The organism is Burkholderia sp. Nafp2/4-1b, from assembly GCF_003635165.1.
GTDB lineage: Bacteria > Pseudomonadota > Gammaproteobacteria > Burkholderiales > Burkholderiaceae > Burkholderia.
Genome location: NZ_ML058607.1, coordinates 1 through 115343 on the forward strand (window position 1 = coordinate 1; position 115343 = coordinate 115343).

Here is a 115343-nt window from a genome sequence, read left to right on the forward strand (position 1 = left end):
CATGATTTTGCAGGGCCGACTCTTTATAGATTGTAAATTCCAATATTTTCAATGAGTTACGCATAAATACCACTGCGCGCAAACGATTTCTTATATTTACGCTTAATAAAAATGTTTTCCCCGACGGACAAATACTTTGACGGAGCGGACGGCAATTGAATTCGATTTGAATATATTTTTAAAAAGCCGCCCGGAGATGCCGGCGCAGCAGGCAGCAGCAGCCGGATTCGAGCATCGCTGCGAATCGATATGAAAGGAAACACACCCGAAACGATACCGCCTCATCAAAGCCACGTGAATATAAAAGCGAAGAATAGAGGCTCGCGATCTGGCGAGAATCGAAATATCCCCCTACAATTCCGCTCGCATCGATTCCGGAACCGGCAATCATCCGCGCCTTTATCGGCCGGGGATCAGAACAACGAACGCCGGGTATTACGCCGCCCCCTGCCTGCCGTGCAGTCCGGCGACGTCCGCCTGATCGATGCACGCGTGCCATGCGCTTTCGCGAAGCCGTATCGAGGCTTCCGACGATTTTCCCGAACCGGAATCGCCGCCGCACTGGAACGCTGCCCGCGGCCATTCCTGAACAGGTGCACGATGCTTCCACCGAGCTCCGCATTGAGCCACGCCCATGTCCTGATCGTCGACGATCAGCCCGAGCAGTTGCGCTTGCTGATCGATATCCTGCGCGACACCGGATGCCGGATCAGCATTGCGTTCGACGGCGTGCAAGCGTGCCAGCGCGCGCAGGCGCTGATGCCCGATCTGATCCTGATGGACGTGCGCATGCCGCGCATGGACGGTTTCACCGCCTGCCGGCGGCTGGCCGCCGATCCGTTGACGAGTGCAATTCCGGTGATTTTCCTGACAGTGGCCGGCGAGTTGCACGAGCGCATCGAAGGGCTCGAGATCGGCGGTGTCGACTATGTCGTGAAGCCGTTCGAGCCGGCCGAAGTCATCGCGCGGATTCGCGTGCAACTGATGCGGACGAAGCGGCCGTTGGCGGCGGATGAAGACGATGCGCCCGCGGCGTTCGCCGCCGGCAACGACGACGACATCATCGTGCGCGCGGCCATTCGTCATCTGTCGCGCTCGCTGAACGATCCGCCGACGGTCGAGCAACTGGCACGCGCGGTCGGCACGCATGAAAAGCGGCTGTCGCGCGCGTTTCGCGACAACCTCGGTCAGACCGTGTTCGAGTACTTGCGGCACGAGCGCCTGCGAATCGCGCAGGATCTGCTGGATGCGACGACGCTCAGCATTGCAAGCATCGCGAAGGAAATCGGCTTTTCCACGCCGGCAAATTTCGCCACCGCGTTTCGCGAACGCTTCGGCGTCACACCGACCGAATGGCGGCGACAGCGCCACGCGGCCGGGCGCGCGGCCACGCGGGAACCGCGGCGCGACGCGTAATCGCGCGCCGCACGCGTGACGCGCTCACCAGTTGTATTTGGCGCTTGCCAGCACGGTCCGCTCGTTGCCGAACACGCACACCGCGTACGACTGGCAGCCGGCGACGTAGCGCCGGTCGAACACGTTCGCGACGTTCAGCGCGAGGCGCCAGTGACGCAGCTCGTAGTGCATCGCCAGGTCGTACAGCGTGACGCTCGGCACCGTCAGCGAGTTGTCCGGCGCGCCGGCCAATGCGCTCTGGTAGCGCACGCCGGCGCCGATCCCGAGACCCGACAGCGCGCCGGCGTGCCAGGTCCAGTCCGTCCATAGCGACGCCATCTGTCGCGGCAGCGGCACGGCCACCGGCCAGTTGTTCAGCGACGCATCGTTCGCCTGCACATTCTTGACGTCCTGATAGACGTACGACGCGACGACCGACAACTCGCGCGTCACCTTCCCGACGGCGCTCAGTTCGATGCCGCGCGAACGCACCTTGCCGGTCTGCATCGACGACGTGCCGGTGGGATCGAGATTCAGCGGCGTCGGCGTCGCGACGTTGGTCTGGTCGATGCGGTACACGGCCGCGGTCAGCATCAGGTTGCGGCCGGGCGGCTGCCAGCGCAGCCCTGCCTCGACCTGCCCGCCGCGCGTCGGCTTCGGCAAGCCGCCGCCATACAAGCGCAAGCCGATCACCGGATCGAACGACGTCGAGTAGCTCGCATAGGGCGACCATCCCCCGTCGCCCTGCCAGGTGAGCCCGACACGGCCGGAAAACGCACTGACGTCCTGCTGCTTGCCGGTGCCGGCCGCGCGGTCGTCGAAGCGCGCGTTCACGCGATCCTCGCGGCCACCAAGCGTCAGCGTCCAGCGGTTCCAGCGGATCTGGTCCTGCGCGTACGCGCCCAGCGAATTCATCGCCGTGTACTGGTCGTACCGCCCGAGCGACGTCGGCCCGGAGAAAATCGCGGCCGTCACCGGCCGATAGACCGGGTGATACAGGTTCAGCGACGGCGCCATCGCGAGCCATACGCTGTTGGTAGTCGTCTGCCGGTCGAACTGCAGGCCGAGCAATAGCGTGTGTTCGAGCGGGCCGGTGACGAAGCGCGCCTGTGCGCGGTTGTCGATGTCGAGCCGGCTGTAGTTGAGCTGGAACAGCCCGGCGGTACGCAGCATGTTCGTCGTGCTGCCGGGCACGAACCCGTTGCCGAACACCGTCGCATCGTCGAGCGACAGCCGCGACCAGCGCACGTCCTGATGCAGCGTCCAGATCGGGTTCACGCGATGCTCGAGCGCGTAGCCGAGCGACCATTGCTTCTTCCGGTAGTCGCTGAACGACGGGTCGCCCATGTAGATGTCCTGCGACAGGCGTCCGTTCCGGTTCGGCAGCACCGTGCCGGACGCCGGCAGGAAATTCGACGAGATGTCGCCATGATCCTGCAGGAACGACGCGGACACCGTCAGCGACGTGTCGGCCGTCGGCCGCCAGCGGAACGACGGCGCCAGCGCGACGCGCTCGTCGGCCTTCGGGCCGGTCCATGCATTGCCGTCGCGCGCGACGCCAACGAAGCGATACGCATACTTGCCGTCCGGATCAAGCGTGTCGCCGAGGTCGAGCATGGTCTGCTTGCGTGCGTTGTTGCCGATCTCCACGCCGGCTTCGCGGATGCGCTCGCCGTCGGCGAGCTTGGTGTGCGCATCGACGATCGCGCCCGGCTCGGCCGCGCCGTACAGCACCGACGTCGGGCCGCGCAACACGGCGATCGAATCGATCGTGTAAGGATCGACGCGCCAGTTCGCGATGACCGCCGTGTTCGGCGCCGGCATGCCGTCGACATACAGCGTCGGCGTGAAGCCCCGCAGCGCCGCATACGAGTCGGTCCGGCTGTCCGCACCGAACGTCGCGAAGCCCGGCACGTAGCGCAACGCCTGGTTCAGGTCGGTCGCGCCGGTCATCTCGATCTGCTGCGCGGTCACGAGGTTGGTGGTCTGCGGAATCTCGGCGATCGGCGTGTCGGTTTTCGTGCCGGTCGCGGTGCGTAACCCGACGAGTCCATGCGACGCACGGCTGGCCTGGCCCGTTACGTCGATCTTCGGCAGCAGCGCCGACGCCGCGTTCGATGCCTGCGCGTGCGCGCCGCCGGCAGCCGCCACGCACAACGTTCCCCCGGCCGCGAGCGCGATTGCGCGCCGCACCGATCCTGTCGCCGTTCCCATCGTTTCGATACTCTCCGTCGTGCTGCCTTCGTGCCGCGTGCCGGTCGTTCATTGCCGGGTTGGGCGGTCTTGCGGGGCGGTCGCGCACCGGTTCGGTGCGCGTCGATCGATTGCGTCGTTTTCGAGCGCCTGAATGATATCGGCCGAACGTTGCGCGGTCTTTAAAAAAAACCGGGATGAACGTGATGCCGCTGCAGGCGAGAAATCCGGTATGAAGCCCTTTCCACGTCGTCCGTCGTACGACAACCGTATGAAATAGTGGGAATCCATCACTTTACATACCTGCGAGCGCGTGATCGACGGCAACGCGGCACTGCCGGCCGGACAATGGCCCACGTCGCGGTCACGCTGTCGGCCGAAACCGCGACGCTCTATCGGAACGGCAACGCGATCGGCTCGGCGAACGACGTCATCTTCGCGCCGTGGCGCATCGGGAAAACCGCGCAGAACTGGATCGGACGTTCACAGTATCCGGGCGATCCGTTCTTCAACGGCGCGATCGACGCATTCCGGATCTATCGTGGTGCGATGTCGGCCGAGCAGGTGAAGGCGCTCGCGCAGGAAACGTGACGGGGGCCGGATTTCCCGGGCGCCGGCCAACGATGCGGACCATTCCGCCGGACCGCCGCTGCGTCACGACGATCCGCTATTCTCCGCACGCCACCGGCGGGGATTCACGCCCGTCACGCGTGTGAAGGTTCGCGAGAAATGACTCTGATCGGCGAAGCCGCACGCGAGCGCGATCATGCTCAACGGCAGGTTCGGATTGCTCATCAATTCCTTCGCTCGTTCGACACGCTGCACGATGAGCCAGCGATGCGGCGGCAGCCCGGTCGTTTGATGAAACGCCTTGACGAAATAGCCGCGTGACAGCCCGCAGGCGCTCGCCACGTCGGCCAGCCCGATGTTGCCGTCGAGGTGCTCGAGCAGAAGTTCCTTCGCGCGGCGTGCCTGCGATGGCGTGAGTTTGCCGGGCGATGATTGCCGCCGCTCGCCGATGCCGCCGTACCGCTGGGCGACGTGCGCCTGGAACGCGAGCGCTACATGGTCGATGAAGATCTGCGACGCCTGGTCCGGCCGGGCCAGCGCCGGTAACAGCGACTGCCCGAGCGCATGGATGATCGAATCGTGCGTACTCAGATGAGGCGGCAGATACAGCTGAGGCCGCCGCCGGCCGCCGAGTTCGTCGACCGTTTCGTCGAGCGTGTGCCGCGGCAGGTGGAAGTGGAGACAATCGAACGCCCCCTTGAGATCGGACACCCAGTTCCGATCGAGATCGTAGACCGTGACCGTGCCCGCGCCGTACGGCACGAACGGTGCGCGACGGCCGTCGAGCCACAGTTCCTGCTCGCCGAACGGTCGCAACTGCAACACGATGAGGTCCGTGTTCTCGAGCTCGTAGGGCGCGGTCAGCCCCATGTTCCTGCGCAAGGTTTTCAGGCGGACGATGCCGATTTGCCCGTTCGGCAATGCTTGGGTGACGACGGTCTGCCTGACGTCGGCCGGGATGAAATCCGAGGATGGAGTGTCTGACTGACGGGCGGTCATGGTGACGTGAGGCGACGCAGCGAATGACGACGCACACGAGTCTAGCAAACCGCGATGACGTGTGCTGCCCGCGCTTGCGGGCACTGATATGATGCGCCAGCCGCCCTCTACCGGAACTCGCGATGAAGCTGTCATTCGAAGCGCTCGAAGCCCTGGATGCAATTGACCGGACCGGAACGTTCGCCGAAGCCGCGGAACTGCTGCACCGCGTACCGTCCGCTCTCACCTATCTGGTGCAAAAACTGGAAAGCGATCTCGGCGTCGCGCTGTTCGACCGCAGCGGCCGGCGCGCGAAGCTCACGCATGCGGGGCGCGTCGTCGTCGAGGAAGGCCGGCGCCTGCTGCGCGCGGCCGAACAGCTGGAGATGAAGGCGCAGCGCGTGCAGGAAGGCTGGGAAACCGAGGTGCGCATCTGTATCGACGAGATCCTGCCGTTCGATGCGTTGTGGCCGTTCGTGCACCGGTTCTATGCACTCGAGATGGACACGCGGCTGCGGCTGTCGACCGAAGTGCTCGGCGGCACCTGGGACGCCCTGATCTCCCGCCGCGCGGATCTCGTCGTCGGTGCCGCAGGAGAGCCGCCCGAGCTGCCGAACATCATCGCGCGGCCGATCGGCTCGCTGAAGCACATCTTCGCCGTCGCGCCGAACCATCCGCTCGCGGCGCTTCCGGAGCCGCTTTCGATGGCGTCGGTCGTCAAGTATCGCGGCGCGGTGATCAGCGACACGTCGCGCGAACTGCAGCCGCAATCGGTCGCGATCGATGCGGGCCAGCCGTATCTCGCGGTGCCGACGCTTGCGGCCAAACGGGACGCGCAATGCGAAGGGCTTGCGGTGGGCACGCTGCCGGAATGCATCGCTGAACGCGCGATCGCCGACGGCAAGCTCGTCGCTCGCCAGGTGACCGGCATGCGCGACACCACGCACTGCTATCTCGCCTGGCGCAGCGACGAGGCCGGCCGCGCACTCCACTGGTGGGTAGAGCAACTCGACCGCCCCGACCTCGTCGATTGCTTCACGAAGGCTGCCTGAGCGCTGCGTTCGTGCATCGCGCACGTTGACGACCAAAACCCTTCCCGCCTGAATCTGCGCGTTGCGCCGGCCCGCGGCCGGCATCGCGCAACACGGGCGGCAGCCCGACGCGACCGGACGCGGGTCAGCCGATCGAATCGTGCAGGCGCTTCATTTCCTTCTCGAACCATGCGATCAGGCTGAACGACGCGTGTGCCTTCTCTGCCGGCGGAATCATCATCCTTTCCTCGGTCGCGATATGTTCGGTGATCGACTCGCACATCAGCCTGCCGACTTCGGGTTTCCTGCGAATCAGCGATAACAGATCCTCGCTACGCAGTTGACGGACGGTCATCGCGGTCACTGCATGAACCGTCGCATGCAGACGCGTGCCGGCAAGCACGACCGATTGCCCGATCGCATCGCCGGGCGCCATGCGCCGAACTTCGATATTGCCCGCCGCGCCCGGCACGAACACGGCCGCGACGCCGGATTCGACGATCGTCAGCACGCGCGCGTCGGAATTCGATGCATAGATCACGTCGCCCTTGCCGAACGAACGCGAGACGAGCGCATCGGCCAGCACGGCCAGGTCGTCATCGTCGACACGCGCGAACAATTCGACCGCGCGCAACAGCAGCAGCCGGCGCGATGCGTGGTGCCCGTCCTGCGCCGACGCCGGCGCCATGCTCCCGAGCGGCCGCCACGCGACGCCAGCCGCGGCCAGATGCCGATGCGCAAGATCGTAGAGCGCGTTGCGCACGGTTATTTTCTTCTGCAGCGCGTCGACGTAACACACGAGCTCGTACTGGATCGCATTCGAGCGGAACGCCTTCACGACGGCGATCGGCGCCGGGCGCGCCAGTACATCGAGCGAACTCGCCGCCGCCCGCTCCAGCGCGCCGACGACGACCGCCGGGCGCACCGCGGGATCGACGTCGAGTGCGAGCGTCACGCCGTGCAGGCCGGCCGGCTCGCTCAGGTTCACGATCGTCGCACGGGCCGCCGCGCTATTCGGCACGACGACCAGGTTGCCGAGACTGTCGATCAGCTTCGTCGCACGCCAGTTGCTTTCGACGATCCGCCCTTCGAGCTCGCCGATCGATACCGTATCGTCGAGCCGGAACGGCTGCGTGGTGTTCAGCACAAGTCCGGAAAACACATCGTTCAGCGTGTTCTGCAGCGCGAGGCCGAGGATCACCGCCACGGCGCCGGATGTCGCGACCACGCCGCTCAACGGCAACCCGAGCACGTAGCCGAGCGCGGCGACCGCTGCCGCGCCGAACACGACGCCCGCGGCGATGTCGTGAAAGAGCCGCTGGCTGCGCCACGCCCGCGGCAGCAGCAGATGATCGAGCAACAGGCTGATCACGATCGCGCACTGCAACCACCACGCGATGCAGACCGCCTGCAGCGCGACGCGGTCGAGCCCGGCCGACGCGGGCGCGGCGAGCGGGCTGACGCCGGTCGCGTACAGTACGGCACTCAACGCGGCGAACGCCGCGCAGCGCCATGCGGCCCGGATGGCGGAACGGCCGCGGCCGAAGACGCGCCACGCGACGAGATCGGCCAGCACGATCGGCACGCCGTAGAGTGCCGTGTCGGAGAAATTCAGCATATCGGAACGAAAGCGAGGGTCACGTGGCGCTCGCCCGGCAGCTCGCAGGCCGCCGCGGCAACGCACTCATGCGCGGCGCGCAGCGACGCGCGGGCACCGGGGGTGCCGCCGGGTGCTATTCGCGCCGGCGCACGACGTTGGGCAATGCGTAGCGGCCTGCGCCCGCGATCGCGACCGTGCCGAACAGGATCAGCAGCATCCATGCGAATTGCCCGTCGCGCAGCGACCAGTCGGGATGGACGAACACCAGCGCGACGATCGTGACGATCATCACCGGCAGTGCCGCCACCCGCGTCCACAGGCCGACGATCATGAAGATCGGGCACACGAGCTCGGCGAATATCGCAAACAGGATCGACAACGTGCGGCCGAGGTGGAACGGATCCTCGATGGCGGCGGCTTCCGACGTGTAGTGAATGACCTTGGGCAAGCCGTGAACCACGATCAGCAGCAGGCTGGCGGACACGCGCAGAAACAGCAGGCCGAGGTCGGTCGCGTGGCGGGAAAGATCCGGTTGGGCAGGTTTCATGCGGCAATCGTCCGGGTTGGGCGGGTGCGCGGCGACGCGCGCGCCGGCCGTCTTGCCGCGCCGGGATTCACGGGTGTCGCGCGATCGCGGCGAGCGCGCGTGGTCGACGCGCATGCGTGCCGACGGGTTGCCGGCGCTCTCCGTTCATCCAATCTACGCGGTTCGCCTGCCGCTGTCCTGTATCGCGGCTGAAACGTTCTGAAGCGCGCGATGCGCCGCGCATTCCCGCCGTCACGACTCGTGCGACGGCAGGTCGGCCTCGGCCGCATCGAGGCCGAGCGCATGCACTTCCGACCACGCGTCATGCACCGCCTGCGTCGAACCGGTCGTATGCGCGAGCGCCGCCGCATACGCGGCGAGCAAGCGCACGCGCGCGTCGGCCGACACCGGCGTCGCGTCCGCATCGCGCATCGCGTCGAGCGCCACGCGCGCCCGCTCCCGGCATTCGTCGACGAGCGACAGGTCGAACAGGCAAGGCACCGCAACGGCCGCCAGCGCGATGCCGAGCGCGGCGTCGCCGCGCGGCGAAAATGCCCAGTCGAGCGCGGCACGCAGGTTGCCGAGCTCGCGCCTGACCGCATCGAGCCGCGTGCCGCGGCCGGGCTCGCTGCCCGCGTTGGCATGGCCATTGGGCGCGAGCCGGAACAACGCGAGGAAGTAAGTCGCGTGCGCATGCGCGGCGGCCGCGCATTCGCCGTGCGCCTCCAGTTGCTGCTGCGCATACGCGCGCGTGGTGGTGAGCAGCCGGTAGCGCGGCGCGCCCTGCGCGGTTTCGAGGATCAGCAGCGATTTCGACACGAGACCGGCGATCGTATCGAGCAGGTCCGCGCCTGCCGGGCCGTTCGACCCCACCACCTCGCGCACCGCCTCGATCGAGAAGCTGTCGCGGAACACACCGAGCCACCGCAATAGCAGCCGCTCGGCATCGCCCAGCAGGCGGTAACTCCAGTCGTACATCGCCTGCAGCGTCTGATGGCGCGGGAGCGCGGTGCGAAAGCCGCCGGTCAGCATCCTGAAGTGATCGTCGAGATGGGCGGCCAGCACGTCGATGCCCAGCACGGCCGCGCGGGCCGCGGCCAGCTCGATCGCGAGCGGCAGGCCGTCGAGGCGGCGACAGACGCACGCCATCAGCGCCTGGCTGCGCGCATCGAGCGGAAAGCGCGGGTCGGCCGCGCGCGCACGCGCCGCGAACAACTGCACGGCGCTCGCGCTCATCGGATCGCGCTCGCCGGCGGCTTCGCCCGGCACGTCGAGCGGCGGCACCGGGCATACGCGCTCGCCGTGGATCCGCAGCGCTTCGCGGCTCGTCGCGAGCACGCACAGGCCGTCGTCGGCATCGGTGAGTGCACTGGCGATTTGCGCCGCGGCGTCGAGCAAATGTTCGCAATTGTCGAGTACGAGCAGCATCCGGCGACGCGCGACGCCGGCGAGCACCGCCTCGAGGGTCAGCGAACCGGTCGGCTGCGCGATGCCGAACGCACTTGCGAGCGCATCCGGCACGAAGCGCGGACACGCGACCGTCGCAAGCGACACGAATACCGTGCCTTCCGGAAAACGCGCGTCCGCGCGGGCGGCCGCCTCGATCGCGACCCGCGTCTTGCCGATGCCGCCCGCACCGACCAGCGTCACGATGCGCGCAGTCTGCAGCGCGGCGAGCACGTCGGCGACCGTCTGTTCGCGGCCAAGCAGCGCGCTCGGCGCAGCGGACGGCCGCAACATCGCCGGGCGTACGGGCGCGTCGTTGTCGTGTTGGCCGGCAACCAGCCGATAGCCGCGGCCCGGCACCGTCACGATCAGGTTCCGGTCGCCTGCAAGCGCCTTGCGCAGCGAAGCGATGTGCACCTGCAGGTTGTTCTCTTCCACCACGGTGTGCGGCCACACGCGCTGCATGATTTCATCTTTCGATACCAGCGCACCGTTCGCCCGAATCAGCAGCTCGAGAATTTCGAATGCGCGGCTGCCGATGCGCAGCAGCTTGCCGTTCGAAAGAATTTCACGTCTGTCGAGAAAAACGTGAAGTGTTCCAATCCGGATCATGGAAATTTCTTGTGAGTGACATACAACGGCGCACCATTGAACCTCGGCGCCGGTTTCACTCAATGCTACGGTATTTGCATGGTCGAATGATTCAAATTATCAGAATGAAGCGCTCGAATTTTTTGAAATGACGAAAAGCGCCGCGGCGCGGCACCTCGGCTGGCCTTGTGCACCGCAAAACGCCACGCTGCGCAAGCGCCATGCGTAAATGGTGCGTTCGTATCTGAATTCCGGTTTGATATATCGGATGAATTGGATCAAATGCATGCGGGCAATACCGGTCGACGCCCTTTTCGATTCGAACAACCGTTGAATGAATCGCCGGCGCCATCGACGGCATCGGTCGAACGCGCGCGATATCGGTATCCGGTTGCGTGCGATTCACCGTCGTCAAGCATGCCGCGCGATAGGTCACGCGGCAGCCTGTCGTCCGACGAACCGCTCGAGCGCGTCGGCGAGGATCATTTCCCGGCAATTGGCCGGACGCTTCGCGCCGCGCCACTGCGGCTTGTAAATCGCGTCGCCGGCCCTGATCCGCTGCCCCGTGAGCGCGCAGCGCCCGGGCCCGCGCGCCTTCGCGTTGATCCAGCGCTGCTCGTCGTAGCGACAGCGCGTCGCATCGCTCCACGACACCAGCATCGACGAATCGGTCTGCCGCTCCACGGCGACGATCGCGCTGCGGCGACGCGCGTCGCCGCTCGATGGCGTCGGCGCGTCGTCAGGGTGCGCACGGCGCAAGCCGTCCGCCGCTCGTTCGCGCGGCATCGGCATCATCCGGAGGCTCGCGGCGGCCGAGGGCCTGAGCGACGTGATCATGTGCTCCCAACGATTGAAGGCGTCCATGGCGGCATATCCAGGCAAGTGACGGGCGGTGCGGGCCGTCGGTTCCGTGCGGGTTCCGTGCGCGTGGCGCGAACCGTGTTGCGAGTGACCCGATGCTGACGATAGTCGCCGTTCGCTGAAGAGTCACGGTCGCGCGCTTAATTTTTCTGCAGCGCGGCAACTCGCCCGCACGGCGCGACCCGTGTTCATGAAAATTCAGCCGGATTTCAGTACGGCGCGCACCGCACCGCGATACGCTCCCGACGGCATTCGCTCGTCCGCGCCGCACGGCCGTGCGCGCGACGACGCAAGCGGACCGGCTGCCGGCGGGATGGCGGCGGCCGATCGTCACCGATCCACCATCCCGCGCGGCCACGTTGCGCCGCCCGTTTCAGGAGACCAGATGCACCCCGAACCCACCGACGCCGTTTCGTCGGCCCGCCGCCGCGACATGCTGCTCGCGGGCGCGACGGCCGTCGCGGCAGCCGCACTGCCCGCGATGGCGGCCGCGGCCGGCACGCCTTCGCGCAGCGCCTCTTCAGCCCACCCAGGAGCCCACACGATGAATACGATCACCACGAAAGACGGCACGCAGATCTACTTCAAGGACTGGGGCAGCGGCCGCCCGGTCGTGTTCTCGCACGGCTGGCCGCTGTGCGCGGACGCATGGGACGCGCAGATGCTGTTCCTCGTGCAGCACGGCTATCGCGTGATCGCGCACGACCGCCGCGGCCACGGCCGTTCGAGCCAGCCGTCGCACGGCAACGACATGAACACCTACGCGGACGATCTCGCCGCACTGCTCGACGCACTGGACGTGCGCGAAGCAACGCTCGTCGGCCACTCGACCGGCGGCGGCGAAGTCGCGCGCTACATCGGCCGCCACGGCACGAAGCGCGTGTCGAAGGCCGTGCTGATCGGCGCGGTGCCGCCGCAGATGGTGAAGTCGCCGACCAATCCCGGCGGCCTGCCGATGGACGTGTTCGACGGCATCCGCAAGAGCGTCGCGGAAAACCGTTCGCAGTTCTACAAGGATCTGGCGGTGCCGTTCTTCGGGTTCAACCGCCCGAATGCGAAGCCGTCGCAGGGCACGATCGACGCATTCTGGTCGCAGGGGATGATGGGCGGCATTCACGGCCAGTATCTGTGCGTGAAGGAGTTCTCCGAGGTCGACTACACGGACGATCTGAAGAAGATCGACGTGCCGACGCTCGTGCTGCATGGCGATGACGACCAGATCGTGCCGATCGACGATTCGGCCCGCCTGTCGTCGAAGATCGTCAAGCACGCGGTGCTGAAGGTGATCGAAGGCGGGTCGCACGGCATGTGCGTCGTGAACGCCGATCGCATCAACGCCGAGCTGCTCGCGTTCCTGCAGGCTTAAGCGTCAGCGCGCCGTCTGCCGCGGCGGCGAGCATGCCGCCGCGGCAGACGTGCGTTCAGGATTTTTCAGAAAAATTCAGCCGCACGATGCCGCGCTCACGGGGCCCGCACGGGCCGCAGCAGGATGCCGATCAGTGCGCCCGCGATCGCGAAAGCCATCGCGATGCGGAAGTTGTCGGCCAGCGCGAGCGTGGTCGCCTGCACGCGCACCGCACGGTCGACGAGCGCGTACGCGGCCTGGTTGCCGGTCGCGAACGTGGCGCCATGCGCGACCAGCGACGCCGCGCCGGCCCGCAGCCGCTCGAGCGTTTCGGGATCGGACAGCGACACATGCAGACCGACGAGATTCGAATGGGTACCCTCGCTGATCCGCTGGATCACCGCGATCGACGTCGTGCCGAGCTGCCCGCTCAGCAGGCGCGTCGTCTGCACGACCGCGCCGAACGTCAGTGCATGTTCGGCCGTCACGTGCTTGCCGAAGAAGAAGATGACGGACGTCAGCGCCATCGTCTGCCCGAGCGCCTGCAGCAGTTGCGACGGAATGAAGTCGGGCTCGGCCCAGGCCGACGTGAGGCGCGCGCCGAGCGCGAACGCGATCGCCACCATCACGAAGCCGGCCACGATCAGCCGGCGCGGATCGAAGCGCTGCAGCAGCAGCGCGACGCACGGCGCGAACAGCAGCTGCGGTATCGCGATCCAGCGCAGCGTGTCGCCGATCTGCAGCGGCCGGAGGCCGTACGTGCTGGCGAGGAACAGCGACGGGATGAAGCTCGTGTTGAGCACCGTGAAGCGCACCAGACCGACGAGCACGATCAGCAGCGCGATGTTCGGCCGCGCGAGGTAGCCGAGATCGAGGCCGGCCCGCGGCGACGCGAGCTCGTGGATCAGGAACGCGGCAATCATCAGGATGCCGGCGGCGAGCAGCGCGACGATCAGCGGCGACTGCAACCAGAACAGCCGCTCGCCCTGGTCGAGCGCAATGCACAGGCACGCGAATCCGCCCGCGCCGAGCAGCATTCCGCGCGCATCGATGCCGGACGCGAAGCGCTTGATCGGTTCGTCGGCGAGCGACAGCATCAGGCATGCGATGAACGGCACGGTCAGCACCGCGTTCTGCCAGAACAGCCAGCGCCAGCTCAGGTGTTCGCTGTACCACCCTTCGAGCGTGGCCGACAGGTTCAGCGACATCTCGAGATTCATCGCATACGCGGCGATGCCGAACGGAATGAGCCGCGGCGGCAGCGTGCGAACGACGAAGCCGACCGTCAGCGGCACGAACACGCCGGAAGCAAGCCCCGCGATCGCCTGGAACACGATGAACGCGCCGAATTGCGTGCAAAGCGGCAACACGCTTTCTGCGCCGAGAAACACGACGGCACCCGCGACCAGCACGCGGCGTGTGCCGAACACGAATGCCGCGGCGATCGCGAGCGGCCCGACGAACATCTGCGACGCGGTAAACGCGGTGTTGATCCACGCGCCTTCGTCGAAGCCGACGCCGAGCGCGCCGCGCACGTCGGCGAGCCCGAGCGATGTGATGCGCGAAGTCAGCGTCGCGATGACCGCACCGAGCAGCACGGCCGCGATCGCGGCGATCGACCGAAACGTCGGGATGTCCGACGCCGGGCCGAGAGCCGGTGCCGACGCCGGCGCGGCACTACCGGTGGCGAACGTGGTGTTCATCGTCGAGCGGCTCCCCCCTGTCGAGTTGGCGCAAGCATAACGCGGTGCGTCGAATCCTGCCCGTACGATGGAGTTTGCCGATCATGACCTCGCCTTCTTCCGATACGCCGGCTGCTTCGCAAGCGCCGCCCGCCGCGCCCGCGCCGCCCTCACGCGCTCGCCGGCCGGCCATTGCGGCAATCGCGGTGCTTGCGCTGCTGCTCGTCGCGCTGCTGGTATACGAGTTTTACGCGCGCGATCGCGGCACCGACGACGCGTACGTGACCGGCCACCTGCACGTGATCTCGCCGCGCGTGGCCGGCACGGTCGAGCGTGTGCTCGTCGACGACAACCAGTTCGTGCATGCCGGCGACGCGCTCGTGCAGATCGACCGACGCGATTTCGACGTCCGCGTCGCCGCACAGCGCGCACGCGTCGCGCAGGCGCGGGCCGATGCAAGCCGCGCACACGCGCTGATCGAGCAGGCCGACGCGACGCTCGTGTCGGCGCACGCCGATGCCGAAAAAGCCGAGCTCGACTACGCCCGCGCGCGCGAACTGACCCGCGAGACGCCGCGCGGCCTGTCGAAGCAGGAGTTCGATGCGGCCGATGCCGCGCGCAAGTCCGCGCGCGCACGCGTCGCGGCGGCCGACTCGCAACGGCGCAGCGCACGCGCCGCCGCGCAGGCCGCGGACGCAGCCTCGAGCCAGAACGATGCCGGGCTGCACGACGTGCTGCTGCAGTTGGGCTACACGACGGTCGTCGCACCGTCGGACGGCTACGTCGGCAAGAAGGCCGTCGAGACCGGCGAGCATGTCGCGCCCGGCCAGGCACTGCTCACGCTGGTCGAGCCGCATCCATGGATCGTCGCCAATTTCCGCGAGACGCAGCTTCGTCACGTGCGCACCGGCGACGCCGTGCAGTTGCATTTCGACGCACTGCCGCAGCGGACATTCACCGGCCGCATCGACAGCCTGTCGCCGGCGACGGGCGCCCAGTTCGCGCTGCTGCCGCCCGACAACGCGACCGGCAATTTCACGAAAGTCACGCAGCGCGTGCCCGTCAAGATCCTGCTCGACGGGCCGGCCGCGTCGGAACCGCGCATCCGGCCCGGGCTGTCGGTCGTCGTCACGCTGCAACGCAGCGGCGATTCGCGATGAAGCGCGCATTCGCGCTGCTCGCCGCCGGCATGCTGGCCGCTTGCTCGATCGCGCCGCAGCCGCTCGCGCCCGTGCCGGTCGGCGGCGATCGGTTCCGCCATGCCGCCCCGTCGACCGACGATCGTGCGCCGTCGCTCGCCGCGTGGCCCGCGTGGTTCGGCGACCCGCAGCTCGGCATCCTCGTCGACGCCGCGCTCGCGCACAACCTCGATATCCGCGCGGCAGCCGCGCGCGTCGCGCAGGCGCAGGCGCTGCTCGGCATGCGCGATGCCGCGCTTGCGCCGGTCGTGCGCATCGACCCGTCGTTCAGCCGCTCACGCGTGTCCGGCACGGTCGACAACGCGCTGCCGAAACGCACGATGCACAACTGGTCGGTGCCCGTCACCGCGAGCTACGAGGTTGATCTATTGGGCCGCTTGCGCGGCGACGCGGACATCGGCGCGCAAAATGTGCTGCAGGCCGCGGCCGATCGCGATGCGGTTCGCTTGCGGATCGCGAGCGAGGTCGCGGCCGATTACCTGACGCTGCGTTACGTCGATGACGATCTCGCGACGCTCGAGCGCGCGATCGGTTTGCGGCGCACCGCGCTGGACGTGATCGCCGCGCGCGTGCGGGCCGGCGCGGCGAGCGACCTCGACGCGCTGCGCGCATCGGCCGATCTCGATACCGCGCATGCCGATTTCGCGGAGAGCCGGCGCCTGCGCGAGAACCTTGTCGATGCCATTGCGGTGCTGACCGGTGTGTCGCCGACCGCGTTCGACGTCGACACGCGCACCGTGCCTGTACGCGTGCCGGATGTGCCGGCCGGGTTGCCGTCGGTGCTGCTGGCGCAACGCCCGGACGTGTTCGCGGCGGCCAGGCGCGCCGACGCGGCGTCGCTCGAGCTGGGCATCGCGCGCACCGCGTGGTTGCCGAGCCTGACACTGACGGCGGACGGCGGCTTCGCGACCCGCGACCTCCGCACGTTTCTCGACCGCAACAGTTCGCTGTGGAGCCTCGGCGCGAACGTCGCGCTGACGCTGTTCGACGGCGGCAAACGCGATGCCGCGGTGGCCGCCGCGCGGGCCGGCGCAGACGTCGCCGATGCGAACTACCGCGCGGCCGCGATTGCCGCGTTACGCGACGTGCAGGATGCGCTCAACGACATCGCCGCGCAAAAGGAGCGGATCCTGCACTACGACAACGCGGCGCGCGCGACGGACGCGGCCGCGCGGCTGTCGCTGAGCCGCTACGCGCATGGATATGTGAGCTACCTCGAAGTCATCGATGCCGATCGCGACGCATTGAATGCGCGGCGTCAGCTGATTCACAGCCGGCAGGCGCTGGCCGTCGCGACGGTGAGCCTGGTGCGTGCGTTGGGCGGTGGTTGGACGCCGCCGACGCAGCCGGCCCGAGGCGGGTTGCGCGATTCGACGCAGGCCGACACCCGGTAATCCGGCAACCGAGGCGCTCACTCAGACCTCACTCGCACCCGCGTCAGGCACTCGCGAGCCGGGGCGCATCCTCGCCGAGAAACCGGTGCACGAAGGTCACGGCCATCGCGCCTTCGCCGACTGCGGATGCGACGCGCTTCACCGACCCCGACCTTACGTCGCCGGCCGCGAACGATCCCGGCACGCTGGTTTCGAGGTAGTACGGCCGGCGCTCGAGCGGCCACACGCGCTCGAACGCCGGGCAATCGTACAGGTCGCTGCCGGTCACGAGATAGCCGCCCGGATTGCGGATGATGTCGGTGTCCTTCGCCCAGTCGGTGTTCGGCGCGCCGCCGATGCATACGAACAGGCGCGTGGCCGGCACGCGTTCGCGCGTGCCGTCTTCCGAGCGCAGCTCGATCGCATCGAGCCAGCCGTCGCCGTACAACGCGCCGACCGTCGACCGATAGCGGACCGTGATGTTCGGCGTGCGCTCGATCCGGTCGATCAGATAGCGCGACAGCGTGTCGGCGAGCGACGCGCCGCGCACGAGCATCGTCACCTCGCGCGCATGCCTCGAGAAATTCATCGCGGCCTGCCCGGCGGAATTGCCGCCGCCGACGATGAAGACCTGTTCGCCCGCGCACATCGGCGCCTCGCTCGACCCGGCGCCGTAAAACAGCCCGGCATTCAGATAAGCCGGCTCTTCCGGCAGGCCGAGGCTGCGATATTCGATGCCGGTCGCGCAGATGTTCGAGCGCGCGACCAGAATCGATCCGTCGGCGAGCTCGACGCGGATCTTGCCGTCGACGAACGTCGCATGCACGCCCTCGCGCATCGTCAGCAGTTCGACGCCAAACTTCATCGCCTGCTCGCGTGCACGCTCAGCGAGTTCCGCACCCGGAATGCCGTCGGGAAACCCCATGTAATTCTCGATCAGCGAACTCGTGCCGGCCTGCCCGCCCACCGCGCCACGCTCGATTACCACCGCGCGCAGCCCCTCGGACGCCGCATAGACCGCCGCCGACAACCCGGCCGGACCCGCGCCGTAGATCGACACGTCGTATTCCACGAAGCGCGGCCGCGCAATCCAGCCGAGCCGCGCGGCGATCTCGGCAAGCGTCGGCTGGTACAGATGCGAGCCGTCCGGAAAGATCACGACCGGCAGCCGGATGTCGCGCAGCGGCGCGATCCCGAGCTCGCGCGCGCAGTCGGCGTCCGACGTCAGTGCACACCATTCATACGCGACCATGCGCCGCTGCAGGAAGTCGCGGATCGCGTACGCGTCCTTGCTGTGCGGCAGGCCGACGATCCGGACATGCTGCGACTGAACCATGAGCGCCTCCCGGGAATGTCGTTATCGGGTGCGGTCCGGCCGTCGCAATGCGTCCGGACGCACTCGCGACTCTACGCTGCACGCATGCACCGAACGCGCGATTTCATAACAATTAAGGCGCCGCCGCGCCGCGACGCCGCACAATGCCGCCTATCCGTCCTGCTTGCGGCATTGCGCCGGCCGCGCCGCAAGCATTGCCCCCGCGCCGGCACCGGAGCCCCACGATGGCCAACGCCTGTACGCATCTCGACGACGCGCGCGTGCTGCACACCGACAAGGACTACTGCGAGGAATGCGTGAAATCCGGCAGCCGCTGGGTGCATTTGCGGATGTGCCTGGTCTGCGGACACGTCGGCTGCTGCGATTCGTCGCCGAACCGCCACGCGAGCCGGCATTTCAGCGAAACCGGACACCGGCTCGTCCGGTCGATCGAACCCGGCGAGCGCTGGATCTGGTGCTACGCGGACGAAGTCGTCGCCGGCGAACTCCCGTCCTGACGCGACGCCCGGCGCAATCGGCGCCCGTCGCCGCATGATTCGTCCCCGGTTCAGGACCAAGGGTTAACACGGCGCGATCACAGCTTTACGCTGCGCCGTTTTTCCGCCTAGAATTTATCGAACGATAACTTATCCTTCGATAAACAAGGGGTACGCCATGCCTGTTTCCCGACTCGCGCACTACTCGATCCGCACGCCCGATCTCGAACGATCGTGCCGCTTCTATGAACGTGTACTCGGCTTCAAACGCGGCTACCGTCCGCCGTTCGACTTTCCGGGCGCGTGGCTCTACGCCGGCGACGACGAAGCCGACTACGGCACCGTCCACCTGATCGGCATCGACCCGGCCGATCCGCGCGGGCTGGCCGCGTATCTCGGCGACAAGGCCGTGCCCGCTTCGGGAACCGGCACCGTCGATCACATCGCGTTCCTCGCGACCGGCGTCGAAGCGATGTGGCGCACGCTGCGCGCCGAGCACATCGAATGGCGCGACCGCACCGTGCCGAGCCTCGGCCTGCATCAGGTCTTCATCGAGGACCCGTCGGGCGTGACGATCGAACTGAACTACCCGGCCGCCGAGGTCGCCGGCCTCGACATGCCGCGCACGGCCGCCCCGGCCGCCGCTACCGATGGAGAATGACATGAGCACCCTTTCGACGAAACGCAAGGCCGCCATCGTCGGCGGCTCGCTGGGCGGCCTGTTCGCCGCGAACCTGTTGCTGCGCAACGGCTGGGACGTGGATGTGTTCGAACGCGTGCCCGATGCGCTGTCCGGCCGCGGTGCCGGCATCGTCACGCATCCGGAGTTGTTCGACGTGCTGCGCGCGGCCGGCGTGCGCATCGACGAATCGATCGGCGTGAACGTCGAATCGCGCGTCACGCTGGCGCGGGACGGCTCGCTCGCGTCAGAGCGGCCCCTGCCGCAGACGCTTACAGCGTGGAGCAAGATGTATCACGTGCTGCGCGCCGCGCTGCCCGACCAGCACCATCACGCAGGCGCGGTCGTCGCCGATGTGGCGGACGGCCCCGAGCGCGCGACGCTCACGCTGGCCGACGGGTCGGTCGTGCACGCCGATCTCGTCGTCGCGGCCGACGGCTTCCGTTCGGCGATCCGCGAACGATTGCTGCCGGACGCATGCCTGCAGTACGCGGGCTATGTCGCGTGGCGCGGCCTCGTCGACGAGCGCGAATTGTCCGACGACACGCATGCGGCGCTGTTCGGCAAGTTCGCGTTCGGGCTGCCGCCGCATGAACAGATCCTCGGTTATCCGGTGGCCGGCCCGAACAACAGCACGAAGCCCGGCGAGCGCCGCTACAACTTCGTGTGGTACCGCGCGACGCGCGAAGACACCGACCTGCCGAACCTGCTCACCGACGCGACCGGCAAGCTGTGGCCGGCCGGCATTCCGCCGACGCTGATCCGTCGTGACGTGCTCGACGACATGGAAGACGCCGCACATGCATTGCTCGCGCCGCAGTTCGCGGAAGTGGTGTCGCGCGCCGCGCAGCCGCTGTTCCAGCCGATCTACGACCTCGAGGTGCCGCGCATGGCGTTCGGCCGCATCGCGCTGCTCGGCGACGCCGCGTTCGTCGCGCGGCCGCATTGCGGGATGGGCGTCACCAAGGCGGCCGGCGACGCGATGGCGCTCGTCGGCGCGCTCGCCGCGCATCCCGATACGGTCGACGCATTGCGCGCGTACAGCCACACCCGCACCGCATTCGGCGCCGCGATCGTGCAACACGCGCGTCATCTCGGCGCGTACATGCAGGCGCAACTGAAGAACGACACCGAACGCGAGATGGCCGAGCGCTACCGCACCGCGGAAGTCGTGATGCGCGAAACCGCCGTGCCGCCGCAATTCTGAACGCCGGCGGACGCGTCACGACGTGCCGCGCCCGCCGCATTGCGCCCTATTCGATACGACAAGGAGACATCGTGAACCGCTCGATTCCGGCTGCCGCCGGCCCCGCGCCCGGCCCCGACGTGCCCGCCGCGCCCACGAATCCGCTGCTGCGCGATGCCCGCTTCCGCCACTTCGTCATCCGAAGAAGGCGATTCGCGTGGCTGCTGACCGCCGTCATGCTCGCGCTTTACTTCGCGTTCATCCTGTCGCTGGCGTTCTCGCCGGCATGGCTCGGCCGGCCGATCGTCGCGGGCCGCCCGACCACGTGGGGGATTCCGGTCGGCTTCGGCATGTTCGCCGCGACCTTCGCGCTCGTCGCGCTATACGTATGGCGTGCGAATTCGGTGCACGACGCGCTCGTCGCGTCGATTCGCGACGGAGGTGGTCAATGAAACGCATCGTCGCCGTCATCTTCGCCGGAGCCGTAGCCACGGCCGCCGTGGCGCCGGCGTGCGCGGCCGGCACCGCGCCGCTCGCGCACGCGCACAATCCGGTCGCCATCGGCATGTTCGTGCTGTTCGTCGCGTCGACGCTCTTCATCACGCGCTGGGCTGCCCGCCAGAACCACAGCGTCGCCGATCACTACGCGGCCGGCGGACGCATCACCGCGCTGCAGAACGGCTGGGCGATCGCCGGCGACTACATGTCGGCCGCGTCGCTGCTCGGCATCTCGGCGCTCGTGTTCTCGAGCGGTTACGACGGGCTGATCTATTCGGTCGGCTTTCTCGCGAGCTGGCCGATCATCCTGTTCCTGATCGCGGAGCCGTTGCGCAACCTCGGCAAGTACACGCTCGCCGACGTCGTGTCGTACCGGTTGCAGCAACGGCCGATCCGCGCGTTCGCGGCGTCGAGCTCGATCGTGATCGTGCTGCTCTATCTGGTGTCGCAGATGGTCGGCGCCGGCAAGCTCGTCGGGCTGCTGTTCGGGCTGAACTATACGGTCGCGGTGGTGATCGTCGGCGTGCTGATGGTGATCTATGTGTTCTTCGGCGGCATGCTCGCGACGACCTGGATCCAGATCGTCAAGGCGGTGCTGTTGCTCGCGGGCGCGGCTTTCATGGCGTTCATGGTGCTGAGCCGCTTCGGCTTCAGCCTCGACGCGCTGTTCGAGCAGGCGCTGCGCGTCCATCCGAAGCACGCGGCGATCATGCGCCCCGGCGGCCTCGTGTCCGACCCGGTGTCCGCGGTATCGCTCGGCCTCGCGCTGATCTTCGGCACGGCCGGCCTGCCGCACATCCTGATGCGCTTCTTCACGGTCGGCGACGTCGGCGCTGCGCGCAAGAGCATCCTGCATGCAACGGGTATCGTCGGCGTCGGCTATGCGCTGATCATCGTGATCGGCTTCGGCACGATCGCGCTCGTCGCGGCGGACCCGCGGTATCACGATGCATCGGGTGCGGTCGCCGACGGCGCGAACATGGTGGCGATCCACCTCGCGCATGCGGTCGGCGGCAACCTGTTCCTGGGGTTCATCTGCGCGGTCGCGTTCTCGACGATTCTCGCCGTGGTCGCCGGGCTGACGCTCGCCGGCTCGTCCGCGATCTCGCACGACCTCTACGCGAACGTGCTGCGCCGCGGCCGCGCGACCGACCGCGACGAAATGCGCGTCGCCCGCGCGACGACGCTGGTGCTCGGCGTGCTCGCGATCGTGCTCGGCATCGCGTTCGAAAAGCAGAACATCGCGTTCATCGTCAGCCTGACGTTCTCGATCGCGGCCAGCTCGAACTTCCCGGTGCTGCTGCTCTCGATCTACTGGCGCGGCCTGACGACGCGCGGCGCGGTGGTCGGCGGCACGGTCGGCCTCGTCACCGCGGTCACGCTCACCGTGCTGAGCCCGACCGTGTGGGTGCACGTGCTCGGCCACGCGCACGCGCCCTATCCGTACGAATATCCGGCGCTGTTCTCGATGGCCGCGGCATTCGTCGCCATTGTGGCGGTGTCGATGACCGACCGGTCGGCCCGCGCGCGACGCGAACGTGCGCTGTTCGACACGCAGCTCGTCGACTGCGAACTCGGCACCCTGCCGCGCAACGGCGCACTGCAACACGACAATAACCTGGAGACGATTCGATGACGTGCCCCTGTTGCCTGTCCACCGGGCGGCGCCGCATGCTCGGCGCATTCGCCGCGCTCGCCGGTGCGGCCCTTGCCGGACGTCCGGCGTCGGCCGCGGAACCCGCATCCGCTTCGAACGCTTCGTCCGCTTCAATCGCGCCGCCTGCCCCGCGGCCCCGTGCGATCGACATCCACGCGCACTACTACCCGGAAAGCTTCTGCGATCTGGTCGGCGGCGAGGGCAAGCGGTTCGGCGGCGCGTTCGCGTGCGACGACACGACGTTCACGTTCCGCACGCCGGCCGGCGGCCTCGGGCCGCTGCCGATCAAATTCATCGACGTCGATGCGCGGCTCAAGGACATGGATGCGTCCGGCGTCGACGTGCAGGCACTGTCGCTGAGCGTGCCGATGGCGTACTGGGGTGACCGGTCGTTCAACGCGAAACTGGCGCGCGCATGGAATACGGCCGCGTCAAGCGTCCACCAACGACATCCGACCCGCTTCGTCGTACTCGCGACGCTGCCGATGCTCGATGCGGCCGACGCGATCGACGAACTCGAACGCGCGTCGCAGCTGCCGGGCGTGCGCGGCGTGTACATGGGCACGAACATCGACAACCGCGACCTCGACGATCCGCGGTTCGCACCGGTGTTCGCGCGCATCGAGCAACTCGGCCTGCCGGTGTTCCTGCATCCGCAGCAAACCGTCGGCGGTGCGCGCCTCGGCGATTTCTACCTGAGCAACCTGCTCGGCAATCCGTTCGACACGGCGATCGCCGGTTCGCACCTGATCCTCGGCGGCGTGCTCGATCGTTATCCGGGGCTGCATTTCACGCTGCCGCATGCGGGCGGCGCACTGCCGATCCTCGTCGGCCGGCTGGACGCAGGCTGGACCGTCCGGCCGGAAACGCGCCGGCTCGCGCACAAGCCGAGCAGCTATCTGCGGCGCTTCAGCTACGACACGGTGTCCCACTCGGGGCCGGTGCTGAACTTCCTGATCGAGAACGTCGGCATCGACCGGCTCGTGCTCGGCAGCGACTACTGCTTCGACATGGGCTACGAGCAGCCGGTGCGTTTTCTCGATCGGCTGGACCTCGCCGCTGACCAGCGCGCGATGGTGCTCGGCGGCAATGCGGGCCGGCTGCTGCGGATCTAGCGCAGGCGTGCCGGACGTGGCCGCGGCGCGGCCGCCACGCGTTCAGAACGATTCAGCCGCGCTTCAGGAAATGCTCCCGGCGTCTGCGTAGACTTGCCCCAATGAGCGACCGCGCGGGCAAACGCCTGCGCGCCTTTTCGATTGCTGGAGTGACAACTTGAACCCTGTTGCCAATCACCGCCGCGACCGCCGCGCACCCGCATGCACGCGACCGTGCGGCCCGGCACGGCGCCCGGCATCCGCTTGCGCGGGGCGCCCATGAAGCACAAACGACTCTGGTTCGGCGCGGCCGGCATCGCGATCGCGGGTGTCGCCGTCGCGATCGGCATCATGGTCCGGCCGTCGATCGCGCCGATCGATCCGCCCGCCGCCGCTTCGTTCGATCCGCAACTGGTGCGCGCCGGCGCACGCGTCGTCGCGCTCGGCGATTGCGTCGTGTGCCACACCGCGAAGGACGGCAAGCCGTTCGCGGGCGGCCTGCCGCTCGCGACGCCGTTCGGCACGATCTATGCGACCAACATCACGCCGGACCCCGAAACCGGCATCGGCCGCTGGTCGCGCGACGCGCTCTCCCGTGCGTTGCGCACCGGCATCGGCCGCACGGGCCAGCCGCTCTACCCGGCGTTTCCGTACATTCATTTCACGCGGATGTCGGACGAAGACATCGCCGCCGCCTATGCGTACCTGATGACGCGCACGCCGGTTCGCGCGACGACGCCGGCCAACGACCTGATATTTCCGCTGAACTTCCGGCCGCTGGTGGCGTTCTGGAACGTGCTGTTCCTGCGCGAAGGCGCGTATCGGCCCGACCCCGCGCAGTCCGCGCAATGGAACCGCGGCAGGATGCTCGTCGACGGGCTCGGCCACTGTGCGTCATGCCATTCGCCGCTGAACGCGATCGGCGGCGAACGCACCGGCCGCGCGTTCGACGGCGGCATCGTCGACGGCTGGGAAGCGCCGCCGCTCAATACGCTCGGCCATGCCGCGCGGCCGTGGACGCAGGCGCAGCTCGTCACGTACCTGCGTACCGGCCGCGCGAGCGAGCACGGCGCGGCGGCCGGGCCGATGCTGCCGGTCACGCGCGACCTCGCGACGGTGCCGGTCGAGGACGTGGAGGCGATCGCCGCCTACATCCTGTCGATCCAGAAACCGGCGAACGCACGTGCGGCCACGGCGGCGAATCCCGTCGAGCGCGCCGCGACGACGCCGGCCGCGCAACGCGGCTCGGTGCTGTTCCAGGCGTCGTGCGCGCAGTGCCACGGGCCGGCCGCGCCGATGCAGTCGATCGGCGAGCGGCCGACGATCGCGTTCAGCACGGCGGTGAACGCCGACACGCCGCGCAACGCGATCCAGATGATGTTCAACGGCATCGGCTGGCACGGCGAGGACACGCTCAACTACATGCCGTCGTTCATCGACCAGTACGACGACGCACAGATCGCCGATCTCGCCGCGTACGTTCGCGAGACCTATACCGATCGTCCCGCGTGGTCGGGCGTCGACGCGATGGCCGCGAAGCTCAGAAAAGAGGATTCCGCACGATGATCACCCTCACCGTCAACGGCGTGCGGCACACGCTCGACATCGATCCGTCCACGCCGCTGCTGTACGCGCTGCGCAACGACCTGCACCTGCATGGCGCGAAGTTCGGCTGCGGCCTCGGGCAATGCGGCGCCTGCACCGTGATCGTCGACGGCAAGCCGACGTTCTCGTGCCTGATGCCGGTGGCCGCGGTCGGCGCGCGCAACGTGCGCACCATCGAGAGCCTCGGCAGCGCCGAGCATCCGGGGCCGCTGCAGCGCGCGTTCCTCGAGCACCAGGCGGCGCAGTGCGGCTACTGCATCGCCGGGATGATCATGCGCGCGCAGGCGCTGCTCGAACGCAATGCGAAGCCTACCGAGCAGGAACTGCGCACGCACATGGAACCGAACCTGTGCCGTTGCGGCACGCACATGCGGATTCTCGCGGCCGTGCGCTCGGTCGCGGGGCTGCCGGCCCCCGAACCCGCTTCCGCTCCCGTCACGATCAGCAAGGGGCTGTGATGAATTCCCACGACGACATCGACGAAGGCCGCCGGCACTTCATCGTCTCCGGCGCGCTGTTCGTCGCGTTCACCCTCGCGCCGGCCTCGCGCGCCGCCGCGCAGCTCGTGATCGCCGACGAAGGCGCGGCCGTGCACGTGGCGAAGGCCACGCAGGCGCTCGCCGGCAGCCTGAAGACCAATCCGCTGCTCGACGCGTGGGTCAAGATCGCGCCCGACGGCAAGGTCACCGTGTTTACCGGCAAGGTCGAGCTCGGCACCGGCGTGCGCACCGCGCTGCTGCAGGTGGCCGCCGAGGAACTCGACATGAAGCCGTCGCTGATCACGTTCCTGACGGCCGACACCGGCGCGTCGCCCGACGAGGGCTTGACCGCCGGCAGCCACACGATGGCCGACAGCGGCTCCGCGCTGCTGAACGCGACCGCGCAGGTGCGTGCGCTGCTCGTGGAAGGCGCGGCGAAGCGCTTCGGCGTCGATCCGCGCACGCTGACGACCGCGGACGCGGTGATCAAGGCGCCCGACGGCCGCACGATGACCTACGGCGACGCGATCCGCACGGTCGACCTGCACCGCAATGCGACGCCGACGTCGCCGCTGAAGGACCCGACGACGTTCGCCGTGATCGGCACGTCGCTGCCGCGCGTCGACATCCCGAACAAGGTGACGGGCGGCGTCAGCTACGTGCAGGACATGCAGTTGCCCGGCATGCTGCACGCGCGCGTCGTGATGCCGCCGGTGTACGAAGCGAAGCTGCTGTCGTTCGACGAAGCCGCGATCCTGAAGCTGCCGGGCGTCGTGCGGATCGTGCGCAACGGCAGCCTGCTCGCGGTGGTCGCGCAGGGCGAATGGCAGGCGGTGGTCGCGCAGCGCGCGCTCGCCGCCGGCTGCCGCTGGTCGCCCGGCGGCAAGCTGCCCGATCGCAACACCGTGCATGCGGATCTGAAACGGATCTCGACGCAGCGCATCGAGATCGCGAACACGCATGCGGCCACCGCGCCGGCCGTGAAGACGCTCAACGCGACGTTCCTGAAAAACTTCCTGCTGCACGGGTCGATCGGGCCGTCGTGCTCGGTCGCGCATCTCGAGAACGGGACGATGACGGTGTGGACCCACTCGCAGGGCGTCTACCCGCTGCGCGACGCGCTCGCCGAGATGCTGTCGATGCCGAAGGCGAGCGTGCGCTGCATTCACACCGAAGGGTCCGGTTGCTACGGGCACAACGCGGCGGACGACGCGGCCGCGCACGCGGCGCTGATCGCGGCCGCGATGCCCGGCAAGCCGATCCGTGTGCAGTGGATGCGCGAACAGGAACACACGTGGGATCACTTCACGCCGGCGATGGTGACCGAAGTGAGCGCGTCGCTCGATACGAACGGCCGCATCGTCGACTGGAACTACGCGTTGTGGAGCAGTTCGCACAACGAGCGAATCGTCAACGCCGGCCGGCTGCTGCCCGCGCGGATGCTCGAGCCGCCGTTCGTGCCCGCGCCGTCGACGCCGATGCTGCAACCGGAGGGCGGTGCCGACCGCAACGCGATTCCGCTGTATGCGCTGCCGAACCAGCACATCGTCAACAACTTCTCGCCGACGATGCCGCTGCAGACGTCCGCGATGCGCTCGCTCGGCGCGCACACCAACATCTGGGCGATCGAAAGCTTCATGGACGAGCTCGCGCACGCGGCCGGCGTCGATCCGGTCGAATTCCGGCTGCGTCACATGGAAGACCATCGCGCGCGGCAGGTGATCCAGCTCGCCGCGAAGCACTTCGGCTGGCCGAGGCCGCCGCGTGCCCGCAACCGCGGCGTCGGCTTCGCGTTCGGCAAGTACAAGAACCTGATGGCGTACGTCGCGATCGCGGTCGAGGTGTCGGTCGTGCCGGAAACCGGCCAGGTGACGCTCGAACACGCGGAAGCGGCCGTCGACGCCGGTCAGATCGTGTCGCCGGACGGCATCCGCAACCAGATCGAGGGCGGCATCGTGCAGGCCGCGAGCTGGACGCTGTACGAGGCGCTGAAGTACGACACGGAACGCATTCGCAGCTTCGACTGGAGCAGCTATCCGATCCTGCGCTTCTCGGCCGCGCCGCAGAGCGTGAAGGTCCATCTGGTCAATCGCCCCGGCGCGCCGTTTCTCGGCGCGGCCGAGGCGTCGATGGGGCCGACCGCCGGCGCGCTGGCCAATGCGATCTTCGATGCGACCGGCCAGCGCATGCGCGAAATGCCGTTCGCCGGCGACGCGCTGAGAAAACGCATCGACGCATAGCAGTGCGGTCGAATCCGCTGCTCGACACCCGCTATTCGACACCCGATACTCGATACTCGATACTCGATACTCGACACTCGACACTCGATACTCGATACTCGACAAAGACAGCACCGGCACGCACCGGGGCGACACGCCGACAGGCTGGAGAACTTCCGACGATGGATACCTTGCTTTCGATGCGCGTGTTCACGCGCATCGTCGAAACCGGCAGCTTCACGCGCGCGTCGGACACGACCGGCCTCACCACGCCGCGCGTGTCCGCGCTGCTGAGCGCGCTCGAGCAGCACCTCGGCTGCCGGCTGCTGAACCGCACGACGCGCCGCATCTCGCTGACCGAGGACGGCCAGGCGTACTACGAACGCTCCGTCGCGGTGCTGCGCGAGATCGACGACATGGAGGCATCGGTGTCGCAGGCCCGCAACGTGCCGCGCGGGCGGCTGAAGGTGAACCTGCCGCCGGCGATGGCGAAGCAGGTCGTGGTGCCCGCGCTGCCGGCGTTTCTCGACGCCCATCCGGGGATCATGATCGAGCTCGGCGTGACCGACCGGCAGATCGACCTCGTCGGCGAAGGCGTCGACTGCGTGGTGCGCATCGGCGCGCTCGACGACTCCGGGATGATCGCGAAACGGATCGGCAGCCTGACCACCTGCACGTGCGGGTCGCCCGCGTATCTCGCGCGGTGCGGCGAGCCGGAGACGGTCGACGATCTCGCGCAGCACGTCGCGGTCAGCCACATCTCGGCCGATACCGGGCGGCCGCGCGTGTGGGACTACGTCGTCGACGGCGAGCCGCGCATCGTGCAGATGTGCGGGACCGTCGCCGTCAACGACGCGGACAACTACATCGAGTGCGGCGTCGCCGGAATCGGGCTGATCAAGACGTCGCTGTATCTCGTCGAGCCTTACCTGAAGTCGGGCCGGCTGCGCGAAGTGCTGACCGATTTCAACGCGCCGGCCCGGCCGATCTCGGTGCTGTATCCGCCGAACCGCCACACCCCGGTCAAGCTCAAGGTGTTCGTCGACTGGCTCGCGGGCCTGTTCGAGCAGATTCCGACGCTGCAGGGCAAGCGCGGCTGAACGAACGCGGCGCGGCACCTTTGCGTGCCGCGCAATGCTCGATTGCGCGGCGGCTCGCTTCCGGTTTTATCGAACGATCAATAGTATTGACGGCAGTGCGGCGCTCCGTATCCCGCCGCGGTTCGCGATCTTCCCCTTCCCCAGGAGCCGACCATGTCAGCAGATTCCACGCCGCTCGCGCCGCCCGCGCATGGCGCCAAACTCACGCAGGGCCTGATCCTGCTGTTCGCCTTCAGCTGCGGCGCGATCGTCGCGAACCTGTACTACGCGCAGCCGATCACCGAGCTCATCGCGCCGGGCCTGCACATGTCCGGCGGCACCGCGAGCCTGATCGTGTCGCTGACGCAGATCGGCTATGCGTTGGGCCTCTTCTTCATCGTGCCGCTCGGCGACCTGCTCGAGAACCGCAAGCTGATGATCGTGACGGCCGTCGTGTCGATCGCGAGCCTCGCGGCGGCGGCCTTCGTGCGCACGCCCGGGCTCTTTCTCGCGATTTCGCTGCTGATCGGCTTCAGCTCGGTGGCCGTGCAGATCCTCGTGCCGCTCGCCGCGCACCTCGCGCCGGATCATTCGCGCGGCCGCGTCGTCGGCACGATCATGAGCGGGCTGTTGCTCGGCATCCTGCTGGCGCGCCCGCTGTCGAGCGTCGTCGCAGACGCGTTCGGCTGGCGTTTCGTGTTCGCGGCAGCCGCCGTGCTGATGACGCTCGTGACGGCCTTGCTCGCGCTGACGATTCCGTCGCGCCAGCCCGACCATCGCGCGACCTATTTCGAACTGATCGGCTCGCTGCTGCAGCTGGTTCGCACGATGCCGGTATTGCGCCACCGCGCGTTCTACCAGGGGTTGATGTTCGCGTCGTTCAGCCTGTTCTGGACCGCCGCGCCCGTCGAGCTGACGCGTCACTACGGGTTGTCGCAATCGGCGATCGGCCTGTTCGCGCTGGTCGGTGCGATCGGCGCGACGTCGGCGCCGGTGGCCGGCCGCCTCGCCGACGCCGGCCACACGGTGCGTGCGACGCTGATCGCGCTCGTCGCCGGTGCGTTGGCGTATGCGGTGGGGTTCGTGCACGGCACCGGCCTGTACGGGCTCGTCGTCACCGGCATCGTGCTCGACTTCGCGGTGCAGATGAACATGGTGCTCGGCCAGCGCGAGATCTACGCGCTGCACGCGGCGAGCCGCAACCGGCTGAACGCGCTGTACATGACGAGCATTTTCGTCGGCGGCGCCGTCGGCTCCGCGCTCGCCAGCCCGCTGTACGAGCATGGCGGCTGGCCGCTCGTCGCGGCGGTGGCCGGCGCATTCCCGATCGTCGCGCTCGCCCACTACCTGCTCGTCGGGCGGCCGCACGCGCAACGTCACGCGATCGGCTGAATCCGATATCGCCCGTCAAACCGATTCGTTCGCGGGGCGCGCCGCCGCCCCGCTCCACGTCGAAGGAAAGGAGTCCACCATGTCTTCCCTGCTCAGTGCCTATGATCTGCGCGGTCTCGCGCTTCCGAACCGCGTCGTGATGGGGCCGATGACGCGCTCGCGCGCACCGTCGCGCGGACTGCCCACCGAACTGATGGCCGAGTACTACGCGCAGCGCGCGTCAGCCGGCCTGATCGTGACCGAGGCGACCAACGTCAGCCCGGCATCCGCTGCGTTCGAGCTGACGCCGGGGCTCGTCGACGATGCGCAGGCCGCCGCCTGGAAGATCGTCACCGATGCTGTTCACGCGAACGGCGGGCGCATCTTCGCGCAGCTGTGGCATGGCGGGCGCGTCAGCTCGCTGACGCTGCTCGGCGGCGCCGCGCCGCTGTCGCCGTCCGGCGTGAATGACGACCTCGAACAGCTGCAGGTGTGGGCGCAGTTGCAGAACGGCTACTACACGAAGATTCATGCGACGCCGTCGCGCGCGATGACGACCGACGAAGTCGTCGCGACCGTCGATGAATTTCGCCGCGCGGCCGAGCGCGCGATGGCCGCGGGTTTCGACGGCGTCGAGCTCCATGCGGCCAACGGCTACCTGCCGCACCAGTTCCTGTCGTCGACGTTGAACCAGCGTGACGATCGCTACGGCGGCACGGTCGCGAACCGGGCGCGCTTTCTCGCGGAAATCGTCGACGCGGTCGGCGGCGTGATGCCGCTGAGCCGGGTCGGCGTGCGGATCTCGCCGTACGCGAAGTACAACAACGTGCGCGACGGCGATCCGGACGCGACGTATGCGTATGTCGGCCGGATGCTCGACGAAGCGGGCGTCGCCTATTTGCACGCGGCCGACACCAACGGCTGGAGCGGCGAGCCCGATCTGCCGCGCATCGTCGAGCAGGCGCGCCGGTCGTTCCACGGCACGCTGATCGTCAACGGCGGCATTTCGCCGGATGCGGCGAACGCGCTGATCGATGCAGGCGACGCCGATCTCGTCGCGTTTGCGCGTGCGTATATCGCGAACCCCGATCTCGTGGAGCGCATCGCGATCCGCGCACCGCTGTCGGAACCCAGGACCGTCGGCTGGTATGGCGGCGATCGCGCGGGCTACGTCGACTATGCGCGGCACGACGCGGCACAATCACACGCGTGAGCCGCGCCCGCACCGCGCAACGAGTGGGATGCGCGGCGCGGCGCCATCAAGCGTCGGTCCACCGCGCGCCGAGCACGCGCCCGCAGAAATTCGGCCGATGAAAATCCGGATCCGCGCGTTCGAGCACGTCCGCGCTCCACGTGCCGAACGTCGACAACGGCCGATGCTCGACACCGCGCGCGACGGTCGCGAGGAAGGTTTCGCGAAAGCCGCTGCCGCGCGGGTATGCGGCGAGCAGAGCAGCGCGCTCATCGGCCGTGTAGCTGTCGAAATCAGTCGCCATCAAATCCGTCGACACGGCGCAAGCCAGTGCGCGAGCGAGCGGCGACGCGCGAGCGGCAACCGCCGGCGTCGTATGCAGCGCAATCGCGTGCCATACGTCGTCGCGCATGCGTCGCGACCGGCGATGCCGCAGCAGCAGCGCATGCGCGGCATCCGCACCGTCGAGTTCATAGCGTTCGGTCGAGCGGCAATACGCATGGCTCAGCCCCATGTTCGCGTACATCGCGGCGACATACAGCGCGTCGGCATCGCACGTGTCGCCCGCACGCCGCGCGGCAAGCGATGCGAACACGAACACGCGGCCCGCATGATCGGCGAGCGCGCCAGGCAGCGACGCGCGGGCCGCATCGGCCGCCTCGACCGCAACGGGTGTGCGCGGAATGCGAACGCCGGCCACTTCGTCGCCGGTTGCCGGTGCGCGCGTGTGCGCAGCATTCATCGTGTCTCCTTCGTGCCCCGCGCACGGGGCGGAAAATCGTTCAATCCGGTGCGTGGTCGCCACTGGGCAGCATCTCGCGCCGGCACGCACCGACACGCGCCGGTTAGAAAGCGATGCAGCAGCGCCCGAATGCGTCACAGCCGTTGGTGACCGCGCTCGCCGCCGGATAACGCGGCCGTGCGAAGCGGCGTTCACGGCCGCGCGCGCGGCATGCATCGCTGCCGGAGTCCGCGCACGCGGCGCTCGCCGCGGCCGTACGCGGACCGTCGCGCCCGTCGGCGCCGGTTGCCCACGCACCGCCGCTGTCGGCGACCGGCGACCACGCGGGGCTGACGGGCGGCAGCGGCGGCGCAAGCGACGAGAATTCCTGTTCCGCGTGCACGACCTTGCCGTCGACGACCGTCAGCACCGACGACAACTGCGGTATCCGCGGCGCGTCGATCGTGAAGTAGTCGTCGCTCAGCACCGCGAAGTCCGCATACCGGCCGGGCACCAGCGCGCCCTTGCGGTGCTCGTCCGCGGAAAACCACGCACTGCCCACCGTGTAGCGGCGCAGCGCCTCCATCCGGCTAAGCCGGTTGCGCGGCGGATACAGCGCCGTACCGCCCACGCTGCGCCCCGACACCATCCAGTACAGCGCGACGAACGGGTTGTAGCTGCCGGCACCCATCGCACCGGAGCCCGCACCGACCGGCAGCCCGGCCGCGAGCATCGCGCGGATCGGCGGCGCGCGCATCGCCGCCGCGGCGCCGTGGCGCGCGATGAACGCCTCGCCCTGAAACGCCATGCGCGGCTGCACGGTGATGCCGCCGCCCAGCGCGGCGACGCGCGCGATGTTCGCATCCGAAATGGCCTCGCAGCGGTCGAAGCACCAGCGCAGCCCGGCGAACGAAATCTCGCGGTTCACCGCCTCGAACACGTCCAGGAAGCGGCCGATCGACTCGTCGTAGGTCGCATGCAGCCGGAACGGCCAGCGATGGTGCACGAGCAGCCGGACGATGGCGGTCAGCTCCGCTTCGACCGACGCGGGCAGTTCGGCGCGCGGCTCGAGAAAATTCCCGAGATCGACCGCCGAGAACGACAGCCGCTCGCCCGCGCCGTGCGCGCGCAGGAACGCGTCGCCGTCGCCGGGCGCCGTCAGCGCGATCCACTGCGCGAAGTCGTCGAGTTCGCGGCCGGCGTGCCGCGCGCCCAGCGCATACGCGATGCGCGTCGTCAGTTCGCCGCGCCGCGCGAGCGTCATGACGGCGGCGTAGTCGTCCGGATACGCGAGACCGTCGCCGCCGGCGTCGATCGCGCTCGTCACGCCGACGCGGTTCAGCGCGTGCATGAAGTGCCGCGTCGAGTTGAGCCGGTCGGCCGCGTCCAGCGTCGGCGCGCGCGCCAGCGCCGCTGAAAGCACCGCCGGATCCTGGCGCGCGAGCAGCTCGCCGGTCGGCCGTCCGTGGCGGTCGCGCCGCAGTTCTCCGCCCGGCGGGTCCGGTGTGTCGCGCCCGTAGCCGAGCGCGCGCAGCGCGGCCGTATTCAGCCACGCGCTGTCGGACAGATGCTGGACGAACACCGGTGTATCGGGCGCGATCGCGTTCAACTCGGCGGCCGTCGGGCCGCGCTTTTCCGCGAACTGCAACGCGGTCCAGCCGCCCGCCACGCGCGCCCACTGCGGCGCGGGCGTACGCCGCACTTGCCGGCCCAGCAGGTCGAGCGCGTCGGCGAGCGACGGCACGCCGTCCCAGCGCAGCTCGAGATTGAAATTCATCCCGCCGCGTATGGCCTGCAGGTGCGCGTCGATCAAGCCCGGAATCACGGTGCGGCCGTTCAGATCGATGCAGGTCGTGGCGTCGTGCGCGTGGCGCAACACGTCGCGATCGTCGCCGGTCGCGACGATGCGCCCGTCCGTCACGGCGAGCGCGCTGACGAACGAGCGCTGGTCGTCCTGGGTCGCGATCTTGCCGTTGAATACGACGAGGTCCGCCGAGCGCGCGGGTTGCGTCGCTCTAACCACCGTCCGGCCTCCCGTGCGCGCATGCGCGCGGCGCGTCGCGCGGCGGCGCCGGACGCGAGACGGCGGCCGAATCGTACGCGTGGCCCGAAGCCCGCGTTTCGGCGCGCATGCCGCGATCGCGCGGCCGCATTGCTGCACCCGATTCGCGCATCGTCATGCCGCCTGCTGCGCCGCGTCGGCGGCGTCATGTCGCACGCGTGTCCGGGAGGGTGCAGGTGGCGCTTCCGCGTCCTGACGGATGAAGTTCTGCACGCGCAACAGCCGGCGCACGTCGTGCGCGCGCGACTGCGGATCGAAATGACGCGCAACGCCGGCGACCAGCGTCGACGCGTGCGCGGTGCGCCCGCGCTCGATCAGGTGATCGGCCAGATCGAGCGCACCGCGCAGCGCCCACATCGCGGCGCCCTGCGCATTCGCGGTCTGGATGGCCATCTGCAGGTGACGATGGCCGTCCGCTTCGTAGGCGAGCGCGACATCCACGGCCGCGGTGCGCGCCTGTTCGAGCGTCGCGACGCCACGCACGCGCAGCAGTTCGGGCACGAACAGGTGTTCGCCGTGCGCGCGGCAGCGCGCGAGCGTCGCATCGAGCCGCGCGCGCGCTTCGGCCGCGCGGCCGGTGCGCACGAGCCCTTCCGCATGCGCGACCGTCAGCGGCGCGAGCAGCCGGCGGAAGCCGCTCGCCTCGACGCGCCGCAGTGCCGGTTCGAGCCGTGCGAGGCCCGCGCCGGGATGACCGGCCTGGATGTCGAACTGGCCGGTCAGGCATTCCGCATGATTGCGCCAGATGTCGAAGCCGTGCGCGTCGGCGGTCGCGCGCAGCGTCGCGAGATAGTCGGACGTGATGTCGTGGTCGCCGTAGCGCAGTGCGATCGGCACGGCGGCCGCGCCGAGCACGACGCACAGCGCGAGCGCCGACGGCCCGCGGCGCGCGCAATCGACCGCTTGCGCGGCGATGCGCATCGCGTGCTCGGGGTCGCCCTGCATCCACACGAGCCGCGTGAGCATCGTGCGCGCGAGCGTCGTCATGTCGACGCCGAGCGCGGCCTGCGCGCACGGCGGTTCGCCGGCGTCGGCGAGTTCGGCCGTCGCGGCTTCCAGCCGCTCGCGCGCCTGCGCATGCTCGCCGAAGTAATGCAGCGACGTCGCGACCATCGCATTCGCGAGCAGCCGCTGCGACCGGTCGCCGCGCCGCTCGGCCGCGCGTTGGAAGCGCGTCGCGTAGCGCAACGATTCGTGTATGTCGGACAGCGTCAGCATCGTGTTCCACAGCCCGACCAGCGCACGCGCGTCGAATGCATCGTCGCCGATATGCGCCGCAAGGCCGAGCGTGCGGTCCCACATCGCGGCGGCGGCGAGTGCGTCGCCGTCGGTGTGCAACAGCGCCGATGCGCAGGCCGCCCGCAGCCGCATCTCGCGCGCGGCGTCGACCGGATCGGCGGTGCCCGTGTCGAGTCGGCCGAGCACCTGGCGCGCTCGCGCCGCGCATTCGCGCATCCGCACCGGCTCCAGCAGCGCGCGAGCGAGCCGGTCGGCCTCGGGGCCGCCGGCGGCGGCGTCCGCCGGTTCGGCCGCGGCCTCGTCGGGTGCTTCGAGCGGCTGCATATCGGCTCGTTGCGCATCGGCCGGTTGCATATCGGCCAGCTGCACGTCGACCGGTTGCATATCGGCCAGTTGCATATCAACCGGTTGCATATCAACCGGTTGCACATCGGCCGGCTGCATACCGTCCGACTGCATATGATCCGGCTGTATATGGTCCGGTCGCATATCGTCCGATTGTGCATCGTCTGCTTGCAAATGGGCCGGCTGCGCATCGGCCGACTGCTCCGCGGCCGCCGCCACGCGTGCCGCTAAGTGTTCGCGCTCGTACTGCGCATGCCGCGCGGCGATGCGCTCGAATTCCCCTTCGTTGTGCAGCTTTTCCAGCGCGTATGCGCGCGTCGACTCGGTCAGCCGGTAGCGCGCATACGCGCCGTGGAATTCGACGGTCACGAGCGACTTCGCGACCAGTTCGCCGAGCAGCGCGATCATGTCGGCGGACGACGTGCCGGGCTCGGTCGCGACCGCGCGCGCGGCGTCGAACGTGAACGGACCGATGAAGCACCCCATCCGCCGGAACAGCGCGCGGGCGGCCGGCTCCAGCAGCACGTAGCTCCAGTCGAACGTCGCGCGCAGCGTCTGGTGACGCGGCAGCGCCGAGCGCAGGCCGCCCGTCAGCAGGTTCAGCCGGTCGTCCAGGCGCGACGCGACGATCGCGAGCCCGAGCGTCGCGACGCGCGCCGCCGCCAGTTCGATCGCGAGCGGCAACCCGTCGAGGCGCCGGCAGATGTCCGCGACGAGCCGCACGCCGGCGTCGTCGACCGGACAAGCCGGCGCGGCCGCGCTCACGCGCTCCAGGAACAGCTCGACGGCGGAACACCGGACGATTTCGTCGGCGGACGCGTTGCCGTCCGGCACCGCGAGCGGGCTCATGCGCAGCACCGCTTCGGCCGAGATGTGCAGCGGCTCACGGCTCGTCACGAGCACGCGCAGCGGCGCGGCGCACGCCGTGAGCGTTTCGACGAGGGTCGCGACCAGATCGACGATGTGCTCGGCGTTGTCGAGCACGAGCAGGCAGCGCGACGCGGCGAATGCGGCGCCGATGTGCTCGATGGCGGGCACGCGGTGCGTGTCGAGCCCGAGTTCGCCCGCGAGTGCGACCAGCACGTCGTCGCGCGTCGAAGCGCGGGCCAGTTCGACGAACAGCACGCGTTCGCGCGAACGGCTGCGCACGTCGTGCGCGACGTGCACGGCGAGGCTCGTCTTGCCGATGCCGCCGGCGCCGACCAGCGTCACGACCGGCGCGCGTTCCAGCATGTCGACGATCTGCGCGATTTCGGCGTCGCGGCCGACGAGCGGCGCCGGCGGCGAGACCACGGTGTCGGGAGGCCCGGCGGCCTCGGACGGCACCGCGGCGGCGGGCGTGGGCTCGACCGCAAGCTCGGCCGCCGGCACCGGTACCGGCACGGGCGACGCGCTCGCGATCAGCAGGTAGCCGCGGCCGGGCACCGTCTTGATCAGATCGCGACTCGCGCCGAGCGCCTTGCGCAGCGTCGCGACGTGCACCTGCAGGCGGTTTTCCTCGACGATCACGCCGGGCCAGACTGCGTCCATGATGTCGTCTTTCGACACGACCGAGCCGCTCGCGCGGTGCAGGACTTCGAGAATGTCGAGCGCGCGTGCGCCGATGCGCAGCGACGCGCCGTGACGGCGAATGTCGCGCTGCTCGAAATCCACCGACAAAGTTCCGATCTGGATCATGGCCGCCTCCGGGTACCTCGGGATGAAACGCCTGGCGAGCGCGGCAGCTCGGCAGGCGGAAAGTCCACGCCCGGCGCGCTGTGGCGCCGGACGGAAAATGTCAAATTCGGCTCGAGTGTAGAGGGCCGCTCCGTAAAAATCTTGAAGGAAAATGCACTGCCGGCGCGTCCCGCGCGCGCGAACGATCCGGTCACCCGCGTGCAAGAATCGGGGCGGTATACTCCGCCGTGCCGCCCGCGTATGCGCGGGGTAGGGCCGCGTGGGGCGCGGGAGAAATTCGCGGCCACCGCACGCAAGCATTGAAAGCAATTTGTCAGAAAACAAAGCGGACGTTTATGCAAATTGATTTTGAACGTTCGCGCACCGACTTAAACTGGACTCGTCATGTCGCGCTTCGAGTCCTCGTCCGGGAAATTCCATGTCAGACTCCGTCATCGCAGCGACTGCCAAACTGCCCGCGCCGCTGCCGAAAGACACGCTCGGCTGTGTGTCGAGCCTGCTGTCGAAGGATGTCGAGACGGCGTCCGGCGGCCTGAAGCTGCACCGCAAGTGCATGCGCGACGCGCACGTCGAACATATCGACATGCCCGCGTGCGACCGCGGCTTCCTCGTCGGCGTGTCGCTGAACGTCGGCCACCGCCGCACGCTCCATGGGCGCGCAGGCGCGAGCGAGCACCGCTTCCAGCATCACTCGATCTACATTCGCGACTTTTCCCGCCATTTCCGCGCCGACCTCTACGGCAACTTCGACTTCGTGCTGGTCGAACTGCCGCACGCGTATCTCGAACGCGTCGGCCCCGAGCACGGCGGCAATCCGGTCGGCGGCCTCACGTGCCGGGCCGACACGCGCGACCCGGTGCTGGGCCATCTCGCTCACGCGGTCGCGGACAGCCTCGACGCACCGGGGCCGCTGAACACGCTGTTCATCGAGCAGGTCGGGCTCGCGATCGGCACGCACCTCGTGCGCCGCTACGGCAACGCGCGCACGCGCGAGCTCGAGAGCAAGGGCGTGCTGTCGCCGGCGAAGGTGGCGCTCGCGAAGGAACTGCTGATGGAAAAGGCGGACCTCGGCGTGTCGATCGAGGAAGTGGCGAACGAATGCGACCTGTCGCGCGGCTACTTCATTCGCGCGTTCTCACGCACCACCGGCCGCACGCCGCACCAGTGGCTGCTCGAACAGCGCGTGATGCGCGCACGCGAACTGATCGAGACGTCCGACATGACGCTCGCCGACATCGCGGTCGCGTGCGGTTTCGCCGACCAGAGCCATCTGAATCGCGTATTCGTTCGGATCGTCGGTCATCCGCCCGGCGCGTGGCGGCGCGCACGTTCCCGCTGATGCTCGATATCGCCGCGCGCCCTGCCGTCACCGCACTGGCGTCGCGTCGTAGTTGACCGGCACCCAGTCGTATTGCGCACCGTCCCGGCGCAGGTGGCCGAGCCCGGGGAACGCGATGTGAGCGGCACCGACGAGATAGCGTCGATCGGCGACACGCTTCAGCGTGTCGCTCCGCGTCCGGCGTGCGGTGCCGGCATCGCTGTCGTACTGGACCGTCGCGTTGATGTCCCGCAACTGGATCGCCGCCACGTGGACGATATCGCCCCACGCGAGCAGGCCGGCGTTGCCGCTCTCGATCAGATAGCCCGTATGGCCCGGCGTATGGCCGGGCATCGGCACCGCGCGAATGCCGGGCGCGAGCGTCGCGTCGCCGCGAAACGTCTCGAAGCGGCCGGCCGCGACGTAAGGCGCGACCGCGGCCGCCGCCGCATCGAAGAACGACGAAAGGAAGGCCGGCGCGTGCGCCTTGTTCGCGGGATCGAGCCAGTAGTCGGCCTCCACGGCGTTCACGCGGACGATCGCATTCGGGAACGTCATCGCACCATTCGACACAATGCCGCCGACATGATCCTTGTGCAGGTGCGTGAGCAGCACCTCGTCGATCTGCCCGGGCGCATAGCCGGCCGCGCGCAGGTCGTCGGTCAGCTTGCCGCAGCAGTCGCCGTACAGCGTGCCGGCTCCCGCATCGACGAGGATCCGTTTGGATCCCGTATCGACCAGAAACGCGTTGATCGACCCTTGCACGGGCGGCTCCAGGAACGCACGGTCGAGGTCGCGGCGGATCTCGGCCTTGGAGATGTCGCGAAACACCGTATCGACCGGAAACGGATGCGTGCCGTCCGACAGCGCGATCACCGTGAAGTCGCCGATCTTCTGCCGGTAGAAGCCCGGGGGCTGCTGGCCCGCGGCGGCAGCCGGCGCCGTGGATTGCGCTTCGGATTGCGCTTCGGATTGCGCTTCGGGTTGCGCCTTGGCGCGGGCGTCGGGCGACGCTTCGGCCTGCGCGAACGCCGCGGACGCAAGCAGGCCCGCACATCCGGCCACGACGAGCCAACGGGCCGCACGCACAATGCGCGCGTGCCGGGACAGGTTCTTCATGTGTTCTCCGTGATGAACCGTGCGCGCGCCCGGCCACGAACGGAACGACCCGCGCGACACGCGATGTCGCCCAGCGTATCGGGCACGGTGGCGAAAATCCTGAGCAGCGCCTGAATTGTCCTGAAGACGCGGCGCACGCGCCGCGGCAACCGCCCTGCCCGGCGCTAGAATGCCAACCGCATGCAACGCGACGTTGCGACACGCACAAGGGCGACTCCATGGACAAATTCTCCGCGCTGCGCGCATTCGTCGAAGTAGCGGAAGCCGGCGGCTTCTCCAGCGCCGGGCGGCGCCTCGAGCTTGCCGCGTCGTCGGTGGTGCGCGCGGTGGACGCGCTCGAAGCATCGCTCGGCACCGTGCTGCTGAACCGCACGACGCGACAGGTGACGCTGTCCGATGCGGGCGCCGTCTACTATGCGCGTGCGAAAAGCGTGCTCGAGGAACTCGCCGACGCCGACGCGCTCGTGGCCGATCGCGGCGACGAGCCGTCCGGGCCGCTGCGCGTGTCGGTGCCGGTCGCCTACGGGCTGCGCCGCATCGCGCCGCACGTCGCCGGGTTCATCGCGCGCCATCCGAAGCTCGACGTCGACCTGCAGCTGACCGACGAACGCGTCGATCTCGTGAGCGCGCGGATCGACGTCGCGATCCGGCTCGGCGACGCGGCCCCGACCGCCGACGTCGTCGCGCGGCCGCTCGGCACCTTCCGCCGCTACGTGGTCGCGAGCCGCGCCTATCTCGACACACACGGCACGCCCGCGACGCCGGGCGAGCTGGTCGACCACGCGTGCCTGCGCTTTCACTTCGGCGTCGACCAGCAGGCGTGGACGTTCGCCGACGCGCAAGGGACGACACAGGTGATCGTCGCCGGACGACTGAAATCGAATCACAGCGAGGTGCTGCGCGCGGCCGCGCTCGACGGCGCCGGCATCGCGCTGCTGCCCGACTGGCTGGTCGGCGCGGATCTCGAAGCGGGCCGCCTGCAGCGGCTGTTCGAACGGTACGACGTGACGCCCGGCTCGGCACGCGCGGTGATTACCGCGCTGTACCTGCCGAATCAGCGCGGCTCGAAGCGCGTGACCGCGTTCGTCGACTTCGTCGAATCGCTCGCGCGCGCGCAGCCCTGAAACGGGCGGCGCGCGCGCCGCGTCCGCATCCGCATCACCAGCCGAACTTCGCTTCCATCCCGACGTAGTCGGCGTTGCGCGCGCCGAGCGCGCGAATCGACGAGCCGAGCTGAAAGTGCACGGCCTCGAGCGCCAGCGCGACGTTCGCGTTCACGAGCCAGTCGACCCGCGCTTGCGCGTACATCCCCGTCCACGCGCCGCCCTTGCCGGCCGTCCCCGGTACCGCCGACATCCCCTGCCCGTAGATCGCGTCGGCCGTCGTCTGCCGCCACTGGAAGCCGAGCGCGGTCAGCACCGTCACCGAGCTGGCCGGCTTGAACGTCAGCGACGGCTTCACGTGGATCAGGTTGCTGTACCCGGTATAGCCGGCGAGCGTGAAGTAATAGCCGTTCGGAAACATCGGGTTGAACGTGCCGACGCGCCGGTCGCCCGGATGCGCGTCGCCCGACGCGCCATCGACCTGGATGCCGATGCGCGGCGTGCCGGCCATCTTCGCGAACGTGTAGCCGCCCAGCGCGCCGAACGCCCATGCGCCGACCGTGTCCTGCCCGACGTGGCCCGTCTGCAGCATCGCCTCGACGTCCCAGTCGAGCCCGTCGGCCTTGCCTGCGTAACGCATGTCGAACACGTCGCGCCGTTCGGTGCCGGACGCATCCGGATAGCGCGCGTTGTCGCGCGTGTAGCGCGACCAGTACGCGGACAGATCGCCGGGCCCCGTGCCGCTGCGCTCCACGCGTACGCCGTCGAAGCGCAGATGCCGGTTGGACACGTCGTCGAACGTGGCGGCATCGCGATACTGCACCGGGCGCGTCACGTAGCCGATGAAGCGCCATTTGCCGATTTCGTAATCGGCCCACAGCGCATCGAACGCCTGCCGCACGTTCGGGCCGTCGCGCACCGACACGAAGCGCTGCAAGTCGAACGCCATCTCCTGCCGGCCGATCCGCGTCTTGAACGTGCCCGGCCCCAGCTGATCGACATACGCGACGAACGCCTGCTCGATGTCGAGCTGATCCTTGTCGACCGGGCCGACCGTGTCCTTGCCGAACGGTCGCGCATCGACGAACTGCACGAACGCCTGAAAGTGCCCGCGATAGCGCAGGTCCGCATGCACGTTCGCGCGCTGGATCACGTAGTTGTCGTCATGCGCGGCACCGAGGCCGAACAGCGGCGCGTTGTTCAGTTCGAAACGCTCACGCAGGTTCGCGCCGAGCGACAGGTAGGTCGACGGATCGTCGCCGAGCGGCACGTATTTCAGCGCGTCGAACGGCTTGCGCGGCACGCACGGATTCGCGAGCGCCGACCAGTCCTCCTGCCAGCGGTTGAACAGCACCGTCGGACGTTTCGCGGTGCACGACGCGGCGGCGGCGGCAGCCGGCGACGCGGCCGCGCCGGCCGCCGCCACCTCGGCCTCGGCCTCGGCACCGACGGCCGACCCCGCGTGCGACGCGGCACCGCCCGCCAGCACGACGCACGACAGCACGCCGCGCCACGATCGCTTGATCGGCCGGCGCACCGTCATTTCGTCCGCGCGTGGATCTCGGCGACGTAGCCGCCCGGGAACTGCACGAGCGCCGCGTCGCGGCCGTCCGACGCGAACGGCGGCACGAGCACGGTCACGCCGGCCGCTTCGGCCTGCTTCAGCGTCGCGCCGAGATCGGCCACCTCGTAGCCGGTCATCTCGCGCCCGAACGGGTACGGCAGATGGCCGTCCGTCGCGAGCACGGTCATCTTGCCGAAGCCCGATTCGATCCGGATCCGGCGGTACGTGTCGTTCGGGCGGCCGATTTCGATACCCGGCGCATGGCGCACGTCCGACACGATCTTGCCGTGCGAGAACGCGGCGAAGTTGCGCGCCAGCTTGCTCGCGCTTTCCGGCGACACGTACACGCGGTTCTCCGGCACCGTCTGCAGCGGGTCGTAATTCGGCGCCTGCGTGTGCCAGTACAGCTGCATGTTCACGCCGCCCGGCCAGCGGACGATCGCATCGCGGCCGATCGGATCGGGAAACGTCGAGACGACCACATCGGCGCCATGCGCGCGTGCGGATTTCATCGCGACGTCCATATCGGTCACGAGATAGCCGTTACGTTCCGCGCAGAACGGATACGGAATCGGCGTCTTGAAGCCGAACACCGAGATCGTGCCGACCGGCGTCAGCACGAGCTGCGACATCGTCTGGCTCGGCGTCGGCGTGACCTGGAACACGCCCTGCTTCGACTTCTTGCCGCCGAACGTCGCGACGAAACTGTCGGTGAAGCGGTCGAAGTCTTCGGGTGCGACGCACACGTGGGTCGTGTCGTACTGCGGGCCGACCGCAATGGCGGGGAACCGCGCCGCGGCGCCCGGCGACGCGATGTCGTCGAGGTGGGTTTCGTCGGCCAGCGCCGGCGCGCCGGCCAGCAGCGCGGCAAGCACGGCCGACGACGCGGCGGTCATGCGCAGCAGGTTGCGCAGATTCAGTGAACTCATCGGTTTACTCCTTGATGGTGACGCGCGCGGCCTGGCGCCGTGCGCGGATTCGGATTCAGCTGGATGCAGGCGCTCTTCCGGGCGACCCGAACGACAGGCGAGAAACACGAGCACCGCGAGCGGCAGGCGCGGCTTCCCGCTCGGCGGGAGACGGAGCAGACGCATCGTTTCAGCGCGGTCGTCGCAACGTCACCGAATGGCGGTAACGCCGCCAGCGTGGTCTCGTCTATCGTTGAGCACGGTGACGAGGACGAGCCCAGCGATCAGCCCCAGCACCCACGGTTGCGACAACAGCGCGCGGACCCACGCCGGGGAGTCGCAAGTGGTATGCATCGCCCTATCAGACCGCCCAGCACGAACAACCGAACGCGCCCCAGAAGCCCTTCGTGTCCGACGTCGGCAACGCGCTTGCCCATGCGCTCGCGTGCGCATGCTGGTGAAGGTTGCATTCATTCGCGCAGCCGCACATTGCAGCGGCCGCGGCGCGTTGCAGCGGCGCGCCGTTGCGCTGCGTCGCGCCCCAGCCGCCATAGCCGCCGAACTCGCGCACCGGCGACCAGTCCGGCATGGCCGGCGGGATCGGCGCGTCGTGCGATGTGAACGGCCCCGCGCCCCACACGATCTTCCCGTCGACCACCGTCAGCAACGCAGTCGTGCCGGCGATATCGTCCTCCGCGCACGCGAAGAAATCGCGATCCGGGACGACCAGGTCGGCAAGCTGCCCCACCGCGATGCGTCCTTTCTTGCCTTCCTCGTTCGAGAACCACGTCACATACTCGGTCCACATCCGCAGCGCGGTTTCACGATCGAGCAGGTTGCGCTGCGGATACATGCGCAGGCCGCCGACCGTCTTGCCCGTCACGAGCCACGCGAGCGACACCCACGGGTTGTACGACGCGACGCGCGTCGCGTCGGTGCCGGCCGATACCTTGAGCCCCTTGCCGAGCATCTTCGCGACCGGCGGCGTCGCCTCGGCGGCTTGCGCGCCGTAGCGCTCGACGAAGTATTCGCCCTGGTACGCCATCCGGTGCTGCACCGCAATACCGCCGCCGAGCGCGGCGATCCGGTCCATCGATTTCTCGGTGATCGTTTCCGCGTGATCGAAGAACCAGTTCAGCCCTTCGAGCGGGATGTCTTCGTTGACCTTCTCGAACACGTCGAGCGCGCGGCTGATGGTTTCGTCATAGGTCGCATGCATGCGCCACGGCCAGCGGTTTTCCGCGAGCACGCGCACGACGCCTTCGAGATCGTCTTCCATCTGCGCGGGCAGGTCCGGACGCGCAACGCGGAAGTCTTCGAAGTCGGCCGCGGAAAACGCCAGCATCTCGCCCGCGCCGTTATTGCGGAAGTAGTCGGTTCCGTCGTGGTACTTGACGCTCTTCGTCCAGTTGACGAAGTCTTCCTTCTCGGCGTTCGGCTTCTGCGTGAACAGGTTGTACGCGATCCGGATCGTCATCTCGCCCGCGTCGTGCAGCTTGCGGATCACTTCGTAATCGTCGGGATAATTCTGTGAACCACCGCCCGCGTCGATCACGCCCGTCACGCCGAGCCGGTTCAGCTCGCGCATGAAATGGCGCGTCGAGTTGTACTGATACTCGAACGGCAGCTTCGGCCCCTTCGCGAGCGTCGCGTAGAGGATCGTCGCGTTCGGGTTCGCAAGCAGCAGGCCGGTCGGGTTGCCCGCGGCGTCGCGCAGGATCGTGCCGCCCGGCGGCTCCGGCGTGTCCTTCGTATAGCCGACGACGCGCAGCGCCGCCGCGTTCAGCAGCGCGCGATCGTACAGGTGCAGGATGAACACCGGCGTGTCCGGCGCGACTGCATTGAGCTCGGCGATCGTCGGCAGCCGTTTCTCCACGAACTGGTGCTCGGTGAAGCCGCCGACCACGCGCACCCACTGCGGCGCGGGCGTCACGGCGACCTGCTGCTTGAGCATCTCCATCGCGATCGCCAGCGACGGCACGCCGTCCCAGCGCAGTTCCATGTTGTAGTTCAGGCCGCCACGAATCACGTGGCAGTGGTTGTCGATCAGACCCGGCAGCACGCCGCGGCCGCCGAGATCGACCACCTTCGTCGCGCGGCCCGCGAGCGGCATCACGTCCGCCTCGCTGCCGACGGCAACGAAGCGCCCGGCGGCAATCGCGACCGCCGTCGCGACGGGGTTCGCGCGGTCGAGCGTCGTGAATCGTCCGTTATGCAGGATCAGATCCGGTTGGGTCACGGTTGCGGTCATATGCATCACCTCTTGTTGATCAGAAGCCAAGGAGTTGTTTGACGGTGGGTAACGCCTGCACGCCGATCAGCATGCCGAGCAACCCGACCAGTGCAATCAACGGCGGTGCGGGAGAGCGAACCTTGATGGCGCTGTAAATCACACCGATCAGCACGCCCGCACCAAGGGAAACCAGATAAGGTTCCATGTAATAAATCTCCCGGACAATTTCAAATGCAGGCGCAGTGTTCCGACCAGCATGCCGCGGGCGGCATTCGTGTTTCGGTCACGTCCGCCGCCCGCGGCCATGGAGCCAATGCGGCGCGTTCGCATCGAACCCGCCGCACCGGCATCAGCCGTTGCAGGTCGCCTGCGCTTACTTCGCCGGAACGGCCGGGATCGACTCGTGCGGCGTCGCGGTGCGCTGCGGTGCCTTGTGGAGCATCGTGTACGCGTAGTCCACGCCCATCCCGTATGCGCCCGAATGCTCCTTCGCGATCGCCATCACCGCGTCGTACGTCTCGCGGTGCGCCCAGTCGCGCTGCCATTCGAGCAGGACCTGCTGCCACGTGACCGGCACCACGCCGGCCTGCACCATGCGCTGCATCGCGAAGTCGTGCGCCGCCTGCGTCGTGCCGCCCGATGCATCGGCGACCATGTAGATCTCGTAGTCGCCTTCGAGCATCGCGCACAGCGCGAACGTCGTATTGCAGACTTCGGTCCACAGGCCCGACACGACCACCTTCTTGCGGCCGTTCGCGGCCAGCGCGTCGCGCACCTTCTGGTCGTCCCACGAGTTCATCGACGTGCGTTCGAGCGTCTTCTGGTTCGGGAACACGTCGAGCAGCTCCGGATACGTGTGGCCCGAGAAGCTCTCGCTTTCGACCGTCGTGATCGTGGTCGGGATGTTGAAGACCTTCGCGGCCTTCGCGAGCCCGACGACGTTGTTCTTCAGCGTCTGGCGATCGATCGATTGCACGCCGAACGCCATCTGCGGCTGCTGGTCGATGAAGATCAGCTGGCTGTTGTGCGGAGTCAGTACTTCAAGCTTCGGATTGCTCATGGTGGTGATGTCCTTTGACGCGGAGAAAAATGAGGCTCGTCTGGCCGACAAATCCGTGAGGCGTCCAATGCGCTGTGGCGGAAGCGTCGGCAGCCGGCGTGCATCATTCAATACGCGAATGTGCGACCGCACCAGTTAATTGTTCTGAGTCTCATCACCCTCGAAATTCAAAGCTGAAAAGATCTGAATTTCATTGAATCGGCTAACGATCAACGCGCAGACCTGATAGGCTGATCCAAGACTTTCGGATCGACGCCAGACCGGTATTCATCCATATTTTCAACGGCCGTCATTCCATTCCAGACCTATGAAACCGTACACTGCTTCGCTTTTCGCCGGCATCCTCGCCGGCGTCGTTTACGCGCTGATCGGCGTGCAATCGCCGGCGCCGCCCGCCGTCGCCCTGGTGGGCCTGCTTGGCATTCTGGCCGGCGAACAGATTCTTCCCTTGGCGCGACGGATGTTCGACGGCATCCGACTGGGAAGCGCATGGCGCGACGCGAAGTGCAGCCAGCACATGTTCGGCGCGCTGCCCGGCGCACACGCCGACGCTTCCGTGAAGCGCCGCGAATCGACACCGACGTGACAGGCTGACGTCGAGCGCATGCGGCGGCGGCCGTCGGCGCGCATGCGTGCGTGTCTCGGCACGTCGGACGATGAACCGTTGTGAACGGTATTGATTCAACGTCGCTCGACGGTCCGACACCGAACGCAGAGATGTTCCAACGCCTTCCCGGGCTGCTCGATCACGTTGAACGATGCGTGCGGGTTTGGGGGCCCAGTATCGAATTCTTCCCTCGGTCGCGATGTGCCTGCTGCGTGATTTGCGCATCCGCCACCCCGAGTTCCGGTTTCCAGGTCGAGCTGTCTCGCGCTTGCCGGCCTGAATCGAGCCATTCCTGAACTCAGCGTTGAAGGAACGAAAAAAACGGGGGGCGGCTTCGCCGCACCCCCGGTCGCGCCCGCAGCCGACGCCGCGTGCGAACTCGGCGTTCAGCGCGACGCGGACGGCTCGCCGGTCCGGCCGGAGCGCCAGGTGAGGAAACCGAGCAGCGCGAGCGGTAGCGCCAGTGCCCAGAACGCGCCATACAGGTAGGCACTCGCCCCGGCGCCCGCGCCGAGCGCGAAACCGGCGACCGGCGGCAGCGTGCGTCGCAGCCGCGCGCGTGCGGCTTCCCGCTCGGCCGGCGCGGCGATCGGCACGAGCCAGTCGAATGCATCGATGACCGCCTGCGTGACGTTGCCGGTCATCACGGTGTTCGCGACGACGGTGCGCGCGGTCAGCCGGCCGTGCGCGTTCTGCACGCCCATTGCCGCCGCACCCAGCAGCCCGCAGACGATCGTCGCGGGCGCATCGGCGCTGCCGATCGGCGACGCCGCGACGCCCGCGAGCATGAATCCGGCCAGCAGGATCGTCTGCAGCGCGTACAGCGATCGCGCCCTCGCACCATGCCCGCGCACGCGCATCCTGTGATCGAGCGTGCGGGCGGCCACGATTCCCGCGATGAATGCCGGAAATGCGAGCCACTTGATCATGAGGCCCTGGCCGACACCGGCGAGGCCCGAGCCGATCAGGATGAAGTTGCCGGTGACGTGCGCGGTAAAGAGCCCGAACAGCGCGACGAAGCCGAGCGTGTCGACGTAGCCTGCGATCGATGCGAGGAACACATCCTCTCCGCGCAGGTGATCGGGGGCCGCCGTGCCCGCTGCCGTTACTTGCGCGGGCTGCATGTCGTGGCTTCCGCGGTTTTGTCGACGGTGTCCGCATCGCGGACCTGGGCGGCGAGCGCGGGCGATTGCACGCGCACGACGTGGTGCAGGGGGCCGACTGCGATGCCGGCTCCCGACGAGATCAGATAAGGCATGGTGCGTTCCGGTTGCGCCGCGGGCCGGGCCGGCCGAAGGGCTTCGGCCTCGTGCAGCGGTTCGGAGCAAGACTAGGGAATGCCCGCCTGAAAGTCACGGCGGCAACCTGAATTGTTCTGAACTGTGCGGGATCGGCGACGCGCGCGCCGCCCGGCTCACGGTGGCGCGCCTTGCTATTTTTCGATCGATAAGTGCAGAATGGGCGGCATTCAGGAGCCAATGCATGACCGAAACCAAGCGCAACGCAGCGTCCCGCACGCGCGCGACGCCCGCCGACGAGCCGGCCGCCACGCCGGGTCGCCGCCTCACACCGGAAGCGCGCGAGCGCCAGATCGTCGAAAAGGCGGTCGAGCACTTCGCGACCCACGGGTTTTCCGGCAGCACGCGCGAACTGGCGCGGCAGATCGGCGTCACGCAACCCCTGCTCTACCGGTATTTCCCGAGCAAGGAGGCGCTGATCGACCGCGTGTACGACGAGGTCTACACGTGGAATCCCGACTGGGAAAAACTGATCGCCGACCGCTCGGTGCCGCTGCAGCAACGACTCGTCGCGTTCTACCGGTCGTATGCGCAGACGATCCTGCGGCGCGAATGGATCCGCACGTTCATCTTCGCGGGCCTCAGCCGCGAAGGCTTCAACACGCGCTACCTGTCGCGGCTGCGCGAACGCGTGTTCCTGCCGGTGCTGCGTGAACTCCGGCACGAGTACGACATCGCGACGCCGGCGTCGGAAGCGCAGCGCAACGCGGAAATCGAACTGGTGTGGAGCCTGCACGCGAGCATCTTCTATCTCGGCGTGCGCAAGTGGGTATACGGTCTGCCGGTGCCCGACGATCTCGATGCCGAAATCGAACGGCAGATCGACGCGTTCCTGAACGGCACGCCGGCGGCGCTGCAGCGCGTCGCGGCCGGCGCATCGGCAAAACGCCGCCGCGGGTGAGCCGCGGCGCGTGCAGCGCACGTGCGCTCATGCCGCTTCAGAACGATTCAACCGCCGCGCGCGTCGCTTGCCCTATGCTCGGCACATCATCGGACGGTTGCCGCGCCGCGCACCGTCCGCCTCGAACCGGGATTCGCTCATGACGACCGACACGCGCGCCCTCACCCCTCACACCATCACGGCGAACGGCATCCGCCAGTACATCGCCGATGCCGGCGAACGCGCCGTCGTCGTGCTGCTGCACGGCTTTCGCGAACCGCGTTTCGCGTGGCGCCATCCGATTCGGCATCGTCGGGGGAACGTCTGATGGAACAAGAATCGGGCCGCAAGGCCATCATCGTCGGCGGCTCCGTCGGCGGGCTGTTCGCGGCGACCGCGCTACGCGCGGCCGGCTGGCGCGTGAGCGTATTCGAGCAATCGCCGCATGCGCTCGACAGCCGCGGCGGGGGCATCGTGCTGCAACCACCGATCGAGCGCGCGTTCGCGTTCGGCGGCATACCGCTGCCGCGCGAGGGCGGCGTGGATTCGGTCGACCGCATCTACGTCGATACGCAGGACCGGATCGTGCAGCGCATCGCGATGCCGCAAACGCAGACGGGATGGAACGTGATCTACACCGCGCTCAAGCGCGCGGTCCCTGCCGGGATTGTCCACGCGGGCGACGCATTCGAGCGGCTCGAACAGAATCGCGAGCACGTCGTCGCGCACTTCGCGAGCGGCCGCGCCGAGACGGCCGACCTGCTGATCGGCGCGGACGGCGGCCGCTCGACCGTGCGCGCGCAGTTGCTGCCGGACGTGCGGCCAACGTACGCGGGCTATGTCGCATGGCGCGGGCTCGTCGACGAACAGGCGCTGCCCGAACAGGTGCAGTATCTGCTGCGCGACCGGTTCACGTTCCAGCAGGGTGACCGGCATCTGTTCCTGACCTATCTGGTACCTGGCGCGGATGGTACGGTCGAACCGGGCAAGCGGCGCGTGAACTGGGTGTGGTACCGGCGCCTCGCGGCCGACCGGCTGCCGTCGCTGTTCCTCGCGCGCGACGGCACGCAGCGCGACGGATCGCTGCCACCCGGCGCGATGCGCGACGACAACCGCGCGGAACTCGTGGATGCCGGCGACCGGATGCTCGCGCCGACGCTCGCCGCGCTCGTCGACGCGACACCGGCACCGTTCGCGCAGGCGATCCTCGATCTGGCGGCCGCCCGCATGGCGTTCGGACGCGCCGTCCTGCTCGGCGACGCCGCCTGCATCGTGCGCCCGCACACGGCAGCGGGCGTCGCGAAGGCGGCCGACAACGCGGTCGGCCTCGCCGAAGCATTGCGCGACGTCGCACACGGCACTGCGTTCGACGCGGCGCTGGCGGGCTGGGATGCCCGTCAGCGGGCGGCGAGCGCGTTGTTGTCCGCGCGCGGGATCGCGCTCGGCGCACGGCTGATGGGCGCGGCGTGAGCGCGCGTCGGCCGGGTGTCGACTGCGGAGCGCTCCGGCTCGAATCCGGGATTCAGCGCGCGCAGCACGCTGGCGCGCCCGCCGTCGTCAGCGGGCAGTTGCGGCTGCCCGCGCGCGAAAACCGGGGCCGCGGCCGCCGCCAGCCACGCGACGATCGCCAGCCGCGCGACGCGTGTCGATACGCCGGCCGCCTTCATTGCGCGCTCGCAGTCGACACGGCAGCCGACGTCGCTGCCATTGCCGCGTGCCGGTCACCATTTGCGATCGCATACAGCTCGCGATTGCGTGCGATCGTCTGCGCGCTCGGCGGATAGTCCCATTTCGACGTCGGCAGCGTGCCGTCGCGCTGTGCCTGAACCAGCTGGGCGACCACGTCGGCGCGCGTGAGCTCATGGTCGGTCGTTTGCGCGAATGCGACGATCGGTGCGCTCAGCGCACAGGACAGCAATGCTGCACGAATCAGGTTGTTCATGACGTTCACCTCTCAAGATGGCGTGTTCGCGTCCGCAGATCAGGCCGGACATCCGCTCCGCATCGATGCGATGAAGAGTGATGTCCATTCTGCGATTCGCGCGCTTTCCTGAAGGTGAGGCTTCGATTACGGTCTTGTCATCTGAACGCCGGTGCATGCCGGGCGCATGGCGTCCCGTTTCGTCGAACGCTGCGCAACGCGCAGGCCCGACGGCAGGATCGCTTAACGCGCAATGGCTTCCGTGTTCCGGACGCTGCCCAGAAACCGCGTCAACTCCACGGTCTGCGGCCGCTCGAAGATCTCGTCGGCCGTCCCGCTCTCCCACACGCGTCCCTGGTGCATGAACACGATCCTGTCGCTCACCGCACGCGCGAAGCTCATCTCGTGGGTGACCATGATCAGCGTCATGTCCTCGCGCGCGAGTTGCTCGATGACACCCAGCACCTCGCCGACGAGCTCGGGATCGAGCGCGGACGTGATCTCGTCGCACAGCAGCACGCTCGGCTTCATCGCGAGCGCACGCGCGATCGCCACGCGCTGCTGCTGGCCGCCCGACAGGTGTTCCGGCAACGCGTCGAACTTGTCGCCGAGGCCGACGCGCTCGAGCATCAGTTCCGCGATCGCGCGCGCCTGGTGGCGGTGTGTCTTCTTCACCACCGACTGCGCGAGCATCACGTTCTGTCCGGCGCTCAGATGCGGAAACAGGTTGTATTGCTGGAACACCATGCCGACCTTCAGCCGCAGCGCACGCAGGTCCGCGTGCCGCGCATCGACGCGTTCGTCGTCGATCGAGATCGTGCCCGCGTCGATGCTCTCGAGCCCGTTGAGCGTGCGCAGCAGCGTGCTCTTGCCCGAGCCGCTGCGGCCGATGATCGAGACGACCTGCCCGCGCTCGACGGAGAAATCGATGCCCTTGAGCACATGATGGGTGCCGAAGTTCTTTTCTAGACCACGGGTTTCAACGAGCGGCATGCCATCTCCTTTGCAACGTGCGCGCATAACGGGTAAGCGGATAACAGAGCGCGAAATAGATCAGCGCGACGAGGCCATACACGACGAACGGCCGGAACGTCGCGTTCGAGATCGCGATGCCGACCTTCGTCAGCTCGGTGAAGCCGATGATCGACACCAGCGCCGTATCCTTCACGGCCTGCACGCCGAAGCCGACCGTCGGTGCGATCGCGATGCGCGCGGCCTGCGGCAGGATCACGTGACGCAACTGCTCGACATAACTCATCGCCAGGCTCGACGATGCCTCCCATTGCCCTTTGGGCACCGCCTCGACACAGCCGCGCCAGATCTCCGCGAGGTACGCGCTGGTGAAGAACGTGAGCCCGATCGTGGCCGCGACCCACGGCGCAACGTCGAGCCCGGCGAGCGGCAAGCCGAAGAACACGATGAACAGCTGCATCAGCAACGGGGTGCCCTGGAACACTTCGATATAGAGCTTCGCGGCGCCGCGCAGCACCGTCGAGCCCGACACGCGCATCACGAGCAGCCCGAGGCCGACGAGGCCGCCGGACACGAACGACACGAGCGACAGCACGATCGTCCAGCGCGCGGCCAGCAGCAGGTTCGCGAGAATCTGCCCGAACGAGAAATCGATCATCGTGCACCTCGCAAGCGACGGGAGAACAGGCGGCGGCCCATCGCGCCGAGCGTGGCGCGCAGCAGCAGCGCCATCGCCAGATACGAGAGCGTGATCACGAAGTACGTCTCGAATGCGCGGAAGTTGCGCGACTGGATGTAGCCGGCCGCATAGGTCAGGTCGGCCACCGAGATCTGCGACACGACCGCCGAACCGAGCATCGTGATCACGATCTGGCTCGACAGCGCGGGAAACACCTTGGCAAGCGCCTGCGGCAGCACGACGTGGCGCAGCATCTGCGCGCGCGACATCGCCAGCGCGGATGCCGCCTCCAGGTGACCCTTCGGCACGGCGGCAATGCCCGCGCGCACGATCTCGACCGAGTACGCGCCGAGATTGAGCGTCACCGCGAGGATCGCGGCCGTGTATTCGTCGATGTGCACGCCGAGCGCCGGCAAGCCGAAGAAGATGAAGAACAGCTGGACGACGAACGGCGTGTTGCGAATCGCCTCGACGTACCCGCCGATCAGCGGACGCAATCGCACGGCCGCGCGCGCATCGGCGCTGTACGCGGCCGCGCCGAGCACGCCGAGCGCCACGCCGAGCACGGTCGCGACCGCGGTGAGCGCGAGCGTGATCGCCGCGCCGCTCGCGAACACGCCGGCGTAATCGGCGAGCTCGCCGAATTGAAGCTGGTAGCTCATGGGAAGCGGATAAATTCGGGTTCGGACAACGACACGCGCCGCGCCGGGCATGCCGGCTGCGGCCACGCGTCACGCGACACTGCGATGCGTCACAGGCCGGCCGGCAACGGCTGGCCGAGCCACTTGCGCGACATCTCGCCGAGCGAGCCGTCCTGCTTCGCATGCGCGATCGCATCGTCGATCTTCGCGAGCAGGCGCGGTTCGTTCTTGTTGACGCCGACGAAGCACGGCGAATTCTTGATCACGAACTTGACCTCGGGGCGGCGCGGCGGATTCTTCGCGAGAATCGCCGCCGCAACGATGTTGCCGGCCGCGATCAGTTGTACTTGCCCCGACAGGAACGCCTGGATCGTCGCGTTGTTGTCCTCGAAGCGCTTGATCGTCGCGTTCGGCGCGAGCTGCGACAGTGCGATTTCCTCGAGCGCGCCGCGCGTCGCGCCGACCGTCTTGCCGTTCAGGTCGGCGGGCGCGCTCACCTTCACGTCGGACGGCCCGAACACGCCCTGGAAATACGGTGCGTACGCGCTCGAGAAATCGATGACCTTCTCGCGCTCCGGGGTCTTGCCGAGCGACGAGATCACCATGTCGACCTTGTTGGTCGTCAGGTACGGAATCCGGTTCGCACTGTTCACGGGCACCAGCTTCAGCTTGACGCCGAGCGCCTTGGCAAGGAGTCCTGCCATGTCGATGTCGTAACCCTGCGGCTGCATGTCCGTGCCGACCGAGCCGAAAGGCGGATAGTCCTCGGGCACCGCGACGCGCAGCGTGCCGTTTTTCGCGATGGTGTCGAGCGCATCGGCATGGGCCGGCGCGGCGGCGAACAGCGCGATCACGGGTGCGGCGAGCATCGCAGCCAGCCAGGTGCGTCGGGGGAACGGTCGGGTCGTCGGGCTCACGGTGAATCTTCCTTGTCTGGTATGTCGTCGTCGGGCAGCGCGCAACTATTGCGCAGCCGACACAACTCCAGCAAAAACCGGGCCATTGCCGTGAAACGCTTGCCGTACGGGCACGAGACGGAAATTCCGGGGAACCGCATTCCTCATTTCGGTGCATGCGCCTGCACCGGCGGCAGCGATTGCCCTCGCAGCGCGCGCCGGCGCACCAAATTAACTGGCCGGTTCACCGTCGCCGAGGTCCCATGCAAGGATTCGCACGGGCGCAGTCCAAATTTGCATTCCGTTTGTGACGCGAATTACGGCTGAATACGTTCGCGACGTACCATGCCTTTCGCCACACTCGGCGAATCGCGATCAGGACGCGCGCGCTCGATTCCGCGCCGTCGTCCGCCGGTACCGGTGGTCCCGATCGTCCCGCGATCGGGATGAATCCAATCCCCATCCGTGCGCGAGGATACCGTCATGGCATCGATTCCCGAACCGTCGACAACCGGCGAAACCGACAAACGCAGCTGGCTCGAATCTCACGAGGCCGGCTATCACAAGACTCTCGGCAATCGACAGGTGCAGATGATCGCGATCGGCGGCGCCATCGGCACCGGGCTGTTTCTCGGCGCCGGCGCACGGCTGCAGGCCGCCGGCCCGGCGCTCGCGATCGTCTATCTGGTGTGCGGCGCGTTTTCGTTCCTGATCCTGCGAGCGCTCGGCGAGCTCGTGATGCATCGCCCCAGCAGCGGCAGCTTCGTGTCGTACGCACGCGAATTCCTCGGCGAGAAGGCGTCGTTCGTCGCGGGCTGGATGTACTTCCTGAACTGGGCGATGACCGGCATCGTCGACATCACCGCCGTCGCGCTCTACATGCATTACTGGGCGCCGTTCGCGGCCGTGCCGCAGTGGATCTTCGCGCTCGTCGCGCTGTGCATCGTCGCGACGATGAACCTGATTGGCGTGAAGTGGTTCGCCGAGATGGAGTTCTGGTTCGCGCTGATCAAGGTCGCCGCGATCGTGCTGTTTCTCGTGATCGGTGCGGCGATCCTCGGCACGGGTGTGCCCGTCGCCGGCCATGGCACCGGCATGCATCTGATCATCGACAACGGCGGGTTCTTTCCGCACGGACTGATGCCCGCGCTGGTGCTGGTGCAGGGCGTGGTGTTCGCGTTCGCGGGCGTCGAACTGGTGGGCACGGCCGCCGGCGAGTGCAAGGATGCGCGCAAGGTGCTGCCGCGCGCGATCAACAACGTGATCTGGCGCATCGCGATTTTCTACGTCGCATCGGTCGTTCTGCTGGTGTGCCTGCTGCCGTGGAGCGCGTACAAGGCGGGCCAGAGCCCGTTCGTCACGTTCTTCGGCGCGCTCGGCGTGCCGGGCATCGGCTCGGTGATGAACCTGGTGGTGCTGACGGCCGCGCTGTCGAGCCTCAACTCCGGCCTGTATTCGACGGGGCGCGTGTTGCGTTCGCTGTCGATGGGCGGCTCGGCCCCTGCGTTCCTCGCGCGGATGAGCGGGCAATCCGTGCCGTACGCCGGCATTCTGGTGACGGTCGCGATCTATGTGGTCGGCGTACTGCTCAACTATCTCGTGCCGTCGAGCGTGTTCGAGATCGTGCTGAACATCGCGTCGCTCGGCATCATCAGCACCTGGGGCTTCATCGTCGTGTGCCAGATGAAGTTCCGCGCCGCGGTCACGCGCGGCGAGGTCGACGACGTGTCGTTCAGGATGCCGGGCGCGCCCGTGACGTCGTGGCTCACGCTGCTGTTCCTGCTCGGCGTGCTGGTGTTGATGGCATTCGACTACCCGAACGGGACGTGGACGATTGCATCGATCCCGCTGGTCGCGCTGCTGCTCGTGGCCGGCTGGAAGTGGCTGAGCCGTCGCGCGCGCCGCGCGTCGCTCAAGCCGACGATTCCGTCGATCACGCTCACGCGGAACGTGCTCGAGAAGGGCGAGAACTGACTCGCGGCGGCATGCGTGCCGTCCGTTGAGGGAACCGCCGTCGGGCCGCGGACGGCGGTCGACCACCGCGTTCAGTGATGCTCGTACAACTGCTCCGTGTCGAGCGACGCGAGCGATTGCGCATCAGTGCTCTTTGAGGTGACGTTCGGCCGTGCAGCGACCGATTGCGATTGCTGCGCGGCGACCTTCGCTTCCGCGGCCTGGATGTCGTCGGGATAGTACGGATCGGAGCCGACGGGCCGATAACCGGCCTTTTCGACCCGGACGAGATCGGCGCGCACGTCGGCGCGCGTGACCGTGTGGTCGGTGGTTTGCGCAAATGCGACGATCGGTGCGCTCAGCGCACAGGACAGCAGGACTGCACGAATCAGGTTGTTCATGATGTTCACCTCTCAAAGATGGCGTGTTCGCGTCCGCAGATCAGGCCGGACATCCGCTCCGCATCGGTTCGATGAAGAGTTGTGGCCATTCTGCGATTCGCGCGCTGTCCGGAAGGTGAGGGTTCGATTACGGTCTTGTCATCTGGTCGCCGGCGCATGTCGCGCGCACGCCGACCTGTTCAGTCGAACGCCGCGCACCTGCGCGCCAGCCCAGATAACGGTTTCGTAATCCTCGAGTCAGGGTCAGGTCAACGCCCCGCCGGCAGACTGCACGCTCGTCGCATCGAATGCGCATCCGAGCCCTGCTTCGAGGAGCACCATCATGTGGATCGTCCGGCTGGCGTTACGCAGGCCCTACACGTTCGTCGTACTCGCACTGCTGATCTTCATCGCGGGGCCGCTCGCGCTGCTGCGCACGCCGACCGACATCTTCCCGAACATCGACATTCCGGTCGTCAGCATCGTCTGGTCGTACAACGGCTTTTCCGCGGAGGACATGGCCAAGCGGATCACGTCGAACTACGAACGTGCGCTCACGTCGGACGTCGACGACATCGAGCACATCGAGTCGCAGTCCCTGAACGGCGTGTCGGTCGTGAAGATCTTTTTCCATCCGGGCGCCGACATCAATCGCGCGATCGCGGAAGCCGCGAGCAACGCCGCGTCGATCCTGCGCATCCTGCCGCCCGGCACGCTGCCGCCGAACATCATCACGTACAACGCGTCGACGGTGCCGATCCTGCAGCTCGGGCTGTCGAGCGACACGCTCGCCGAGCAGCAGCTGTACGACCTCGGCAACAGCTTCATCCGCACGCAGCTCGCGACCGTCCAGGGCGCGGCGGTACCGCTGCCGTTCGGCGGCAAGATCCGCCAGATCGTCGTCGACCTCGATACGCGCGCGCTGCAGGCGAAGGGGCTCGCGCCGATCGACGTCGTGAACGCGATCAACGCGCAGAACCTGATCCTGCCTGGCGGCACCGCGAAGATCGGCACGCACGAATACAACGTGCAGATGAACGGCAGTACGCAGACGGTCGCCGCGCTGAACGACCTGCCGGTGAAGACGATCGGCGGCAACGTCGTGTACGTGCGCGACGTCGCGCATGTTCGCGACGGCTACGCGCCGCAGACCAACATCGTGCGTGCGGACGGCAAGCGCGCGGCGCTGCTGACGGTCGAGAAAACCGGCAGCACATCGACGCTGACGATCATTGATCAGGTGAAGGCGATGCTGCCGAAGATCGCGGCCGGGCTGCCGAAGGCGCTGCACATTGCGCCGCTCGACGATCAGTCGGTGTTCGTGAAGGCGGCGGTCCAGGGCGTCGTGCGCGAAGCGCTGATCGCCGCGTGCCTGACCGCGCTGATGATCCTGCTGTTCCTCGGCAGCTGGCGCGCGACGCTGATCATCGCGATCACGATTCCGCTCGCGGTGCTCACGTCGCTGCTCGCGCTGTCCGCGCTCGGCCAGACCATCAACATCATGACGCTCGGCGGGCTCGCGCTCGCGGTCGGAATCCTGGTCGACGACGCGACCGTCGCGATCGAGAACATCACGCATCATCTCGAGCTGGGCGCGCCGCTCGAGGACGCGATCCTGACCGGCTCCGGCGAAATCGCGGTGCCGACCTTCGTGTCGACGCTGTCGATCTGCATCGTGTTCGTGCCGATGTTCCTGCTGACGGGCGTCGCGCGCTATCTGTTCGTGCCGCTCGCCGAGGCGGTGATCTTCGCGATGATCGCGTCGTACTTCTTCTCGCGCACGCTGGTGCCGACGCTCGCGATGGCACTGATGCGTGCAAAAGGGAGCGGCCAACCGCCGCGCGGCGCATTCGCGCGCATCGCGCGCTTCCAGGCCGCGTTCGAGCATCGCTTCGAGGCCGTGCGGCTGCGCTATCGCGCGCTGCTGTCGGCGGCGATCGCGCGGCGCCGTCGCTTCGCGGCCGCGTTCCTGCTGGCGTGCGTTGCATCGACGGGCCTCTACGCATTCGCCGGACAGGACTTCTTTCCGTCGGTCGACACCGGCGAGATCCGCCTGCATCTGCGCGCGCCGACCGGCACGCGGATCGAGGAAACCGCGCGGCTGACCGACGAAGTCGAAGCGAAGATCCGCAGCGTGATTCCGGCCAGCGAACTCGCCGGCGTGCTCGACAACATCGGCGTGCCGGTGAGCGGGATCAACCTCACGTACGACTCGTCGGATCCGATCGGCACCGAGGACGCCGATGTGCTCGTCACGCTGAAGCCGAATCATGCGTCGACGGCCGCATACGTGGCGAAGCTGCGCAACGTGCTCGCGCAGTCGTTCCCCGGCGTGACGTTCGCGTTCCTGCCGGCCGACATCGTCAGCCAGATTCTCAACTTCGGGCTGCCCGCGCCGGTCGACATCCAGATCGTCGGCAACAAGCTCGACCAGAACCGTGCGGTCGCGAATACGCTGCTCGCGAAACTGCGCGGCGTGCGCGGGCTCGTCGACGCACGCATCCAGCAGCCCGGCGACGAACCGGCGATCAACGTGAACGTGGACCGCACGAAGGCGATCCAGGCCGGCCTCGAGCAGCGCGACGTCGCGCAGAACCTGCTGATCGCGCTGTCCGGCAGTTCGCAGACGACGCCGAACTTCTGGCTCGATCCGCGCAACGGCGTCAGCTACCCGGTGCTGGTGCAGACGCCGCAATACACGGTGAATTCGCTACAGGCGCTCGCGAACGTGCCGCTGCCCGACGGCACCGCGCGCACGCCGCAGACGCCGGCCGGCGGCCCGGCCGCGGGCGCGCCCGCGCAGAACCTGCTCGGCTCGCTCGGCACGTTCTCGCGCTCGACGCAGCAGGCCGTGGTGTCGCACTACAACGTGCAGCCGGTGCTCGACATCTTCGCGTCGGTACAGGGGCGCGACCTCGGCGGCGTCACGGCCGACGTGGCGAAGCTCGTCGACGCCGCGCGTGCGCAACTGCCGCCTGGTTCATCGATCGTGCTGCGCGGCCAGGTGCAGGCGATGCACGAGTCGTTCGCCGGGCTGCTGGGCGGCCTCGTGCTCGCGATCGCGCTCGTCTACCTGCTGATGGTCGTCAATTTCCAGTCGTGGCTCGACCCGCTCGTGATCGTCGGCGGCCTGCCCGCGTCGCTCGCCGGCATCGCATGGATGCTGTTCGTCACGCGCACCACGCTGTCGGTGCCCGCGCTGACCGGCACGATCCTGTGCATCGGCATCGCGACCGCGAACAGCATTCTCGTCGTGAACGCGGCGCGCGAGCTGCTCGCCGGCGGCGCGGTGCCGTGGCAGGCCGCGCTCGATGCAGGCTTCAGCCGCTTCCGGCCCGTCGTGATGACCGCGCTGGCGATGCTGATCGGCATGTTGCCGATGGCGCTCGGGCTCGGCGACGGCGGCGAGCAGAACGCGCCGCTCGGCCGCGCGGTGATCGGCGGGCTCGCGTTCGGCACGGTGTCGACGCTGCTGTTCGTGCCGGTCGTGTTCGGCTTCGTCCATGCATGGCTCGACCGGCGCCGCGACGCCGCAGCCGCGCGGCGCGCGGAGCACGCGCCCGATACGCCGGTGCTGCGTTGAGCGCGGACAGACGCCCCTTTTCATCCTTCGATTCGCCTGCCCCCCCCGGACCCATCATGAACGACTCGATCGAACCCGTCGCCCCGTCGCCCGCCGCCGAAGCGGACACTTCCGCCGCGCCGGCCGCGCCGGCCGCGCCGGCCACGCCGGCCGCTCCGGCTACTTCGGCTACTTCGGCTACTTCGGCTACTTCGGCTACTCCGGCCGCCCCGATCGCCCCGATCGCCGCTGTGGCCGCTCCGCCCGCGGCGCACGACGCAACCCGTGACGCGACACGCGACGTGCTGCCCAGCCCCCGCGCCCGCAAGCTCGCCGTGCCGCTCGCGGCTGTCACGCTCGCTGCCGCGCTGCTCGCGCTCGGCATCGTGCCGCGTATCGAAGCACGCGCAGCGCAGCGTGTGCAGGTGGCCGCGCAGCAGGCGCTGCCGGTGTCGGTCATCGCGCCCGGCGCGGCGCCGGCCGACCAGACGCTGACGCTGCCCGGCTCGGTGGCGCCGTATGCGGACGCGTCGATCTATGCGCGAACGAGCGGCTACATCGCGCACTGGAGCGTCGATCTCGGCACGCACGTGAAGGCCGGCCAGACGCTCGCGCAGATCTCGGCGCCCGATCTCGACGCGCAGTTGCGCCAGGCGCGCGCCGACGAAGCGAGCGCGCAGGCGAACTACGACTACGCGAAATCGACCGCTCAGCGCTGGCAGGACATGCTGAAGTCGCAATCGGTATCGCAGCAGGACACCGACACGAAGGTCGCGGACATGAACGCGAAGCGCGCGATGCTCGCGTCCGCGCAGGCGAACGTCGCGCATCTCGCCGAACTCGTGTCGTACGAATCGGTCACCGCGCCGTTCGACGGCGTGATCACCGCACGCAACGTCGACGTCGGCACGCTGGTCACGGCGGGCGGCACGCCCGGCAGCCCGGGCCTGTCCGGCGAACTGTTCCATCTCGAACAGACGGACACGCTGCGCGTGTTCGTCGACGTGCCGCAGGACAGCGCGGCCGGCGTGCCGACCGGCACGTCCGTCTACCTGACGACGCCGCAGTATCCGGGCCGGCGCTTTGCCGCGCGTGTCGCGCGCAGTGCCGGCGCGATAGACCCCGTCACGCGTACGCTGCGGGTCGAAATCGACGTCGACAATCGCGACGACGCGTTGATGCCCGGTGCGTATGCGCAGGCGCATCTCGTCGTGCCGAGTGCGGCGCCGGCGCTGGAGCTGCCGGTCAGCGCGCTGCTGTTCCGCCCGAACGGCGTGACGGTCGCCACCGTCGGCACGAACGGCCGAACCGTGCTGAAGACCGTACAGATCGGGCGAGACTTCGGCACACGTGTGGAGATCGTCACAGGGCTCGCGGGCACCGATCGCGTGATCGATAACCCGGGCGATGCGATTACGGCTGGGGAAGCCGTGAAGATCGTGTCGACCGCACCCGCCCGCGGCTGACCCATCGACGACGACTCACGAGAGACCCGCCATGCGCTTTCCTCATTCGCTCCCGTTCGCCCGCCGCGCCGTCGCGCTGGGCGCCGCCGCATTATTGACTGGGTTGACCGCCTGCTCGACGCTGCCGCCCTATTCTCCCCCCGCCGTCACGGTGCCCGCGCACTACGCGGGCGCACCGGCCGCGCAGGCCGGCTGGCGCGTCGCGATGCCGGCCGACGCCACCGCACGCGGTGCATGGTGGACCGTGTTCGGCGACGCCGACCTGAACGCGCTCGAAGCGCGCGTCGACGTGTCGAACCAGACTGTGAAGAAAGCGCTCGCTGATCTGCAGCAGGCACGCGCGATGGTCGACTATCAGCATGCGGGGTTCCTGCCGACGATCACGGCGGGCGCCGCGCAGAGCCGCGCGCGCGTGTCGCAGAACCGGCTCGGCTCGTCGCTCGCCGGCAAGACGACGCCCGACTATCAGGCAGGCGTGGCCGCGAGCTGGGAACCCGACGTGTTCGGCCGCGTGCGCGATGCGGTGACGGGTGCACAGGCGAACGCGGCCGCGAGCGCGGCCGACCTGCAGGCCGTGAAGCTGTCGGTCACCGCCGAGCTCGCGACCGACTATTTCGCGCTGCGCTCGCTCGATACGCAGAAGCAATTGCTCGACGACACGGCGCACGCGTATGCGGATGCATTGAAGCTGCTTAAACAGCAGCTCGCGGCCGGCGCGATCGATGCGTCGGCTGTCGCGCAGGCCGAGACGCAGCTCGAATCAACGCAAACGCAGGACACCGACATCGACGCATCGCGCGCACAGCTCCAGCACGCGCTCGCGACGCTCGTAGGTGAAAGCGCGTCGACGTTCACACTGCCGCCGCGTGTGCAGACGTTCGACGTGCCCGCGATCCCGCCCGGCGTGCCGTCGCAACTGCTCGAACGGCGGCCCGACATCGCGGCGGCCGAGCGGCGCGTCGCGGCCGCGAACGCGCAGATCGGCGAGGCGCGCGCCGCGTTCTTCCCTGATCTCGTGCTGTCGGCGAGCGCGGGGCTCGAAAGTTCGTTCTTCGCGCCGTGGCTCGCCGCGCCGAGCCTGTTCTGGTCGCTCGGCCCGCAACTCGCCGGCACGCTGTTCGACGGCGGCCGCCGCAGCGCGTCGCTGCGAGGCGCGCATGCGCAATACGACGGCGCGGTTGCCGATTATCGGCAGACCGTACTGGTCGCGTTCCAGCAGGTCGAGGATCAGTTGTCCGCGATCGATGTGCTCGCGTCCGAAGCCGGCAGCCAGCAACGCGCGACCGATGCGGCCGACCTGTCGCTGCGGCTGACCACGAATCGTTTCAACGCGGGTGCCGTCAGCTATCTGGACGTGGTGACCGCGCAGACGATCGCGTTGACGAACCGGCGCACGGCCGATCAGATCGACGCGCGTCGGATGGAAGCCGAAGTCGCGCTACTGAAGGCACTCGGCGGCGGCTGGCAGGGCGGCGCCGCGGCCAACGCGGACGACGCGAACACGCAAGCGCTGGCGGGGTCGAGATCAAGCGGGACGAATGCGAGCGGCGTATTGCCCGCTGCCGCCGTCACGCGGCCGGCTCCCGGTTGAACGTGAGCACGAAACGCGTGCCGCGCGCGTCGCTTTCGACCTGCGCGGTGCCGCCGTGCAGCTCCATCACCGAGCGCACGATCGCGAGGCCGAGCCCGGCCGTGCCGCCCGGCGCACCGCCGCTGCGTGCCGGGTCGCCGCGCACGAACCGGTCGAAGATCCGCGGCAGCAGCGCGGGATCGATCGGCTCGCCCGGATTCGCGACGACGACCCGCACCGCATCGGGCGTTTCATCGACGCTGAGCGTGATCACGCCGCCGGCGGGCGTGTAACGCAGCGCGTTCGCGAGCAGGTTGCCGACGGCGCGACGAAACAGCTCGACGTCGGCGGTCAGTTGCCCGTGTCCGTCGACGCGCAGCGTCGAGCCCGCTTCGTCGGCGAGCCCCTCGAAATATCCGGCGATGCGCTCGAGTTCGTCGCGCACGTCGAATGCGCGCTGCCGCGTGACGAAGCTCGGATGCTCGGCGCGCGCGAGAAACAGCACGTTGTCGATCATCCGCGCGAGACGATCGTATTCCTCGAGATTCGATTCGAGCAGCGCCTGGTACTCGTCCGCCGAACGCGGCCGCGCGAGCGCGACTTCCGTGGCGCCGCGCATGTTGTTCAGCGGCGTGCGCAGGTCGTGCGCGAGATCGGCGCTGAATTGCGACAGATGCGCGAACGCCTGCTGAAGGCGACCGAGCATCGCGTTCTGCGCATCGACCAGCGCGCGCAACTCGGGCGGCGCGTGCGACGCGTCGAGCCGCGTGTCCAGCTTGTCGACGGTGATCCGGCCGGTGTTGTCGACGATCTCGCGCAGCGGCGCGAGCGCGGTGCGAATCAGCCAGTAGCCGAGCAGCAGCGCGAACAGCGCGCCGAGGCCGCCGGCGATCTCGAGCCGGTCGCGGTAGCCGTCGAGCAAGGCGGCGCGGTCGTGCATGTTGCGCGCGATCGCAATGCGGATCGGCGTGTGGTCGCCGAGCGCGGCCTCGATCACGACGCCGCGCATCGGCGTGCCGTCGTCGGCCTTCCACGCCGCGAGCCGGTCGGCCGTGATCCGTTCGTTCGCGGGAACCGCCACCGCATGCGGCGCAAACAGCTGCGCGTCGGCCAGTGGCACCGATGCGGCCGCCGGCGCATCGTCGAGCGCGGCGAGCCGCACGTTGTGGCGCGCGAGCACGTCGCCGCGCGCGTCGACGGCGGCCATCGACAGCGCCTCGTTGCCGAGCACCTGGCTCGTCAACCGCTCCGCATGCGCGCGGGCCGCATCGAGCGATTCCAGCTCGCCCGCGAGCCGGCGCGTGTGGCGCGCGGCGAGCACGATGTCGAGATCGTCCTGCGTGTTCACCTGCCGTTCGAGGCCCGCATACACGTATGCGCCGACGAGCGCGAACGCGGCGAGCGTGGTCGCGGCGAACGCGAGCGCGAGGGTCGCGGCGAGCGAGCGCGGCCGCGTCATGCGTCGTCCTTCGGTTCGAGCACGTAGCCGACGCCGCGCACCGTATGGATCAGCTTGACCGGAAACGCGTCGTCGATCTTCGCGCGCAGGCGCCGGATCGCGACTTCGACGACGTTGGTGTCGCTGTCGAAATTCATGTCCCACACGTACGACGCGATCTGCGTGCGGCTCAGCACTTCGCCCTGCCGGCGCGCAAGCAGCTGCAGCAGCGAGAATTCGCGCGGCGTCAGGTCGATCCGCGTGGTGCCGCGCTTCACGCGGCGGCGCACCACGTCGATTTCCAGATCGCCGACCACCAGGTGATCCGTTTCGCGCGGCGGCCCGCGACGCGCGAGCGTGCGGATGCGGGCCAGCAGTTCGACGAACGCGAACGGCTTCACGAGGTAATCGTCGGCGCCGAGTTCGAGGCCGTGCACGCGGTCCTGCACGTCGTCGCGCGCGGTCAGGAACAGCACGGGCGTCGTGTGCGTTTCACGCAGCCGCTTGAGCACGCCCCAGCCGTCGAGCACGGGCAGCATCACGTCGAGCACGATCACGTCGTAGCGCTCCTCCTGCGCGAGCATCAGCCCTTCGGCGCCGTCCTTCGCTAGATCGACGCTGAAGCCCGATTCCTCGAGCCCCTTCTTCAGGTACGCGCCCGTCTTGGGTTCGTCTTCGACTATCAGGATGCGCATGGCCGGCTCCGTCGCCTTCGTGGAAACATGCGGCGATGTTACCGGGAAACGGAAATGAGGAACCGCTCCGTGCAGGCGTGGATGCCGTTGATTACAAAATGGTAATCCGCCGGTCAGCGTGGCGAGCGGCGGCGAAACCAGAATGCTGATGTGGGCCGTTTTCCCCCACTCTCCCGTTCGCTTGTTTATCCAGGAGCCGCCATGAAACTCGTCGCCGCCTTCGTTCTCGCCTCGCTGAGCCTGCCGTTCGGTGCATCGGCGTTCGCGCAATCAGTCCAGCCCGCCCCCGCGCCGCTCACGCGCGCCGAGGTGCGCCAGCAACTGGTCGAAGCGCAAGCCGACGGCTTGCTGCCGTCGAACCGGAACGACTATCCCCCGTCCGCAGCGCAGATCGCGCACAACCGGCAGGTGTACGCGCTCGAGCATCACGACGCAGCGCCGGGTGCGACCGCATCGGCCGGCGCGTGGACCGAGCAGACCGCGCAGGCGCAGTGACGTGCGCGCAGCCGAAACCCCGCGCACGACCGGTCGCTGCCGCTTGAGTGCCACTTGACCGGCATCAAGTGCGGGTTTCCGGTGCTGCGCCGAAATACCGCTGTGCCAACGCAACCCAATACCGGACACCAGCCGGAATGATGTCGTCGTTGAAGTCGTATTTCGGGTGATGCAGCGCCGGCGCGGCCGCGCCGTCCTGCGCATTGCCGATCAGCACGTACGCACCCGGCCGCTCTTCCAGCATGAAGCCGAAATCTTCGGACGTCATGTTCGGCGGCACGTCGCGAGCCAGTCGTGCGTCGCCGAACGTGTCGCGAATCACCATTTCGCACAGGGCAGTCTCGGCCGGCGTGTTGACCGTCGCCGGGTAGTACTGAAAAAATTCCACGTCGACCTGCGCGCCGTAAGCCGCGGCCAGCCCTTCGCACATCAGCCGCACGTCGCGCTGCAACTGCTGCTGCAACGCGGACGACAGCGTGCGAATGGTGCCGCGCAGTTCGGCGGTATCGGGAATCACGTTGTCCGTCGTGCCCGCCTGGAACATGCAGACGGAAATGACCGCCGGGTCGACGGGATCCTTGTGCCGCGCGGCGATCGTCTGGCACTGCAGCACCATCGAACACGCGAGCGGCACGGGATCGATGCCCAGATGCGGCTGCGCCGCATGCGCGCCCTTGCCGGTGACCGTGATCCTGAACCGCGAGCCCGCGGCCATGATCGGGCCGGTGCGCAACCCGAAATGCCCGGCCGGCAAGCCGGGCCAGTTGTGCATCCCGAACACGGCTTCGGTTGGAAACTGCTCGAACAACCCGTCGTCGATCATCTTGCGCGCGCCCGCGCCGCCCTCTTCGCCCGGCTGAAACACGAAATGAACCGAACCCGGCAGCTGCGGCAGTTCCTTCAGCACGCGGGCGGCGCCGAGCAGCATCACGGTATGACCGTCGTGCCCGCACGCGTGCATGATCCCGTGCGTGCACGACGCATGCGCGAATTCGTTCGCTTCGTGGATCGGCAGTGCATCCAGGTCGGCGCGCAGCACGATGCCGCGGTGCGGATCCGCGCCGGGCAGGCTCGCGACGACGCCGGTGCCGCCAAGCCCGCGCGACACCGCGTAGCCGAGCGCCTCAAGTTCGCGGGCGACGATGTCGGCCGTTCGGTGTTCCTCGAACCGCAATTCGGGATGCGCATGCAGGTCGCGGCGCAGCTGCGCCCAGTGCGCGTGATGCGCATGCAGCGTCAGGTCGGGGATCACGGGGTTGTCCAATTTCGGCACCTTCGGAATGTAGAGGGCTTATAGCTGCACTGCCGGCGCGAATCGCGCGCGGCAGCCGCATCAATCATAAAACCCGAGGATCGACTTGACCTCCATGTACTCCTCCATCCCTTCGATCCCGTATTCGCGGCCGTTGCCCGACTGCTTGTAGCCGCCGAACGGCGCCTGCGGGTCCCAGGCCGGATAGTTCAGGTGCACTTGCCCCGAGCGGATGCGTGCAGCGACCGCGCGCACGCGTTCCATGTCGGTGCCCTGCACGTGCGCGCCGAGCCCGTAGACCGTGTCGTTCGCGATGGCGACCGCTTCGTCGACGGTGTCGTAAGGCAGGATCGCGAGCACCGGACCGAAGATCTCCTGCTGCGCGATCGCCATGTCGGTACGCACGTCGGAGAAAATCGTCGGCCGCGCATAGAAGCCCTTGTCGAAACCCGCGGGCCGGCCGGGGCCGCCGGCGATCAGCTTCGCGCGTTCATCGATGCCCACGTCGACCATCTGCGCGACGCGGCCGAACTGCGCGCGATTGGCAAGCGGCCCGTGCGTCGTCGCGTCGTCGAACGGATCGCCGACGATCAACTGCCGCGCCGCCGCGACGGCCAGTTCCTCGACCGTGCCGAGCGCGTCGCGCGGCACGATCATGCGGGTCGGCGCGCTGCACGACTGGCCCATGTTCCGGAACGCGGCGGCCACGCCCGGCGCGATCGCGCGCTGCAGGTCGGCGTCGGGCAACACGAGGTTCGGCGATTTGCCGCCGAGCTCCTGCGCGACGCGCTTGACGGTCGGTGCGGCGGCCTGCGCCACCAGCACGCCGGCCCGCGTCGAGCCGGTGATCGACACCATGTCGACCTCCGGGTGCGACGAAAGCGCGGCGCCCACCGTTTCGCCGCTGCCGCTCACGAGATTGAATACGCCGGCAGGCACGCCCGCATCGGCGACCACTTCCGCGAACAGCAGCGCGCTGAGCGGCGACAGCTCGCTCGGCTTCAGCACCACCGTACAGCCTGCCGCGAGCGCCGGCCCGACCTTCGCGGTGATCTGGTAGATCGGCCAGTTCCACGGCGTGATCAGCACGCACACGCCGATCGGCTCGCGCACGACCGCGGTCGTCCCGCGCCGCTCGACGAACGGGTAGTTCGCCAGGTTGTCGCGCGCGACGCGGATATGTTCTGCCGCGAGAGGCACATGGGCGCTCCGGGCATAACTAATTGGCGCGCCCATTTCCAGCGCGAGCGCCGCGGCGAACAGCTCCGCACGTTCGAGGATCAACGCATGGATACGGTCGAGCAGCGCGGCGCGCGCGTGCGGCGACGTTGCTGACCACGATTCGAACGCGCGGCGCGCGGCGCTCACGGCGCGGTCGGCGTCGCGTGCGCTGCCGAGCGGAATCTCGCACAGCGTGTCCTCGGTGGACGGGCAGACGACCGCGAACCGGTCGCTGCCTTCGGGCAGCACCCAGTCGCCGTCGATGAAGAAGCGATCCAGCCTGCCGGCGTGCTTGAGGTGAACAACGGGTGAATTCATTGCAGGGTGTCCTTGAGTCGGCGCAAGCCTAGAAATCCGCGACCTTGCCCCATGCCGAATCGCTGAACCGGCCCGGCTGATACGGCACCGGATCGACGAGCGGCTGCGCGCCGGTCGCGAGATCCGCGATCAGGTGCCCGGCGCCGGGGCCGATTCCGAAGCCGTGCCCCGAGAAGCCGGCGGCCAGGATCAGCCCCGGCACACCCGGCACTTCGCCGATGCCCGGCACGCCGTCCGGCGTGCTGTCGACGAAGCCGGCCCACGCGTGCGTGATCTTCGATTCGCGCAGTTCCGGCAGCAGATCGACCGCGCGGCGATACGTCTCGGCGACGGCCGACATGTCGGGCCGCGGATCGAGGATGCGCACGGCTTCCATCGGCGTCGGCGCATCGAGCCGCCAGCGCTTCAGCGTTTCGTGGCCGCCGCGCACGCCTTCGAGGCCGCCCGGCAGCAGATTGCGCCAGCGCTTCGCGAACATCGGCACGAATTGCGGCGCGAAGCGCAGGAACTGCGGTGTCACGTCCACGCGCGCGCGGCCGCTGATCGCCAGTGCGTAGCGTCCGTCGCTGCGGCGCGTAACGGATACGCCGGACGTATACATCGCATCCGGCAGCGGCTGATCGACGGGCGACACGCTGAGGATCGACTGGCGGATCGATGCCTGCGGAAAACGGATGCCGAGCTGGCGGCAAAACGACGACGCCCACGCGCCGCCGGCAAGCACGACCGTCTTCGTCCTGATGACGCCCGCCTCGGTCACGACGGCACTGACGCGCCCGCCCTCGAGCTCGATCCCGCGCGCCGCGCAGTGCTGGTGCACGCTGCCGCCGAGCTTCATCAGTGCGGCAGCCACGGCCGGCGCGGCCTTCCCCGGGTCGGCCGTGCCGTCGGTCGGCGAGAACACGCCGCCCTTCCATTGCCGGCCCGTCACGCGCCCGCGCTCGCTGGCCTGCTTGCTGTCGAGCATGTACGTCGTGACGCCCGCCGTCTTCGCGAAGTCGCCCCAGCTCGCCCAGCGGGACAGTTCTTCGTCGTCGTTGCTCAAATACAGCAGCCCGCAGCGATGAAAGCCGGTGTCTTCGCCGGATTCCTCGCCGAATCGCTCCCACAAATCGATGCTCTTGCTTGCCATCGGCAACTCGCGCTCATCGCGATTCTGCTGCCGGCACCAGCCCCAGTTGCGGCTCGACTGCTCGGCGCCGATGCGGCCTTTCTCGACCAGCGCGACCGACACGCCGCGTCGCGCGAGGTAGTAGGCGGTGAACACGCCGATGATGCCGCCGCCGATCACGACGACGTCGGCCGAAGCCGGCGGCGTGCGCAGCGTTTCGATATGGCGCAGCGGAGGGGACATGGTCAGTCTCGTTCGGTTGATACGTGGACGTTCTGCACGACGTAGAACTTCGCCACGCGTTCGCTGCTTTCCCACCCGACCGACACACCGCGCGGCACGAACAGCGCATCGCCGGCGCCGAGCGACAGCACGCTGCCGTCCGGTGCGGCGAAGCGCACACCGCCGGCCAGCAGGAACATGAATTCGTTCACGCGGTGCGGGCGAACGATCCGGTGATAGGGCGTCGAATCCCACGTGCCTGCGCAGTATTCGGCGCCGTCGTCGATGAAGACGTTGTCGCTGCGGCATTGCGGCGCCGGGCCGAGCAGCACCTCGGCAGGCAACGTCGACGACGGCTTGAAGTCGGCGTCGGCGCGCAGCCGGAACAGGCCGCGTTTCGTCGGTTGGGCGCACGCGGCTGCGCAGAACGTGACGAGCACGGGCGACGCCGCGCTCACGCGAAGCGCGGTGCCGCCGCCGATGGTCACGCCCTCGCCCGCCCCCAGCACCAACGGCGCGGCGCCGGCCGCTTCGAGCGTCAGCTCGCCCGCGACGACGACGAGGGTCTCGATGTGCGGATAACTCGCCACGTCGAGCTCGCCGACGAAGCCGATACGCCCCGCGGCCATCGAGTCGGGCCCTTCCCACGCGATCTCGCGATGTTGCGCGAACGGATCGTTCGCGCCGAACGCCTGCTTGCGCAACGCGGTCGGATTGTCCGCGCCGTCGGCACGATGCAATACGAAAACTGCGGTCATTTCTGCTCCTGCATGAGCGCGACGGTGTTGTGCAGCCCCGTCGCGCGGTATCGGAAATCGTTGTTCGAAGCCGCACCGGTCGCACACCGTCAGGACCTTGAAATGTCCTGCCTCGGGTGCCGCCCGACAAACCCGTTCGATCTCGGCGCCGGCGGCCCTTACTTGCGATTGTGCCGCGCCGGCCCGCCCGTCTGATTAACCGTCGTTCAAGCGAAGATTAAGCATGCGTTAAGCGCCGGATAACGCTCGCGCGCCTGGCCCTACGCGACGTGACACGCCGCTTCGCGTTGTTCGGCACGCGTGCGCATCGGCAACGTTCGCGCCGGCGCGCCGGCAGGCCACGCGACGACGTAATCGCGCGGCGTGATCCCGAGCACCCGCCGGAAATGCCGGCACAGATGACTCTGATCGAAGAAGCCGACCTCGGTCGCGACAACCGACGGTGCTTGACCGGCGCGCAGCAGGTCCTGCGCGCGCCGCACCCGCACGACGCACAGATAGCGATGCGGCGACAATCCGACTTCGCTGCGAAAGCGCGCGGTGAAACGCGACACGCTCAAGCCGGCCACGGCCGCGAGCGTGTCGAGGTTCAGCGGCTGCGCGAACGACGCGTCGATCGTGCGCAGCACGTCGCCGATCGCCGGCGACACCGGCCGAGCGACACGCGCAGCGCGCGGCATCGCACGTTCGATCGGATCGTGAAACAGGGTAGCCATGCTGGCAGTCCTCATGCAGTCGCCCGCGCGGCGAGCGGGCAAACGAATCGTGCGGTCATATCGAATCCTCGCGGCATGCGCTTCAGTGCAGGAAATCCTGCATCCGGTAATACGCGCCGACGAACGGCAGGAACCACGCGTGCCCGAAATGACCGGGGATCGCCGGCCACTCGAGCTCGCGCCACGGATTCGACGCGGCCGCGCCGTACAGCACGTCGGCCATCACGCGCCCCATGTGCACCGACATCTGCACGCCGTGGCCGCTGTAGCCCATCGAGTAATAGAGCCCGTCATGCTGGCCCGCGCGCGGCAGCCGGTCGGCGGTAATGTCGACCAGCCCGCCCCAGCAGTAATCGAGCCGCACGTTGGCCAGCTCCGGGAAATACTCGGCCATGCCGGCACGCAGGATGTCGCCGCTCTTCGCATCGGAGCGCGGGCTCGACATCGCGAAGCGCGCGCGTCCGCCGAACAGCAGTCGGTTGTCGGGCGTCACGCGGAAGTAGTTGCCGATCTGGCGCGATGTCACGTACGCGCGGCGCTGCGGAAACAGCCGGTTCAACTGCGCATCGGGCAGCGGCTCGGTCACGACGATGAAGCTGCCGACCGGCGCGATGCGCCGACGGAACCACGCGAACGGCCCGTGCTGCGATGCGCCGGTCGCGACCAGCACGCGATCGGCGACGATCGTGCCGCGCGTGCACGTGATCGTGTGGCGCTCGCCGTCGAGCCGCTCGAGCTGTGTGACGGCCGCGTGCTCGTACACGCGTGCGCCGGCCCGCACGGCCGCCTGCGCAAGGCCGACGCCGAACTTGCCCATGTGCATCTGCGCGCCGTTGCGCTGCAGGAGTCCGCCGTAGAAACCGTCGGACGCGATTTCATCGCGGATCCGCGACGGCTCGACCAGTTCGATATCCGGGTCGACATCGCGGCGCAATGCGTTGAAGGTCTTTTCGAGCCCCGCGAAATGCTGCGGCTTCGCGGCGAGCTTCAGCTTGCCCGTCCGGCGGAAGTCGCAGTCGATCGCGTGTTCGGCAACGATCGTCTCGACGCTCTTCACCGCGCTTTCGTAGGCGAGATAGAACTGTTTCGCCTGCGCCGCACCGATCCGCGCCGCGAGCGACGCGTAGTCCTGCGCGACGCCGGTATTGCACTGGCCGCCGTTGCGGCCCGACGCTTCGCTCGCGACCTGCGCGGCTTCGAGCACGACCACCGACACGCCGCGCTGCGCGAGCGCGAGCGCCGCCGACAACCCGGTGAAGCCGCCGCCGATCACGACCACGTCGGCACGCCCTTCGACGGGGCCTTCGCAGCCCCCGCGAAACGCGGGGCGGGTATCCAGCCAGTACGATTCCAGTTTCATCGAATGTTTCTCGAGCATTCCCGCGACGATCGGCGACCGTTCAGTGAGACCCATTTAATCACCGTCAAAAAGCGCAGTTGCCGCGTATTCGCGCGCGGCACACGCGCAATTCACCGTTTTGTGCGACTGGCGCGGCACACTATGCGCAATGCCGATCGTCGACGCAGAAGCACGTGACGAACGAACGATGGCGCGCATCACAGCCGCACCGGCTGCACCGGCGCTGAGCCCGCCTGCAACGGCTCCGCCTGGAAGCGCGCGAGGTCTTCCTCGCTGCGATGGCACAGCACCTTCGCGCCGTTGCCGAGCGTACGCAGCGACGGGGCCGTGCGATTGCACACGCCGTCCACGCGCATCGCGCAGCGCGACAGGAACGGACACAGCTCGGCGTCGTTCTCGCGTTCGCCGATCGGCACCAGCGGCCGGTGGCAGCGCTCGGCCGCATCGTCGAGCCAGCCCGCGCGCAGTTCCGGCGCCGACGACACCAGCAGATGCGAATACGGGTGATAAGGCGGCGCGCACAGCGCGTCGCGGCTGCCGGTTTCGACACGACGGCCGGCGTACAGCACGACGATGTCGTCGCTGATCGCGCGCACCTTCGCGATGTCGTGCGTGATGAACACATACGACACGCCGAGCTTCGCCTGCAGATCGCGCAGCAGATCCATGATCGCGGCGCCGACGACGGTGTCGAGTGCCGACGTGACTTCGTCGCACAGGATCAGGTCGGGCTCGGCGGCCAGCGCCCGCGCGAGATTCACGCGCTGCTTCTGCCCGCCGGACAACTCACCGGTGCGCCGCGCGGCGACCGCCTGCGGCAGCCGCACGAGTTCGAGCAGCTCGGCGACGCGCTGCCGCGCACGCGCACCCTTGATCCCGTGATAGAACGCCAGCGGCCGCGCGAGCGTGCGCTCGACGGTATGCACCGGGTTGAGCGCGGTATCGGCGTTCTGGAACACGATCTGCACGCGGCGGTGCTGCTCCTTCGTGCGCTTGCCGATATCGAGCGCGAGCGGCTCGCCGTCGAGCAGGATCTGCCCGGCCGTCGCCGGCACGAGGCCCGCGATCACCTTCGCGAGCGTCGTCTTGCCGGAGCCCGATTCGCCGATCACGCCGACCGTCTGTCCGCGCCCGATGCGCAGGTCGACTTCGTGCAGGATCAGCTTCGCGGGCAAGCCCTTCGCGCTGCGGCCGCCGTAGCCGGCGATCGCACCGCGTACGTCGAGCAACGGCGCCGGTTCGGTCGGCGCCGGTTGCGCGTCGCGTTGCGCATCGTTCGGCGTGACCGCCGCGATCAGGCTCTGCGTGTACGGATGCGCCGGCGCATGCAGGATCTGTTCGGTGTCGCCCGCCTCGCGGATCACGCCGTCGCTCAGCACGACGATCCGGTCGGCCATCTGCGCGACCACGGCCAGGTCGTGCGACACGTACACCGCGCTCATCCCGCAGCGCCGGATCACGCTCTTGAACGCCTGCAGCACGTCGATCTGCGTGGTCACGTCGAGCGCGGTGGTCGGCTCGTCGAGGATCACGAGTTCCGGATCGGTGATCAGCGCCATCGCGGCCATCAGCCGCTGCAGCTGTCCGCCCGACACCTGGTGCGGATAGCGCTTGCCGATCGTCTCCGGCTCCGGCAGCGCGAGCGCGCGAAACAGCTCGATCGCCTTCGCCTGCGCATCGCGCTTCGACATCGTCTTGTGGATCAGCGCGCTCTCGATTACCTGGTCGAGGATCGTGCGCGACGGATTGAACGCGGCGGCCGCGCTCTGCGCGATATACGCGACCTTGCGGCCGCGCAGCGCGGCCAGCGCGGCTGCGGAAAGCGCGCACACGTCGGTGCCGTCGAGCTTCACCGAGCCGCCGGCGATCCGGCATCCGCTGCGCGCATGGCCCATCATCGCCAGCGCGATCGTGGTCTTGCCCGAGCCCGATTCGCCGATCAGCGCGAGCACCTCGCCGCGCCCGATCTCGAAGTCGACGTCGTGGACGATCGTCGTTTCCGCGCCGCCCGGGCGGCCGCCGACGACGCGCAGCCCGCGCACCTCGACGAGCGGAGTCGCTTGATCTCGCATCAGTGTTCTCCGGCGGCAGCAGCCGCGCCCTTGCGGCGGCCGCGATGCGGCAGACCGTCGATCATCAGGTTGACGCCCACCGTCAGGATCGCGATCGCGACCGCGGGCATGATCGCGACGGCCGAGCCGTCGCCGAGGCTCGCGATGTTCTCGCGCACCAGCGAGCCGAGGTCCGCATACGGCGGCTGCACGCCGAGACCGAGGAAACTCAGGCCGCTCAGCAGCAGCACGACGAACGTGAAGCGCAGCCCCGTGTCGGCAAGCATCGGATGGATCATGTTGGGCAGCATCTCGACGCACGCGATGTACAACGCGCTCTCGCCGCGCGCCTTCGCGACCTGCACGAATTCGAGCGTGCTGATGTTGACGGCGAGCGCACGCGCGATCCGGTACGAGCCCGGCATGTAGCTGACCGCGGCGGTGAGAATCAGCAGCGGCAGCGACGAACCGAACGCGGCGACGAACATCAGCGCGAACATCTTCGACGGAATGGACGTGAGCGCATCGAGCAGCCGGCTCATCGTCTCGTCGACCGCGCGACCGGACACGGTGGCGAGCAGCCCGAGCGTCGTGCCGGTCAGCGCGGCGAGCAGCACCGCCGCGAGCGCGAGCAGCACGGTGAGCCGCGTGCCGTACAGGATCCGGCTCAGCATGTCGCGGCCGAGGAAGTCCGAGCCGAACGGCAGCTTCGCGCTGAACGGCGCGAACACGTCCGACGTGACGATCGTGCCGACGTCGTGCGGCGCGAGCAGCGGCGCGAACGCGGCGATGAACAGCATCAGGCCGACCATCGACAGGCCGACGCGGCCGCCGGCCGTCAGCTTCATGCGCGGCGCGCGGCGCTTGCGCGGCTGGTCGGGGGAAGGCGCGGCAGGCGGCGAGCCGCCCCACGGCGGGCGCGGCTCGCCGGACGGCGGCAGCGTGCTGCGTTGAACGGGATCGGACGGGTGCATGGTCGGCATCTCGTAAGGAAGGCGAAACACTCAGGTGCGCAGTCGCGGGTTCGACACGATCGAGCACAGATCGGCGAACAGCACGAGCGTCAGATACGCGACGCAGAAGATCAGCGTGCACGCCTGGACCAACGGAAAATCGCGGTTGCCGACGGCGTCGACCATCAGGCTCGCGAGACCCGGATAGTTGAAGATCGTCTCGACGACGATCACGCCGCCGAGCAGATACGACAGGCTCAGCGCGATGGCATTCGCGATCGGCCCGATCGCGTTCGGCAGCGCATGGCGCAGCACCACGCGCGCGGGGCTCGCGCCCTTGAGCACGGCCATCTCGACGTACGACGCGCTCAGCTGCTCGATCACCGCGGCACGCGTCATGCGCGCCATCTGCGCGATCACGACCGCGCACAGCGTGAGCACCGGCATCGCATACGCGCGCAGGAAATCGTGCAGGCTTTCGATCGGGCCGCTGTACGACAGCGCCGACAACCAGTGCAGCTTCACGGCGAGCACGAGCACGGCGACCGTCGCGATCAGGAATTCCGGCGTCGCAACCAGCGACAGCGTGCCGAGACTGATCACGCGGTCGACCACCGACTCGCGCTTGACCGCCGCGAGGATGCCGAGCAGCAGTGCGATCGGCACCGACACGGCGGTCGTGATCGCCGCGAGCGCGAGCGATTTCGGCAAACGCCCGCCGATCATCTCCGACACCGGCATGTCGCCGGACAGCGAACGGCCGAAATCACCGTGCAACAGGCCGGTGAGCCAGTGCATGTAGCGCACGTGCGCGGGCATGTCGAGGCCGAACTGCTGACGCAGCGCGGCGATCGTCTCCGGGGTCGCCGACTGGCCGAGCGCGGCCTGCGCGGCGTCGCCCGGCAGCAGGTTCGTGATCGTGAAGATGATCGCGGACACGATCAGCAGCGTCAGCGCGGTGACCGCGATGCGCCGGCCGATCAGGCCGATGAGAATTCGGTTCATGAAGCGACACTCCCGAAAAGGCCGCACGTGGCCGGCGCGGTGGCCCGCACCGGCCGCATGGCGGCCGCCAGCCACGACGTCAGGCGTTCCACCACACGTGCTCGGCAAACATGAAGCCCATCATCCCGCCGGTCGGGATCGAACCGAGGCCGGCGAGCCGCTTGTCGTAGCCGTCGAGGAAGCTGATGAACGCGGGAATCCCGACCCTGCCCTGCTGCGCGACGATCGCCTGCATCTCGCCGTACATCTGCTTGCGCTTCGCATCGTCGGTTTCCGAGCGTGCCGAGAGCAGCAGCTGGTCGAACTTCGGATTCTTCCAGCCCGACTCGTTCCACGGCGCATCCGACTTGAAGAACTGCGTGAACAGCACGTCGGCGCTGGAGCGCGGGTTGATGTTGCCGAAGCCGAGCGGATGCTTCATCCAGTGGTTCGACCAGTAACCGTCCGGCGACACGCGGTTCACCTGCAGGTTCAGCCCGATCTTCTGGCCGGCCTGCTGCATCAACACGGCCATCTCGATCGAACCGTTCGCGTCGGACGTCGCATAGATCGGCGGCAGCGCGGCGCCGAGCGCACCGGCCTTCTGGAACAGGAACTTCGCCTTGTCCGGATCGTGCGCCCGCTGCGGCAGCGACGCGTTGAAGTAGCGATGCCCCGGCGGAATCGGCTGATCGTTGCCGATCACCGCATAGCCGCGGAACACCGCCGAGCGGATCTGCTCGCGATCGAACAGGTACTTCATCCCTTCGACGAAATCGGGGTTCGCGGTGATCGGGTTTTCGCTGCGCACGATCAGGTCGGTATAGAGTCCCGACTTGGTTTCCTTCAGCGCATAACCCGGCGTGGACGCGACGCGCTGCGTCGAGCGCGGATCGATCGCGTTGATAAGGTGCACGTCGCCGGACAGCAGCGCGTTCAGGCGCGCGGCGCTGTCGCTGATGCCGATCAGCTCGATCTCGTCGAGATACGGCATGCCCGGCTTGAAGTAGCTGTCGTTGCGCACGCCGACGGTCGACACGCCCGGCTTGAACGATTTCAGCTTGTACGGGCCGCAGCCGATGCCGGTGCTGAAGTCCGTCGTGCCGTCCTTGACGATCACGAGCTGCGGCGTCGCGAGGATCACCGGCAGGTCCGCGTTCGCGCTCGCGAGCGTCAGCGTGACTTCGTCGGGGCCGCTTGCCTTCACGTCGGCGAACTGGTCCGCGAGCGGCTTGACCTTCGACGCGGTGGCCGCGTTCTTGTGGCGCATCAGCGAATACACCACGTCGGCCGGGCCGACCGGCTTGCCGTCGTGGAACGTGACGCCCTTGCGCAGCTTGATGACCCAGGTCTTCGCGTCGGTCGTGTGCAGCGACTCGGCGAGGTTCATCTGCGGCGTGAGGCTTTCATCCAGCTGCGTGAGGCCGCTGTAGAACATGAAGAAGCGGGTGTAGTCGGCGCCCGTCGAGCCCTTGGCCGGATCGAGCGTATCGGCCGTCGAACTCGATTCGTTCGCGACCCGGATCTTGCCGCCGCGTTTCGCCGCGGGCGCCGCGAATGCGGAGCCGGGGGTCATCAGCAGTCCGCCGGCGCCGGCGGCCATCATGCCGCTCGCCGCCATGACCTTCATCATGTCGCGGCGCGTGAAGCCGCCGTTGCCGCCGCCGTTGTCGATATCGTCGTTCATCCGAACTGCTCCTGACTGTGGAAAGTGGGGTCCTGGGGTCCAGCGTGGTTCTCGAATCCCGCCGCGCCCGCTTGCTGGTGGCGGGCGCAACGTCGTGCGCAAGCAATTCATTTAAGCACCGCCAAAATGCGGTTTGTCGCGATTCGGGCCGCCCGCACGATACGAATCGACCGTTTTGAGCCGCCCGCGCAGCATGAATTGCTGCGTGCGCGCACGTGTCGCCGTTCGCCCGTCGCCGTGTCGCGGCGCTCGCGCAAGCCGCGCCGATGAAGGAAATCGTAAAGCCGCGACCGCCGCAGATTGCGTCGACAAAATTGCCCGTTCGGCATCCGGCGCGCGTTTGGCTCGCGCAAACCGCACGTTTGTGTCGAATGCGTGCGCGTGTGTGGATCGCGGCGGAAACGCGCGGTATTTCGGGGGTGGAGGACGGGCGCGGATGCGCTGGTGGGTGCCGGTCGGGGCGGCACGCCGTGCAGGAAAGCTCAGAAGATTGCCGCGTGGTCGGTGCGGCTTTGCATGAAGGTCGGACGATGGGCGGAAGGCAGCCGACTACAACCATCGCTCGCGGAGGCCCGCCAGGTCAGACTCCGCAGTTGCAGATAGCCTCCCACCCACAATCCTACCCATATTGGGCTCAGCGGCAATCCAATATCGGCCGCAATGCCCCGATGGCAAAGGGACGCCGAGCATCAACAGGCCCATCGCGATGCCCTCCGCGTGGCCTGCCTTGCCCGCGCCGCCGCGCTGGCCGCTCGCGCGTGGCCCGGTCGATCCGCGGGCGCTCGATTGATACCTGCTCCATCACGTCTGCCTCCTGTCGGACGGCACGCCGCGCGCCCGCTGGCGCCGGTCGCCTGAACCGGATGATTGGGTCGATGCCTGCCAGTACTGGCGTTGCAGGAGATGCGCTACCTCTGGCGAAAACCGGGCACTTGATTGTGCCTGAGCCATGAAACGGTCTCTGCCTGGACCGACCAGCCTTTCGTAGACATCTTCGAGCCATTGACCCGTTGTCCGCTCCGCTGCGACCTGCACATGGCCCGTTTGCGACGTAACGCTCCATGTGTCCATCGAGTGGACTCGCGCCACTCGATCCTTGCAGGTCTCTCGGTGAGCTCAGAAATTGTGGCGCAAACCAACACGCGCCGCTGTTTGCGTGCGCCCTGACGAAGGCGTGAAACTGTAGCCGATAACGGCATCGACACCCTCGGACCCGCGAACCCAATCCACGCCGGCGTAAATATCGGTTGCCTTCGACAACAAGTAGTGCGCCCCAGCCGACACCTGATGCCAGTGATGGCTTTCAAACGTCGTGTACTGATAACCCGCTATGAGAGAAAGCGGTGCGGTGACCTGATAAATTCCGCCGCCTTCGTAGACCAGCATCGATGACGCGTTACCGTTGCCTTTAAAAACAGTGTCACTGAAGTCGCCCTTGACCGTGAGGCTACCCAAGGCATATTGGGCGCCGATCCCGAAAATTGACTGTGAATCGACCTTGAACGGCGTGCTTGAGTACAGGCTCGTGACTGCACCGGTCGCCGGATCGACCGTCGCGACCGGCTTCCCGAGCATTGTTTTGACACCGATTTGGGCATAAGGATCAAGACCAGAAATACCTCGGGGCGAGTTCAGATGCGTGTAATTGCCTCCTGCTGAAAAATCACCTGCCGTGTAGGTCGCGCCCACGCTCCATGCACTGCCGTCCCGAAAGTTGCCAGCGGTGTTGCTGAAGGAATACATACCTCCGACCACGAGTCCGTGAAAGTCATTGCTCACAAACTTGACTGAATTGTTCATATTGTCGCCGCCCTGACGGTCGAAGTCGCCCTGGTGCACGCCATAACCATTGGCGAACGCGCTGACGTTGTAATTCGACGTGAAGTCAAAAGCGAAATCCCGTTGGTTTCCAAGCGTCAGCGTACCAATATCATTACTCAGTCCGACATATGCGGCGCGCCCGAACAGCGCACCGCCCTGGTGAAGCTTGCCCGTGCCAAGCCCGAAACCATTTTCGAGCCTGAACACGGCCTTGTTGCCTCCTCCGAGATCTTCAGTGCCCTTGAACCCCAGGCGATTGGCGTACGACACTCCATCGTCGAACAAATAGGCGTGTGAGCCCCCGGTGTTACTGACGTACGTCAGCCCGGCATCCAGGATGCCATAGATCGTTACCGAACTCTGCGCGAACACCGGTACGCTTACCAGCGCGCAGACAGCGCCAGCGATTGCATGCTTCTTCATCATCCTCATCCCTTTCGATCACCTGCTCAGGAGCAGTCTCTCCACATCCGATAGATCCGTTCTTAATTTGTATATCAATATGTAGTACTTATTACATTACTCAAATCTACATTTGTTCTCCCCCACATCCCACGCCGACGCCTACGCCGCTATTGTGTTCAGACCAGCGCTCTTCCCGCCGCCAATATCCAGTGCGTTACGCGTCGTTCAGAATTTTCAGATGCGCAAGGGATCCGTACAGTTCGACGAGCCGGGAATACTCAGCGGCATCGTAAAAACGGCATTTTCCCCGACCAAACTCCTTGGCCACTTCAACGATAAACTTGACAGTCAGAGCGATGTCTGTTTCGTGACTTGCTCCAGTCCCGCACCCCGGGACCATACTTTCAGTGGTAATCGCGACGCCGACGACCGGCGCACTCGTGGCGATCGAAGGCTGCAGAATGCTGTTGAGGTGATACACGCCATTGCCGTACGGTGTAATGTCCTGCGTCGTTATCGGAAACGTCACGGCCGGTCGTCCGCTCGTGATTTCCATAATCCGCAGCAGATCTTCCGATACGCGCAGGATGTATCCGTCCTTCACCGTGGGCGAAATCGCATAACCTTTATGATTGATGATGCGATTTCCCTTCGTCGTATCGACCGACAGCACTGCGTCCATCTCTGACCACACTTCATGGACATTGAACGCTTCCGGGGGAACCGGCGAATCCATAAAATCCACAGGTTCGCGGGGCAGCGTCGGCGCATCGGGGCAAATGTGCGTGGTAATGAAAACGTCGCCATCGAGAGAATCGTCATGCCGGCACATCTGGGCAAGCTTGAGTGCCGACGCAACCGCAGCGATCGCTCCGTCGGCATCGGACACCAGCCCGATGCGGGACGGACGCGCACCAATTCCGCCCAGGCGACCCACGATGCCCAGACTTGGCGTGGTTCCGCCTTTGCGCTTTCCGCATTTTCCCGGGATGGTGATCTTGACGAAGTCGGTTGACCCTTTGTCACCGGTAAATTTCGAGACCTCCACGGTGACGCCGTGGCCGCAATACGGCTCGAACAGGTCAATAACCGTTTGGCCCGACGCGTAACCGCTGTCCAATGCTTCAAAAACTTCCAGGGTTTGGGTGAGACTCATCGAACTTCTTCCATTCAAGTTTCGTTTAAGGCTTTTGCTTCAATGACTCAGCCTGCACGGCTCGCAATCAGAGACTCGCCAAAGCTGTAGAGTGCATCGCCCGCGATCATGCCCGCCGCAAAGACTTCCATCCGTTTCTGTGTCTCCGCGCTGGCTTTCCGCTCAATGACGATCCGTACCGCAAGTCCGGCCAGTACCGCCCAGCCGGCCGCCGGGTAGGCGATCAGCAGACCCGTGGCAAACAGCACACCCAACTGCCGTTTCGGGCCGCCCAGCAATTGAAGAGCCGCACCGACAAACGACCAGAGAATCAACGCGTGCATGACAGTGGGCGCAATCCCGGCCTTGATCGTGGCGACATAGACCTTGGCAACGGGCGGCACCTGACCGTGCGCAAAGAAGGTGAAGTGAGCAACGTAGGCGACAGGAATTGCAATCACGAATGCAATCATGGCGGCCAGCAGCTGCTGACGCCGCCCCGCGAATTCGAAAGCAGGATCTTTGCCCTCACCACGCAGCACGAATCCGGCTTTCAGATCGAAGCCCATGTCTGCGAACGCGGGACCGGTTGCCGCAGAAAAGCCGCAGAGTACGACGAGCGCGACCGGCGGAAATCCGATCAGCATGCCCACGAGCAACGTAATCAGCGCGACGGCAAAAGCAGGAAACCAGCCGGAGTGCATGGCTGCGATACCCACGATCAATTCATGAACGAAGGCCGCAAAAGCGGCATACGCGATGAATGCAACCAGCATGCCGGGCGACATGCCAGCATAGAGGCCGCTTCCCAACGAGATAAGCCCCGCAAGACCAACGTAAGCGATGCCACCAAATTCGATGGCGCTGCGAAAGCTTGGGACGGAACCGGCGGAAGCATGGGAACTCGCTTCGCGCGCGGCGGGTTGGGGCTTCTTGTCACGGATCACCAGCCAGAACACCTGAAGCAACGCAACGAGGCCCGCTCCGATCATGATGCCATGCGGGATATATGCCTTGCCGATCTCCAATCCAAAGAGTGTCTGCGAGTATCCGCCGACCAGAAAGCCGACGCCCAGCATGGCGAGCGCCCAGATGTTGCCAATGAAGGCAGTGCCGAAAACCGACATCGGGATTCCCAGCCACGAGCCGAGCAGTCCCACCCCCAACCCGGCACCCAACCAGCGCGCCTGCTTGCTGTCCGGATCGCCAGCCTTGATCGCTTCGGCCGCGGCAATGCCAAGCGGCCATGCACCGGTCTCCGGGAAAATCTTGGTACCGAACATTCGGTAAAGCATGTACCCGTCCAGCAGCATGGCGAGCGCAACGCCAAAGAACATCGGAACAACGAGATCAGTCCGCCCCATCACGAACGGAATGGCAATTGGCAGCAACAGACTGTTGGCCGCGCCAAAGGTGGCTGAAGAAATGGCGCTCTGTGCAAGGTTCTGGACGTGGATCGACTTGTAGCTCGAGAACATCTGCAACGGGATGCGAGCGCAGATCATCGCAACAAGCGCACCGATGATCGACGTGACCGGTGTGACGCCGACCTTTACCAGCAACTCCATACCGATAACAGCACCAAATACACTTAAAACTGCAATCAAAGCCAGCGTTGCTGGCGACAAGGCCGAAGGATGTCGCATTTTCTTTTCCCCATCATCCGGTACGTTATCGATTGTGGTTGTTTCCATGATGAACTTCCCAAAGTGAAGTGCAAATTTCTCAGGAACGCCGCTTCATAAAGCAACTATTTCCCGATATATATTTCGTTATGCATAACATTAAAACTACAAAATAATTTCTCGAAAATACCGACATCCAGCTCCGTCGATCATCTCCTCGAGATCGGCCAGCTTCCGGCGATCACTGGCCCCTTGATGTCAGCGAGATTGAATATCTCATTCGCGGGCAGGCCGGCGACTCTTCGCTGATCGATGAAATGCAGCGCGTCCTGATCGCCTAGCACCATACCCGCGGCACCGTCGACGAGCAGTGCGGCTCCTTCGGGCAATGCAACGACGTGCTCCTGGGGATTGATCGCGAGAAACTCGGAGATGCGCTCCTCCCGGCTTTCGCCGTTGTGCCCCGCAACCTTCCCGCTGATGAAATGCGGATTGATCTGAAAATGGATCAATCCGAGTGCACGCAAGGTCGGCGGCTGGACAATCGGCATGTCGTTGGTCGTGCGGATCGTTGGACAGGCGACATTGCATCCGGCACTCCAGCCGATGTACGGCACGCCGTCGTTCACACGCTCTCGGATGGCATCGACGATGCGTTCGTCGTACAGGCGCTTGAGCAGCGCGAAGGTGTTGCCACCGCCGATCGCAATTGCCTCCGCCCCGGAAACTGCCTGGAGCGGGTCCTTACGATGAATCGACTCGAGTTCGAAGCCCCATTGTTCGAAAACGGGCCGTACCATTTGTTCATAATCGTCGTAGGTGGACGTAATGCCGCCTGCGTAAGGTACAAACAGAACGCGTTTCGCTCGCCCACTCAGCAGCAGGTCAATCTGCTCGCGTGCTGGCTCGAGATACCCAAGCGCGCCCTTGCGCGAACTGCTCATTAACAAAAGATGCTTCAATTTAACGCTCCTCCGTTCGAACATCGTTCCAGGAAATGCACGAACGACGTTCTTACTCACAACATTTCGGCGACGCATTTGGCCACCAGCGTATTCGATAGAATCACCGGGCATCCCGCCTCTCGCGCTGCACGCGCACGATGACGCTGTTCGTATCCCATGCAATCAAGCACGAGAATCTGCGCGCCGCGTTCACGTAACGTGCGCGCGGCGATTGACAATTTCCCGATGTCGTCGGAATAGGGTGATGCTGCTGCGTACAAGGCCGGCGTCGACAAAATTTGCCACTTCGCCACTTCTGTTTCGATCTGCTCCAGAAGCGGCATGACGACCCCGACTCTCTCGGATCGCGCCAGCGCGCCGATGATCGCCGGAACCATCTTGTCGGGTTCGAACAGGCGCGCCCCCTTGCACGAGAGCCCATCAAATTCGCCCGTGCACAGCAACAGTATTGCCTCGCATCCTTGCGCTTCGAGCCACACGATCTTTTCCTGCAGCGCGTTGCCGACAGCCTCCTTGTCGAGGACCACGGTCGTACCGTCGGCTACGCGTGTAACCAGCTTCCGCCCGTTCCCGCACGGTGCGAAGCGCACCTCCATTTCATCTCTCGTCAGCCCGTCCAGAACCCCTGCATGGACGCACTTCACGCCGCGTGGCATGGCTGCCTCGACGACTGACGCGATATTTTTTCGCGGCGCTTGGCCGATCGTCAGCGTCGCAAGCATCCGATTACCCATTTGTGCCTCAATCAAGCGAACCTCGCTGCCGGATTCGTTCGAGCGCGCCGTACAGCTCGACGAGGCAACGATAACCGTCCGTGGCGTGGAACCGGCACATGCCGTCAGCGCCCATGGGGTTTGAAGTGGCCACGTCTAAGCAATCGGATCCGATCCTGGTGACCAGAACGGATCTCCGACAGTGCGGCCCAACTGGGATGCCTGCTCCCGCGTCATCGCGGCGAGGCGTTCGATCTCGGATGGCGCGCTCATCGTGAGCGGAAACGCCAAGCTGAATGCCAGCGACTCGCCGCTGGAAGGATCACCGACCGCGCATCCCACCGCTCCTATCCCGGACAACGATTCGTCGAGCGCGACCGAAAAGCCTGTGCGGCGCGTTTCCGCGACCCGCCGCAAGAGTTCGGCGACCGTATCCGGCGCAGCCGACGAGGCCGGCGGCAATCCGGCGGCGAACCGGCGCGCGATGGATTCGTCGGTCTCGCGCGCCAGCAGCGCGCGGCCGGTCGAACCTGCCCACGCGGGCCCGCGTTGCCCAGGAAACGTGACGAACCGCAAAGGGTGAATGCCCGGATGAACGCGAAGCACGACGACTTCCTGTTCGTCGAGAACCGAGATGTACCCGGTATGCCCGGTCTGCTCGCACAATCCGCTCAGCGCCTTGTCCATCATGCTGAGTAATGGCGTCGATGCCCTGACCATATGCGCGAGTTCGAGCAGCATAAGCGCCGGACCGTAGGCGAGCGTCACGGAATCGCGTTCGAGAAGCCTCTGCTCCGCCATTTGCTTCAGGACGCGCGACGCCGAGCTTTTCGGCATGTCGAGGTACTGAACGACGTCACTGACCGTCACGGCGCGCCGCAGACGCGTCAGAAGCTGAAAAATCGCGCTGGTGTTTTCGAGAGAGCCCATCTTTGGTTCCATATTTCGGAACTACATTCCACAATAAGAAACATAATGACGGGGACTTCCCTAGACAACTAGTAGGAATTTCCCGGACGGCATGCCCGTGATCCGCTCCTGTTTTCAGGCGTGCCTTGTGGAATCCGGGGAGGCGGTCGTCGCACCCGGCGCCGACGTAGTTTTGCGGATGACGCCAACTGCAAGTCGCACATCCGCGTCCAAGCGATGTCCGATGCTATGACTGCCACACCGAAGCCGCCGCAAACAGCGGCGGGTTCGCGCGTGCGAAGCAATTGCAACGATCGGCTTTCGGGATCAACCGCTCTCGCCTTTACCGCGCAAACCGAATCTGCCTGCGTTTAAGGCTGCTCGCAGCCAGCACGATCAGCGATACGCCCCCTATCATCACCGTAGCCAACGCGTTCATCTCCGGATTCATTCCCAGTCGTACCCGGGAAAACACCACCAGCGGCAGCGTGGTCGAGCCCGGTCCGGAGAGAAATGCCGACAAGATGAGGTCGTCGAGCGAAATCGTGAACGACAGCAACCACCCGGACACGATTGCCTGAAAGATCGCCGGAAGCGTCACGTGAAAGAACGCCGCGACCGGACCGGCGCCGAGATCGAGCGCGGCCTCCTCGATGGCGATGTTCAGCTCCCTCACGCGCGACTGAACGATGACCGCGACGTACGACACGCACAGCACCGTATGTCCGATCGCCATCGTCATCCAGCCGCGCCCGGACGGCCAGCCGAGGCACTGCTCGAGCGCGACGAACAGCAGCAGCAACGCGATGCCGAGCACCACTTCCGGAATGACGAGCGGCGCATTGATCAGCAGCGAAAACGCGGACCGCCCGCGAAAGCGATTGAAGCGCGCGAGAATGAAGCCCGCCCATGTGCCGATCAGAGCCGACAGGCATGCGGTGCAAAACGCGATCTTCAGCGAAAGACCGGCCGCGTGCAGCAGTTCGTCGTCGCGCGTCAGCTCGGCATACCATCGCAGCGATGCGTGGGACCACACGCTGGCCAGCTTCGAATCGTTGAACGAGTAAGCGATCACGCTCGCGATCGGAAAGTACAGGAATGCAAATCCGAGAACGAGCACGAGCACGCTCGCCTTGCCAGTCATGTTCTTCACGCCGTGCCTCCACGCTCGCGGTTCTGGTAATGCTGAAATGCGGCGATCGGCACGAGCAGCATCACCATCATTGCAATGGTGATGGCCGCCGCCGCCGGCCAGTCCATGTTGTTGAAAAACTCGTCCCACATCAGCCGCCCGATCATCAGCGTGTCGGATCCGCCGAGCAATTCGGGAATCACGTATTCGCCGACCGACGGAATGAACACCAGCAGGCTACCGGCGAAGATGCCGTTTCGCGCGAGCGGAATGGTCACGCGAAAGAACGCCTCGACCGGCCCGGCGCCGAGATCGTAGGCCGCCTCGAGCAGGCGCACGTCCATCTTCATCAGATGCGCGCACAACGGCATGACCATGAACGGCAGGTACGAGTACACCATCCCGATATAGACGCCGATATCGGTGTGATAGAGCCGCAGCGGCGACGCGATCAGGCCGGCTGCCATCAGTGCGCGGTTGAGTATGCCGTCGTCCTTGAGAATGCCGCCCCACGCATAGACTCGCAGCAAAAACGACGTCCAGAACGGCAGCATCACGCCGAGCAACAGGACATTCCTGCGTGCCGGCGCCGCCCGCGATATGCAGTACGCGAACGGAAAGCCGAGCACGAGACACAGCACGGTCGAGATCGCCGCGATCTTCAGCGAACTGAGGTAGGTCGACACATAGAGACTGTCGGTCAACACGTTGACGTAATGCTGCAGGCTCAGCACGATGCGGATCAGCGAATCCGACACGACGACCGTATCCGTATAGGGTGGACTTCGAAGCGCAACGTCCGAAAAACTGATCTTGAGGACCAGCAGAAACGGAATGGCAAGCACCAGCGCGAGCCAGGCCGACGGAACGGCGATCGCGAGGCTGCGCCGGCTCGGCGCAATCGATCCGAACCATGTCGGTATGCGTCGCAGCACGGCCGGCAACCGGCGGCGCTGCATCAACTGAATGCGGAAAGTATTCATGCCGTCAGCACCATCACGTCGTCTGCATCCCAGCACACGGAGACCTCTTCTCCCGTGACGGGCGGATGTTCGCTCGTCACGCCAGCGACCGGCACATACGACAGCAACGTCCTGCCGCCCGGAAGCGCGACGTGGAAGCTCGAATAATCGCCCATGTATACCGTGTCGACGACCGTGCCGACAGCGCAGTTGCGCTCACCGGCAATCCGGCGGCGCGAGACCCTGACCCGGGTCGGCCGGACCGAAACGGCGACCGCCATGCCAGGCGACCCCGTGATGCCATGGCCGACGTATATCTCGGATTCGAGTTGCTCGCAGCGGATCACCGTATGATCCGGACTGCTCTCGTGCACGGTTCCCTCCAGAATGTTGGTCGTACCGATGAAACTCGCCGTGAATCGGCAGTTCGGAAATTCGTAGACATCGCGAGGCGTTCCCGTCTGCACGATGTTGCCGGCGCTCATGATCGCGAGGCGATCGGCCATGGCCATGGCCTCCTCCTGATCGTGCGTCACCATGATGCAGGTCACGCCGACCTTCTCGATGATTTTCACGAGTTCCAGCTGGGTCTGCTGGCGAATTTGCCGATCCAGCGCTGACATCGGTTCATCGAGAAGCAGGAGCTTCGGCTGCTTCGCCAGCGACCGCGCAAGCGCGACACGCTGTTGCTGCCCGCCAGAAAGCTGATCGGGCCGCCGGTTCGCGAACGAGGCCATCTGCACCAGTTCGAGCATCTGCATGACGCGCTCCCTGCGGGCAGGCCGTGTCATCTTTTCCCATTTCAGACCGAATGCGACGTTCTGCGCGACGCTCAGATGCGGAAACAGCGCATACGACTGAAACATCATGTTGACCGGCCGTCGATAGGGTGGGCATTCCGTGATATCCGTGCCATCGATGAGAATGCGGCCGGAAGTCGGTGTCTCGAAGCCGGCCAGCATGCGCAGCAACGTCGACTTTCCGCATCCGGAACTGCCCAGCAGCGCGAAAAGTTCGCCCTTGCCGACGCGGAGGTCGACCTCGTGAACAGCAACCGCATCGCCGAACTTCTTGACCAGCTTCTCGATGCGGACGAAACCGGCGTCGCTGCGCGCCGGGTCGCTTGGGGTGGCCGGCCGCTGCAACAGCGGTGAGGCATCGGTGAGATTCATGGATTGCTCGCTTGCCTGAAAATGAAACCGGATTGCGCCGGTACGCGTCATGCGCGATGTCAGAACGTATAGACCAGCGTCGTTCCGATCACGTCATTGCTTTTCCGCCACGAGCCGTCGGCGCGCTGGAACACGTTCTTGTTTGCCCAGTCATGACGGTATTCGACCTTGATCGTGTAGTTCACGGCCGGATAGAACATCAGATCGAACGCGACGTCCTGCCGGTTGGCCCCGCGACATTCGAGCCCGTTGTTGCTCGACGCGGCCAGACAGGACGGGTCGATGCCGAAGCCGTTCAGGCCGTCGGTTCCGGCCGAGGCCATGCCCGACAACGCACTGCCGCCGACATAAGTATTCCCGCCACCGCCACCGTTGCGGCTGTTGTTCAGATAATCCCAGCGCAGCGCGACGCCCATCAGCCCGATCGTCGGCAGGTGCCATTTGCGCGTGTACAGCATCGAAAGCCCCCACCACGTCGCATCCTGTCCGTTCCATGCTGCATGCTTCTGCTTGCCGACGTCGAATTCCGCGTTGAACGTCGTGTCCGCGACCGAGTAGGTCGCATCGATGTCCATGAACATGTAGGTCGAAAACGGCGACGCGGCCGTGCAGTTGTAGCCGAACCCTCCCGACGTGCACTCCCCGCCGGCATTGCCCGAATAGATCGCCTGCCGGCCGATTGCACCCGCCCAGCCCACGTCCCAGGCCCCCTTGCTGCGATCGATCCGCCAGTTGATCATCGGCGTGAGACTCGTATGCACGCGTCCGCTCGAATCGGATGCAATCGCCGCGTGCGTCAGGTTCTGCGCATTGCCGACGATCACCTTCCAGGTGTAATCGCCCTTGGACCCGTTGTATCCGGCGCCGACGAAATAGCCGGGAATGCTGAAGTCGTACAGGAGGTTGTGCGTCAGCGTAGGCAGCAGGTTGGATTGCTGCGATTCGTAGCCCGCGACGCTGGGCATGAGGCCGAACAGAAACTGGTTCGTGTCGTCGTGCGGGATCGTCACGAAGGCCGTATTGAAGATGTTGTTGCCCCTGGCGCCGTCGAGCGTCGTATTGCCGGCGCCCCGGTTGGGCTGAATCTGGATTTCGGCCGAAGGCGCGGTGGGCCCGACGCCGAACGTCTTCTTGATGTCGAGGTACACGTCGCCCATGTTGCCGCCATAGTACGTATACCCGCTGTTGTGATCGAGAAACGAAACGCCGCCGCTGCGCGCGTTCCGGTTGTACAGATACATCGGGTCCAGATAGCCGGTGATCGACAGGCCGGCGGTCGGCCCCTCGCTCGCCGCCGTGCTCAGCGTCTCGACCTGCAGATTCTGTCTGGCCACCTGCTGCTTGAGATCGGCGAATTCCGCCTCCGAAACGCCCGGACTCGCGCTCCCCGACTTCACCGGCGCATCCTTCGCGGACCGCTCCAGACTGTCCACCTTTCTTTGCAATACCTGCAATTGCGCCTTCAGCTCGTCGACGACCGCATCCGCGTGGGAAACCGCCGGCACGCAAGCCACCAGCAACGCTCCAATCCGCCTTTTCATCTCGTGTCTCCTCACCCTGCCAATTATTTCGTTATGCAAATCAATAAGCCTGGCATTCATCGCGTGCGACGCCGCCATGCGGCGTCGCTTCCGCCTATCGGCCGGCCTTCAGCTCGAGGTAATCCCGATTGATCTGACGCATCAGGGAGATCGGCAACGGCTTCTCGAGCGTCACCCGCTTCATATCCTCCGGCGGCGGAAAGATGGCCGGATCATTCATGATCTTCGGATCGATCAGCGGGCGCGCCGCGCTGACCGAGGTCGGGTACTTGAGCTCATTGGTCTGCATGGCCGATACATCCGCGCGCAACATGAAATCGATGAACTTCATCGCGTTTTCCTTGTGCGGCGCCCCCGCGGGAATGGCGAACATGTCGACCCAGAGCGGCGCACCCTCCTTCGGAATGACGAAGGTCAGATCGAATTTCCGTCCGGCCGCCTTCGCCTGGAGCTTCGCCGTTTGCGCGTCGCCGGAATATGCCACGGCGGCGCACACGTCTCCGCCCGCAAGATCCGCGATATAGCTGGACGAGCTGAACTGTGTGACGTACGGGCGAATCGCCTTGAGCTTTTCCAACGCGGTCTTGAAGTCCTTCGGATCCTGCGTATCGGGATTGAGCTTCGCTCCGAACAACGCATCCTGGAAAGTCTCGCCGCCGTTGTCCTGCAGCGAGATCCCGCACGACTTCAGCTTGCCGGCCCACTTCGGGTCGAACAGCATGTCCCAGCTGTTCAGCGGAGCGTCCGTGCCAGCGCGCTTCCTGACCTCGGTCAGGTTGTAGGCCAATCCCGTGATGCCCCACACGTACGGCACGCCATATTCGCCCTTGGGATCGTTGACCTTGATCAGATTCACGATCTGAGGATCGAGATTCTTTAGATTCGGCAACTTCGTCAGGTCCAGCCGCGCGAACAGGCCGGCCTCCTTTTCCTTCGCGAAATAGTTGTTGCTCGGCACGACAATATCGTAGTCGGACCGCCCCGCGAGCAGCTTGGTCATCAGCGTGTCGTCGGTGTCGTAGACGTCGTACGTCACCTTGATGCCCGTTTCCTTCTCGAACTTGTCGACGGTGCCCGGCGCGATGTTCTCCGAAAAGTTGTAGACATGGAGTACTTTGGCGTCGTCGGCATGCGCCACCGTGCAGCAGATCGCCGCCGTGATTGCGCACGAAACCGCCGCGCGGATCGCCTTCAGACTGGATTGAGTAAACATGGCTGTTGCACCTATCGAAGATGTGAAGGGTTCGCCTGCGACACGAGGCGGCCGGCCACCTTGAATCGGATCCGCGTTGCATTGCCGGGGAGATAGGAAAGCGGCACATCCTCCTGCTCGAGGATCTCGACCGTGGCCGGATCGGCGCCCGCGTGAACGGCAGCCCGGATCGCTTCCTCGCGCAAGGATGCCAGCGTCTCGTCGCGGCTGTCGTCGCGCATCGTCACGATGCGATCCACCTCGCCGCTGACGTCGCCGATCGCTACGCCGATCGCGTTGGCCGCGCCGAAGTTGGCCGGCCGGATGACTTCGTCGGCACCATCGATGCGGTCGGGAAACAACGCGCTTCCGCCGCCGACCAGGATGACCGGCAACGGCGCACCGCTGGTCCTGATGCGTTCGACACCGCCCGCCAGTTGCCGCAGCACTGTATCGAAAGCGACCCGGCAAAAGCCGGCCGACACGTCGGGCACACGATCGCCGATGCAAAGCCCCGTGCCGAGAACCGACGCGACGTCGGTCAACGTCAGCGTCGATCCGCCGAACACCATCGCTTCGCTCGTCAGACGATAGCCGACGCTTTGCGGGCCAATCACTGGCGCGCCGTCCGGACCGCGCGCGATCACGGTACCGCCGCCGATTCCCAGCGAAATGATGTCCGGCATCCTGAAGTTCGTCCGCACGCCGCCGATGTCGACGGCGAGTGCGGACTGGCGCGGGAACCCCTTCATCAACATCCCGATGTCCGCGGTCGTGCCGCCAACGTCGATGACGATCGCGTCCTTGCGCCCCGACAGAAACGCCGCGCCCTTCAGCGAATTGGTCGGTCCGCACCCGATCGTGAGCACTGGGAACGCACGGGCGACCTCGGCCAGCATCAGCGTGCCGTCGTTCTGTCCGATCATCGCGCGTGCATGGTCGAGCCGCGTCGCCTTGAGCGCGTTGCCGAAACCGGTAATGACGTCCTCGATCACGTCGCCCAGCGCGGCATTCAGGATCGATGCGTTCTCGCGCGGCAGAAAGCCCACCGATCCGATCCGGTGCGAAAGCGTGACGGGAATGGCGCCGAGCTCGTCCCGCACCCACTGCTCGACCACGCATTCCTGTTCGGGATTGATGTTGGAAAACACGCCGCACACGGCAATCGCGTCGACGCTGCCGCGCCATTGGCGAACGGTGTTCCGGATCTCGCTCTCGACGAGCTTGCTGAGGAGGCGGCCGTCGTATTCGTAACCGCCGCCCACGATGCGCCATTCCAAACCGACCGCCGCCGCAAGTTCGCGCGGCCAGTTGGCCAGCGGCGGCACGGACGCTGACGAGGGGCCGGCCAGCCGGAGCAGGCCGACGCGCTGCAGCCGTTTGCGCTCGACGATCGCATTGGTGCAATGCGTGGTGCCGAGCATCGCCAGCCCGATCTCGTCGCGCGCAATGCCGGTATCCGACAGCAACTGCTCGATGGCGGTGCGCACGCCGCCGAACACGTCGACGGTCGTCGGCACCTTTGCCGTCGCGATGCAGGTCAGGTTTTCATTCAGGATCGCGGCGTCCGTATTCGTCCCGCCGACGTCGATTCCGATTCGATAGACGGTCATGCGCGCCTCCTTGCGATCGATTCGACCGGCTCGTAGTCCACTTCGTAGCCGAAATACCGGGGGCCGGTCGTCCGGACGCCCTCCTCGGTGCGCCACTGGTCGTGACACGGGCAGGCGAGTAGCGCGACACGCATGCCGTACGTCAGCGTTTCGGTCGGAATCGCGTGCCCGGTTTCATGATCGACGAGCGTGATCAGATCGGGCGTGGTCGCCAGGACGCCTTGCGCATCCCGCGCGACCAGAAACTCGTTCTGGAAATTCACGGTCACGCTGCGTCCGATGTCCTGCTCGATGCCCGCGATCGTCATCGAGCCGCGCGTGAATCCGCCCATCGTGCGACGCTTCAGGTCGACGATCTTCCCTTCGATCAGCAGGTAGCCGTTCAGCGCGTCGACCAGATCGGTCACGACGTTGCCGGTCTGACGGTCGCCGGCCCGCGAGATCAGCCGGCCGATCTCCTCGGCCAGCGTGACCGTGCCCGGTATCGCGCACCGGCGCACTTCCTCGCCGGTCAGCGGGAAATCGCAAGCCGTTGCGTTCGCGCCCATTGCATCCACCAGCGGACGGCAGAGGCGCTCCCCCCACTCGCCGTCGCACGGATGCACGGTCGCGCGATTGCCGCGCTCGTCGGCAAACGTGGCGATGCGCGCTGCCAGGCCATGCAGATGAAACGACACCATCTGGTATTCCGGAAAGGCGCGCCCCATCGCATCCGCGTCGACCACCGGCAGCCGGCGACGCGCGGCCAGAATGAGCGGCACCAGCGAATTGCCGCCGCCGATCTCGACGGGCATCGTCGCGAACGCCCGCTTGCCGAGCGCGACCTGCATATCGTCGAACACGATGTCCAGCTCCCGCCCGGACGGCAATTTTTCGATCGACACCGCGGGCGCGCCCATCATCGATGTCGGCAGGATCAGCGCGCTGGCCGGCACCTCGTTCACGTCCAGCAGTTCGATCGGGCCATTGCGGCGCATTTCGTCCAGCGCGATGTAGAGCCCGATCGCCGTATCGCCGCCGCCGCCGGTGCCCAGGACCGCAGCGCCTAGTGCGATGTTTCTGACCGCGTCTTCGTTAAGCAGCCGCATGCCTGCCCCCTGCCGCGGCGCCCGGCAGACTGCCCGGTCCATTTGTCCGTCGTTCCATGTCTTGAGTGCCCCTTTGGTTCTCGGGTTGAATCGCCACGCCGGATGCAAAGCGCATCCGGCAGCGTGGTACCGAGAATCGGGCGCCAAATTCGGAGGGTCATTAGACAAGATACGCAACGGGATGCGGGGCGTTTATCCCGGCGGGATAACGGGGCAGTCGCGCAGCGCAGCCTTGCGGGGCGAAACCGCGTCAGCCGGCGCTGCGCGACAGCTTCAGCGCGAAGTGCAGCGCGAACTGGGCGCCGTCCCGGATGGGCACGCAACCGACGATCTGCTCGATCTTGTCCAGTCGGTATTTGAGCGTCTTCGGGTGAATGCCGAGGCGATGGGCCGCCAGTTTATGCGACTGGCCCGCATCGAAGAAGGTTTCCAGCGTGCGCACGAGTTCGCTATCCTGCGCCCGGTCGTGACTCGCGAGCGCACCGACCATGCCGTCGATCCAGCGTCGCGCGGCCGGCTGCGATGCGATCTGGCGGAACAACACGTCGAGCGCGACGTCGTCGTACGCAACCGGGCCTTCGGCCAGCGCGGCGGCATCGAGCGCCAATACCGCCTGGGCATCCAGCACGCTGCGATAGAGGTCCAACGCGGAATCGACCGGCGCGCCGCATGCGATCCGCCAGGTCTCGCGGCCGGTATCCGCGAGGCGCTCCCAGATCCGGCGAAGCCGCATGTCGATCGCCTGCCGCACGCCGCCGGCCGACGCGCCGCGCGGAATCGACGGCAACCAGAGCAAGCGAGCGTCCCACTCGAACACCAGCGGCTTCGATTCGATTGCATAGATTGCACGCCAGATCGCCCGGCCTCTTGCCTCAAGCGGCGTCGACGCATCGCACGATGGCCGCGCGGGCTCGAACAGAACCGCGACGCTCAGCGACGACTGATCGAGCGACTTCGCCAGCGCCAGCGCATTCGCCCGGTCGACGTCGCCCGCGGCGAGATGCACGAGCCAGTCCCTGAACGGTTCGGCGTAGGCCTCGTCGGCCACGCGCTGTTTCGTCAGTTCCAGCGTGAGAAGTGCCGCCGCCTGTTCCATCGTCGCGACTTCCAGCGGACTGGGCTCCTGGCCGTCGGGCACGTTCACGATCAGGTAACCGTCGACCGGCGTATCGGGCCGGCGGCCGAGGGCAACCATCCAAGCAGCCTTCCTGACGACGGTCCGGGTCGGGACAATGGATGCCGGCAGATTGGCGGCGATGTCGGCGGCGCTCCAATCGTCCGACGCCGCATAGAGCACGCCGCGATCGTCCAGCACGGCAACCGAGCGTCGCAGAACACGCGCGAGCAAGGACACGAGCGTATTCAATCCGCCGCCATTCAGCATTTCCGTCAGCAATTGCTGCTGAATCGCGCCGGCCTCGCGCGCGACGTAACCGTCCTCACGCTGAACGGCGCAAATGAGCGGGGTAAGGATCTCCGCGTAATCGACGCTGAGCGGAAGTTCGAACAGTGGCAGTGAGAGTTCGTCCGCCATCCGCAATACCGCCGGCTGCAACGGATCGATCAGCCCGGCCTGAAACACAAGTGCCGCACAACCGCCGCGGCTCAATTGCCTGATCAGCGCGAGTTGCCGATTCGTGTCACTTCCGGTAAAGCTCAGTGTCGTCAAGAACAGATGATTGCGAATGTCCCACTCTTCTTCGTACTCGGTGACCGTCTCGAGCACATTCACATGATTCACCACATTCGACTGGCCGCCCTTGCCGGCGATCAGGCGTGCCTCCTTCATCCCGCCGATGCGGGACGCCTCGTCGACCGTCATTCCCATACCGTTTCCCGTGTACTCCGGCGTCGACTGCCACTTCGTTCGGACAGCCGGTTCTACGCCGCGAAGTGCGGGATGATACTCAGCCAATACGGGTTTGGGGAGCCTTGGATTTCGAGGACTGGGAAGCGGGGCTGGGCGCGGCATGCCGGCGCGAGCGATATTGATGTCCAGCGTGATGTCTGTCGCTGCCAGCAACCCGCCCCGACGACCTGCGCCTGGATCGCAGTAGAGCTTTCGCCATGGTCATCGAAGCGCTGCTTGCGAAGGGAAAGCACCGTGCAAACTGTGGAGAAATTCATGAAACTTCCGCCTGGAAGTTTTATGAATTTCTCCACAAAAGTGGCCGGAATACCCGGGAATCCATGACTGGCGGAAGGCAGCCGGAGGCAAAGGCGAAGCGGCCGGGAAGCTGTCGGGAAACGACCGGAAGGCGGTCGGGCAGCAACCGAGCAGCGGCCGGGGAGTAGCCGGGAAGCGGCTGGGACGTGGCCGGGAGACGGCCGAGGATCGGCCAAACCGCCCGGAAACCGGGCGCACTCGTACACACGCGTGTGGCCGTCAGAAACCGTGATTCCGTGCGGTGGGGCGTCCGTCACCGGCACGTCGGCGCGCACGCCGGCTTGCGCCGGCACGGCGTGAAGGAGACCGGATCACACACCCGTCACGCCGCCAGCCTGAACACCGACACGGCGGCCCGCAAGCGCGCCGCCTGCTCGTCCAGCGACGACGCGGCAGCGGCAGCCTGCTCGACGAGCGCGGCGTTCTGCTGCGTGACTTCGTCCATCTGCGCGACCGCCAGGCCGATCTGTTCGATGCCGGTGCTCTGCTCGGCCGACGCCGCCGAAATCTCGCCCATGATGTCGGCCACCCGGTCGATCGAGCGCACGATCTCCGTCATGCGCGCGCCGGCCGTCTCGACCAGCCGGCTGCCGCTGCCGACGCGCTCAACCGACGCCTCGATCAACCCCTTGATGTCCTTCGCGGCGGCGGCGCTGCGCTGCGCGAGCGAGCGCACCTCCGACGCCACGACGGCGAACCCGCGCCCTTCCTCGCCGGCGCGCGCGGCTTCGACCGCGGCGTTCAGCGCGAGAATGTTGGTCTGGAACGCGATGCTCTCGATGACGAGGGTAATGTCGGCAATCCGCACCGATCCATCCGAAATCTGCCGCATCGTTTCGACGACTTCCTGCACGGCGGCGCCGCCGAGTTCCGTCGCCTCCTTCGCATGAGTCACGAGCGCGTTCGCCTGACGCGCATTGTCGGCGTTCTGTTTGACCGTCGACGTCATCTGCTCCATGCTCGCGGCCGTTTCCTGCAGCGATGCGGCCTGCTGCTCCGTGCGCTGCGACAGGTCCAGGTTGCCTTGCGCGATCTCGCCGGAGCCGGTGGCGATCGAGTGGGTCGTGGTCTGGATCTCGGCGATGGTCTCGGTCAGCCGCGCCTTCATGTCGCCGAGCGCGACAAGCAGGCTGCCCGGCGCGGCGTGCGCCGTATCGAACTGCACGTCCAGCTCGCCGGCGGCGATGCGGGCCGCGATCTGCGTCGCATGCGCGGGCTCGCCGCCGAGCGTCCGCCTGACGCTGCGCAGCACGCCCCATGCGATGGCCGCGAGCGCCGCGGCGATCACGAGCGTAACGGCACCCAGCACCATCGCAAGCCGCGCAAACGCCGCATTGATGTCGTCGTAGAAGAATCCCGTGCCGATCCACCAGTCCCAGTCGGGAATCGGAACCACGCCCTGGAGCTTCGGCTCCACGTCCGCGTCGGGGCTGCGCTTGATCAGCACGTCGACGAGCGCGAAATGCGCCTGCGCCATCCCGGCGCGGTACGCCTCGCTGTCGGTGAGGCCGCTGGTCGTGCGGTTGCCCTTCGCGCGCGTGCCGATGAACTTCGCATTCGGATGCACGAGGTTGACGCCGTCGGACGTCGTGACCCAGAAGTAGCTCTTCGAATTCGCGTTGAGCGCCGACAGCGCGACCTTCGCCTGCTGTTGGGCCTGCTCCCGCGTGAGCGTGCCGTTCGTCTGCAGCGCGCGATACGAATCGACCAGATGCTCGGCCTTGGTCAGCAGAATGACGATCTCTTCGCGGCGGCTGTCGATCAGCGCGTCGCGCAGCGTGTGCAGCGACAACGCGGCGAGCAATGCGACGCCGAGCAGCGCCGCGGCGACGAGCATCAGCAGTTTCGTGGACAACTTCATGCGAGGGCCTCTCGTTATTAACCGTTCGGTACATATATCGGCCCGGGCGGCCCGCCCTTGAACGGCTCAATATCGGTAATTACCCTCGTTCCGTGCGCTGATCGAACGCGTGACGGGTCGCGACGGGCCCCGGCGGCATCGCGGCCGCGTCCCGTCCCGTCGCGACGATCGACGGATCTGCCGGCGCGGGCGGCTTACAGCCCGAGCTGCGTCGCGAGATGGCCGATGTCCGACACTTCGTAATAGTTGTAGAACGGCGTGCCCGGCTCGTGGCCGCGGTTCACAAACGCCTTGTGCTTGATCCCGAGATCCTCGGCCGTCATCAGGTCGTAGCGCAGGCTCGACGACACGTGCAGCACGTCCTCCGGCTTGCAGCCGAGCTTGTCGAACATGTATTCGAAGCCTTGCATGCGCGGCTTGTACGACTGCGCCTGCTGCGCGGTGAACACCGCATGGAACGGTGCGCCGAGCTTGTCGACGTTGCTCATGATCTGGTCGTCCATTGCGTTCGACAGGATCACCAGCTTGTACTTTTTCGCGAGCCGCGACAGGCCGGCCGGCACGTCCGGATGCGGGCCCCACGTCGGCACCGCGTGATAGAAGCGTTCGGCCTCGGCCTCGTCGAACGTCACGCCGACCCGCGCGCAAGTGCGGCGGATCGAGTTGACGACGACGTCGCGGTACGGCTTCCATGCGCCGAGCACCTCGTCGAGCCGATAGGCGGCAAACGCGCGGACGAATTCCTCCATCGCGACCGGCGACAGCCGGTCCGCGTAGATTTCGCGCGCCGTCTCGGCCATCCGGAAACGGGTCAGCGTGCCGTAGCAGTCGAAGGTGATGAACTTCGGTTCAAACTGGATCATGGTGCGTTCCTGTCGGTGTGAAGCCCCGGCAGGGCCGGGGACGGGCTGGGTTGTACGAAATTGAATCAGGGCAAAAAACCCTGCGCGCATCGTTCGGCGCCGCTCAAAACGCACAATCGCCGCAAGTTGCCCGGCGCGTGCAGCACGATGTGCGGTGCGACCCGGCTGGTGCGGCTGGTGCGGCTGGCGCGGCCGGTGCCGGCCGACCGGCGAGCGGCGCGAAACCGCGCGGCGCCGCCAGCCGGTGCGGGCCATCGGCAAGCGGCAAGCGGCAGCGACACCGTGCCTTCATCGTAGTGACATTCCCACAGCAGGAGCTGGCGGATTGACGGGCCGCGCCGGCACGAACCGCGCGTTCGTTCACGCCGATCGAGCGGGTTTGCGTCGATCGCGCGCAAGCGGCCGGTGCCGCCCGAAAACAGGCGAATCGTCCTATCCGCGCCGCCGGGTCGCTGGCAGAGTCGACCTGTCATTCCCACCCATCCGGAGTCCGGCGTGTCCGACCTCAATCCTTCCCGTACGCTTACCTATCGGCCGTTCGCCGAAACCGACCTGCCGGCCGCGCATCGTCTGTCGGAAGCGGTCAAGTGGCCGCACCGGCTCGACGACTGGCGCTTCGCCTTCCAGCTCGGCAGCGGCTTCGTGGCCGAAGACGAAGCCGGGATCGTCGGCACCGCGCTCGGCTGGCGCTTCGGCGACGCACATGCGTCGCTCGGCATGGTGATCGTGTCGCCCGAGCACCAGGGCCGCGGCATCGGCCGCGAGCTGCTCGCGCGCGTCGTCGACAGCCTCGGCGCGCGCACGATCTTCCTGCACGCGACGCCGTCCGGCGAACCGCTGTACGTCAAATTCGGCTTCGAAGCGATCGGCACGATCGACCAGCACCAGGGCGCGGCGTTCCAGCCGCCGCTGATTTCGCTGCCGCCGGGCGAGCGGCTGCGCCCGCTCGGCACCAACGACGGGCCGCGCCTCGCCGCGCTCGCATCGCGCGCGGCCGGCTACGGACGCGGTGCGGTGATCGAGGCGCTCCTCGACGTCGCGAACGGGATCGCACTCGATCGCGACGGCGAACTGCTCGGCTTCGCGCTGTTCCGCCGCTTCGGCCGCGGCCACGTGATCGGCCCGGTCGTCGCGCCGGACGCGCTGCGCGCACAGGCGCTGATCAGCCACTGGCTCGCGCTGCACGAAGGGATGTTCGTGCGCCTCGACGTGCCGGGCGACAGCGGGCTGTCGGACTGGCTGCAGGGGCTCGGGCTGCCGCGCGTCGACACCGTCGTCGCGATGGCGCGCGGCGCGGCGCCCGCGCGCGATCCGGCGCTGCGCCCGTTCGCGATCGTCAATCAGGCGCTCGGTTGAGCGGCGCGCGATGAGCTTCCTCTACAAGGCTGACCCGGTGCGCGGTGCGCAATGGGCGCAACGCTTCGCGCAGAACGCGCCCGATCTGCCGTTCCGGATCTGGCCGGACCTCGGCGATCCTGAAGCGGTCCGCTATCTCGCCGCATGGCAGCCGCCCGACGATCCCGCCACGCTGCTGCCGAATCTCGAGGTCGTGTTCTCGGTCGGCGCCGGCATCGACCAGTTCGACCTGTCGCGCGTGCCCGCGCACATCCCGGTCGTGCGGATGATCGAGCCGGGCATCGTCGAAGGCATGGTCGAATACGTGACGCAGGCCGTGCTGACGATCCATCGCGACCTGTTCGATTACGCGGGGCAACAACGCGCGCAGGTGTGGCGCGAAAAACCGGTACGCGCGGCCGCGTCGCGGCGCGTCGGCGTGCTCGGGCTCGGTACGCTCGGCCAGGCCGTGCTCGACATGCTGCGGCGCTTCGGTTTCCCGTGCGCCGGCTGGAGCCGCACGCCGCGTACCTTCGACGGCATCGACTGCTACGCGGGCGACGCGGCGCTCGACGCGTTCCTCGCCCGCACCGACATCCTGATCTGCCTGCTGCCGCTCACCGACAGCACGCGCGGGCTGCTCGGCGCGCGCGTGTTCGACGCGCTGCCGGCCGGCGCGTCGCTCGTTCAGGTCGGGCGCGGCCCGCAGCTCGACGACGCCGCGTTGCTCGCGGCGCTCGCGAGCGGCCGGCTCGACAGCGCGATCCTCGACGTGACGGACCCCGAACCGTTGCCGGCCGGCCATCCGTTCTGGATGCATCCGCGCATCCGGATCACGCCGCACATCGCCAGCGCGACGCGCCCCGACACCGCGGTCGACGCCGTGCTCGCGAACCTCGCACGCCATCGCGCGGGGCAGCCGATGGTCGGCGTCGTCGACCGCACGCGCGGCTACTGACCCGACGCGTGCCGCGCCGACGTGCGCACGCGGCCCCGCGGGACGCGCAGCAGAAAATGCCGCAGCGCCCCGCACAAACACCACGTACGTACGTTTCAGGCCGCAATTTGAAGGCGCGTGCGGAATTCTCGCCCGGTAGCATGAACTCACCGCTGACACCTCGACGAGAGTCCCGCCCTGCCATGAACCAAGCCGCGCTGATCGAAGCCGATCGTCAACACCTGATCCACCCCGTCGTCAATTACCGTGCGCACGAGGCGCGCGGCGTCACCGTGCTCGAATCCGCGGACGGCGTGTTCCTGCGTGATGGCGACGGCCACACGCTGCTCGATGCGTTCTCCGGCCTGTGGTGCGTGAACGTGGGCTACGGCCGCGACAGCATCGTGAAGGCCGCCGCCGACCAGATGGCGAAGCTGCCGTACGCGACCGGCTATTTCCATTTCGGGTCGCAGCCGGCGATCGAGCTCGCCGAGCGCCTTGCCGCGCTCGCGCCGCCGTCGCTGAACCGCGTGTACTTCACGCTCGGCGGCTCGGACGCGATCGATTCCGCGGTGCGCTTCATCACGCACTATTTCAACGCGACCGGCCGCCCGTCGAAAAAGCAGATGATCGCGCTCGAACGCGGCTACCACGGTTCGTCGTCGATCGGTGCCGGCCTCACCGCACTGCCCGCGTTCCACCGCCATTTCGACCTGCCGCGCGCGGACCAGCACCATATTCCGTCGCCGTACCCGTACCGCCATCCGCTCGGCGACGATCCGCAGGCGCTGATCGCCGCATCCGTCGCCGCGCTCGAAGCGAAGGTCGCCGAGCTCGGCGCGGACAACGTCGCCGCGTTCTTCTGCGAACCCGTGCAGGGTTCCGGCGGCGTGATCGTGCCGCCGGCCGGCTGGCTGAAGGCGATGCGCGACGCGTGCCGGCGCCTCGGCATCCTGTTCGTCGCCGACGAGGTGATCACCGGCTTCGGCCGCACGGGCCCGCTGTTCGCGTGCGAGCGCGAACAGGTCGACCCGGACCTGATGACCGTCGCGAAGGGCCTGACCGCCGGCTATGCGCCGATGGGTGCCGTGCTGATGTCCGACGAGATCTACGAAGGGATCGCGGGCAATCGCGCCGATTCGGCCGTGGTCGGCCACGGCTACACGTATTCCGCGCATCCGGTGAGCGCGGCGATCGGCCTGGAGGTGCTGAAGCTCTATCACGAAGGCGGGCTGCTCGCGAACGGCCAGGCGCTCGCGCCGCACTTCGCGGCGGGGCTCGACGCGCTGCGCGCGCATCCGCTCGTCGGCGACGCGCGTTCGGTCGGCCTGCTCGGCGCGCTCGAACTGGTCGCCGACAAGGCGCACAAGACGCGCTTCGACCCGGCGCTGAACGTGCCCGACAAGATCGCCGCCGCCGCGTACGCGAACGGCGTGGTGTTCCGCGCGTTCGGCGACGGCGTGCTCGGTTTCGCGCCGGCGCTGAGCTTCACCGCGGGCGAGTTCGACCTGATGTTCGAACGCGTGCGCAACACGCTCGACGACGTGCTGGCCGACACGGGCGTGCAGCGCGCGCTCGACGCCGCGCATGCGCAGCCGGCCTGACGGCCAAGGGAAAGCCGGGCTTGTGGCGGCCATCGTTCGACTCTAAAGTAACCGGACATTCCATTTTTTCCGACTCACGTGAACATGACGGACAGCAAGCTGGATCGCATCGACCTGCGCATCCTCTCCCAGTTGCAGAAGCGCGGCCGCATGACCAACGTCGAACTGGCCGATGCGGTCGGGCTGTCGCCCAGCCCGTGCCTGATCCGCGTGAAGCGGCTGGAGAAGGCCGGCTACATCGGCGGCTACGGCGCGCACATCCAGTTGGAAAAGCTCGGCGACGTGCAGGTCGTGTTCACCGAGGTCACGCTGGCCGACCACCGCCGCGAGGACTTCGACCGCTTCGTCGCGGCGATCCGCAACGTCGACGAGATCGTCGAATGCCACCTCGCGAGCGGCGGCTACGACTATCTGCTGAAGTTCATCACGCGCAGCGTGAGCCATTACCAGACGATCGTCGAAGGGCTGCTCGAGCAGAACATCGGCATCGAGAAGTATTTCAGTTACGTGATCATCAAGTCGCCGTTCGTCAAACGGCACTATCCGCTCGAATCGCTGTTCGGCGAACGTCACTAACGCACCGGCGCGGCACCCTGCAACGCGGCAGCACGCTGTCCGCGCGGGGCAGTCGCGCGCCCGCGCCGGGGCCGTTCGCGCCGAATGGCTCATCCAAGGACCTGTCATGCCGCTTACGCTGACCCGCACCGAACTCCTGCGCACCGCCAACCTGATCGACGGCACGTGGCGCGACGCGCTCGACGGCCGCCGCTTCGCCGTCACCGATCCCGCGACGCTCGACATCGTTGCCCACGCACCCGACAGCGGCGCCGCCGACGCGCGCGCCGCCACCGACGCCGCGGCACGCGCGCTGCCCGCGTGGCGCGCGACGCCCGCGCGCGAACGCGCGGCGATCCTGCGCGCATGGCATGCGGCGATCGTCGCGCACACCGACGATCTCGCGAAGCTGATGTCGCGCGAGCAGGGCAAGCCGCTGGCCGAAGCGCGCGGCGAAGTCGCATACGGCGCGTCGTACGTGCTGTGGTTCGCGGAGGAAGCGACGCGCACGTACGGCGACCTGATCCCGCAGCAGCAGCGCGGCAAGCGGCTCAGCGCGGTGAAGGAGCCGATCGGCGTCGTCGCCGCGATCACGCCGTGGAATTTCCCGCTCGCGATGATCGCGCGCAAGATCGCGCCCGCCCTCGCGGCCGGCTGCACCGTCGTCGCGAAGCCGGCCGAGGACACGCCGCTGACCGCCCTCGCACTCGCGTTTCTCGCGCAGGAAGCCGGCGTGCCGGCCGGTGTGCTGAACCTCATCGCAGCATCGCGCGACCGCGGCATCGACGCCGCGGCCGACTGGCTCGCCGACGCCCGCGTGCGCAAGATCACGTTCACCGGATCGACGGCCGTCGGCAAGCTGCTCGCGCGCGAGTCGGCGGCGACGCTGAAGAAGCTGTCGCTCGAGCTCGGCGGCAATGCGCCGTTCATCGTGTTCGACGATGCGGAACTCGATGCGGCGGTCGACGGGCTGATGGCCGCCAAGTTCCGCAATGGCGGGCAGACCTGCGTGTCGCCGAATCGCGTGTACGTGCAGGCCGGCGTCTACGACGCGTTCGCCGCGAAGCTCGCCGCGCGCGTCGCCGCGCTGAAGGTTGCGCCGGCGACCGACCCGGCCGCGCAGATCGGCCCGATGATCAACGCGCGCGCGGTCGACAAGATCGCGCGACACGTCGGCGACGCGCTCGAACGCGGCGCGCGCGTGCTGGCGGGCGGCAAGCGCCTGACCGACCTCGGGCCGAACTACTACGCGCCGACGGTGCTCGCCGACGCCACCGCCGACATGCAGCTGACCTGCGAGGAAACCTTCGGCCCGGTCGCCGCGTTGTTCCGCTTCGACACCGAGGACGAAGCCGTCGACGCCGCGAACGACACGCCGTTCGGGCTCGCCGCGTATTTCTATACGCAGGACGTGCGGCGCATCGCACGGGTGTCCGCGCGGCTCGAAACGGGCATCGTCGGCATCAACGAAGGCGCGCTCGCGAGCGAGGCCGCGCCGTTCGGCGGCGTGAAGGAATCGGGCTACGGGCGCGAAGGCTCGCGCTATGGCCTCGACGACTACCTGTCGATCAAGTACCTGTGCCAGGGTGGGCTGGACTGAAGCGGCGCGCCCGCGCGCCCGATCCCGCCGCGTTCCTCGCCGGTTCACCGCTGCGCGGCGCAGCGCCGGCGGCGGGCGCCCGCGCCGCACACGTTTGCCGGCATTCGTTCGGCCTTCGCGTCGCGTGCGGACCTCGATTTCCGGGCGTATCTGCCGTTAACCCGGATTTGACCGGCGCCGCTGCCCCTGCGGCCGGCTTTCCTGCACGAGCGCGAGCATGCCTGCATCCACTTCGATCGAGAAAATTGCCGACTGGGCCGGGCGCCATCACCTGATCGTCGGCGTGATCGGTACGCTGATGTCGCTCGCCGCGCTCGGCATCAGCGCGGCCACGCTATGGGCCGCGCGCAGCGAAGTCGTCGAGCATGCGCACGAGACGTCGCGCAACGTCGCCGCGGTGCTGGTCAGCGAGATCGGCCGCACCGTCGAAACGTCGAACAACGCGCTCGTGTCGCTCGCGGCCGATCTCGGCAACCCCGCGATCGTGCGCATGGAGGCGGGGCTGCGCCACGACGTGCTGTTCGAGCGCACGGCCGCGCAATACGTGACCGGCATGGGCGTCACCGACCGGCACGGGCACCTGATCGACGGCTGTTGCGGGCCGACCCACAACTGGGACTTCAGCGATCGCGACTACTTCAAGGTCCACCGCGAGGCGGACAACGTCGGCCTCTACGTGTCGGAGGCGTATCGCGCACGTTCGCGCGGCAACACGGAATCCATCGCGCTGTCGCGGCGCATCGAACGACCGGATCACACGTTCGACGGAATCGCGGTGGTCGCCATCGACCTCGCGTACTTCGATCGGCTGCTGTCGCGCCTGAACGTCGGGACGCACGGCGTCAGCGCGATCCTGCGCGCGGACGGCACGATCCTCGCGAGAAACCCGCCGTTGAGCGATCACCAGATGATCCGGCTGCGCAGGTCGAAGTCGTTCGACCGGATGGTGAGCCGCGAATCGGGCTTCTACGCGGCGCGCTCGAGCATCGACGGCATCGTGCGGCTGTATACGTACCAGCAGGTGCCGGGCACGCCGCTGATCGCCGTCGTCGCGCCGGCCGAGCGCGACGTGCTGGCCGGCATCACGCGCCTGTCGTGGACGGTCGGCGTGTCGGCGTCCGTCATCGGCGCGCTGTTCTGCGCGGTCGTGTGGCTGCTCGCGTTCGCGCTGCGCGACAACCTGCGCAAGCAGACGCTGCTCACCGACCTCACGCGCACCGATCCGCTGACGGGCCTGCACAATCGCCGCGCGCTCGACGCGGCACTGGTCGACGAATGGGAGCGGCTGCAGCGCAGCAGCGAAGGCAGCCTGTCGGTGCTGTTCATCGACGCCGACCACTTCAAGCAGTACAACGACCGCTACGGCCATGCGCAAGGCGACACGGCGCTGCGCTTTCTCGCCGAATGCATCCGCGCGAACGTGCGGCGGCGCGGCGACATCGCCGCGCGCTACGGCGGCGAGGAATTCGTCGCGGTGCTGCCCGATACGGACGAAAGCGGTGCCGCGGAGGTCGCGGAAGCGATCCGGCACGCCGTCGAACAGAACCGGATCGACGGCTTCGACGCGACGATTCCGCCGTTCACGGTCAGCATCGGCTGCGCGACCGGCCATCGCGCGAACCCGCGCTCCGTGCATGCGCTGTCGCATCAGGCGGACCTCGCGCTCTATGCGGCCAAGCGCCACGGCAGAAACCGCGTGTGCCGCGCCGAAGCCCAGCCGCTCGCGCAGCAACCGGCTTGACTGCGCCGGTTCCGATCCTGTTCAAACGCGCACGCGGCGCCGGTCGAATCCGGCCGTCGCAGCACTGGTTCGACGAGGCGTTCGCGTCGCCCGCAAACGTTCAGCATCACGAATTCACCAAATAGTGAGAATTCAGGCCCGCCGACCGCGACGCGCAACAAATCCTTAACGGCTGCGTCACGATCGACGCCGACAATCCGCCATCTTCGACCTTCAGGATGGAGTTTTGCATGTTTGCGTCACGGAGCCGTTTCCCGCTGCATGTCGCCGCGCTGTCGAGCGTGTTCGTACTCGTCGCCTGTGGCGGCGGCGACGATGTCGCGTCGTCGAACACGACCACGACCGCCGCCGCGGTACCGGCGCCGCCGGCGGACCCCGGCTTCGTCGACAGCGCCCCCGTGCCGAGCGTGCCCGCGTTCGTCGACAACATCGCGACCAACCAGCGCGGCGACGCGCGCTATGCGACGCTGTCGACCAACGCGGCGGTGCGCGTGGTCAGCCGCTTCCTCGACCTGTGGCAGCCGTCGACGATGCTTGTCGATGCGGGCGTGAACGCGCCGGCCAACGGCGCGTTTCCCGCGATCGTGGCATCCACCTGCTCGGGCCTGCCCGGCAGCGGCACGCCGTGCGGCACCATCCTGAACGACACGGTGCTGGCCGCCAACGTTCAATATGTGATCAATGCAACGACCGCGCGCACGCAGCAGCAGGCCGACGCCGCGTACTTCGACGACCGGCGCGGCAAGGGCTACAGCGTGACCGACGGCATGGGGCCGCTCACCGACGCATGGCGCACCGCGGCTCAGCAAACGACCAGCATCACCAGCATTCCCGCCGATGCGACGACCGTGCTGTACAACGACGCCGGCAACAACGTCGGGGTTGGCAGCAGCACCAACTCGAACTTCGGCAAGGTCGTCGACCTGCTCAACGAGATGGGCAGCAACGCGTCGACCGAGCCGTCGAAGCGCTTCTACAAGTATGCGCGGCCGTACCGCTGGAGCACGAGCGTGGTCGTCGCGCCGACGCTCGTTCCCGCCGAAAGCACGACGCCTGCGACCGACGGCGGCTTCATCAGCGGCCACTCGGCCGAAGCGATGCGCGATGCGACGACGATGGCGTGGCTCGTGCCCGAACGCTTCCAGGAAATGATCAGCCGCGGCCTCGAACTCGGCGAGAACCGGATCCTCGCCGGCATGCACTCGCCGCTCGACGTGATCGGCGGCCGCATGCTCGCGCTGGCCGTCAGCGCGGCGAACCTGACCGCATTCGCCAGCGACGCGCAGGCCGCGTACGGCCAGGCGCACCAGGCGCTGCAGCAGCTCACGGGGACGACCGACGCGACGTTCGCCGCGTTCGCGCACTCGGGCACGACGGCCACCGACCGGTTCGCCGATTACACCGCGAACAAGGCCGCGTTCCTGCGCCGCATGACGTTCGGCTTCGGCACGATCGAATCGACCGACGCGCCGCCCGTGGTGCCGAAGGGCGCGGAAATCCTGCTGCAGACGCGCTTCCCGTATCTGAGCGCGGATCAGCGGCGCGTCGTGCTGAAGACCACCGAAGTGCAGTCCGGCTATCCGGTGATGGACGATGCGGAAGGCTGGGGACGCCTGAACCTGTTTGCCGCGGGCGACGGCTACGGTGCATTCAACGGCAACGTGATCGTATCGATGGACGCATCGCAGGGCGGGCTGAATGCGGCCGACCAGTGGCGCAACGACATCGCCGGCGCCGGCAAGCTGACGCTGCAAGGCTCCGGCACGCTGACGCTCGCCGGCAACAACCGCTATACGGGCGGCACGCAGGTGAGCGGCGGCACGCTCGCCGCCGCATCGGCAAGCGCATTCGGCACCGGTGACGTGTATGTCGGCTCGGGCGGCAGCGTACGGATCGCGGCCTCGACGCCGGTGACGATCGCGACGCGCTACACGCAGCTCGACAACACGACGCTCGAACTCGACATCGACGGCAACGGCGGCGGACGCCTGCGCGTCGGTGGCGCGCTGACGGTCGTCGGCGGCACGCTGCACGTGAAGTTCGTGAACGGCTACGTACCGAAGGCCGGCGACACGATCGCGCTGATCGACGGCGCGGCGGCCGCCGCGAAGTTCTCGACTGTGACGGTCGACGGGTTCAAGGCAACGCCGGTTTATACGGCGACGGGCGTGTCGGTCACGTTGTCGGCGTCGTAAGCGCGCGGCGGGACGCGGCGGGACGTTCAGCGCTTCGAACGCCCCGTCGCGGGCGCCGTCACGACACTCGCGTCAACGCGGGTCGATGCCGCTCTGTCGCAGGATCGCGGCGGCCGGTACGGTCTTCATGAATGCCATGAATGCACGCGACGCATCGGGGGCCTGACGGCTCCTCGCCCCGGAACAACATCAGTTCCACGAGCGGGCACGCGCGTTGCTCGTCCGACGATTCATCGGACCTCCGGGCAGCGACGTGACGAGCAAATCAGGCGAGATCCACATCGGCATTTCCGGCTGGCGCTACGACGGCTGGCGCGGTACCTTCTATCCGAAAGGGCTGAAGCAGGCGGCGGAACTGCGGTACGCATCCGGCCGCATGCAGACGATCGAAATCAACGGTACCCACTACAGCCTGCAGGCGCTCGCGAGCTGGCGGCACTGGTACGACGATACGCCGCCGGGCTTCACGTTCAGCGTGAAAGGCGCCCGCTACCTGACCCACATGCTGCGCTTTCGCGACGACACCGCGACCGTCGCGTGCGCGAATTTCTTTGCACAGGGATTGCTTGCACTGAAGGACAAGCTCGGCCCGATATTGTGGCAATTTCCGCCGTCGTTGCGATTCGACCCTGATCACATGACGCGCTTTCTCGACCTGCTGCCGCACGATACGGAAGCCGCGCTCGCGCTCGCGAAGCGGCACGACGGCCGCGTCAGGACGCCGTATCTGCAGATCGATCGCAAGCGGGCGATGCGCCACGCGATCGAAATCCGTCATCCGAGCTTCGTGGATCCCGGTTTCGTGAAGCTGCTGCGCCGCCACAAGGTCGCGCTCGTCGTGTCCGATTCGACCGAGCCGTGGCCGCAGTTCGACGACCTGAGCGCCAGTTTCGTCTACATGCGGCTGCACGGCACCGAAACGAAATACTCGGGTGAATACTCGGATGAGTCGCTCGAGCACTGGGCGCGCAAAATCGAGGCGTGGCGTCGCGGCGAACAGCCTGCCGATGCGCGTCTGATCGCACCGGATTTGCCGCCGCCGCGCGCGCGAGCGCGGGACGTGTACTGCTACTTCGACAACGACACGAAAACGAAGGCGCCATTCGACGCGCGGCGCCTGATGGAGCGCCTCGACGTGGAGGCGCACGACACGGCGACCGGATCGCACGATTAACCCACCGCAAGGAGAAAAACGATGACCCTGCTTATCTACCTGCTCGGCTGGATCATTTTCATCGCCGGTGTGGCATGGGGCTTGATGACGCTGCACGTGTCGCAACACATCATCGAGATCGTGGCCGTCATTCTGTTCGGCATCGCGGTGATCACCGGCGCGACACGCGCACGCAATCGCGACCGGACGTAGCGCGATTGGGGCACCGCCGGCGCCCTACTAGCCCGGGCCGTCGCTCGCGGCCGCGAGAAGCGGCACGACCAGATCGCTGATCGGCGTCGGAATTCCGTGCGTTCGGCCGTATCGCTGTACAACTCCATTCCGGCAGTCCCATTCGAGCGGGCGGTTGCCCTGCCGATCGGCAAGAATGGACGTACCCAGATCGGGCGGGGCGCGATGGAATCCTTCAACGATTTCCCGAGGCACTTCATCGCCCAACTTCGCCCCTTCCGCACGGGCGACTTCGAGACATTCCCGCAGGTAGCCAAGTGACAGTTCGGTGATGTCGCTTCGCGAGTACATGCCGGCGCGTCGACCGGTCAGCACCATGAGTCCGGCGACTGCGTTCTGCAAAAGCTTGCGCCACGCGAGCGAAAGGAAATCCTCGGCAATCTCGATCGAACATCGCGTGCCGCGCAACGCCGCGACCACCACGTCGCTCGCCGGCGTATCGGGCACGGTGAGCCGCGGTTGGCCACGCAGCCACACCGATGAGCCCGACTCGCGTTGCGCAGGAAACCAGACGACCGATGGCACGACCGCAGCGCCGGCCGCATACGGTGCGAAAGTGGCTTTCTGCTCTACACCGTTTTGCAGCACGCAGACAACGGTCTTCGCATCGCACAGCGCGGAGACCCAAGGTGCCGCACTCGCGACCTGCGTCGCCTTGACTGCAACGAATACAAGATCGAACCGTCCTGTGACCGCGTGCGGATCGGTCAGTACGGGGCCGGGCACGACGATTTCGCCGCCATCGACGCGCAACGTGAGCTGCTCGTGCGCCGAGCGGCCGCAGATCACCGGTGTGCGGCCGGCTTCATGAAGGGCGGCGGCCACGGTCGTTCCGATTGCGCCGGGACCGACGAGGGCGACGCTCGGGTAGTCAGACGTTGTCATGGTGTTCATCCTGTTGAATCCTCCACCAGATGCGGGCGCAGTGCGAAGGCGAGCGGGAAAATCGCCAGGGCGGTCAACGCGGTCGCGTACGTGGCGCCGTGCACACCGATCCTGTCGCCCAGGAAACCGTAGAGAACCGGCGATATCGCGCCCGATGCGATCGTTCCCGTATAGAAGATCGCGAATGCGCGCTCGGTGCGCTCGGGCGCGGCCATCTCCGGAACGGTGCCGTACAGCACGGAGGAAGTGCCGTTGAGCATCATGCCCAGAATCGGTAACAGCACCGTGGTAAGCGCGAGCGGAAGATACATCACCGCGATGATGAGCGCGGCTGTCGCGCCTTCCGTGAGCAGCACCGTACGCACCACACCCATGCGCGCGCCCAGCCAGCCGCAAACGAATTTGCCGGCCGCACCGCCAATGAAAACGAGCGCGAGGGCCGTTCCGATCAGTGGGGACGAGACGCCCTTTGCACTGAGCAGGAAAGGCAGAAAGGTAAGCAGTCCCATGCGTACCGCCGTATCGAGCACGCCGATGGAAAACAGCGCGGAGAAGCCGCTTCCTCCGGTGCCTTTGCGTTCAGCGGACGCGTGCTCTTTTTCCGTCGCCTTCGCGGGGCCACGTGGCACTGCGGGAAACCAGCATGCAATGACCGCGGCAACGACGCACCCCAATCCGGCGACGACCCATAGTGCGTGACGCCACGGCATCATCGTCACGAGCAGCGAGATGGCGGCCGGCAGCGCGGATTTCCCCAGATCGCCGGAAAAGTTGTAGATGCTCAGCGGCCCTCTCGCGTCGCGGCCATAGGTGCGCGAGATGGCGCCCGACGCGATCGGATGCTGCGTGCTGGATCCGCCGCCCGAAATCGCCAGCGCCACGCACAAACCGAGCAGTCCGCCCGACATGCCCGCGATCGCATAACCCAGCGCCGCGAGCAGCGTGCCGCCCGCGAGCAGGCCGCGACTGCCCAGACGTTGTGCGAGACGCCCGGCCGGCAATTGCAGCGCGGCCATCGTGCCCGCATAGACGCCGCGCAGGATAGCCAGCGCCGCAAAGTCGAGGCCGAACTCCGACTGCCACAGGGGCAGCAACGCATAGATCATGTCCGTATAGCCATCGTGGGTTGCGTGCGCAATGCAGGATAGCCACAGCACGCGCGGCCGTGATGGCGCAGTCTCCTGCATCACGGGAGGGGAAAAAACCGGCAAGCGCATTGTCGTTCTCTCGGTACAAGGGGCTCATGGAAGCCCCTCGTGGTGTGGGCCCCAGGCTGGACGAGTTGATTTTATGACCGAGGTGCCAGCCATTTCAATTGAGCTAAACTCGCGTCAACCGAGAAAAAAAGTCACGTCATGAATGCAAGCCGAGATGCTGCGAAAACCCGCGACGAGTTGCCGCCGCTCAATGCGCTACGCGCTTTCGATGCGGTCGCGCGGCACGGCAGCTTCGCGGGCGCTGCGACGGAACTGCATGTCACGCACTGGGCCGTCGGAAAACAGATCCGGTTGCTGGAGGACTGGTTCGGCCGGCCGTTGTTCGAGCGTCGCCCGCGCGGTGTCGTGCTGACCGACGAAGGGGCCGCGTTGCTCAACGATGTCAGCAATGCGTTCGATCGCCTCGGTACCGCGGCGGTGCGGCTGCGCCACAATACAATGAGGCCCCGGATATCGGGCGTCGTTCGGGTGAACGTGCCGATGAGCTTTGCGCTGTGCTGGCTGCTGCCGCGGCTCGCCGATTTCCATTCGAGATACCCCGACATCGACGTGCGCGTATCGACGACATCGCGCAAGCTGCGCTATGTCGTCGACGCTTTCGATATCGGTGTTCGGTCCGGTCCGTAGCAAGGCGCGGGTGTCGTGTCGCGCCCGTTGATGCCCGACTTGCGCGTGCCTGCCTGCAGTACTGCCTTGCTGCGCAAGCATCCGATACAGAGCGTGACCGACTTGCGCCATCACACGTTGCTGCATTCGGCCACGACGCGTTCCGCGTGGTCGCACTGGTTGAAGGAAGCGGGGGCTGCCGATCTCCGCGCCGCACGCCACGTCGAATTCGACCACGTGAATCTTCAGCTTGGCGCGGCCGTCGAGGGTCTGGGTGTGGCTATGGCATCGCTGCCGCTGATCGAGCGCGATCTGGCCGAGGGGCGCCTCGTATGTCCGATCGCATCACCTGTCTGGCGTGCCGACGACTACACGTTGGTGACGAACGCCGATCGCGCCGACGATGCCGCGGTGTCCGCGTTCGAGCAATGGATCGAGGGCATGGCGAGTTGAGCGAGATGGTGGCCTGAGCGGCGCGCCGCGCGGAGTCGCGACGCCCGCGCCGGCGTCACCCGCGAGCGGACGCGACGCCGTCGAGTTCGCGCACGGCGTCCTCCGGCAGTGCCAATGCACCGGCGGCGAGATTCTCGCGCAGATGCGCGACCGACGACGTGCCCGGGATCAGCAGAAGGTTCGGCGCGCGGCGCAGCAGCCATGCGAGCGCCGTCTGCATCGGCGTCGCGCCGAGCCGCGTGGCGACCCTGTCGAGCGTGGACGACTGCAACGGACTGAAGCCGCCAAGCGGAAAGTACGGGACGTAGGCGATGCCGTCGCGGGCCAGCGCATCGACGAGCGCGTCGTCGTTCCGATGCGCGAGGTTGTAATGGTTCTGCACGCAGACGATGTCGCAGATTCGCCGCCCTTCCGCGACCTGTGCGGCCGTCACGTTGCTCAATCCGATATGCCGCACGAGGCCCTGCCGCTGTAGTTCCGCGAGCGCGGACAGCGGCGCTTCGATCGAGCCTTCCGCCGGCCCGTGCGTGTCGAACATGATCCGCAGGTT

General features: G+C 67.1%; 97 protein-coding genes and 2 pseudogenes (1 of these 99 running past the window's edge). 40 read left to right on the forward strand and 59 right to left on the reverse strand.

What is annotated here, in order from left to right:
• The first annotated feature begins 600 nt into the window (after positions 1-600).
• Complete coding sequence (locus C7H84_RS17650; RefSeq protein ID WP_121859992.1) at positions 601-1416, forward strand: response regulator; 816 nt, start codon at positions 601-603, stop codon at positions 1414-1416.
• 24 nt (positions 1417-1440) lie between these two features.
• Here C7H84_RS17650 and C7H84_RS17655 read toward each other — a convergent pair whose 3' ends face one another.
• Positions 1441-3609: a TonB-dependent siderophore receptor gene (locus C7H84_RS17655; protein ID WP_121859993.1), complete on the reverse strand. Its 2169-nt coding sequence runs from the start codon at positions 3607-3609 to the stop codon at positions 1441-1443.
• A 286-nt stretch (positions 3610-3895) separates the two neighbouring features.
• On the opposite strand from C7H84_RS17655, the pseudogene C7H84_RS17660 reads away from it, so the two are divergent.
• Positions 3896-4179, forward strand: a pseudogene (locus C7H84_RS17660) (LamG domain-containing protein); the annotation flags it as partial.
• Between the two features lie 63 nt (positions 4180-4242).
• On the opposite strand, the gene C7H84_RS17665 reads toward C7H84_RS17660, so the two are convergent.
• Entirely contained in the window at positions 4243-5292 is a 1050-nt protein-coding gene (locus C7H84_RS17665) for an AraC family transcriptional regulator (RefSeq protein ID WP_240462041.1), read from the reverse strand.
• On the opposite strand from C7H84_RS17665, the gene C7H84_RS17670 reads away from it, so the two are divergent.
• Positions 5280-6188: a LysR family transcriptional regulator gene (locus tag C7H84_RS17670; protein WP_121859995.1), complete on the forward strand. Its 909-nt coding sequence runs from the start codon at positions 5280-5282 to the stop codon at positions 6186-6188. The genes C7H84_RS17665 and C7H84_RS17670 overlap by 13 nt on opposite strands.
• Before the next feature lie 124 nt (positions 6189-6312).
• On the opposite strand, the gene C7H84_RS17675 is transcribed toward C7H84_RS17670, so the two are convergent.
• From C7H84_RS17675 to C7H84_RS17690, 5 genes are all read right to left on the reverse strand, one after another.
• Positions 6313-7785, reverse strand: coding sequence for a mechanosensitive ion channel family protein (locus tag C7H84_RS17675; RefSeq protein ID WP_121859996.1), 1473 nt, complete (start codon positions 7783-7785; stop codon positions 6313-6315).
• Positions 7786-7900: 115 nt separating this feature from the next.
• Positions 7901-8314, reverse strand: coding sequence for a DoxX family protein (locus tag C7H84_RS17680; protein ID WP_121860089.1), 414 nt, complete (start codon positions 8312-8314; stop codon positions 7901-7903).
• Between the two features lie 231 nt (positions 8315-8545).
• On the reverse strand, positions 8546-10351 hold the full coding sequence (locus C7H84_RS17685) for a winged helix-turn-helix domain-containing protein (RefSeq protein WP_121859997.1): 1806 nt from the start codon (positions 10349-10351) through the stop codon (positions 8546-8548).
• 91 nt (positions 10352-10442) lie between these two features.
• Positions 10443-10766, reverse strand: coding sequence for a hypothetical protein (locus C7H84_RS36420; RefSeq protein ID WP_162999299.1), 324 nt, complete (start codon positions 10764-10766; stop codon positions 10443-10445).
• Positions 10763-11194, reverse strand: coding sequence for a DUF3331 domain-containing protein (locus C7H84_RS17690; RefSeq protein WP_121859998.1), 432 nt, complete (start codon positions 11192-11194; stop codon positions 10763-10765). Before C7H84_RS17690 ends, C7H84_RS36420 begins: the two co-directional genes overlap by 4 nt.
• A 382-nt stretch (positions 11195-11576) precedes the next feature.
• On the opposite strand from C7H84_RS17690, the gene C7H84_RS17695 reads away from it, so the two are divergent.
• Positions 11577-12557, forward strand: a complete 981-nt coding sequence (locus C7H84_RS17695) for an alpha/beta hydrolase (protein ID WP_121859999.1) — start codon at positions 11577-11579, stop codon at positions 12555-12557.
• 95 nt (positions 12558-12652) lie between these two features.
• Here C7H84_RS17695 and C7H84_RS17700 read toward each other — a convergent pair whose 3' ends face one another.
• On the reverse strand, positions 12653-14239 hold the full coding sequence (locus C7H84_RS17700) for an MFS transporter (RefSeq protein WP_121860000.1): 1587 nt from the start codon (positions 14237-14239) through the stop codon (positions 12653-12655).
• An 83-nt stretch (positions 14240-14322) separates the two neighbouring features.
• Here C7H84_RS17700 and C7H84_RS17705 point away from each other — a divergent pair, with 83 nt between their 5' ends.
• Positions 14323-15378 (forward strand): HlyD family secretion protein, encoded by a 1056-nt coding sequence (locus tag C7H84_RS17705; protein WP_121860001.1) that lies wholly within the window; start codon positions 14323-14325, stop codon positions 15376-15378.
• Positions 15375-16811, forward strand: a complete 1437-nt coding sequence (locus tag C7H84_RS17710; RefSeq protein WP_121860002.1) for a TolC family protein — start codon at positions 15375-15377, stop codon at positions 16809-16811. Before C7H84_RS17705 ends, C7H84_RS17710 begins: the two co-directional genes overlap by 4 nt.
• 43 nt (positions 16812-16854) lie before the next feature.
• Here C7H84_RS17710 and C7H84_RS17715 read toward each other — a convergent pair whose 3' ends face one another.
• The gene (locus tag C7H84_RS17715) at positions 16855-18126 is read right to left on the reverse strand and encodes an NAD(P)/FAD-dependent oxidoreductase (RefSeq protein ID WP_121860003.1); all 1272 of its coding nucleotides are present in this window, start codon (positions 18124-18126) and stop codon (positions 16855-16857) included.
• A gap of 224 nt (positions 18127-18350) precedes the next feature.
• Here C7H84_RS17715 and C7H84_RS17720 point away from each other — a divergent pair, with 224 nt between their 5' ends.
• From C7H84_RS17720 to C7H84_RS17775, 12 genes are all read left to right on the forward strand, one after another.
• Positions 18351-18623 (forward strand): UBP-type zinc finger domain-containing protein, encoded by a 273-nt coding sequence (locus C7H84_RS17720; RefSeq protein WP_121860004.1) that lies wholly within the window; start codon positions 18351-18353, stop codon positions 18621-18623.
• Between the two features lie 157 nt (positions 18624-18780).
• On the forward strand, positions 18781-19263 hold the full coding sequence (locus C7H84_RS17725; protein ID WP_121860005.1) for a VOC family protein: 483 nt from the start codon (positions 18781-18783) through the stop codon (positions 19261-19263).
• A gap of 1 nt (position 19264) precedes the next feature.
• On the forward strand, positions 19265-20488 hold the full coding sequence (locus C7H84_RS17730; protein ID WP_121860006.1) for an FAD binding domain-containing protein: 1224 nt from the start codon (positions 19265-19267) through the stop codon (positions 20486-20488).
• Positions 20489-20559: 71 nt separating this feature from the next.
• Positions 20560-20919: a DUF485 domain-containing protein gene (locus C7H84_RS17735; RefSeq protein ID WP_121860007.1), complete on the forward strand. Its 360-nt coding sequence runs from the start codon at positions 20560-20562 to the stop codon at positions 20917-20919.
• Positions 20916-22601 (forward strand): cation/acetate symporter ActP, encoded by a 1686-nt coding sequence (gene actP / locus C7H84_RS17740; RefSeq protein WP_121860008.1) that lies wholly within the window; start codon positions 20916-20918, stop codon positions 22599-22601. The genes C7H84_RS17735 and actP overlap by 4 nt, the downstream gene beginning before the upstream one ends.
• Positions 22598-23737 (forward strand): amidohydrolase family protein, encoded by a 1140-nt coding sequence (locus tag C7H84_RS17745; RefSeq protein ID WP_121860009.1) that lies wholly within the window; start codon positions 22598-22600, stop codon positions 23735-23737. The genes actP and C7H84_RS17745 overlap by 4 nt, the downstream gene beginning before the upstream one ends.
• A 258-nt stretch (positions 23738-23995) precedes the next feature.
• Positions 23996-25282 (forward strand): cytochrome c, encoded by a 1287-nt coding sequence (locus C7H84_RS17750; RefSeq protein WP_121860090.1) that lies wholly within the window; start codon positions 23996-23998, stop codon positions 25280-25282.
• Positions 25279-25779: a (2Fe-2S)-binding protein gene (locus C7H84_RS17755; protein WP_121860010.1), complete on the forward strand. Its 501-nt coding sequence runs from the start codon at positions 25279-25281 to the stop codon at positions 25777-25779. Before C7H84_RS17750 ends, C7H84_RS17755 begins: the two co-directional genes overlap by 4 nt.
• Positions 25779-28040 (forward strand): molybdopterin cofactor-binding domain-containing protein, encoded by a 2262-nt coding sequence (locus tag C7H84_RS17760; RefSeq protein ID WP_121860011.1) that lies wholly within the window; start codon positions 25779-25781, stop codon positions 28038-28040. The genes C7H84_RS17755 and C7H84_RS17760 overlap by 1 nt, the downstream gene beginning before the upstream one ends.
• A 161-nt stretch (positions 28041-28201) precedes the next feature.
• Positions 28202-29119 carry a LysR family transcriptional regulator gene (locus C7H84_RS17765; RefSeq protein WP_121860012.1) on the forward strand — a complete coding sequence of 306 codons (918 nt, stop codon included), beginning with the start codon at positions 28202-28204 and terminating at the stop codon, positions 29117-29119.
• Between the two features lie 153 nt (positions 29120-29272).
• Positions 29273-30490: an MFS transporter gene (locus C7H84_RS17770; RefSeq protein ID WP_121860013.1), complete on the forward strand. Its 1218-nt coding sequence runs from the start codon at positions 29273-29275 to the stop codon at positions 30488-30490.
• 79 nt (positions 30491-30569) lie between these two features.
• A complete protein-coding gene (locus C7H84_RS17775; RefSeq protein ID WP_121860014.1) occupies positions 30570-31682 on the forward strand; it encodes an alkene reductase in 1113 nt (370 codons plus the stop codon).
• Positions 31683-31728: 46 nt separating this feature from the next.
• Here C7H84_RS17775 and C7H84_RS17780 read toward each other — a convergent pair whose 3' ends face one another.
• The 3 genes from C7H84_RS17780 to C7H84_RS17790 all read right to left on the reverse strand — a co-directional run bounded on the left by C7H84_RS17780 (position 31729) and on the right by C7H84_RS17790 (position 37705).
• Positions 31729-32403: a phosphohydrolase gene (locus C7H84_RS17780; protein WP_121860015.1), complete on the reverse strand. Its 675-nt coding sequence runs from the start codon at positions 32401-32403 to the stop codon at positions 31729-31731.
• Positions 32404-32506: 103 nt separating this feature from the next.
• A complete protein-coding gene (locus C7H84_RS17785) occupies positions 32507-34405 on the reverse strand; it encodes an amidohydrolase (protein ID WP_121860016.1) in 1899 nt (632 codons plus the stop codon).
• A gap of 153 nt (positions 34406-34558) precedes the next feature.
• On the reverse strand, positions 34559-37705 hold the full coding sequence (locus C7H84_RS17790) for a winged helix-turn-helix domain-containing protein (RefSeq protein ID WP_121860017.1): 3147 nt from the start codon (positions 37703-37705) through the stop codon (positions 34559-34561).
• 418 nt (positions 37706-38123) lie between these two features.
• Here C7H84_RS17790 and C7H84_RS17795 point away from each other — a divergent pair, with 418 nt between their 5' ends.
• The gene (locus tag C7H84_RS17795; RefSeq protein ID WP_121860018.1) at positions 38124-39044 is read left to right on the forward strand and encodes an AraC family transcriptional regulator; all 921 of its coding nucleotides are present in this window, start codon (positions 38124-38126) and stop codon (positions 39042-39044) included.
• Positions 39045-39071: 27 nt separating this feature from the next.
• Here C7H84_RS17795 and C7H84_RS17800 read toward each other — a convergent pair whose 3' ends face one another.
• Complete coding sequence (locus tag C7H84_RS17800) at positions 39072-40142, reverse strand: MBL fold metallo-hydrolase (RefSeq protein ID WP_121860019.1); 1071 nt, start codon at positions 40140-40142, stop codon at positions 39072-39074.
• 218 nt (positions 40143-40360) lie between these two features.
• Here C7H84_RS17800 and C7H84_RS17805 point away from each other — a divergent pair, with 218 nt between their 5' ends.
• Positions 40361-41266, forward strand: coding sequence for a LysR family transcriptional regulator (locus tag C7H84_RS17805; protein ID WP_121860020.1), 906 nt, complete (start codon positions 40361-40363; stop codon positions 41264-41266).
• A gap of 34 nt (positions 41267-41300) precedes the next feature.
• On the opposite strand, the gene C7H84_RS17810 is transcribed toward C7H84_RS17805, so the two are convergent.
• The 5 genes from C7H84_RS17810 to C7H84_RS17830 all read right to left on the reverse strand — a co-directional run bounded on the left by C7H84_RS17810 (position 41301) and on the right by C7H84_RS17830 (position 47010).
• The gene (locus C7H84_RS17810) at positions 41301-42788 is read right to left on the reverse strand and encodes an alginate export family protein (RefSeq protein WP_121860021.1); all 1488 of its coding nucleotides are present in this window, start codon (positions 42786-42788) and stop codon (positions 41301-41303) included.
• Positions 42785-43738 (reverse strand): glyoxalase, encoded by a 954-nt coding sequence (locus C7H84_RS17815; protein WP_121860022.1) that lies wholly within the window; start codon positions 43736-43738, stop codon positions 42785-42787. Before C7H84_RS17815 ends, C7H84_RS17810 begins: the two co-directional genes overlap by 4 nt.
• 340 nt (positions 43739-44078) lie before the next feature.
• Entirely contained in the window at positions 44079-45968 is a 1890-nt protein-coding gene (locus C7H84_RS17820; protein WP_121860091.1) for an amidohydrolase, read from the reverse strand.
• Between the two features lie 19 nt (positions 45969-45987).
• A complete protein-coding gene (locus tag C7H84_RS17825; protein WP_121860023.1) occupies positions 45988-46155 on the reverse strand; it encodes a DUF1427 family protein in 168 nt (55 codons plus the stop codon).
• A gap of 168 nt (positions 46156-46323) precedes the next feature.
• A complete protein-coding gene (locus C7H84_RS17830) occupies positions 46324-47010 on the reverse strand; it encodes a hydrolase (protein WP_006498490.1) in 687 nt (228 codons plus the stop codon).
• Positions 47011-47317: 307 nt separating this feature from the next.
• On the opposite strand from C7H84_RS17830, the gene C7H84_RS17835 reads away from it, so the two are divergent.
• Positions 47318-47596 (forward strand): XapX domain-containing protein, encoded by a 279-nt coding sequence (locus C7H84_RS17835; protein ID WP_121860024.1) that lies wholly within the window; start codon positions 47318-47320, stop codon positions 47594-47596.
• Positions 47597-48003: 407 nt separating this feature from the next.
• On the opposite strand, the gene C7H84_RS17840 is transcribed toward C7H84_RS17835, so the two are convergent.
• On the reverse strand, positions 48004-48741 hold the full coding sequence (locus C7H84_RS17840) for a YoaK family protein (protein WP_121860025.1): 738 nt from the start codon (positions 48739-48741) through the stop codon (positions 48004-48006).
• Positions 48723-48875 carry a hypothetical protein gene (locus C7H84_RS36425; protein ID WP_162999300.1) on the reverse strand — a complete coding sequence of 51 codons (153 nt, stop codon included), beginning with the start codon at positions 48873-48875 and terminating at the stop codon, positions 48723-48725. The genes C7H84_RS17840 and C7H84_RS36425 overlap by 19 nt, the downstream gene beginning before the upstream one ends.
• 224 nt (positions 48876-49099) lie before the next feature.
• Here C7H84_RS36425 and C7H84_RS17845 point away from each other — a divergent pair, with 224 nt between their 5' ends.
• The 3 genes from C7H84_RS17845 (at position 49100) to C7H84_RS17855 (ending at position 51265) form a co-directional block, all read left to right on the forward strand.
• Positions 49100-49816, forward strand: coding sequence for a TetR/AcrR family transcriptional regulator (locus C7H84_RS17845; RefSeq protein ID WP_121860026.1), 717 nt, complete (start codon positions 49100-49102; stop codon positions 49814-49816).
• Between the two features lie 139 nt (positions 49817-49955).
• On the forward strand, positions 49956-50123 hold the full coding sequence (locus tag C7H84_RS17850) for a hypothetical protein (protein ID WP_240462042.1): 168 nt from the start codon (positions 49956-49958) through the stop codon (positions 50121-50123).
• A complete protein-coding gene (locus C7H84_RS17855) occupies positions 50123-51265 on the forward strand; it encodes an FAD binding domain-containing protein (RefSeq protein ID WP_121860027.1) in 1143 nt (380 codons plus the stop codon). The genes C7H84_RS17850 and C7H84_RS17855 overlap by 1 nt, the downstream gene beginning before the upstream one ends.
• On the opposite strand, the gene C7H84_RS17860 is transcribed toward C7H84_RS17855, so the two are convergent.
• The 6 genes from C7H84_RS17860 to C7H84_RS17885 form a co-directional block, all read right to left on the reverse strand.
• Positions 51193-51462 (reverse strand): hypothetical protein, encoded by a 270-nt coding sequence (locus C7H84_RS17860; protein ID WP_121860028.1) that lies wholly within the window; start codon positions 51460-51462, stop codon positions 51193-51195. The two genes, C7H84_RS17855 and C7H84_RS17860, sit on opposite strands and share 73 nt — an antisense overlap.
• Positions 51459-51737, reverse strand: coding sequence for a DUF4148 domain-containing protein (locus C7H84_RS17865; RefSeq protein ID WP_121860029.1), 279 nt, complete (start codon positions 51735-51737; stop codon positions 51459-51461). The genes C7H84_RS17860 and C7H84_RS17865 overlap by 4 nt, the downstream gene beginning before the upstream one ends.
• Positions 51738-51959: 222 nt before the next feature.
• Positions 51960-52709, reverse strand: a complete 750-nt coding sequence (locus C7H84_RS17870; protein WP_121860030.1) for an amino acid ABC transporter ATP-binding protein — start codon at positions 52707-52709, stop codon at positions 51960-51962.
• Entirely contained in the window at positions 52696-53346 is a 651-nt protein-coding gene (locus tag C7H84_RS17875) for an amino acid ABC transporter permease (RefSeq protein WP_121860031.1), read from the reverse strand. Before C7H84_RS17875 ends, C7H84_RS17870 begins: the two co-directional genes overlap by 14 nt.
• Positions 53343-54029: an amino acid ABC transporter permease gene (locus tag C7H84_RS17880; protein WP_121860032.1), complete on the reverse strand. Its 687-nt coding sequence runs from the start codon at positions 54027-54029 to the stop codon at positions 53343-53345. Before C7H84_RS17880 ends, C7H84_RS17875 begins: the two co-directional genes overlap by 4 nt.
• Before the next feature lie 89 nt (positions 54030-54118).
• Positions 54119-54925, reverse strand: coding sequence for a transporter substrate-binding domain-containing protein (locus tag C7H84_RS17885; protein WP_121860033.1), 807 nt, complete (start codon positions 54923-54925; stop codon positions 54119-54121).
• A 462-nt stretch (positions 54926-55387) separates the two neighbouring features.
• On the opposite strand from C7H84_RS17885, the gene ansP reads away from it, so the two are divergent.
• Positions 55388-56878 (forward strand): L-asparagine permease, encoded by a 1491-nt coding sequence (gene ansP / locus C7H84_RS17890; protein ID WP_121860034.1) that lies wholly within the window; start codon positions 55388-55390, stop codon positions 56876-56878.
• Between the two features lie 71 nt (positions 56879-56949).
• Here ansP and C7H84_RS17895 read toward each other — a convergent pair whose 3' ends face one another.
• The gene (locus tag C7H84_RS17895) at positions 56950-57258 is read right to left on the reverse strand and encodes a DUF4148 domain-containing protein (protein ID WP_121860092.1); all 309 of its coding nucleotides are present in this window, start codon (positions 57256-57258) and stop codon (positions 56950-56952) included.
• A gap of 322 nt (positions 57259-57580) precedes the next feature.
• Here C7H84_RS17895 and C7H84_RS17900 point away from each other — a divergent pair, with 322 nt between their 5' ends.
• The 3 genes from C7H84_RS17900 to C7H84_RS17910 are packed head-to-tail and all read left to right on the forward strand — an operon-like array spanning position 57581 to position 63856.
• The gene (locus C7H84_RS17900) at positions 57581-60820 is read left to right on the forward strand and encodes an efflux RND transporter permease subunit (protein WP_121860035.1); all 3240 of its coding nucleotides are present in this window, start codon (positions 57581-57583) and stop codon (positions 60818-60820) included.
• 56 nt (positions 60821-60876) lie between these two features.
• The gene (locus C7H84_RS17905) at positions 60877-62265 is read left to right on the forward strand and encodes an efflux RND transporter periplasmic adaptor subunit (RefSeq protein ID WP_240462043.1); all 1389 of its coding nucleotides are present in this window, start codon (positions 60877-60879) and stop codon (positions 62263-62265) included.
• A gap of 31 nt (positions 62266-62296) precedes the next feature.
• Entirely contained in the window at positions 62297-63856 is a 1560-nt protein-coding gene (locus tag C7H84_RS17910) for an efflux transporter outer membrane subunit (protein WP_121860036.1), read from the forward strand.
• Here C7H84_RS17910 and C7H84_RS17915 read toward each other — a convergent pair.
• Together C7H84_RS17915 and C7H84_RS17920 are read right to left on the reverse strand one after the other, a co-directional pair.
• Positions 63834-65294 (reverse strand): heavy metal sensor histidine kinase, encoded by a 1461-nt coding sequence (locus tag C7H84_RS17915; protein ID WP_121860037.1) that lies wholly within the window; start codon positions 65292-65294, stop codon positions 63834-63836. The two genes, C7H84_RS17910 and C7H84_RS17915, sit on opposite strands and share 23 nt — an antisense overlap.
• Positions 65291-65968, reverse strand: coding sequence for a heavy metal response regulator transcription factor (locus C7H84_RS17920; protein ID WP_121860038.1), 678 nt, complete (start codon positions 65966-65968; stop codon positions 65291-65293). The genes C7H84_RS17915 and C7H84_RS17920 overlap by 4 nt, the downstream gene beginning before the upstream one ends.
• A gap of 201 nt (positions 65969-66169) precedes the next feature.
• Between C7H84_RS17920 and C7H84_RS17925 the strand changes: the two genes are divergently transcribed.
• Positions 66170-66463, forward strand: a complete 294-nt coding sequence (locus C7H84_RS17925; RefSeq protein ID WP_121860039.1) for a DUF4148 domain-containing protein — start codon at positions 66170-66172, stop codon at positions 66461-66463.
• 64 nt (positions 66464-66527) lie between these two features.
• Here the strand turns inward: C7H84_RS17925 and C7H84_RS17930 are convergent, their stop codons facing one another.
• From C7H84_RS17930 to C7H84_RS18020, 18 genes are all read right to left on the reverse strand, one after another.
• Entirely contained in the window at positions 66528-67727 is a 1200-nt protein-coding gene (locus C7H84_RS17930) for a M20 aminoacylase family protein (protein ID WP_121860040.1), read from the reverse strand.
• Positions 67728-67796: 69 nt separating this feature from the next.
• Positions 67797-69254 (reverse strand): aldehyde dehydrogenase family protein, encoded by a 1458-nt coding sequence (locus C7H84_RS17935; RefSeq protein ID WP_121860041.1) that lies wholly within the window; start codon positions 69252-69254, stop codon positions 67797-67799.
• A gap of 28 nt (positions 69255-69282) precedes the next feature.
• Positions 69283-70608, reverse strand: a complete 1326-nt coding sequence (locus tag C7H84_RS17940; protein WP_121860042.1) for an FAD-binding oxidoreductase — start codon at positions 70606-70608, stop codon at positions 69283-69285.
• Between the two features lie 2 nt (positions 70609-70610).
• On the reverse strand, positions 70611-71345 hold the full coding sequence (locus C7H84_RS17945; protein WP_121860043.1) for a cupin domain-containing protein: 735 nt from the start codon (positions 71343-71345) through the stop codon (positions 70611-70613).
• A 260-nt stretch (positions 71346-71605) separates the two neighbouring features.
• The gene (locus tag C7H84_RS17950) at positions 71606-72061 is read right to left on the reverse strand and encodes an AraC family transcriptional regulator (protein WP_205611437.1); all 456 of its coding nucleotides are present in this window, start codon (positions 72059-72061) and stop codon (positions 71606-71608) included.
• A gap of 82 nt (positions 72062-72143) precedes the next feature.
• Positions 72144-73475 carry an FAD-dependent oxidoreductase gene (locus C7H84_RS17955; protein WP_121860044.1) on the reverse strand — a complete coding sequence of 444 codons (1332 nt, stop codon included), beginning with the start codon at positions 73473-73475 and terminating at the stop codon, positions 72144-72146.
• A 143-nt stretch (positions 73476-73618) separates the two neighbouring features.
• Positions 73619-75493, reverse strand: a complete 1875-nt coding sequence (locus C7H84_RS17960; protein WP_121860045.1) for an ABC transporter ATP-binding protein — start codon at positions 75491-75493, stop codon at positions 73619-73621.
• Complete coding sequence (locus C7H84_RS17965) at positions 75493-76446, reverse strand: ABC transporter permease (RefSeq protein ID WP_121860046.1); 954 nt, start codon at positions 76444-76446, stop codon at positions 75493-75495. Before C7H84_RS17965 ends, C7H84_RS17960 begins: the two co-directional genes overlap by 1 nt.
• A 30-nt stretch (positions 76447-76476) precedes the next feature.
• Entirely contained in the window at positions 76477-77430 is a 954-nt protein-coding gene (locus C7H84_RS17970; protein WP_121860047.1) for an ABC transporter permease, read from the reverse strand.
• Positions 77431-77509: 79 nt separating this feature from the next.
• Positions 77510-79096, reverse strand: a complete 1587-nt coding sequence (locus tag C7H84_RS17975) for an ABC transporter substrate-binding protein (RefSeq protein ID WP_121860048.1) — start codon at positions 79094-79096, stop codon at positions 77510-77512.
• Between the two features lie 1116 nt (positions 79097-80212).
• The gene (locus tag C7H84_RS17985; protein WP_121860094.1) at positions 80213-81343 is read right to left on the reverse strand and encodes a porin; all 1131 of its coding nucleotides are present in this window, start codon (positions 81341-81343) and stop codon (positions 80213-80215) included.
• Positions 81344-81536: 193 nt separating this feature from the next.
• Positions 81537-82478, reverse strand: a complete 942-nt coding sequence (locus C7H84_RS17990; RefSeq protein ID WP_121860050.1) for a DUF1177 domain-containing protein — start codon at positions 82476-82478, stop codon at positions 81537-81539.
• 47 nt (positions 82479-82525) lie between these two features.
• Positions 82526-84151 carry an OPT/YSL family transporter gene (locus C7H84_RS17995; RefSeq protein WP_205611438.1) on the reverse strand — a complete coding sequence of 542 codons (1626 nt, stop codon included), beginning with the start codon at positions 84149-84151 and terminating at the stop codon, positions 82526-82528.
• 140 nt (positions 84152-84291) lie between these two features.
• Positions 84292-85026 (reverse strand): dipeptidase PepE, encoded by a 735-nt coding sequence (gene pepE, locus C7H84_RS18000; protein ID WP_240462045.1) that lies wholly within the window; start codon positions 85024-85026, stop codon positions 84292-84294.
• A 74-nt stretch (positions 85027-85100) separates the two neighbouring features.
• The gene (locus tag C7H84_RS18005; RefSeq protein WP_240462044.1) at positions 85101-85796 is read right to left on the reverse strand and encodes an AroM family protein; all 696 of its coding nucleotides are present in this window, start codon (positions 85794-85796) and stop codon (positions 85101-85103) included.
• Between the two features lie 120 nt (positions 85797-85916).
• Positions 85917-86690: an IclR family transcriptional regulator gene (locus C7H84_RS18010; RefSeq protein ID WP_162999303.1), complete on the reverse strand. Its 774-nt coding sequence runs from the start codon at positions 86688-86690 to the stop codon at positions 85917-85919.
• Between the two features lie 322 nt (positions 86691-87012).
• Positions 87013-87813, reverse strand: coding sequence for an ABC transporter permease subunit (locus C7H84_RS18015; RefSeq protein WP_121860095.1), 801 nt, complete (start codon positions 87811-87813; stop codon positions 87013-87015).
• A 5-nt stretch (positions 87814-87818) separates the two neighbouring features.
• Positions 87819-88676, reverse strand: a complete 858-nt coding sequence (locus tag C7H84_RS18020) for an ABC transporter permease subunit (RefSeq protein WP_240462046.1) — start codon at positions 88674-88676, stop codon at positions 87819-87821.
• Here C7H84_RS18020 and C7H84_RS37580 point away from each other — a divergent pair.
• Positions 88636-88767 carry a hypothetical protein gene (locus C7H84_RS37580; RefSeq protein WP_276208404.1) on the forward strand — a complete coding sequence of 44 codons (132 nt, stop codon included), beginning with the start codon at positions 88636-88638 and terminating at the stop codon, positions 88765-88767. The two genes, C7H84_RS18020 and C7H84_RS37580, sit on opposite strands and share 41 nt — an antisense overlap.
• A gap of 13 nt (positions 88768-88780) precedes the next feature.
• Here C7H84_RS37580 and C7H84_RS18025 read toward each other — a convergent pair whose 3' ends face one another.
• The 9 genes from C7H84_RS18025 to C7H84_RS36430 all read right to left on the reverse strand — a co-directional run bounded on the left by C7H84_RS18025 (position 88781) and on the right by C7H84_RS36430 (position 100658).
• Entirely contained in the window at positions 88781-89935 is a 1155-nt protein-coding gene (locus tag C7H84_RS18025; protein ID WP_121860056.1) for an ABC transporter ATP-binding protein, read from the reverse strand.
• A gap of 59 nt (positions 89936-89994) precedes the next feature.
• The gene (locus C7H84_RS18030; RefSeq protein WP_121860057.1) at positions 89995-91476 is read right to left on the reverse strand and encodes a DUF3138 family protein; all 1482 of its coding nucleotides are present in this window, start codon (positions 91474-91476) and stop codon (positions 89995-89997) included.
• 94 nt (positions 91477-91570) lie between these two features.
• A complete protein-coding gene (locus tag C7H84_RS18035) occupies positions 91571-92614 on the reverse strand; it encodes an extracellular solute-binding protein (RefSeq protein ID WP_162999304.1) in 1044 nt (347 codons plus the stop codon).
• Positions 92615-92700: 86 nt separating this feature from the next.
• Complete coding sequence (locus tag C7H84_RS18040; RefSeq protein WP_121860059.1) at positions 92701-94281, reverse strand: hydantoinase/oxoprolinase family protein; 1581 nt, start codon at positions 94279-94281, stop codon at positions 92701-92703.
• On the reverse strand, positions 94278-95369 hold the full coding sequence (locus C7H84_RS18045; protein WP_121860060.1) for a DUF917 domain-containing protein: 1092 nt from the start codon (positions 95367-95369) through the stop codon (positions 94278-94280). The genes C7H84_RS18040 and C7H84_RS18045 overlap by 4 nt, the downstream gene beginning before the upstream one ends.
• Positions 95370-95619: 250 nt before the next feature.
• Positions 95620-97392 carry a PucR family transcriptional regulator gene (locus C7H84_RS18050; protein ID WP_121860061.1) on the reverse strand — a complete coding sequence of 591 codons (1773 nt, stop codon included), beginning with the start codon at positions 97390-97392 and terminating at the stop codon, positions 95620-95622.
• Positions 97393-97858: 466 nt separating this feature from the next.
• Positions 97859-99397 (reverse strand): methyl-accepting chemotaxis protein, encoded by a 1539-nt coding sequence (locus tag C7H84_RS18055; protein WP_121860062.1) that lies wholly within the window; start codon positions 99395-99397, stop codon positions 97859-97861.
• 194 nt (positions 99398-99591) lie between these two features.
• Positions 99592-100260 carry a haloacid dehalogenase type II gene (locus C7H84_RS18060; protein ID WP_121860063.1) on the reverse strand — a complete coding sequence of 223 codons (669 nt, stop codon included), beginning with the start codon at positions 100258-100260 and terminating at the stop codon, positions 99592-99594.
• A 65-nt stretch (positions 100261-100325) separates the two neighbouring features.
• The gene (locus C7H84_RS36430; RefSeq protein WP_162999305.1) at positions 100326-100658 is read right to left on the reverse strand and encodes a hypothetical protein; all 333 of its coding nucleotides are present in this window, start codon (positions 100656-100658) and stop codon (positions 100326-100328) included.
• A gap of 97 nt (positions 100659-100755) precedes the next feature.
• Between C7H84_RS36430 and C7H84_RS18065 the strand changes: the two genes are divergently transcribed.
• From C7H84_RS18065 to C7H84_RS36435, 9 genes are all read left to right on the forward strand, one after another.
• Entirely contained in the window at positions 100756-101616 is an 861-nt protein-coding gene (locus C7H84_RS18065; RefSeq protein WP_121860064.1) for a GNAT family N-acetyltransferase, read from the forward strand.
• Between the two features lie 10 nt (positions 101617-101626).
• Positions 101627-102553, forward strand: coding sequence for a glyoxylate/hydroxypyruvate reductase A (locus tag C7H84_RS18070; RefSeq protein ID WP_121860065.1), 927 nt, complete (start codon positions 101627-101629; stop codon positions 102551-102553).
• A 182-nt stretch (positions 102554-102735) separates the two neighbouring features.
• On the forward strand, positions 102736-104136 hold the full coding sequence (locus tag C7H84_RS18075; RefSeq protein ID WP_121860066.1) for an aspartate aminotransferase family protein: 1401 nt from the start codon (positions 102736-102738) through the stop codon (positions 104134-104136).
• Between the two features lie 84 nt (positions 104137-104220).
• Positions 104221-104712, forward strand: coding sequence for a winged helix-turn-helix transcriptional regulator (locus tag C7H84_RS18080; protein ID WP_006749694.1), 492 nt, complete (start codon positions 104221-104223; stop codon positions 104710-104712).
• Between the two features lie 106 nt (positions 104713-104818).
• Complete coding sequence (locus C7H84_RS18085) at positions 104819-106291, forward strand: NAD-dependent succinate-semialdehyde dehydrogenase (protein ID WP_121860067.1); 1473 nt, start codon at positions 104819-104821, stop codon at positions 106289-106291.
• 217 nt (positions 106292-106508) lie between these two features.
• Positions 106509-108032 (forward strand): GGDEF domain-containing protein, encoded by a 1524-nt coding sequence (locus C7H84_RS18090; RefSeq protein WP_121860068.1) that lies wholly within the window; start codon positions 106509-106511, stop codon positions 108030-108032.
• Between the two features lie 230 nt (positions 108033-108262).
• On the forward strand, positions 108263-110227 hold the full coding sequence (locus tag C7H84_RS18095; protein WP_121860069.1) for a phosphatase PAP2 family protein: 1965 nt from the start codon (positions 108263-108265) through the stop codon (positions 110225-110227).
• Positions 110228-110480: 253 nt separating this feature from the next.
• On the forward strand, positions 110481-111401 hold the full coding sequence (locus C7H84_RS18105; protein WP_121860096.1) for a DUF72 domain-containing protein: 921 nt from the start codon (positions 110481-110483) through the stop codon (positions 111399-111401).
• Positions 111402-111422: 21 nt separating this feature from the next.
• Complete coding sequence (locus C7H84_RS36435) at positions 111423-111593, forward strand: hypothetical protein (RefSeq protein WP_162999306.1); 171 nt, start codon at positions 111423-111425, stop codon at positions 111591-111593.
• 27 nt (positions 111594-111620) lie between these two features.
• Here C7H84_RS36435 and C7H84_RS18110 read toward each other — a convergent pair whose 3' ends face one another.
• Together C7H84_RS18110 and C7H84_RS18115 are read right to left on the reverse strand one after the other, a co-directional pair.
• Positions 111621-112517: an oxidoreductase gene (locus tag C7H84_RS18110; protein ID WP_121860097.1), complete on the reverse strand. Its 897-nt coding sequence runs from the start codon at positions 112515-112517 to the stop codon at positions 111621-111623.
• Between the two features lie 5 nt (positions 112518-112522).
• Positions 112523-113734, reverse strand: coding sequence for an MFS transporter (locus tag C7H84_RS18115; RefSeq protein ID WP_121860070.1), 1212 nt, complete (start codon positions 113732-113734; stop codon positions 112523-112525).
• A 138-nt stretch (positions 113735-113872) separates the two neighbouring features.
• Here C7H84_RS18115 and gcvA point away from each other — a divergent pair.
• Positions 113873-114793, forward strand: a pseudogene (gene gcvA / locus C7H84_RS18120) (transcriptional regulator GcvA).
• A gap of 55 nt (positions 114794-114848) precedes the next feature.
• On the opposite strand, the gene C7H84_RS18125 reads toward gcvA, so the two are convergent.
• Positions 114849-115343, reverse strand: partial view of an aldo/keto reductase family oxidoreductase gene (locus C7H84_RS18125; protein ID WP_121860071.1) — the 3' portion only. The gene runs 381 nt beyond the window's last position; 495 of the gene's 876 nt are visible here — the last part of the coding sequence; its start codon lies off the right edge, out of view; its stop codon occupies positions 114849-114851.

What these genes read in the sequence shown, in the direction of transcription:
- C7H84_RS17825 (WP_121860023.1), bottom strand. Translation starts at nt 46,155, where the DNA reads ATGGAACCTTATCTGGTTTCCCTTGGTGCGGGCGTGCTGATCGGTGTG.
- C7H84_RS18080 (WP_006749694.1), top strand. Translation starts at nt 104,221, where the DNA reads ATGACGGACAGCAAGCTGGATCGCATCGACCTGCGCATCCTCTCCCAG.
- C7H84_RS18010 (WP_162999303.1), bottom strand. Translation starts at nt 86,690, where the DNA reads ATGGGCTCTCTCGAAAACACCAGCGCGATTTTTCAGCTTCTGACGCGT.
- C7H84_RS17690 (WP_121859998.1), bottom strand. Translation starts at nt 11,194, where the DNA reads ATGGACGCCTTCAATCGTTGGGAGCACATGATCACGTCGCTCAGGCCC.
- C7H84_RS18040 (WP_121860059.1), bottom strand. Translation starts at nt 94,281, where the DNA reads ATGACCGTCTATCGAATCGGAATCGACGTCGGCGGGACGAATACGGAC.
- C7H84_RS17755 (WP_121860010.1), top strand. Translation starts at nt 25,279, where the DNA reads ATGATCACCCTCACCGTCAACGGCGTGCGGCACACGCTCGACATCGAT.
- C7H84_RS17675 (WP_121859996.1), bottom strand. Translation starts at nt 7,785, where the DNA reads ATGCTGAATTTCTCCGACACGGCACTCTACGGCGTGCCGATCGTGCTG.
- C7H84_RS17710 (WP_121860002.1), top strand. Translation starts at nt 15,375, where the DNA reads ATGAAGCGCGCATTCGCGCTGCTCGCCGCCGGCATGCTGGCCGCTTGC.
- C7H84_RS17900 (WP_121860035.1), top strand. Translation starts at nt 57,581, where the DNA reads ATGTGGATCGTCCGGCTGGCGTTACGCAGGCCCTACACGTTCGTCGTA.
- C7H84_RS17860 (WP_121860028.1), bottom strand. Translation starts at nt 51,462, where the DNA reads ATGAAGGCGGCCGGCGTATCGACACGCGTCGCGCGGCTGGCGATCGTC.
- C7H84_RS17855 (WP_121860027.1), top strand. Translation starts at nt 50,123, where the DNA reads ATGGAACAAGAATCGGGCCGCAAGGCCATCATCGTCGGCGGCTCCGTC.
- C7H84_RS17850 (WP_240462042.1), top strand. Translation starts at nt 49,956, where the DNA reads ATGACGACCGACACGCGCGCCCTCACCCCTCACACCATCACGGCGAAC.
- C7H84_RS17800 (WP_121860019.1), bottom strand. Translation starts at nt 40,142, where the DNA reads ATGAAGAACCTGTCCCGGCACGCGCGCATTGTGCGTGCGGCCCGTTGG.
- C7H84_RS17960 (WP_121860045.1), bottom strand. Translation starts at nt 75,493, where the DNA reads ATGCGAGATCAAGCGACTCCGCTCGTCGAGGTGCGCGGGCTGCGCGTC.
- C7H84_RS18070 (WP_121860065.1), top strand. Translation starts at nt 101,627, where the DNA reads ATGAGCTTCCTCTACAAGGCTGACCCGGTGCGCGGTGCGCAATGGGCG.
- C7H84_RS17775 (WP_121860014.1), top strand. Translation starts at nt 30,570, where the DNA reads ATGTCTTCCCTGCTCAGTGCCTATGATCTGCGCGGTCTCGCGCTTCCG.
- C7H84_RS17820 (WP_121860091.1), bottom strand. Translation starts at nt 45,968, where the DNA reads ATGACCGCAACCGTGACCCAACCGGATCTGATCCTGCATAACGGACGA.
- C7H84_RS17760 (WP_121860011.1), top strand. Translation starts at nt 25,779, where the DNA reads ATGAATTCCCACGACGACATCGACGAAGGCCGCCGGCACTTCATCGTC.
- C7H84_RS17945 (WP_121860043.1), bottom strand. Translation starts at nt 71,345, where the DNA reads ATGACCGCAGTTTTCGTATTGCATCGTGCCGACGGCGCGGACAATCCG.
- C7H84_RS17970 (WP_121860047.1), bottom strand. Translation starts at nt 77,430, where the DNA reads ATGAACCGAATTCTCATCGGCCTGATCGGCCGGCGCATCGCGGTCACC.
- actP (WP_121860008.1), top strand. Translation starts at nt 20,916, where the DNA reads ATGAAACGCATCGTCGCCGTCATCTTCGCCGGAGCCGTAGCCACGGCC.
- C7H84_RS17990 (WP_121860050.1), bottom strand. Translation starts at nt 82,478, where the DNA reads ATGAGTCTCACCCAAACCCTGGAAGTTTTTGAAGCATTGGACAGCGGT.
- C7H84_RS17925 (WP_121860039.1), top strand. Translation starts at nt 66,170, where the DNA reads ATGAAACTCGTCGCCGCCTTCGTTCTCGCCTCGCTGAGCCTGCCGTTC.
- C7H84_RS17810 (WP_121860021.1), bottom strand. Translation starts at nt 42,788, where the DNA reads ATGACGGTGCGCCGGCCGATCAAGCGATCGTGGCGCGGCGTGCTGTCG.
- C7H84_RS17965 (WP_121860046.1), bottom strand. Translation starts at nt 76,446, where the DNA reads ATGCACCCGTCCGATCCCGTTCAACGCAGCACGCTGCCGCCGTCCGGC.
- C7H84_RS36435 (WP_162999306.1), top strand. Translation starts at nt 111,423, where the DNA reads ATGACCCTGCTTATCTACCTGCTCGGCTGGATCATTTTCATCGCCGGT.
- C7H84_RS17975 (WP_121860048.1), bottom strand. Translation starts at nt 79,096, where the DNA reads ATGAACGACGATATCGACAACGGCGGCGGCAACGGCGGCTTCACGCGC.
- C7H84_RS17835 (WP_121860024.1), top strand. Translation starts at nt 47,318, where the DNA reads ATGAAACCGTACACTGCTTCGCTTTTCGCCGGCATCCTCGCCGGCGTC.
- C7H84_RS17725 (WP_121860005.1), top strand. Translation starts at nt 18,781, where the DNA reads ATGCCTGTTTCCCGACTCGCGCACTACTCGATCCGCACGCCCGATCTC.
- C7H84_RS17665 (WP_240462041.1), bottom strand. Translation starts at nt 5,292, where the DNA reads ATGACAGCTTCATCGCGAGTTCCGGTAGAGGGCGGCTGGCGCATCATA.
- C7H84_RS17985 (WP_121860094.1), bottom strand. Translation starts at nt 81,343, where the DNA reads ATGATGAAGAAGCATGCAATCGCTGGCGCTGTCTGCGCGCTGGTAAGC.
- C7H84_RS17700 (WP_121860000.1), bottom strand. Translation starts at nt 14,239, where the DNA reads ATGAACACCACGTTCGCCACCGGTAGTGCCGCGCCGGCGTCGGCACCG.
- C7H84_RS17830 (WP_006498490.1), bottom strand. Translation starts at nt 47,010, where the DNA reads ATGAGCAATCCGAAGCTTGAAGTACTGACTCCGCACAACAGCCAGCTG.
- C7H84_RS17795 (WP_121860018.1), top strand. Translation starts at nt 38,124, where the DNA reads ATGTCAGACTCCGTCATCGCAGCGACTGCCAAACTGCCCGCGCCGCTG.
- C7H84_RS17780 (WP_121860015.1), bottom strand. Translation starts at nt 32,403, where the DNA reads ATGAATGCTGCGCACACGCGCGCACCGGCAACCGGCGACGAAGTGGCC.
- C7H84_RS17705 (WP_121860001.1), top strand. Translation starts at nt 14,323, where the DNA reads ATGACCTCGCCTTCTTCCGATACGCCGGCTGCTTCGCAAGCGCCGCCC.
- C7H84_RS18055 (WP_121860062.1), bottom strand. Translation starts at nt 99,397, where the DNA reads ATGAAGTTGTCCACGAAACTGCTGATGCTCGTCGCCGCGGCGCTGCTC.
- C7H84_RS18015 (WP_121860095.1), bottom strand. Translation starts at nt 87,813, where the DNA reads ATGACTGGCAAGGCGAGCGTGCTCGTGCTCGTTCTCGGATTTGCATTC.
- C7H84_RS18060 (WP_121860063.1), bottom strand. Translation starts at nt 100,260, where the DNA reads ATGATCCAGTTTGAACCGAAGTTCATCACCTTCGACTGCTACGGCACG.
- C7H84_RS17685 (WP_121859997.1), bottom strand. Translation starts at nt 10,351, where the DNA reads ATGATCCGGATTGGAACACTTCACGTTTTTCTCGACAGACGTGAAATT.
- C7H84_RS18045 (WP_121860060.1), bottom strand. Translation starts at nt 95,369, where the DNA reads ATGCGGCTGCTTAACGAAGACGCGGTCAGAAACATCGCACTAGGCGCT.
- C7H84_RS37580 (WP_276208404.1), top strand. Translation starts at nt 88,636, where the DNA reads ATGGCAAGCACCAGCGCGAGCCAGGCCGACGGAACGGCGATCGCGAGG.
- C7H84_RS18025 (WP_121860056.1), bottom strand. Translation starts at nt 89,935, where the DNA reads ATGAATCTCACCGATGCCTCACCGCTGTTGCAGCGGCCGGCCACCCCA.
- C7H84_RS18030 (WP_121860057.1), bottom strand. Translation starts at nt 91,476, where the DNA reads ATGAAAAGGCGGATTGGAGCGTTGCTGGTGGCTTGCGTGCCGGCGGTT.
- C7H84_RS17730 (WP_121860006.1), top strand. Translation starts at nt 19,265, where the DNA reads ATGAGCACCCTTTCGACGAAACGCAAGGCCGCCATCGTCGGCGGCTCG.
- C7H84_RS17790 (WP_121860017.1), bottom strand. Translation starts at nt 37,705, where the DNA reads ATGATCCAGATCGGAACTTTGTCGGTGGATTTCGAGCAGCGCGACATT.
- C7H84_RS18115 (WP_121860070.1), bottom strand. Translation starts at nt 113,734, where the DNA reads ATGCGCTTGCCGGTTTTTTCCCCTCCCGTGATGCAGGAGACTGCGCCA.
- C7H84_RS17895 (WP_121860092.1), bottom strand. Translation starts at nt 57,258, where the DNA reads ATGAACAACCTGATTCGTGCAGTCCTGCTGTCCTGTGCGCTGAGCGCA.
- C7H84_RS17880 (WP_121860032.1), bottom strand. Translation starts at nt 54,029, where the DNA reads ATGAGCTACCAGCTTCAATTCGGCGAGCTCGCCGATTACGCCGGCGTG.
- C7H84_RS17720 (WP_121860004.1), top strand. Translation starts at nt 18,351, where the DNA reads ATGGCCAACGCCTGTACGCATCTCGACGACGCGCGCGTGCTGCACACC.
- C7H84_RS17865 (WP_121860029.1), bottom strand. Translation starts at nt 51,737, where the DNA reads ATGAACAACCTGATTCGTGCAGCATTGCTGTCCTGTGCGCTGAGCGCA.
- C7H84_RS17955 (WP_121860044.1), bottom strand. Translation starts at nt 73,475, where the DNA reads ATGGGTCTCACTGAACGGTCGCCGATCGTCGCGGGAATGCTCGAGAAA.
- C7H84_RS17940 (WP_121860042.1), bottom strand. Translation starts at nt 70,608, where the DNA reads ATGTCCCCTCCGCTGCGCCATATCGAAACGCTGCGCACGCCGCCGGCT.
- C7H84_RS17750 (WP_121860090.1), top strand. Translation starts at nt 23,996, where the DNA reads ATGAAGCACAAACGACTCTGGTTCGGCGCGGCCGGCATCGCGATCGCG.
- C7H84_RS17655 (WP_121859993.1), bottom strand. Translation starts at nt 3,609, where the DNA reads ATGGGAACGGCGACAGGATCGGTGCGGCGCGCAATCGCGCTCGCGGCC.
- C7H84_RS17920 (WP_121860038.1), bottom strand. Translation starts at nt 65,968, where the DNA reads ATGCGCATCCTGATAGTCGAAGACGAACCCAAGACGGGCGCGTACCTG.
- C7H84_RS17805 (WP_121860020.1), top strand. Translation starts at nt 40,361, where the DNA reads ATGGACAAATTCTCCGCGCTGCGCGCATTCGTCGAAGTAGCGGAAGCC.
- C7H84_RS17815 (WP_121860022.1), bottom strand. Translation starts at nt 43,738, where the DNA reads ATGAGTTCACTGAATCTGCGCAACCTGCTGCGCATGACCGCCGCGTCG.
- C7H84_RS17670 (WP_121859995.1), top strand. Translation starts at nt 5,280, where the DNA reads ATGAAGCTGTCATTCGAAGCGCTCGAAGCCCTGGATGCAATTGACCGG.
- C7H84_RS17935 (WP_121860041.1), bottom strand. Translation starts at nt 69,254, where the DNA reads ATGAATTCACCCGTTGTTCACCTCAAGCACGCCGGCAGGCTGGATCGC.
- C7H84_RS18085 (WP_121860067.1), top strand. Translation starts at nt 104,819, where the DNA reads ATGCCGCTTACGCTGACCCGCACCGAACTCCTGCGCACCGCCAACCTG.
- pepE (WP_240462045.1), bottom strand. Translation starts at nt 85,026, where the DNA reads ATGAGCAGTTCGCGCAAGGGCGCGCTTGGGTATCTCGAGCCAGCACGC.
- C7H84_RS36425 (WP_162999300.1), bottom strand. Translation starts at nt 48,875, where the DNA reads ATGCCTTATCTGATCTCGTCGGGAGCCGGCATCGCAGTCGGCCCCCTG.
- C7H84_RS17905 (WP_240462043.1), top strand. Translation starts at nt 60,877, where the DNA reads ATGAACGACTCGATCGAACCCGTCGCCCCGTCGCCCGCCGCCGAAGCG.
- C7H84_RS17915 (WP_121860037.1), bottom strand. Translation starts at nt 65,294, where the DNA reads ATGACGCGGCCGCGCTCGCTCGCCGCGACCCTCGCGCTCGCGTTCGCC.
- C7H84_RS17695 (WP_121859999.1), top strand. Translation starts at nt 11,577, where the DNA reads ATGCACCCCGAACCCACCGACGCCGTTTCGTCGGCCCGCCGCCGCGAC.
- C7H84_RS18095 (WP_121860069.1), top strand. Translation starts at nt 108,263, where the DNA reads ATGTTTGCGTCACGGAGCCGTTTCCCGCTGCATGTCGCCGCGCTGTCG.
- C7H84_RS17875 (WP_121860031.1), bottom strand. Translation starts at nt 53,346, where the DNA reads ATGATCGATTTCTCGTTCGGGCAGATTCTCGCGAACCTGCTGCTGGCC.
- C7H84_RS18075 (WP_121860066.1), top strand. Translation starts at nt 102,736, where the DNA reads ATGAACCAAGCCGCGCTGATCGAAGCCGATCGTCAACACCTGATCCAC.
- ansP (WP_121860034.1), top strand. Translation starts at nt 55,388, where the DNA reads ATGGCATCGATTCCCGAACCGTCGACAACCGGCGAAACCGACAAACGC.
- C7H84_RS17680 (WP_121860089.1), bottom strand. Translation starts at nt 8,314, where the DNA reads ATGAAACCTGCCCAACCGGATCTTTCCCGCCACGCGACCGACCTCGGC.
- C7H84_RS17950 (WP_205611437.1), bottom strand. Translation starts at nt 72,061, where the DNA reads ATGGCTACCCTGTTTCACGATCCGATCGAACGTGCGATGCCGCGCGCT.
- C7H84_RS17870 (WP_121860030.1), bottom strand. Translation starts at nt 52,709, where the DNA reads ATGCCGCTCGTTGAAACCCGTGGTCTAGAAAAGAACTTCGGCACCCAT.
- C7H84_RS17840 (WP_121860025.1), bottom strand. Translation starts at nt 48,741, where the DNA reads ATGCAGCCCGCGCAAGTAACGGCAGCGGGCACGGCGGCCCCCGATCAC.
- C7H84_RS17770 (WP_121860013.1), top strand. Translation starts at nt 29,273, where the DNA reads ATGTCAGCAGATTCCACGCCGCTCGCGCCGCCCGCGCATGGCGCCAAA.
- C7H84_RS18110 (WP_121860097.1), bottom strand. Translation starts at nt 112,517, where the DNA reads ATGACAACGTCTGACTACCCGAGCGTCGCCCTCGTCGGTCCCGGCGCA.
- C7H84_RS17650 (WP_121859992.1), top strand. Translation starts at nt 601, where the DNA reads ATGCTTCCACCGAGCTCCGCATTGAGCCACGCCCATGTCCTGATCGTC.
- C7H84_RS17745 (WP_121860009.1), top strand. Translation starts at nt 22,598, where the DNA reads ATGACGTGCCCCTGTTGCCTGTCCACCGGGCGGCGCCGCATGCTCGGC.
- C7H84_RS17765 (WP_121860012.1), top strand. Translation starts at nt 28,202, where the DNA reads ATGGATACCTTGCTTTCGATGCGCGTGTTCACGCGCATCGTCGAAACC.
- C7H84_RS17845 (WP_121860026.1), top strand. Translation starts at nt 49,100, where the DNA reads ATGACCGAAACCAAGCGCAACGCAGCGTCCCGCACGCGCGCGACGCCC.
- C7H84_RS18090 (WP_121860068.1), top strand. Translation starts at nt 106,509, where the DNA reads ATGCCTGCATCCACTTCGATCGAGAAAATTGCCGACTGGGCCGGGCGC.
- C7H84_RS17910 (WP_121860036.1), top strand. Translation starts at nt 62,297, where the DNA reads ATGCGCTTTCCTCATTCGCTCCCGTTCGCCCGCCGCGCCGTCGCGCTG.
- C7H84_RS17715 (WP_121860003.1), bottom strand. Translation starts at nt 18,126, where the DNA reads ATGGTTCAGTCGCAGCATGTCCGGATCGTCGGCCTGCCGCACAGCAAG.
- C7H84_RS17995 (WP_205611438.1), bottom strand. Translation starts at nt 84,151, where the DNA reads ATGGAAACAACCACAATCGATAACGTACCGGATGATGGGGAAAAGAAA.